The sequence below is a fragment of the Vibrio sp. JCM 18905 genome, from assembly GCF_055393305.1.
The window spans coordinates 807,400-922,742 of sequence record NZ_AP043880.1; the positions used below are offsets into that span (position 1 = coordinate 807,400).

Annotated in this window: 99 protein-coding genes and 2 tRNA genes (2 of these 101 only partly in view); 69 read left to right on the forward strand and 32 right to left on the reverse strand. The window is 45.6% G+C overall.

Features of this window, described 5'->3' with window-relative positions; translation table 11 throughout:
- The 16 genes from ftsH to ACZ5ZC_RS20510 form a co-directional block, all read left to right on the forward strand.
- Positions 1–156, forward strand: the final stretch of a protein-coding gene (ftsH, locus tag ACZ5ZC_RS20435; RefSeq protein ID WP_041852890.1) for an ATP-dependent zinc metalloprotease FtsH. Its footprint begins 1,818 nt before the window's first position; 156 of the gene's 1,974 nt are visible here — the last part of the coding sequence; the start codon falls outside the window, past its left edge; the stop codon is at positions 154–156.
- Between the two features lie 52 nt (positions 157–208).
- A complete protein-coding gene (gene folP / locus ACZ5ZC_RS20440) occupies positions 209–1,039 on the forward strand; it encodes a dihydropteroate synthase (RefSeq protein ID WP_054867204.1) in 831 nt (276 codons plus the stop codon).
- Positions 1,040–1,058: 19 nt separating this feature from the next.
- Positions 1,059–2,399, forward strand: coding sequence for a phosphoglucosamine mutase (gene glmM, locus ACZ5ZC_RS20445; protein WP_005394663.1), 1,341 nt, complete (start codon positions 1,059–1,061; stop codon positions 2,397–2,399).
- Positions 2,400–2,620: 221 nt separating this feature from the next.
- Positions 2,621–2,959 (forward strand): preprotein translocase subunit SecG, encoded by a 339-nt coding sequence (gene secG, locus ACZ5ZC_RS20450; RefSeq protein WP_258683728.1) that lies wholly within the window; start codon positions 2,621–2,623, stop codon positions 2,957–2,959.
- A gap of 16 nt (positions 2,960–2,975) precedes the next feature.
- Positions 2,976–3,059 (forward strand) — tRNA-Leu (locus ACZ5ZC_RS20455).
- 56 nt (positions 3,060–3,115) lie between these two features.
- Positions 3,116–3,192 (forward strand) — tRNA-Met (locus ACZ5ZC_RS20460).
- Between the two features lie 225 nt (positions 3,193–3,417).
- Positions 3,418–3,873, forward strand: coding sequence for a ribosome maturation factor RimP (gene rimP, locus ACZ5ZC_RS20465; protein WP_054867133.1), 456 nt, complete (start codon positions 3,418–3,420; stop codon positions 3,871–3,873).
- Positions 3,874–3,909: 36 nt separating this feature from the next.
- Positions 3,910–5,397 carry a transcription termination factor NusA gene (gene nusA / locus ACZ5ZC_RS20470; RefSeq protein WP_464932237.1) on the forward strand — a complete coding sequence of 496 codons (1,488 nt, stop codon included), beginning with the start codon at positions 3,910–3,912 and terminating at the stop codon, positions 5,395–5,397.
- Between the two features lie 22 nt (positions 5,398–5,419).
- Positions 5,420–8,128: a translation initiation factor IF-2 gene (infB, locus tag ACZ5ZC_RS20475; RefSeq protein WP_012841448.1), complete on the forward strand. Its 2,709-nt coding sequence runs from the start codon at positions 5,420–5,422 to the stop codon at positions 8,126–8,128.
- Positions 8,129–8,242: 114 nt separating this feature from the next.
- The gene (gene rbfA / locus ACZ5ZC_RS20480; RefSeq protein WP_005394657.1) at positions 8,243–8,638 is read left to right on the forward strand and encodes a 30S ribosome-binding factor RbfA; all 396 of its coding nucleotides are present in this window, start codon (positions 8,243–8,245) and stop codon (positions 8,636–8,638) included.
- Positions 8,638–9,591, forward strand: a complete 954-nt coding sequence (truB, locus tag ACZ5ZC_RS20485; protein WP_005394656.1) for a tRNA pseudouridine(55) synthase TruB — start codon at positions 8,638–8,640, stop codon at positions 9,589–9,591. Before rbfA ends, truB begins: the two co-directional genes overlap by 1 nt.
- 141 nt (positions 9,592–9,732) lie before the next feature.
- Positions 9,733–10,002 carry a 30S ribosomal protein S15 gene (gene rpsO, locus ACZ5ZC_RS20490; protein WP_005380094.1) on the forward strand — a complete coding sequence of 90 codons (270 nt, stop codon included), beginning with the start codon at positions 9,733–9,735 and terminating at the stop codon, positions 10,000–10,002.
- A gap of 291 nt (positions 10,003–10,293) precedes the next feature.
- The gene (gene pnp, locus ACZ5ZC_RS20495) at positions 10,294–12,429 is read left to right on the forward strand and encodes a polyribonucleotide nucleotidyltransferase (protein ID WP_005394655.1); all 2,136 of its coding nucleotides are present in this window, start codon (positions 10,294–10,296) and stop codon (positions 12,427–12,429) included.
- A 179-nt stretch (positions 12,430–12,608) separates the two neighbouring features.
- On the forward strand, positions 12,609–13,529 hold the full coding sequence (gene nlpI, locus ACZ5ZC_RS20500) for a lipoprotein NlpI (RefSeq protein WP_012841449.1): 921 nt from the start codon (positions 12,609–12,611) through the stop codon (positions 13,527–13,529).
- Positions 13,530–13,629: 100 nt separating this feature from the next.
- A complete protein-coding gene (locus ACZ5ZC_RS20505; RefSeq protein ID WP_005394653.1) occupies positions 13,630–14,052 on the forward strand; it encodes a MarR family winged helix-turn-helix transcriptional regulator in 423 nt (140 codons plus the stop codon).
- A 124-nt stretch (positions 14,053–14,176) separates the two neighbouring features.
- Positions 14,177–15,523 carry an MATE family efflux transporter gene (locus ACZ5ZC_RS20510; RefSeq protein ID WP_258506907.1) on the forward strand — a complete coding sequence of 449 codons (1,347 nt, stop codon included), beginning with the start codon at positions 14,177–14,179 and terminating at the stop codon, positions 15,521–15,523.
- A gap of 52 nt (positions 15,524–15,575) precedes the next feature.
- On the opposite strand, the gene ACZ5ZC_RS20515 is transcribed toward ACZ5ZC_RS20510, so the two are convergent.
- From ACZ5ZC_RS20515 to ACZ5ZC_RS20525, 3 genes are all read right to left on the reverse strand, one after another.
- The gene (locus ACZ5ZC_RS20515; protein WP_046875128.1) at positions 15,576–16,454 is read right to left on the reverse strand and encodes a U32 family peptidase; all 879 of its coding nucleotides are present in this window, start codon (positions 16,452–16,454) and stop codon (positions 15,576–15,578) included.
- A gap of 20 nt (positions 16,455–16,474) precedes the next feature.
- Positions 16,475–17,488, reverse strand: coding sequence for a ubiquinone anaerobic biosynthesis protein UbiU (gene ubiU / locus ACZ5ZC_RS20520; RefSeq protein ID WP_464932238.1), 1,014 nt, complete (start codon positions 17,486–17,488; stop codon positions 16,475–16,477).
- 133 nt (positions 17,489–17,621) lie between these two features.
- Positions 17,622–19,661 carry a sensor domain-containing protein gene (locus tag ACZ5ZC_RS20525; protein ID WP_047008947.1) on the reverse strand — a complete coding sequence of 680 codons (2,040 nt, stop codon included), beginning with the start codon at positions 19,659–19,661 and terminating at the stop codon, positions 17,622–17,624.
- Between the two features lie 363 nt (positions 19,662–20,024).
- Here ACZ5ZC_RS20525 and ubiT point away from each other — a divergent pair, with 363 nt between their 5' ends.
- Complete coding sequence (gene ubiT, locus ACZ5ZC_RS20530) at positions 20,025–20,552, forward strand: ubiquinone anaerobic biosynthesis accessory factor UbiT (RefSeq protein WP_005394645.1); 528 nt, start codon at positions 20,025–20,027, stop codon at positions 20,550–20,552.
- Complete coding sequence (locus tag ACZ5ZC_RS20535; protein ID WP_012841450.1) at positions 20,536–21,039, forward strand: GNAT family N-acetyltransferase; 504 nt, start codon at positions 20,536–20,538, stop codon at positions 21,037–21,039. The genes ubiT and ACZ5ZC_RS20535 overlap by 17 nt, the downstream gene beginning before the upstream one ends.
- Positions 21,040–21,103: 64 nt before the next feature.
- On the opposite strand, the gene ACZ5ZC_RS20540 is transcribed toward ACZ5ZC_RS20535, so the two are convergent.
- Complete coding sequence (locus ACZ5ZC_RS20540) at positions 21,104–21,550, reverse strand: hypothetical protein (RefSeq protein ID WP_012841451.1); 447 nt, start codon at positions 21,548–21,550, stop codon at positions 21,104–21,106.
- A 150-nt stretch (positions 21,551–21,700) separates the two neighbouring features.
- Between ACZ5ZC_RS20540 and ACZ5ZC_RS20545 the strand changes: the two genes are divergently transcribed.
- The 10 genes from ACZ5ZC_RS20545 to deoD all read left to right on the forward strand — a co-directional run bounded on the left by ACZ5ZC_RS20545 (position 21,701) and on the right by deoD (position 31,830).
- On the forward strand, positions 21,701–22,111 hold the full coding sequence (locus ACZ5ZC_RS20545; RefSeq protein WP_054867140.1) for a DNA polymerase III subunit psi: 411 nt from the start codon (positions 21,701–21,703) through the stop codon (positions 22,109–22,111).
- A 55-nt stretch (positions 22,112–22,166) separates the two neighbouring features.
- On the forward strand, positions 22,167–22,622 hold the full coding sequence (rimI, locus tag ACZ5ZC_RS20550) for a ribosomal protein S18-alanine N-acetyltransferase (RefSeq protein WP_005394641.1): 456 nt from the start codon (positions 22,167–22,169) through the stop codon (positions 22,620–22,622).
- A gap of 146 nt (positions 22,623–22,768) precedes the next feature.
- Positions 22,769–24,358 carry a peptide chain release factor 3 gene (prfC, locus tag ACZ5ZC_RS20555; RefSeq protein WP_012841453.1) on the forward strand — a complete coding sequence of 530 codons (1,590 nt, stop codon included), beginning with the start codon at positions 22,769–22,771 and terminating at the stop codon, positions 24,356–24,358.
- A gap of 95 nt (positions 24,359–24,453) precedes the next feature.
- Positions 24,454–24,651, forward strand: a complete 198-nt coding sequence (locus tag ACZ5ZC_RS20560) for a DUF5363 family protein (protein ID WP_046875042.1) — start codon at positions 24,454–24,456, stop codon at positions 24,649–24,651.
- A complete protein-coding gene (locus ACZ5ZC_RS20565; protein WP_237308298.1) occupies positions 24,638–25,411 on the forward strand; it encodes a TatD family hydrolase in 774 nt (257 codons plus the stop codon). Before ACZ5ZC_RS20560 ends, ACZ5ZC_RS20565 begins: the two co-directional genes overlap by 14 nt.
- A gap of 204 nt (positions 25,412–25,615) precedes the next feature.
- Positions 25,616–26,899, forward strand: a complete 1,284-nt coding sequence (locus ACZ5ZC_RS20570) for a NupC/NupG family nucleoside CNT transporter (RefSeq protein ID WP_006742377.1) — start codon at positions 25,616–25,618, stop codon at positions 26,897–26,899.
- 581 nt (positions 26,900–27,480) lie between these two features.
- Positions 27,481–28,257: a deoxyribose-phosphate aldolase gene (gene deoC / locus ACZ5ZC_RS20575; protein ID WP_006742378.1), complete on the forward strand. Its 777-nt coding sequence runs from the start codon at positions 27,481–27,483 to the stop codon at positions 28,255–28,257.
- A gap of 97 nt (positions 28,258–28,354) precedes the next feature.
- Entirely contained in the window at positions 28,355–29,683 is a 1,329-nt protein-coding gene (deoA, locus tag ACZ5ZC_RS20580; RefSeq protein ID WP_046875040.1) for a thymidine phosphorylase, read from the forward strand.
- A gap of 68 nt (positions 29,684–29,751) precedes the next feature.
- A complete protein-coding gene (locus ACZ5ZC_RS20585; RefSeq protein ID WP_047008941.1) occupies positions 29,752–30,972 on the forward strand; it encodes a phosphopentomutase in 1,221 nt (406 codons plus the stop codon).
- A 138-nt stretch (positions 30,973–31,110) separates the two neighbouring features.
- Complete coding sequence (deoD, locus tag ACZ5ZC_RS20590) at positions 31,111–31,830, forward strand: purine-nucleoside phosphorylase (RefSeq protein WP_006742381.1); 720 nt, start codon at positions 31,111–31,113, stop codon at positions 31,828–31,830.
- Between the two features lie 97 nt (positions 31,831–31,927).
- Here deoD and ACZ5ZC_RS20595 read toward each other — a convergent pair whose 3' ends face one another.
- Positions 31,928–32,533, reverse strand: coding sequence for a YtjB family periplasmic protein (locus ACZ5ZC_RS20595; protein ID WP_041852892.1), 606 nt, complete (start codon positions 32,531–32,533; stop codon positions 31,928–31,930).
- 91 nt (positions 32,534–32,624) lie between these two features.
- Between ACZ5ZC_RS20595 and serB the strand changes: the two genes are divergently transcribed.
- A complete protein-coding gene (gene serB, locus ACZ5ZC_RS20600; protein WP_464932239.1) occupies positions 32,625–33,605 on the forward strand; it encodes a phosphoserine phosphatase in 981 nt (326 codons plus the stop codon).
- A 64-nt stretch (positions 33,606–33,669) separates the two neighbouring features.
- On the opposite strand, the gene ACZ5ZC_RS20605 is transcribed toward serB, so the two are convergent.
- Entirely contained in the window at positions 33,670–36,018 is a 2,349-nt protein-coding gene (locus ACZ5ZC_RS20605) for a PilZ domain-containing protein (RefSeq protein WP_237312462.1), read from the reverse strand.
- A 136-nt stretch (positions 36,019–36,154) separates the two neighbouring features.
- On the opposite strand from ACZ5ZC_RS20605, the gene radA reads away from it, so the two are divergent.
- Both radA and fusA read left to right on the forward strand, forming a co-directional pair.
- Positions 36,155–37,534, forward strand: a complete 1,380-nt coding sequence (gene radA / locus ACZ5ZC_RS20610) for a DNA repair protein RadA (protein WP_012841458.1) — start codon at positions 36,155–36,157, stop codon at positions 37,532–37,534.
- Positions 37,535–37,749: 215 nt separating this feature from the next.
- Positions 37,750–39,840 (forward strand): elongation factor G, encoded by a 2,091-nt coding sequence (gene fusA / locus ACZ5ZC_RS20615; protein ID WP_012841459.1) that lies wholly within the window; start codon positions 37,750–37,752, stop codon positions 39,838–39,840.
- Between the two features lie 118 nt (positions 39,841–39,958).
- On the opposite strand, the gene ACZ5ZC_RS20620 is transcribed toward fusA, so the two are convergent.
- Complete coding sequence (locus tag ACZ5ZC_RS20620; RefSeq protein ID WP_464932240.1) at positions 39,959–40,909, reverse strand: LysR substrate-binding domain-containing protein; 951 nt, start codon at positions 40,907–40,909, stop codon at positions 39,959–39,961.
- Between the two features lie 98 nt (positions 40,910–41,007).
- Here ACZ5ZC_RS20620 and ACZ5ZC_RS20625 point away from each other — a divergent pair, with 98 nt between their 5' ends.
- A complete protein-coding gene (locus ACZ5ZC_RS20625) occupies positions 41,008–41,217 on the forward strand; it encodes a DUF1127 domain-containing protein (RefSeq protein WP_054867144.1) in 210 nt (69 codons plus the stop codon).
- A gap of 68 nt (positions 41,218–41,285) precedes the next feature.
- Here the strand turns inward: ACZ5ZC_RS20625 and ACZ5ZC_RS20630 are convergent, their stop codons facing one another.
- Complete coding sequence (locus ACZ5ZC_RS20630) at positions 41,286–42,977, reverse strand: AMP-binding protein (RefSeq protein ID WP_186437875.1); 1,692 nt, start codon at positions 42,975–42,977, stop codon at positions 41,286–41,288.
- Positions 42,978–43,125: 148 nt separating this feature from the next.
- Positions 43,126–43,851 carry a helix-turn-helix domain-containing protein gene (locus tag ACZ5ZC_RS20635; RefSeq protein ID WP_054867145.1) on the reverse strand — a complete coding sequence of 242 codons (726 nt, stop codon included), beginning with the start codon at positions 43,849–43,851 and terminating at the stop codon, positions 43,126–43,128.
- A gap of 330 nt (positions 43,852–44,181) precedes the next feature.
- Here ACZ5ZC_RS20635 and ACZ5ZC_RS20640 point away from each other — a divergent pair, with 330 nt between their 5' ends.
- The 14 genes from ACZ5ZC_RS20640 (at position 44,182) to ACZ5ZC_RS20705 (ending at position 56,606) form a co-directional block, all read left to right on the forward strand.
- Positions 44,182–44,355, forward strand: coding sequence for a Flp family type IVb pilin (locus ACZ5ZC_RS20640; protein ID WP_031781043.1), 174 nt, complete (start codon positions 44,182–44,184; stop codon positions 44,353–44,355).
- Positions 44,355–44,843, forward strand: a complete 489-nt coding sequence (locus ACZ5ZC_RS20645) for an A24 family peptidase (protein WP_041852894.1) — start codon at positions 44,355–44,357, stop codon at positions 44,841–44,843. The genes ACZ5ZC_RS20640 and ACZ5ZC_RS20645 overlap by 1 nt, the downstream gene beginning before the upstream one ends.
- Before the next feature lie 61 nt (positions 44,844–44,904).
- On the forward strand, positions 44,905–46,218 hold the full coding sequence (locus ACZ5ZC_RS20650) for a hypothetical protein (protein ID WP_006742388.1): 1,314 nt from the start codon (positions 44,905–44,907) through the stop codon (positions 46,216–46,218).
- 13 nt (positions 46,219–46,231) lie between these two features.
- Positions 46,232–46,987 carry a Flp pilus assembly protein CpaB gene (gene cpaB, locus ACZ5ZC_RS20655; protein WP_006742389.1) on the forward strand — a complete coding sequence of 252 codons (756 nt, stop codon included), beginning with the start codon at positions 46,232–46,234 and terminating at the stop codon, positions 46,985–46,987.
- Positions 46,988–46,994: 7 nt separating this feature from the next.
- Complete coding sequence (locus ACZ5ZC_RS20660; protein WP_006742390.1) at positions 46,995–48,458, forward strand: type II and III secretion system protein family protein; 1,464 nt, start codon at positions 46,995–46,997, stop codon at positions 48,456–48,458.
- A gap of 13 nt (positions 48,459–48,471) precedes the next feature.
- On the forward strand, positions 48,472–48,696 hold the full coding sequence (locus tag ACZ5ZC_RS20665; RefSeq protein WP_012841463.1) for a hypothetical protein: 225 nt from the start codon (positions 48,472–48,474) through the stop codon (positions 48,694–48,696).
- Positions 48,697–48,721: 25 nt separating this feature from the next.
- The gene (locus ACZ5ZC_RS20670; protein ID WP_048625933.1) at positions 48,722–49,990 is read left to right on the forward strand and encodes a pilus assembly protein TadG-related protein; all 1,269 of its coding nucleotides are present in this window, start codon (positions 48,722–48,724) and stop codon (positions 49,988–49,990) included.
- Between the two features lies 1 nt (position 49,991).
- Complete coding sequence (locus ACZ5ZC_RS20675) at positions 49,992–50,456, forward strand: TadE/TadG family type IV pilus assembly protein (protein WP_048625932.1); 465 nt, start codon at positions 49,992–49,994, stop codon at positions 50,454–50,456.
- A complete protein-coding gene (locus ACZ5ZC_RS20680; protein WP_041852895.1) occupies positions 50,453–50,971 on the forward strand; it encodes a TadE/TadG family type IV pilus assembly protein in 519 nt (172 codons plus the stop codon). Before ACZ5ZC_RS20675 ends, ACZ5ZC_RS20680 begins: the two co-directional genes overlap by 4 nt.
- A gap of 12 nt (positions 50,972–50,983) precedes the next feature.
- Positions 50,984–52,192: an AAA family ATPase gene (locus tag ACZ5ZC_RS20685; RefSeq protein WP_048625931.1), complete on the forward strand. Its 1,209-nt coding sequence runs from the start codon at positions 50,984–50,986 to the stop codon at positions 52,190–52,192.
- Between the two features lie 12 nt (positions 52,193–52,204).
- Positions 52,205–53,650 (forward strand): CpaF family protein, encoded by a 1,446-nt coding sequence (locus ACZ5ZC_RS20690; protein WP_006742393.1) that lies wholly within the window; start codon positions 52,205–52,207, stop codon positions 53,648–53,650.
- A gap of 9 nt (positions 53,651–53,659) precedes the next feature.
- Positions 53,660–54,628, forward strand: a complete 969-nt coding sequence (locus tag ACZ5ZC_RS20695) for a type II secretion system F family protein (RefSeq protein ID WP_464932241.1) — start codon at positions 53,660–53,662, stop codon at positions 54,626–54,628.
- 2 nt (positions 54,629–54,630) lie between these two features.
- Positions 54,631–55,572, forward strand: a complete 942-nt coding sequence (locus ACZ5ZC_RS20700; protein WP_047008928.1) for a type II secretion system F family protein — start codon at positions 54,631–54,633, stop codon at positions 55,570–55,572.
- A 20-nt stretch (positions 55,573–55,592) separates the two neighbouring features.
- Positions 55,593–56,606: a tetratricopeptide repeat protein gene (locus ACZ5ZC_RS20705; protein WP_006742396.1), complete on the forward strand. Its 1,014-nt coding sequence runs from the start codon at positions 55,593–55,595 to the stop codon at positions 56,604–56,606.
- 102 nt (positions 56,607–56,708) lie between these two features.
- Here ACZ5ZC_RS20705 and ACZ5ZC_RS20710 read toward each other — a convergent pair whose 3' ends face one another.
- Together ACZ5ZC_RS20710 and chrA are read right to left on the reverse strand one after the other, a co-directional pair.
- Positions 56,709–57,824, reverse strand: coding sequence for a phosphatase PAP2 family protein (locus tag ACZ5ZC_RS20710; protein WP_464932242.1), 1,116 nt, complete (start codon positions 57,822–57,824; stop codon positions 56,709–56,711).
- A gap of 100 nt (positions 57,825–57,924) precedes the next feature.
- Positions 57,925–59,064, reverse strand: a complete 1,140-nt coding sequence (gene chrA, locus ACZ5ZC_RS20715; protein WP_464932243.1) for a chromate efflux transporter — start codon at positions 59,062–59,064, stop codon at positions 57,925–57,927.
- Positions 59,065–59,176: 112 nt separating this feature from the next.
- Here chrA and ACZ5ZC_RS20720 point away from each other — a divergent pair, with 112 nt between their 5' ends.
- Positions 59,177–60,097, forward strand: coding sequence for a LysR family transcriptional regulator (locus tag ACZ5ZC_RS20720; RefSeq protein ID WP_374081891.1), 921 nt, complete (start codon positions 59,177–59,179; stop codon positions 60,095–60,097).
- 47 nt (positions 60,098–60,144) lie between these two features.
- On the opposite strand, the gene ACZ5ZC_RS20725 is transcribed toward ACZ5ZC_RS20720, so the two are convergent.
- From ACZ5ZC_RS20725 to ebgR, 4 genes are all read right to left on the reverse strand, one after another.
- Positions 60,145–61,578, reverse strand: a complete 1,434-nt coding sequence (locus tag ACZ5ZC_RS20725) for an amino acid permease (RefSeq protein WP_464932244.1) — start codon at positions 61,576–61,578, stop codon at positions 60,145–60,147.
- 78 nt (positions 61,579–61,656) lie between these two features.
- A complete protein-coding gene (locus ACZ5ZC_RS20730) occupies positions 61,657–62,109 on the reverse strand; it encodes a beta-galactosidase subunit beta (protein ID WP_005484991.1) in 453 nt (150 codons plus the stop codon).
- 3 nt (positions 62,110–62,112) lie between these two features.
- Complete coding sequence (gene ebgA, locus ACZ5ZC_RS20735) at positions 62,113–65,211, reverse strand: beta-galactosidase subunit alpha (protein ID WP_464932245.1); 3,099 nt, start codon at positions 65,209–65,211, stop codon at positions 62,113–62,115.
- A 346-nt stretch (positions 65,212–65,557) separates the two neighbouring features.
- Positions 65,558–66,544, reverse strand: a complete 987-nt coding sequence (ebgR, locus tag ACZ5ZC_RS20740) for a transcriptional regulator EbgR (protein WP_005494135.1) — start codon at positions 66,542–66,544, stop codon at positions 65,558–65,560.
- Between the two features lie 380 nt (positions 66,545–66,924).
- Here ebgR and galE point away from each other — a divergent pair, with 380 nt between their 5' ends.
- From galE to galM, 4 genes are all read left to right on the forward strand, one after another.
- On the forward strand, positions 66,925–67,944 hold the full coding sequence (gene galE / locus ACZ5ZC_RS20745) for a UDP-glucose 4-epimerase GalE (RefSeq protein WP_464932246.1): 1,020 nt from the start codon (positions 66,925–66,927) through the stop codon (positions 67,942–67,944).
- A gap of 83 nt (positions 67,945–68,027) precedes the next feature.
- Complete coding sequence (locus ACZ5ZC_RS20750; protein WP_025570897.1) at positions 68,028–69,080, forward strand: UDP-glucose--hexose-1-phosphate uridylyltransferase; 1,053 nt, start codon at positions 68,028–68,030, stop codon at positions 69,078–69,080.
- Positions 69,081–69,189: 109 nt separating this feature from the next.
- A complete protein-coding gene (galK, locus tag ACZ5ZC_RS20755; RefSeq protein ID WP_140050570.1) occupies positions 69,190–70,350 on the forward strand; it encodes a galactokinase in 1,161 nt (386 codons plus the stop codon).
- 9 nt (positions 70,351–70,359) lie between these two features.
- Positions 70,360–71,424, forward strand: coding sequence for a galactose-1-epimerase (gene galM / locus ACZ5ZC_RS20760; protein WP_464932385.1), 1,065 nt, complete (start codon positions 70,360–70,362; stop codon positions 71,422–71,424).
- Positions 71,425–71,497: 73 nt separating this feature from the next.
- Here galM and ACZ5ZC_RS20765 read toward each other — a convergent pair whose 3' ends face one another.
- On the reverse strand, positions 71,498–72,523 hold the full coding sequence (locus ACZ5ZC_RS20765) for a LacI family DNA-binding transcriptional regulator (RefSeq protein ID WP_006742407.1): 1,026 nt from the start codon (positions 72,521–72,523) through the stop codon (positions 71,498–71,500).
- Between the two features lie 212 nt (positions 72,524–72,735).
- Between ACZ5ZC_RS20765 and ACZ5ZC_RS20770 the strand changes: the two genes are divergently transcribed.
- Positions 72,736–73,806, forward strand: coding sequence for a cellulase family glycosylhydrolase (locus tag ACZ5ZC_RS20770; RefSeq protein ID WP_048625922.1), 1,071 nt, complete (start codon positions 72,736–72,738; stop codon positions 73,804–73,806).
- A 70-nt stretch (positions 73,807–73,876) separates the two neighbouring features.
- The gene (locus ACZ5ZC_RS20775) at positions 73,877–75,265 is read left to right on the forward strand and encodes an MFS transporter (protein ID WP_109169546.1); all 1,389 of its coding nucleotides are present in this window, start codon (positions 73,877–73,879) and stop codon (positions 75,263–75,265) included.
- 89 nt (positions 75,266–75,354) lie between these two features.
- On the opposite strand, the gene ACZ5ZC_RS20780 is transcribed toward ACZ5ZC_RS20775, so the two are convergent.
- Positions 75,355–76,353 (reverse strand): substrate-binding domain-containing protein, encoded by a 999-nt coding sequence (locus tag ACZ5ZC_RS20780; protein ID WP_053809256.1) that lies wholly within the window; start codon positions 76,351–76,353, stop codon positions 75,355–75,357.
- Positions 76,354–76,529: 176 nt separating this feature from the next.
- Here ACZ5ZC_RS20780 and ACZ5ZC_RS20785 point away from each other — a divergent pair, with 176 nt between their 5' ends.
- Together ACZ5ZC_RS20785 and ACZ5ZC_RS20790 are read left to right on the forward strand one after the other, a co-directional pair.
- Complete coding sequence (locus ACZ5ZC_RS20785; RefSeq protein ID WP_054867155.1) at positions 76,530–76,862, forward strand: tRNA-binding protein; 333 nt, start codon at positions 76,530–76,532, stop codon at positions 76,860–76,862.
- A 146-nt stretch (positions 76,863–77,008) separates the two neighbouring features.
- On the forward strand, positions 77,009–77,605 hold the full coding sequence (locus ACZ5ZC_RS20790; protein WP_012841470.1) for an outer membrane beta-barrel protein: 597 nt from the start codon (positions 77,009–77,011) through the stop codon (positions 77,603–77,605).
- Positions 77,606–77,643: 38 nt separating this feature from the next.
- Here the strand turns inward: ACZ5ZC_RS20790 and ACZ5ZC_RS20795 are convergent, their stop codons facing one another.
- Positions 77,644–78,195 carry a gamma-glutamylcyclotransferase family protein gene (locus ACZ5ZC_RS20795; protein WP_048625918.1) on the reverse strand — a complete coding sequence of 184 codons (552 nt, stop codon included), beginning with the start codon at positions 78,193–78,195 and terminating at the stop codon, positions 77,644–77,646.
- 184 nt (positions 78,196–78,379) lie between these two features.
- Between ACZ5ZC_RS20795 and ACZ5ZC_RS20800 the strand changes: the two genes are divergently transcribed.
- Positions 78,380–79,564, forward strand: coding sequence for an NnrS family protein (locus ACZ5ZC_RS20800; RefSeq protein ID WP_124008455.1), 1,185 nt, complete (start codon positions 78,380–78,382; stop codon positions 79,562–79,564).
- A gap of 77 nt (positions 79,565–79,641) precedes the next feature.
- Here ACZ5ZC_RS20800 and ACZ5ZC_RS20805 read toward each other — a convergent pair whose 3' ends face one another.
- The 5 genes from ACZ5ZC_RS20805 to ACZ5ZC_RS20825 all read right to left on the reverse strand — a co-directional run bounded on the left by ACZ5ZC_RS20805 (position 79,642) and on the right by ACZ5ZC_RS20825 (position 86,000).
- The gene (locus ACZ5ZC_RS20805; protein ID WP_464932247.1) at positions 79,642–80,595 is read right to left on the reverse strand and encodes a CorA family divalent cation transporter; all 954 of its coding nucleotides are present in this window, start codon (positions 80,593–80,595) and stop codon (positions 79,642–79,644) included.
- 286 nt (positions 80,596–80,881) lie between these two features.
- On the reverse strand, positions 80,882–82,441 hold the full coding sequence (gene glpD / locus ACZ5ZC_RS20810) for a glycerol-3-phosphate dehydrogenase (protein ID WP_074191728.1): 1,560 nt from the start codon (positions 82,439–82,441) through the stop codon (positions 80,882–80,884).
- A gap of 176 nt (positions 82,442–82,617) precedes the next feature.
- Positions 82,618–83,409, reverse strand: a complete 792-nt coding sequence (locus ACZ5ZC_RS20815) for a DeoR/GlpR family transcriptional regulator (RefSeq protein WP_006742414.1) — start codon at positions 83,407–83,409, stop codon at positions 82,618–82,620.
- Between the two features lie 159 nt (positions 83,410–83,568).
- Positions 83,569–85,086, reverse strand: coding sequence for a glycerol kinase GlpK (gene glpK, locus ACZ5ZC_RS20820; RefSeq protein ID WP_006742415.1), 1,518 nt, complete (start codon positions 85,084–85,086; stop codon positions 83,569–83,571).
- A gap of 59 nt (positions 85,087–85,145) precedes the next feature.
- A complete protein-coding gene (locus ACZ5ZC_RS20825) occupies positions 85,146–86,000 on the reverse strand; it encodes an MIP/aquaporin family protein (protein WP_046875005.1) in 855 nt (284 codons plus the stop codon).
- 897 nt (positions 86,001–86,897) lie between these two features.
- Here ACZ5ZC_RS20825 and glpT point away from each other — a divergent pair.
- Together glpT and glpQ are read left to right on the forward strand one after the other, a co-directional pair.
- On the forward strand, positions 86,898–88,262 hold the full coding sequence (gene glpT / locus ACZ5ZC_RS20830) for a glycerol-3-phosphate transporter (RefSeq protein WP_006742417.1): 1,365 nt from the start codon (positions 86,898–86,900) through the stop codon (positions 88,260–88,262).
- 56 nt (positions 88,263–88,318) lie between these two features.
- Entirely contained in the window at positions 88,319–89,374 is a 1,056-nt protein-coding gene (gene glpQ / locus ACZ5ZC_RS20835) for a glycerophosphodiester phosphodiesterase (protein ID WP_054867157.1), read from the forward strand.
- Positions 89,375–89,729: 355 nt separating this feature from the next.
- Here glpQ and dapD read toward each other — a convergent pair whose 3' ends face one another.
- From dapD to ACZ5ZC_RS20850, 3 genes are all read right to left on the reverse strand, one after another.
- A complete protein-coding gene (dapD, locus tag ACZ5ZC_RS20840) occupies positions 89,730–90,761 on the reverse strand; it encodes a 2,3,4,5-tetrahydropyridine-2,6-dicarboxylate N-succinyltransferase (protein WP_012841475.1) in 1,032 nt (343 codons plus the stop codon).
- A gap of 329 nt (positions 90,762–91,090) precedes the next feature.
- Positions 91,091–91,387, reverse strand: coding sequence for a YebG family protein (locus tag ACZ5ZC_RS20845; RefSeq protein ID WP_041852896.1), 297 nt, complete (start codon positions 91,385–91,387; stop codon positions 91,091–91,093).
- Between the two features lie 128 nt (positions 91,388–91,515).
- Positions 91,516–92,442, reverse strand: a complete 927-nt coding sequence (locus ACZ5ZC_RS20850; protein WP_464932248.1) for a LysR family transcriptional regulator — start codon at positions 92,440–92,442, stop codon at positions 91,516–91,518.
- Positions 92,443–92,551: 109 nt separating this feature from the next.
- Here ACZ5ZC_RS20850 and ACZ5ZC_RS20855 point away from each other — a divergent pair, with 109 nt between their 5' ends.
- Positions 92,552–93,526, forward strand: a complete 975-nt coding sequence (locus ACZ5ZC_RS20855) for a TDT family transporter (protein WP_464932249.1) — start codon at positions 92,552–92,554, stop codon at positions 93,524–93,526.
- A 75-nt stretch (positions 93,527–93,601) separates the two neighbouring features.
- Here ACZ5ZC_RS20855 and ACZ5ZC_RS20860 read toward each other — a convergent pair whose 3' ends face one another.
- Positions 93,602–95,425 carry a DUF3413 domain-containing protein gene (locus ACZ5ZC_RS20860; RefSeq protein ID WP_054867160.1) on the reverse strand — a complete coding sequence of 608 codons (1,824 nt, stop codon included), beginning with the start codon at positions 95,423–95,425 and terminating at the stop codon, positions 93,602–93,604.
- A gap of 253 nt (positions 95,426–95,678) precedes the next feature.
- Between ACZ5ZC_RS20860 and recC the strand changes: the two genes are divergently transcribed.
- The 5 genes from recC to ACZ5ZC_RS20885 all read left to right on the forward strand — a co-directional run bounded on the left by recC (position 95,679) and on the right by ACZ5ZC_RS20885 (position 106,248).
- The gene (gene recC, locus ACZ5ZC_RS20865) at positions 95,679–99,170 is read left to right on the forward strand and encodes an exodeoxyribonuclease V subunit gamma (RefSeq protein WP_464932250.1); all 3,492 of its coding nucleotides are present in this window, start codon (positions 95,679–95,681) and stop codon (positions 99,168–99,170) included.
- Between the two features lie 327 nt (positions 99,171–99,497).
- Entirely contained in the window at positions 99,498–103,172 is a 3,675-nt protein-coding gene (gene recB, locus ACZ5ZC_RS20870) for an exodeoxyribonuclease V subunit beta (protein ID WP_464932386.1), read from the forward strand.
- Complete coding sequence (recD, locus tag ACZ5ZC_RS20875; RefSeq protein WP_464932251.1) at positions 103,172–105,319, forward strand: exodeoxyribonuclease V subunit alpha; 2,148 nt, start codon at positions 103,172–103,174, stop codon at positions 105,317–105,319. The genes recB and recD overlap by 1 nt, the downstream gene beginning before the upstream one ends.
- Before the next feature lie 156 nt (positions 105,320–105,475).
- A complete protein-coding gene (locus tag ACZ5ZC_RS20880; protein ID WP_054867163.1) occupies positions 105,476–105,850 on the forward strand; it encodes a hypothetical protein in 375 nt (124 codons plus the stop codon).
- Between the two features lie 26 nt (positions 105,851–105,876).
- On the forward strand, positions 105,877–106,248 hold the full coding sequence (locus tag ACZ5ZC_RS20885) for a hypothetical protein (protein WP_046874995.1): 372 nt from the start codon (positions 105,877–105,879) through the stop codon (positions 106,246–106,248).
- 48 nt (positions 106,249–106,296) lie between these two features.
- Here ACZ5ZC_RS20885 and ACZ5ZC_RS20890 read toward each other — a convergent pair whose 3' ends face one another.
- On the reverse strand, positions 106,297–106,485 hold the full coding sequence (locus ACZ5ZC_RS20890) for a hypothetical protein (RefSeq protein ID WP_005380230.1): 189 nt from the start codon (positions 106,483–106,485) through the stop codon (positions 106,297–106,299).
- A gap of 400 nt (positions 106,486–106,885) precedes the next feature.
- Complete coding sequence (gene argA, locus ACZ5ZC_RS20895; protein WP_012841478.1) at positions 106,886–108,223, reverse strand: amino-acid N-acetyltransferase; 1,338 nt, start codon at positions 108,221–108,223, stop codon at positions 106,886–106,888.
- 162 nt (positions 108,224–108,385) lie between these two features.
- Between argA and ACZ5ZC_RS20900 the strand changes: the two genes are divergently transcribed.
- The 5 genes from ACZ5ZC_RS20900 to ACZ5ZC_RS20920 all read left to right on the forward strand — a co-directional run bounded on the left by ACZ5ZC_RS20900 (position 108,386) and on the right by ACZ5ZC_RS20920 (position 112,805).
- Positions 108,386–108,841 carry a DUF2850 domain-containing protein gene (locus tag ACZ5ZC_RS20900; RefSeq protein WP_005380234.1) on the forward strand — a complete coding sequence of 152 codons (456 nt, stop codon included), beginning with the start codon at positions 108,386–108,388 and terminating at the stop codon, positions 108,839–108,841.
- A 273-nt stretch (positions 108,842–109,114) separates the two neighbouring features.
- On the forward strand, positions 109,115–110,218 hold the full coding sequence (gene mltA, locus ACZ5ZC_RS20905; RefSeq protein ID WP_054867165.1) for a murein transglycosylase A: 1,104 nt from the start codon (positions 109,115–109,117) through the stop codon (positions 110,216–110,218).
- 99 nt (positions 110,219–110,317) lie between these two features.
- A complete protein-coding gene (gene tcdA, locus ACZ5ZC_RS20910; protein ID WP_005380241.1) occupies positions 110,318–111,127 on the forward strand; it encodes a tRNA cyclic N6-threonylcarbamoyladenosine(37) synthase TcdA in 810 nt (269 codons plus the stop codon).
- A 19-nt stretch (positions 111,128–111,146) separates the two neighbouring features.
- Positions 111,147–111,575: a cysteine desulfurase sulfur acceptor subunit CsdE gene (gene csdE / locus ACZ5ZC_RS20915; protein ID WP_053809816.1), complete on the forward strand. Its 429-nt coding sequence runs from the start codon at positions 111,147–111,149 to the stop codon at positions 111,573–111,575.
- Between the two features lie 309 nt (positions 111,576–111,884).
- Complete coding sequence (locus tag ACZ5ZC_RS20920) at positions 111,885–112,805, forward strand: GGDEF domain-containing protein (RefSeq protein ID WP_046874992.1); 921 nt, start codon at positions 111,885–111,887, stop codon at positions 112,803–112,805.
- Between the two features lie 33 nt (positions 112,806–112,838).
- On the opposite strand, the gene csdA is transcribed toward ACZ5ZC_RS20920, so the two are convergent.
- The 3 genes in view from csdA to panE are tightly spaced (each overlapping or abutting the next) and all read right to left on the reverse strand, a layout consistent with a single transcriptional unit that may run on beyond the window.
- A complete protein-coding gene (csdA, locus tag ACZ5ZC_RS20925) occupies positions 112,839–114,050 on the reverse strand; it encodes a cysteine desulfurase CsdA (RefSeq protein WP_464932252.1) in 1,212 nt (403 codons plus the stop codon).
- The gene (locus ACZ5ZC_RS20930; protein ID WP_054867168.1) at positions 114,050–114,649 is read right to left on the reverse strand and encodes a DJ-1 family glyoxalase III; all 600 of its coding nucleotides are present in this window, start codon (positions 114,647–114,649) and stop codon (positions 114,050–114,052) included. Before ACZ5ZC_RS20930 ends, csdA begins: the two co-directional genes overlap by 1 nt.
- On the reverse strand, positions 114,646–115,343 hold the 3' portion of the coding sequence (gene panE / locus ACZ5ZC_RS20935) for a 2-dehydropantoate 2-reductase (RefSeq protein ID WP_054867207.1). 193 nt of this gene lie beyond the right edge of the window; the window shows 698 of its 891 coding nt (coding positions 194–891); its start codon lies off the right edge, out of view; the stop codon is at positions 114,646–114,648. Before panE ends, ACZ5ZC_RS20930 begins: the two co-directional genes overlap by 4 nt.

A 115,343-nucleotide genomic window follows, 5' to 3' on the forward strand; every position in this document is an offset into this window, starting at 1 on the left:
AGTGATAACTCAACTAGCAAACCTGAAGACAGCGAGAAGCCTCAAGCAAAGCCAGAAGTTAAAGAAGAAGCAACGGACGCTGCGAAAGATGCAGAAAAGTCTAGCTCTCCAGAAGCGACTTCTAGCGAAGCGCCTGAAAAGAAAGACTCTGAATAAAGAGTGTTGATAATAATAAACCCCGAGTTATCTCGGGGTTTTTGTGTTTATGATGATGATTACAGCAAATAACAAATCTTTAGATCTTTCCCGTCCACATGTTATGGCCATTCTAAATGTGACTCCGGATTCCTTTTCGGATGGTGGTAAATACAACTCGATTGAACTCGCCCTTGCTCAAGTTGATAAAATGATAAAGGCTGGTGTAAGCATTGTTGATGTTGGTGGGGAGTCGACAAGGCCTGGCGCGCCAGATGTGTCTTTAGAAGAAGAACTTCGACGTGTTGTCCCAGTAATCAAGGCCATTCGTGAAAAGTACGATGTGTGGATTTCGGTCGATACCAGTAAAGCGGAAGTTATGCGTCAAGCTATTGATGCTGGTGCAGATTTGATCAATGACATTCGATCTTTGCAAGAACCTGGTGCTCTCGAAGTCGCAGCAGAAGCAAAGCTTCCAATTTGTCTGATGCATATGAAAGGTCAACCTAGAACCATGCAAGTTGCACCTCATTATGATGATGTGATGAGCGACGTATCTGCCTTTCTAGAAGAACGTATCGCGGCATGTGAAGCAGCAGGGATTGATAAATCTCAACTGATTCTCGATCCTGGATTTGGCTTTGGCAAAACGATAGAACACAATTATCATATGCTCGTTCATCTTGAAAAGTTTCATGAATTCGGCCTGCCAATTTTGGCTGGCATGTCTCGTAAATCAATGATTTTTAAATTGTTGGATAAGCCTGCGGCTGAATGTACAAATGCGAGTGTCGTTTGCGCTACGATTGCAGCAATGAAAGGCGCGCAGATCATTCGTGTGCATGACTTTGAAGAGACAATCGAAGCAATGAAAGTTGTTGAGATGACGAAAAACAATATTTAAAAATAATAAAGGAAAGTTTATGTCGAATAAAAGACGTTACTTTGGTACTGACGGTGTGCGCGGTAAAGTAGGACAATACCCAATCACTCCGGACTTCGTACTTAAGCTTGGCTGGGCTGCTGGTCGTGTACTAGCAAAACAAGGCACAAAGAAAGTTATTATAGGTAAAGATACGCGTATCTCCGGTTATATGCTCGAATCTGCATTAGAAGCAGGCCTTGCTGCAGCGGGACTTAAAGCAACATTTACTGGTCCAATGCCAACCCCAGCAGTGGCATATTTAACTCAAACTTTCCGCGCAGAGGCGGGGATTGTGATTTCTGCATCGCATAACCCATATTACGACAACGGCATTAAATTCTTTTCTTCTGAAGGTACTAAGCTACCTGACGATATCGAGTTGGCGATTGAAGCTGAGCTGGATAAAGACATTGAATGTGTTGAGTCTGCAGAACTTGGTAAAGCCACTCGTCTAAATGACGCTGCAGGCCGTTACATCGAATTCTGTAAGAGTACTTTCCCATCTGAATTGAGTCTTGCAAACTTTAAAATCGTGGTAGATTGTGCGCACGGTGCAACGTACCACATTGCTCCAAATGTCTTCAAAGAGCTTGGCGCAGAAGTTATTGCAATGGGCGTAGAGCCTAACGGCATCAACATTAATGAAGAAGTGGGCGCAACAGATGTTCGTGCGCTTCAAAAGCGTGTCGTTGAAGAGCAAGCGCACCTTGGTTTAGCATTTGATGGTGATGGTGACCGTATCATTATGGTCGACCACCTTGGCAACAAAGTCGATGGCGACCAAATTGCTTACATTATTGCTCGTGATGCTCTTCGTCGTGGCGAGCTAAAGGGTGGTGTAGTTGGTACGTTGATGACTAACTTGGGCATGGAAAATGGCTTAAAGCAGCTAGGTATTCCATTCGTTCGTGCCGCTGTTGGTGACCGTTATGTCATGGAACAACTGCTAGAAAAAGGCTGGAAAATTGGTGCTGAAAACTCAGGCCATGTGATCTTATTAGATAAAGTCACCACGGGCGATGCGATTGTTGCAGCACTGCAAGTGCTTGCTTCTGTAGTTGGCAGCGATATGTCTTTGCATGAGCTATCGCAAGGCATGACGTTGTATCCTCAGGTTCTAGAAAATGTCCGCTTTGCAGGGGAAAGTAATCCTCTTGAAGCTCAAGCAGTACTAAACGCCGTCGCCGAAGTAGAAGCGACGCTGGGTGATAAAGGACGTGTATTGCTGCGTAAATCTGGCACAGAGCCTTTGATTCGCGTTATGGTGGAAGGTGAGGATGGCGAGCTAGTTCAAAGCTCTGCATTGAAAATTGCCGAAGCTGTAAAAGCAAGTTGTTAATCATTGCGTTAAAGTGTGCAGTGTATGAAAAGGGCATCTTTTGCCCTTTTTTTGAGCGCTTAGCGCATTGGCATTGATTTTTTACTAATTTTCCCTTGTCAGCGTTACCGGCTTTCGCTAGTATTGCTCCGCCTCCCGTTAGGAGGTCGCTAGCCTTGTTCAATTATGATTTATTCTCTTGAACGGCGCTGGCTCAACAATTTGGAACATAGGTGGAAAAAATGTTTTCAGTTCTACTTGTGATTTACCTGTTGGCAGCGCTTGGTGTGATTGGCCTTGTGTTGATTCAACAAGGTAAAGGCGCAGATATGGGAGCCTCGTTCGGTGCTGGTGCTTCAAACACAGTGTTTGGTGCTGGCGGCTCAGGTAATTTCTTAACCCGAACAACTGCTATTTTAGCAACCGTATTCTTTATCGTTAGCTTGTTGCTTGGTCGTATGTCTACGCACCAGACTGAATCACAATGGGTAGACCCAACATTAGGTCAACCAGTTGTTGAACAAGTTAAGGATGCAGCGAGTGAAGTTCCAGCCCCTACGGGTGATGAAATTCCTCAATAAGCTGTAAGGTTTTGATGCCGAGATGGTGAAATTGGTAGACACGCTAGCATGAGGTGCTAGTGCCTTAGGTGTGAGGGTTCGAGTCCCTCTCTCGGCACCATGTATTTACAAACTTGTAAATCACTTGTTTGCGAGTATAATGCTCAGCAAGTCGGACGCGGGGTGGAGCAGCTTGGTAGCTCGTCGGGCTCATAACCCGAAGGTCGTCGGTTCAAATCCGGCCCCCGCAACCAATCTCTTTCTTTAAGAAGAAATCGTAGATTGGCAAGTTTGCGTAGTGCTAACCACACTACGAGTTAAGAGAAGCATTTGTTGGCTATTCTTAACGTATCAGGGTCCAGCAGCATAAAACCCCGACTATCGGGGTTTTTTGTTATCTGAGCTTTTTGAAATAGCTCAGAGACTGCTTGGTTTTTTGATTGGGCTCTGAGCCCTTTTTTTGTTTCTGGAGTGGTTAAATGACTGGTTTAGAAAGACAACTTACTGAAATGCTTGAAGCACCAGTAGAGGCATCAGGCTATGAGTTGGTTGGATTAGAATTCATTCGTGCAGGCGTGCACTCAACGTTACGCATCTACATTGACCATGAAAATGGTATTAACGTGGACGACTGTGCAGAAGTTAGCCACCAAGTTAGTGCGGTTTTAGACGTTGAAGATCCAATTTCTGTTGCTTACAGCCTAGAAGTGTCTTCTCCAGGTTTAGAAAGACCACTTTTTAAAGCAGCACATTACGAGCAATTTATTGGTCACGAGGTCAGCATCGTATTGAAAATGGCTGTAGCAAACCGTCGTAAGTGGAAAGGTATTATCCACGGCGTTGATGGCGAAACAGTGACAATTACTGTAGACGGTCAGCAAGAAGAGTTTGCTCTAAGTAACATTTCCAAAGCTAACCTGATCCCTAAATTTTAGTTCCCTAAAAAAGTTTAAGCTTAGAGGCTAAATACAATGAGTAAAGAAATTTTAGCGGTAGCAGAAGCGGTATCGAACGAAAAAGCGGTACCTCGTGAGCGTATCTTTGAAGCTCTTGAGATTGCTCTAGCAACTTCTACAAAGAAAAAATACGAAATCGAAATCGACGTACGTGTTGCCATTGACCGTAAAACTGGTGAGTTTGTGACTTACCGTCGTTGGTTAGTTGTTGATGATGTTGAGAACCCTACAAAAGAGATCTCACTAGAAGCAGCACAGTACGAAGATGACTCACTCGAGCTTGGCGACTACGTAGAAGACGAAATCGAATCAGTAACGTTTGACCGTATTACGACTCAAACGGCTAAGCAAGTTATCGTACAAAAAGTTCGTGAAGCTGAACGTGCACAAATCGTTGAGCAGTTCATCGACAATGAAGGTGATCTAATCACTGGCGTTGTGAAAAAAGTAAACCGCGACACAATCGTACTTGACCTTGGTAACAACGCTGAAGCGGTAATCCTACGTGATGACCAACTTCCTCGTGAAAACTTCCGTCCAGGCGACCGCGTTCGTGGTCTTCTTTACAAAGTCGCGCCAGAAGCACGTGGTTTCCAACTGTTCATCACTCGTTCTAAGCCTGAAATGCTGGCAGAACTATTCCGTGTTGAAGTGCCTGAAATCGCTGAAGATATTATCGAGTTGAAAGGCGCGGCACGTGATCCTGGTTCTCGCGCTAAGATCGCTGTCAAAACAAATGACAAACGTATCGACCCTGTAGGTGCGTGTGTTGGTATGCGTGGTGCACGTGTACAAGCTGTTTCTGGCGAACTTGGTGGTGAGCGTATCGATATTGTGCTTTGGGATGATAACCCAGCTCAATTCGTTATCAACGCAATGGCGCCAGCTGATGTTGCTTCTATCATCGTTGATGAGGATGCACACTCAATGGACATCGCAGTTGAAGCTGACAACCTAGCGCAAGCTATCGGTCGTAATGGTCAAAACGTGCGTCTAGCATCTCAACTAACAGGTTGGGAACTGAATGTTATGACAGTTGCTGATCTTCAGAAGAAACACGCTGAAGAATCACAAGCATCTATTGAAAACTTCATGAAGTACCTAGATATTGAAGAAGACTTCGCTCAACTTCTTGTTGAAGAAGGTTTCTCAACGCTAGAAGAAATCGCATACGTGCCAGTTAACGAGCTACTAGAAATCGATGGTTTGAATGAAGAACTAATCGAAGAGCTTCGTGGACGTGCAAAAGATGCACTAACGACGATCGCACTAGCACAAGAAGAGTCTTTTGAAGGTCTAGAACCGGCTGAAGATCTGCTTGCACTTGAAGGTCTTGAGCGTGAGATGGCATTTAAATTGGCAGCGAAAGGTGTAGCGACACTGGAAGATCTTGCTGACCAAGGTATTGACGATTTAGAAGGTATCGAAGGCCTGACCGAAGAACGTGCAGGTGAGCTAATTATGGCCGCACGTAACATCTGTTGGTTCGGCGAAGAAGCATAATTTTCGGCAAGGAGGAAGCGGCATGACACAATTAACAGTTAAAGCACTGAGTGATGAGATTGGTACGCCAGTCGACCGCTTGATTGAACAACTTGCTGACGCTGGCATTAAAAAGGCGAGCTCTGACAATGTTACTGATGAAGAGAAGCAGAAGCTTCTCTCTCATTTAAAGAAAGAACACGGTGATAAATCAGGTGATTCAGAGCCGACTCGCCTTACGCTTCAGCGTAAAACTCGTAGTACACTTAGTGTGAACGCGGGTGGTGGCAAGAGTAAGAATGTTCAGGTTGAGGTGCGCAAAAAACGTACATACGTGAAGCGCAGCACAATTGAAGATGAAGCGAAACGTGAAGCTGAAGAAGCAGCACAACGTGAAGCAGAAGAAGCAGCAAAACGTGCAGCAGAAGAAGCTGCAAAACGTGAAGCTGAAGAAGCTGCAAAACGTGAAGCTGAAGAAGCTGCAAAACGTGAAGCGGAAGAAAAAGCGAAACGTGAAGCTGAAGAAAAAGCGAAGCGAGACGTAGATACGAATGCACAACGTAATGCTGAAGAAAAAGCAAAGCGTGATGCTGAAGAGAAAATTAAGCAAGAAGCAGCGCGAAAAGAGGCCGACGAGCTTAAACGTCGTCAGGAAGAAGAAGCTAAGCGTAAGGCTGAAGAGGAAAGTCAGCGCAAGCTTGAAGAAGCTCGCGAATTGGCTGAAAAGAATAAAGAGCGTTGGTCTGCTGCAGAAGAGAAAAAGGGTGATATGGAAGATACAGATTACCATGTAACGACTTCACAATACGCACGTGAAGCCGAAGATGAAGCAGATCGCAAAGTAGAGAGCGGTCGTCGTAAGAAGAAAAAAGCTTCAGGTAAAGACGACCAAGCTCGCGGTGGCCGTAACAACCAACGTGGCGGTAGAGGTCGTAAAGGCAAACTTGCTAAACCGACTTCAATGCAGCATGGCTTTGATAAGTCAGCAACGGTTGCTAAGCAAGACGTTGTAATTGGCGAAACGATCGTTCTATCAGAACTTGCTAACAAGATGTCGGTTAAAGCGACAGAAGTTATCAAAGTAATGATGAAGATGGGCGCTATGGCGACTATCAACCAAGTGATCGACCAAGAAACAGCACAACTTGTTGCTGAAGAAATGGGCCATAAAGTAGTTCTTCGTAAAGAGAACGAACTGGAAGAAGCGGTACTATCTGACCGTGACACTAACGCGGAAGCAGTTCCACGTGCTCCAGTTGTTACTATCATGGGTCACGTTGACCACGGTAAAACGTCAACACTTGACTACATCCGTCGCACACACGTTGCTTCTGGCGAAGCGGGTGGTATTACTCAGCACATTGGTGCGTACCACGTTGAAACAGACAACGGCATGATCACGTTCCTTGATACTCCTGGACACGCAGCGTTTACTGCAATGCGTGCTCGTGGTGCTCAAGCGACAGATATCGTTGTTCTTGTAGTTGCAGCAGACGATGGCGTAATGCCACAAACAGTAGAAGCGATTCAGCACGCGAAAGCGGCAGGCGTTCCTCTAATTGTGGCTGTGAACAAGATCGATAAAGAAGACGCGAACCCAGATAACGTTAAGAACGAGCTTGCTCAATACGACGTTATTCCTGAAGAGTGGGGCGGTGAGAACATGTTCGTTCACATCTCTGCTAAACAGGGTACAAACATCGATGGTCTTCTAGAAGCAATCCTTCTTCAGTCTGAAGTTCTTGAACTTACAGCTGTAGCTGAAGGCATGGCATCTGGTGTTGTTGTTGAATCTCGCCTAGATAAAGGTCGTGGTCCAGTTGCAACAGTACTTGTTCAATCAGGTACACTAAACAAAGGCGACATCGTTCTTTGTGGCCAAGAATACGGCCGTGTTCGTGCAATGCGTGATGAGCTAGGTAAAGAAATTACTTCGGCTGGCCCATCTATCCCTGTAGAGATTCTAGGTCTTTCAGGTGTACCATCTTCAGGTGATGAAGCAACAGTAGTTCGTGACGAGCGTAAAGCGCGTGAAGTAGCTAACTACCGTGCTGGTAAGTTCCGTGAAGTGAAACTTGCTCGTCAGCAGAAATCTAAACTAGAGAACATGTTCTCTAACATGACTGCTGGTGAAGTTGCTGAACTTAACGTTGTACTTAAAGCAGACGTTCAAGGTTCTGTAGAAGCAATCGCAGACTCACTAGTTAAGCTATCTACTGACGAAGTTAAAGTGAACATCGTTGGTTCTGGTGTTGGTGGTATTACGGAAACTGACGTAGTACTAGCGGAAGCTTCAAACGCAATCATCCTTGGCTTTAACGTTCGTGCAGATGCTTCTGCTCGCCGTGCTGTAGAAGCCGCAGCTGTTGACTTACGTTACTACTCAATCATTTACCAATTGATTGACGAAGTTAAACAAGCAATGGGCGGTATGCTTGCTCCAGAATTCAAGCAAGAGATCATTGGTCTTGCTGAAGTTCGTGACGTGTTTAAGTCACCGAAACTGGGCGCTATCGCTGGTTGTATGGTTACAGAAGGTGTGATCAAGCGTAACAACCCAATCCGTGTACTACGTGATAACGTTGTTATTTACGAAGGTGAACTAGAGTCACTACGTCGTTTCAAAGATGACGTTCAAGAAGTTAAGAATGGCTACGAATGTGGTATCGGCGTTAAGAACTACAATGATGTTCGCGTTGGTGACCAAATCGAAGTCTTCGAAATCGTTGAAATTAAACGTACTCTAGACTAATTGACTAAAATTACTAATATTGTCTTTGAAAGATAAGTAGTAATTGGTTGTTGAATACACCATGGGGGGCTGGCTTTGACCAACCCCCCATTCTTTCTATATAAGAGTAAAGATATGTCAAAAGAATTTAGCCGCACGCAGCGCGTTGCACAGCAGCTGCAAAAAGAACTAGCGATGATCCTTCAACGTGAAGTTCGTGACTCACGCCTTGGCATGGTAACGATCTCAGACGTAGAAGTTTCTCGTGACCTTGCTTACGCAAAAGTATTTGTAACCTTCCTATGTGTGGGTGAGCAAACACCAGAATCATGTCTAGCTGCACTACGTGAGCACGAAGTGCACATTCGCATGATGTTAGGTAAGCGCATTCGCCTGCGTCTAACACCAGAAATCCGCTTCCATTATGACAATACGCTTGTTGAAGGTATGCGTATGTCTAACCTAGTGTCTGAAGTGGTAAGCTCAGACAAGAAAAAGCAAAAAGACTCTGGTCGTGAGGACGAAGAATAATGGCTCGTCGTCGTAAAGGTCGTCCAATTAATGGCGTTATACTGTTGGACAAACCAACAGGCATCTCTTCCAATGATGCACTGCAAAAAGTAAAGCGAATCTACTTTGCTGAGAAAGCAGGCCACACTGGTGCCTTGGACCCATTAGCGACAGGCATGCTGCCAATTTGCTTGGGTGAAGCGACGAAGTTTTCTCAGTTTCTTCTAGATTCTGATAAACGCTACCGTGTGATTGCAAAGCTTGGTGAACGTACCAACACGTCTGACTCGGATGGTGAAGTCGTAGAGACACGTCCAATCGATGTTACGTTAGACAAGCTAGAAGCGTGCATTGAGAAGTTCCGTGGCGAATCTGATCAAGTACCTTCCATGTTTTCAGCGTTGAAATATCAAGGGAAACCCTTGTATGAATACGCTCGCAAAGGCATCGAAGTTCCGCGTGAATCTCGTAAGATCACGGTATACGAGATTGTTCTTCACCGTTTTGAAGGCGATGAAGTCGAGATGGAAGTTCATTGCTCAAAAGGCACCTACATTCGTACCATCGTGGATGACCTAGGCGAAATGTTAGGTTGTGGTGCGCACGTAACTATGCTTCGACGCACTGGTGTTGCGAAATACCCTTACGAGAAGATGGTGACACTTGAGCAACTGAATGAGTTACTAGAGCAAGCACACCGTGAAGAACGCGCTCCTCGAGAACTACTGGACCCATTGCTGTTACCAATGGATACAGCGGTAGAAGACTTACCAGAAGTCAACTTAGTGCCTGAACTGGCGGATATGGTTCAGCATGGGCAACCTGTTCAAGTATTTGGTGCGCCTACCGAAGGCTCACTTCGCCTTACCATGGGTGAAGAGCGTTTGTTTATTGGCGTTGGCGAAATGAACGAAGATGGCAAAATCGCTCCTAAGCGATTGGTTGTGTTCCGAGATGACGTCGCATCCAAGTAAATGATTGAAAATACCGACCTGAGTGTCGGTATTTTTATATTGCACGAGATAGGAAATTTCCCTATAATCCGCGCTTCGCGTAGCGGCTGAATCAGAGATTGGCTGCTACAACTTTAAACCTACTCTTATTAGGAGAGAATTATGTCTCTGAATGCAGAAACTAAAGCAGCAATCGTTGCAGAATACGCACAAGGCGAAGGCGACACTGGTTCACCAGAAGTTCAAGTAGCTCTACTTACAGCTTCTATCAACCACCTACAAGGTCACTTCAAAGCGCACAAAGGCGATCACCACAGCCGTCGTGGTCTTCTACGCATGGTTTCTCGTCGTCGTAAGCTTCTAGATTACCTAAAAGGTAAAAACCTAGCTCGCTACCAAGACCTAATCAAACGTCTAGGCCTACGTCGCTAATCAGCGACTGCATAGCAGTTTGTCTAAAAAGGGGCTTTATGCCCCTTTTTTGTTGCCTAAATTTAGCCAAATTAGACTTATGCCGTTATAATACTGGCGGCTAAACCTCGTAAGAGGTTTTCTCAAAGCTCATAGCATTACAGTCAACCACGTCGACCAAAAGGTCGCGACTATTCAAAAGGAATTTCCGAGTTTCTTTTTACTAGTCGCGATTCGTAATGCCTTGAGTGTCAATTAACACGTCTAAGATTTCTTTAAGCACTAAAGGAAGATTAGAAACAAGGAATAACAATGTTCGAAAAACCAGTTGTTAAAACGTTCCAGTACGGTAACCACACAGTTACTTTAGAAACTGGCGTTATTGCACGTCAAGCTACAGCAGCAGTTATGGTCACAATGGATGATACGTCTGTATTCGTATCTGTTGTAGGTAAAAAAGAAGCCGTTGCAGGTCAAGACTTCTTCCCACTAACGGTTAACTACCAAGAGCGTACTTACGCTGCGGGTAAAATCCCAGGCGGCTTCTTCAAGCGTGAAGGTCGTCCTTCTGAAGGCGAAACGCTAACAGCTCGTCTAATCGACCGTCCAATCCGTCCGCTATTCCCAGACGCGTTTAAAAACGAAGTTCAGGTTATCGCGACAGTAATGTCTGTAAACCCAGATGTTCAGCCAGATATCGTTACAATGATCGGTACTTCTGCTGCTCTTGCTATCTCTGGCATTCCATTCAACGGCCCTATCGGTGCGGCGCGTGTTGGTCATATCGATGGTCAGCTTGTACTTAACCCTAGCCAAACTGAACTAGAAACTTCTAAGCTTGATCTTGTTGTTGCTGGTACAGAATCAGCCGTACTGATGGTTGAATCAGAAGCGGACAACCTAACTGAAGAAGAAATGCTAGCAGCGGTTGTTTACGGTCATGATCAACAACAAGTTGCTATCAAAGCTATCAACGAATTCAAAGCAGAAGTAGCAACTCCTGCTTGGGATTGGGTTGCTCCTGAAGAAAACACAGCGCTTAAAGATAAGATTGCTGAGCTAGCAGAAGCGAAGCTTGTTGAGGCTTACAAAATCACTGAGAAGATGGCTCGTTACGACCGTATCAATGAGATCGCTGCGGAAGTAAATGAAGTTCTTCTTGCTGAAGATCCTGAAGCGGATACAAAAGAAATCCACACTATCTTCCATGATCTAGAGAAAACAGTTGTACGTCGTAGCATCATCGCGGGTAACCCTCGTATTGATGGCCGTGAAAAAGACATGGTTCGTGCACTAGATGTACGCACTGGTGTTCTTCCTCGCACACACGGTAGCGCGCTATTCACTCGTGGTGAAACTCAGGCTATCGTGACGGCAACTCTAGGTACTCAGCGTGATGCTCAAATCATTGATGAGCTAACCGGCGAGCGTAAAGATCACTTCCTACTGCACTACAACTTCCCTCCATACTGTGTAGGTGAGACTGGTTTTGTAGGTTCTCCTAAGCGTCGTGAAATCGGCCACGGTAAACTGGCTAAACGTGGTATCGCAGCAGTAATGCCATCAGTAGATGAGTTCCCATACACAGTACGTGTTGTATCGGAAATCACTGAATCTAACGGTTCATCTTCAATGGCTTCTGTATGTGGTACGTCTCTTGCGCTTATGGACGCAGGTGTGCCAATCAAGTCTTCTGTTGCGGGTATCGCAATGGGTCTTGTTAAAGAAGGCGACGACTTCGTTGTTCTTTCTGACATCCTTGGTGACGAAGACCATCTAGGTGATATGGACTTTAAAGTAGCGGGTACTAACACTGGTATCACTGCTCTTCAAATGGACATCAAGATCGAAGGCATCACTAAAGAAATCATGCAAATTGCGCTTAACCAAGCTCAAGGCGCACGTAAGCACATCCTATCTGTAATGGATGAAGCAATCTCTGGTGCTCGTGAAGACATCTCTGAATTTGCTCCTCGTATTCATACAATGAAGATCAGCGCAGAGAAGATCAAAGACGTTATCGGTAAAGGTGGTGCAGTTATCCGTGCTCTAACTGAAGAGACTGGTACAACTATCGAAATCGAAGACGACGGTACTATCAAGATTGCTGCAACTGAAGGCACTGCTGCGAAAGAAGCTATCCGCCGTATCGAAGAGATCACTGCTGAAGTTGAAGTTGGCCGTATCTACACGGGTAAAGTTGCACGTCTAGCTGACTTCGGTGCATTCGTAACGGTTCTTCCAGGCAAAGATGGTCTTGTACACATTTCTCAAATCGCAGAAAAACGTGTTGAGAAAGTGTCTGACTACCTAGCTGAAGGCCAAGAAGTTCAAGTTAAAGTTCTTGAAATCGACCGCCAAGGCCGTGTACGTCTAAGCATGAAAGAAGCGGTAGAAAAGCCAGCTGAAGAAGCTGCTGCTGAAGCACCAGCTGCGAAAGACGAGTAAGACAAAATGAGACTTTCAGCCTTTTATTAGATTAAGGGCCTGAAAGCATGTTATAAAAGGGGAGCATTTTCGCTCCCCTTTTTTTGGTTTATTTCGACGCATTAACCTCAAACGAGGTTATCGCCTATATTGCATTAAGAGAAATAAATTTTGAGCGGTCCAAACAGGAGTATCAATTAGTGAAATGGTTTCAAACCGCAAGTTTATGTGTTGCTATCGCGCTGACCGGTTGTGCAAATACTTCTCAGCAATCAGCACAAAAGTGGCTATATCCACCGATGGCGGTGCCACTTCAGCCTAGCGTTCAACAAGAAGTACAAATCGCGCGTTTATCGCAGTTGCTACAACGTCCTGATCTCAGTGATGAAGTACGCGCTAAAATGCATTATGAGCGCGGTAGCTACTACGATAGCGTTGGTTTGCGTGATCTTGCCCGTTTGGACTTTAACCAGTCTTTGCAGTTGAATCCTGCTCAACCGGATATCTTCAATCTTTTGGGGGTGTATTTCACCCAAGTGGGGGAGTTTGACGCGGCTTATGAAGCGTTTGATTCGACCATAGAGTTGGCTCCGGATAATACCTATGCTGAGCGCAACCGTGCGATTGCACTGTATTATGGTGGCCGAATCGATCTCGCTTTAGAAGATATGACCAAGCACTATCAAGAAATGCCAACGGATCCTTTTCGTTCATTATGGCTGTACATCATCGAAGCTGAGCAAAATCCAGAGCAAGCAAAAGCTAATCTTCAACAGCGTTATTTACGAGATCGTAGTGAAGAGTGGGGATGGGTTCTTGTTGCCATCATGCTACGAGACGTCTCGGACGAAGACGCTCTTAAAGCCATTATGGATGGAACGAGAGAGAACTATCGCCTAGCTGAACGATTAACGGAAACGTATTTCTACCTTGGAAAGCGTAATCAGCTTGAAGGTGACATCGCAAGTGCCATCTCACTTTATAAGCTCGCGATTTCGTTCAACGTTTATGATTATGTTGAGCATCGGTATTCCTTCTTGGAGCTGGCACAAATCTACGATCAATTACAGCAAGACAGATTAGCCAAGCTAAAGGCTGCTAAGAAGCAGGAAATTGAATGATTTAGAGCCGCTCGATGAGAGCGGCTTTTTTTTATGATTGAACTTGATGAGTGACTCATTTAAAATAGTTAGCCTTGCTAACTAAGTGGTGGTGGCTTTTATGGCACTAGAAGAAAGCTTGATTGATTTAGAGCGTTTTTGCGCCAAAGCTTGGCGTGTTTATGCCAAAGAAGATCCGTTATCACATCTAAGCTTTAATGAGTTCGATTATTTACGTGTGATTCAGGTTTACCCTGAGGGTGTACGAATAACCGATCTTGCAGAAGAGTTGCAAGTGACTAAGCCTTCCGCATCGACAATGGTTGTTCGTTTGGAAAAAAAGGGTTTGGTGAAACGCATCGCATGTAATGAGGATGCCCGTGCTAAGCGTGTATTGCTGACAGAAGAAGTCGCAGAAAAAATGTCTTTGGAGCAGGTGGTTTACAAAGATATCTCTGAACAAATGATGCAACAATTAAATCAGCAAGAAGCTGAGCAGTTACAAGCTTTACTGAATAAAGCATTGAGCAATAAGTCATTTTAAATTAAACCAAAGGCCTCCGCTGTACGCATTAGTCTTTGGTGTTTCATTTTTCTTTTATTTAATTCAACCATTTAGTTAGTCTTGCTAATTAAATGGTTAGCTTTGCTAACTACTGGTGGCAGTCATGCAAAACTCAATTTATAGACAGTTTTGGAAATATACGATTCCAACCGTCGCAGCAATGCTCGTGAATGGTTTATATCAAATAGTTGATGGCATTTTTATTGGCCGTTATGTTGGTGCTGACGGATTAGCAGGGATCAATGTTGCGTGGCCGATCATCGGTTCTATCCTTGGTATAGGGATGATGATTGGGGTGGGGACTGGTGCGCTAACGTCGATTAAGCAAGGAGAAAACGATCATGAGGGCGCGAAGCGTATTTTAACGACCGGATTGGGGTTGTTGGCGATATTGATGCCGGTCGTTGCTACCATATTGTTCTATTTTTCAGATGAATTTATTCGCTGGCAGGGGGCGGAAGGGCGAGTGTTTGAACTCGCGCTGCAATATCTGCATATTCTGATTGTCGCGTGCGTATTTACGCTAGGCTCTATCGCGGTTCCATTTCTTTTACGCAATGACGACAGCCCGAACTTAGCAACGATGCTGATGGTCATCGGTGCCGTCATTAATATTGTATTAGACTACGTATTTATTGCTTGGTTGGGGTGGGAGTTAACCGGAGCGGCCATTGCTACAGCGCTGGCACAATTGGTGGTAACCGGGCTTGGTATTGGTTACTTCTTTACTTCAAAAGCGACCTTACGCCTTCGAATCAGTGACTTTAAGGTTCGAGTTGATGTTGCACCAAAGATTATAATGATCGGTACATCTAGCTTCTTTATGTACGCGTACGGCTCTGTGATGGTGGCAATGCATAACGCATTATTTGCTCAGTACGGAAGTGCAATGTTGATCGGGGCGTATGCTATTTTGGGATATATCGTGACGGTTTACTATCTGATTGCAGAGGGAATCGCGAACGGTATGCAACCTCTAGTGAGTTTCAATCACGGGGCGCGCAACCAGGCGAACGTCAGAAAATTACTGCAAGTCGCAATGGGGACATCTGTGCTTGGTGGTGTGGCGTTTGTTGGTTTGATGAACCTTTTCCCGTACGAGTTGGTCTCGGTGTTTAACAATGCTGATCAACAGTTGATTGATAGCACGGTGATCGGGATTCGTTTACACATGTTTGCGTTGTTTCTAGATGGCTTTTTAGTCGTGGCGGCTGCGTACTACCAATCGGTAAACAAAGGCAGCAAAGCCATGTTTGTGACACTCGGCAACATGTTGGTTCAACTACCGTTTTTGTTCGTTATGCCGAAACTGTTTGGCGTGACAGGCATTTGGCTGGCTTTCCCATTGTCCAATATTGCGCTGAGTTTAGTCGTGGTCAGTATGTTGTGGCGGGATGTGAAAAAGCTGCTAAACGAAGCTTCGGCTGAGCCAACAGTGCAAGCCTGTTAATAATGGCTGATAGAGAAAAGCGAGGTTGGGCCTCGCTTTTCTTTTTGGGGAGCTAAATGTTTTTTACTTCTAAGCCAGCTAGCTGATGCCAATAGCCATTGCATTGGCGGCTTTCGAGTTTTTCAGGGTTGTCGCCGTGCTCGTTTGAGCGAAAATGCTCTAACTCAGAAAGTGTACTCACACCGAGAGGGCTTAATCGGACCACATCAACCAGCCCTTGCATGCTTGGTAAGTCATTGATCAGGTTATAACAATACCCTGATTGTGTTTGAATACCGTTAAGGTTAAAGACTTCTTGCCCTTCTTGGCTACTGACCTGGATTCCTGTTGGGTATTTGATACAGCAGGTTTCGCAATCGTCTTTCGCTCGGTTTTCAGCTCGGGCTGTGAAACAGCGAGCGGAATACGCTAAAGGTAAATAACCGTGGCTAAATACCTCAACTTCAAACTTGTTACGAATACCAAGCTCGTCACACTGAACTAAAGTATCGTTTAACCATTCGCGAGAGAGCTCGACAGGCATACACCAGCGAACCATACCTTGCTTCAAAAATAAGTTGAGCGTGTGTGCGTTATAAGTATTGATTGCAGGACCAACGACGAAAGGCACTTTATGCTCTGATGCTAATTGAACCGCCGATACGTCATTAGCCTCAATGGCGAAGTCACCGTTATTGATGTACTTCTTCATGATGTTTACTTCACTCGGTGCTTCCAGTAGCGCCATCGTAGAGATAACGACTTGCTTGCCAGAGGCAGATAAGTCTTTGGCGATTTCCAACCAGTGAGCTGGTTTCATTTCTCTGCGTTTAGAGCAAACCGATTCACCCAGGTAAATAATGTCTGCAGAGCTTTGTTTTGCTTGTTGGTAGAAGGCTTCTACATCTTGTTTTGGCCAAAAATAGAGTAGTGGGCCAAGTGCGTATTTCATTGAGTTATCCATCTTAACCTCTACTGCCATTTACGGTGGTAAGCACCTAGGGTGGTTTGCGTTCCTTCCGACACATTTGCGAGCGTCGCATCCCATGCGGCTTCAACTTGGTAAGCTTCTGGGTTGGCTTGGTAGCGATCAATCGCGGCTCGCCATGTTCGAGTGACTTGCTCTACGTAAGCTGGGCTGCGTTGGCGCCCTTCAATTTTTACAGACGCGACATTAGCGGCAAATAGTTCTGGCAGCATCGAAAGGGTGTTCAAACTGGTTGGCTCTTCCAGAGCATGATAGCGTTTTTTCTCACCATCAATTTCTGTTTCAAAACGACCTTTACAGAGCGTAGGGTAGCCTGCGTTTTCTCCTGCGCAGTAGCGGTCAATTAGGATATTATTTAGACGAGACTCAAGACCTTGTTCAGTTTCTTGCCAACGAACGTATTTGGCAGGAGAACAGGCACCCACAGTGTTTGGGGACTCACCCGTCATGTATGATGACAAATAACAACGGCCTTCGGACATAATACAAAGGCTACCAAAAGCAAAGACTTCTAATTCGACATCGCTAGTGATGTTGCGCGAAAGCTGTTTCACCTGATGAATCGATAAGACGCGAGGTAGTACCACACGTTTTACGTTGAAGTTTTGTTTATAAAAATCAATGGCTGCGACGTTAGTCGCTGATGCTTGCACTGAAAGGTGTAGTTCCAGATCGGGATATTTGCGAGATGCATACTCCAGCACTGCAATGTCTGCAACAATCAGCGCGTCCACACCCAGTGCCGCTGCATTGTCTACCGCGTTCGTCCAGCGCTCAAAGCCATTGGGATGAGCGAAGGTATTCAACGCGACATGAATTTTTTTGTCGCGGTCGTGAACGTATTGCACCGCTTTTTCTAACTTTTTGCCGTTAAAGTTGAGGCCAGCAAAGTGACGGGCGTTGGTATCATCTTTGAAGCCAATGTAGACGGCATCGGCACCGCAATCAATCGCAGTTTTTAACGCAGGCAGGTTACCCGCGGGACACAAGAGTTCCATATGCTCACAATCATTGAGAATAAAAAGGTGTCCGCATTTTATGAAGAATTATGAATAGCGAAATTGACCTAAGTTAGGTTTAGCTTAATAAAGTCGATATTTACCCCTTGAGAGTAAGGGTATCGAGTCGGGGTTAGTTCTTGTGACGACGATTCTGGACAAACAGCTCTTCAATTTCATGTTTTGGCTGTGGGCGATAAAAATGGAATCCTTGAATCGCATTACATTGAAGGTTAGAGAGCAAAGTAGCTTGCTGGTGGGTTTCCACCCCCTCGGCAACGACCGTCAAGTCGAGTGACTTACCCAGATTAATGATGTTTTCAATCACAGTGACCTGTTTGGGTAGCGTGTCGATATCGTTAATAAACGCACGGTCGATTTTCAGCTCGTCGATAGGGAAGCGCGCTAAGTAGGAAAGGGAAGAGTAACCGGTACCAAAGTCATCGATAGAGAGGGCGAAGCCCAGTTTCTTAATCGCATTCAGCATTTGCAGTGTATGTTCGCTATCACTCATCACGGCACTTTCGGTTAGCTCGAAGGTAATACAGCTTGGATCAAGCTCGGTAGTGCGAAGCAACTTTTCCATAAAGTCGATCAGCTGTGGATTACCAAATTGCTCGGGAGAGAGGTTGATAGCGACACGACCTGGCAGTATGCCTTGTTGTTTCCAACGTTTTACCGTATTGAAAACATCACGCATCACGACGCGTCCAAGGTGTTCGATTAACCCTGCACGCTCGGCGACAGGAATGAATGAACCTGGGCTAATGTAACCTTCGACAGGGTGTTTCCAACGAACGAGCGCTTCGGCACCGTTAATGCTGAAGTCACGCGCGTTAACCTTTGGTTGATACCACACTTCTAAACCGTTCTGCTGCAATGCTTTTTGCAGTTCGATTTCAAGCCACAAACGCATGCGCGCTTCTTTGTTCATCTGGTCGTTAAATTTGATCAGGCGATTTCGGCCACGATCTTTGGCTTCATACATCGCAGTATCGGCATTTTGTAGCAGGATTCGCGCATCTTGCCCGTCTTCAGGGTAACGAACGCTACCAATTGAGCACGCAAGGCGTTTACTGAAGTGGTGCAAGTCGAAAGGCTGGTTGATCAACGAGATAATGCGATCTGACAAAATTTCAGCCATGCGGGTATTTTCTGGTTCTGGCAGAATGACGCCAAACTCATCGCCGCCCAAATGGCCAATAATCGCTTGGTTTGGGAGTAATCGTTTAAGGCGGGCCGATACCTCTTGAATCACTTTATCGCCAATGTGGTGACCAAGTGAATCATTAATGTTTTTGAAGTTATCGATATCCAAATAGAACACCAGAAGCGGCGTTTGCTTTTTGATCAGCTGTTCCAAACGTTTGGTAAAACCAAAGCGGTTGTACAGTTTGGTGAGCGAATCAATATGTATGTCTTCATTCGATGCAGAAGACAAATTCTTAGGTGTATCGTCAGCGTCTTGGATCAAGATGATTTGAGACTCGCTGCCTAATATCGCCGTGGAATCAGCGTGTAACTGAACTTTTCGTTCAAAGCCACATCTCGCGCTGGTTAAGCAAACAAAAGGCTTGTCAGAAATTAATGTACTCAAACGATGACTAAACACTTTCTTGCTGTTTTCATCGATGAATAAACGGCTGAGCTCTTCGCCTAGCAACTCATGGGGAGAGTTCAGTCCCAGAAGGCGTGCTGATGCAGGGTTGGCAGAGATGATAATGTCATCTTCGATAAGCAGCAGACCGTCAGGCAGTAGTTGTGTCAATTTCGCAAATTTACTTTCGGACTCCTCTAAGGAGCGTACGAGGATCTGCTTTTCTGAAGTATCCACGGCGTGAAAAACGACAAAGCGAATTTCGTTACCTTCAAAAACCGGTGACAGACTAAAGTGCAGGCTGGTTTCAAGGTCGGTTTCATCGAGGGTGATTTCGGCTTCGACATGCGTTCCTTTGAATGCACGCTGATAGTAGGGCGCCAGCTTTTTATAAAACTGCTCGCCCAGTACCTGGCAATCGTTTAAGCCGATGATTTCCTCATGACTTAAACCTGCGATATCGCAGTAACGGTCACTTACCATTCGATAATTGTGTTTTTTATCAAGAATGGCAAAGAAGAAAGGGCTATTTGAGGTTAGCGTGGCAAACCAATGTTTTAATTGCTGGGAAGGCATTAGGGTATTACCGATCTCCAATGAGCCAGATTATTCGTCCGTGTATAAAAAGCGACACCCTGATAAGCCTGCGGCGGTCTACTATCAAGTCACAGTATCGCTTGCCATTAAAGGGTTCGCGGTTTTAACTTTACAGTCGACAATCACATGGATACGCTCAGATAACTATAACTTTGAAAATACGGTTGTAAAAGTGTTTATCCACCTGTTCGCATCAATAATACACGTAACTTCAAAAAAAGAAGCGTTAGTGAACAATAATCCACCAATCTAAAATAAGCACTTTATTGATACATAACAGTAATCTCATTGCCACGATTGCTTAATATAGGCAACCTAATGACAAAGTAACGGATAATGAACGTGTTAAACAAGATTCGCAGTCAACTAGTAAAGAACGCAGCTAACATTTTGCGTTCTCCAGTCCAGTTATTACCACAGCCAATTCAGCAAAAAGCATTGCTGGAGGGGCTAAAAATGGTGTTTAAAGAAGCCTTGGAAGATGGTGACTTTGAGTTCCTTGAAGACAAGTGGTTAAAAGTTGCGATTAAAGACTTGAACTTAGCATGGTACATCAGCTATCAAGACGAAAAATTAGTGGTAGCTGAAAAACCAGTTCAGGAAGATGTGAGTTTTAGTGGTAATCTAAACGACCTAGTACTGATTGCTGGTCGTAAAGAAGACCCTGACACACTGTTCTTCCAACGTCGCCTTTCAATTGAAGGCGATACTGAGCTTGGCTTAGAAGTGAAAAACTTAATGGACAGTGTCGACTTAGAGCAGTTACCGAAAGCAATGCAAGTCGCTTTGAATCAATTGGCTGATTTTGTTCAGAAAGGGGTTCAAGCGCCAGCACAACCAACCGGAGTAGCGAATGCTTATTCGAACTGAAGCCCCTGCGGACATTCTTACCATTGACCGCTTATTGAAACACGCCTTCCCGACGGAAGCTGAAGCTAAGCTTGTGATGCGTTTGCGCGAAAACAGCAAATTCACACTTTCCTTAGTCGCGTGTACAGATGAGGGAGAGGTGATAGGCCATGCTTTATTTAGCCCAGTGACCTTAAATGGTGAAGATTTGTCGTGGCAAGGGCTGGCGCCATTGGCTGTTCATGAAGATTACCGTCGCCAAGGCATCGCTGCAGAGTTGATCAAAGAAGGTTTTGATTCACTGCGTGATTTTGGCTATCCAGTGTGTGTGGTGTTGGGCGATCCTGATTATTACGCGCGCCAGGGCTTTCAATCATGCGACGAGATGGGATTCGAATGCGCTTGGGATGTTCCTAAAGGTGCATTTCGTATCGCAGAGTTGGTCGAAGGTCAATGTGCCGGACGCTCCGGACGCATAGATTACGCGCCAGAGTTCTCTGAACTGTAAATGAAAGAAGCCCACTAACTCAGTGGGCTTCTTTCTTAGTTCATTGAAAACTGAGATAGGGAGATTAAGACGACTGGTCACTTTTCTTCTTACCCCAAACCTCTATTTTTGCTTTCTTACTTAGCCCTAAAACATTGAGTTTTCTGCTGCCCCAACTACTGTAAGTCATTTCAATCTGTTTTAGCTTCGCTTCTTTTGAGCCAGGAAGGCTCCATGCACGAGTCGATAATCCACTTGTTAGCACACCCATAGAGGTTAGCTTTTTCTCACTACCGTCCGTCATCACGACTTTTAAGTCGTTAATGTCTACCGTGCCCTGCACACATTTCAGTTTAATTTTACTGAAGCTGCGATTTCGGAATAGGCTATTTGGTGTCACGGTATCCGTTTCTGTTTGGAATTTGACGGTTTTCGTTGCAATCAGCTCCCACTCATCGCTGCTATTAGCAAAAACACTCATGCTTGTGGTGGCTACCAGTGCGCAAAGCAGCAGTGTAGGTAAGAATTTCATAATGTACCTCATATGTTATACCTACGGTGTGGCCATTGTCATAGGCAGAACAGTTCAATCATTCCAATGTATTGAGGTGTTCCTTGAAGTCCTTTAGGTATAATCACGATTATTTGTTAGGATTGCCCTCGTTCAAATAGGTGACGGAAAATGTCAATTAACGAGAAACAGTATTTACACGAAATGGGCATCAGCACATGGGAGCTGGTACACCCAGATAGATTGGCAGGTTACCAATCGCCAAAAATCGATTTGCAAAGTTCTTGCAAACTCCTGTTGATCTCTCCGGTATGTCCAGAGAATGAGACGGCAGTTTTGTTTGAAAACATCCTAAAGAGTATGAAGTTAACGGTTGACCAAGCGTTACATATTGAGCCAGAGCGATTTCCATTACTTGGCCAGCACGAGCTTGAGTGGGTTTGGTTTGCAGGGTGTGAAGCCGAAGTATTGCCTGACACTAAATCGCTGACATCGCCATTGTTGCAAGATGTGGATGGGAATACCCAACAAAAACGTGCACTTTGGCAACAGATTTGTTCTTACAACAATTCGAGCAAATAAGCATTAATCCCCGTTTTACTGCAATTGGTATTGCACATGAACCCCTAGGTAAATAATGACAACTAAAATCTTACCAATGTGCGCTGAGCACTTAGATCAAGTTTGGCAAATTGAGCAGCAAGCACACTCGCATCCGTGGGCAGAGTCTTTGGTACGTGATTTATCCAGCCGTGGAGCATGTCATCATGTGATGCTCGATGGCGAGATGGTGATTGGCTACTTTTATGCGCAGAATATTGTCGGTGAAGTTACGTTGCTGAATATTGCTATCGCGCCGCATCTTCAGGGTAAAGGCTATGGTCAAAAACTTTTGGATGCGTTTTTAGAACATTGTGAGCAATCAAAAGCGGAGAGTGCTTGGCTTGAGGTGCGAGAGAGTAATAAGCCTGCTATTTATATTTATGAACAAGCTGGATTCAATGAAGTTGATCGACGTCATAACTATTACCCTGCGAAAACTGGCACGGGAAAAGAAGATGCGATCATCATGAGTTATCTCTTCTTTCACTAACGTTAACGCATCCCATAAGGGAGGTCGCCCCTAAAGCGATCAGTTGCCCCTGAGGCAATAATAAGCGAGAATACCGCGCAATATTGAATCTAAAAAGCGTGTTTGCTTTTCGAGCAAGCATTCAGACATCAAAGAAGACCAGTTTCATGTCAAATACACCTTTTCTAAGCGAAGTGTCTAAACGTAGAACGTTCGCTATTATTTCTCACCCGGATGCGGGTAAAACCACCATTACTGAAAAAGTCCTTTTATTCGGAAACGCGATTCAAAAAGCAGGTACGGTTAAAGGTCGTGGTAATGCACAGCACGCAAAATCAGACTGGATGGAAATGGAAAAGGAACGTGGTATCTCGGTAACCACGTCTGTGATGCAGTTCCCTTACAATGATTGCCTGGTAAACCTACTTGATACTCCTGGACACGAAGACTTCTCGGAAGATACATACCGTACTCTAACGGCAGTCGACTCGTGTTTGATGGTTATCGATGCAGCGAAAGGTGTCGAGGATCGTACTCGTAAGCTGATGGAAGTAACCCGTCTACGCGATACGCCAATCGTGACCTTCATGAACAAACTTGACCGTGACGTTCGTGATCCAATGGAAGTATTGGACGAAGTAGAAAACGAATTGGGCATGATGTGTGCGCCTATCACGTGGCCAATCGGCTGTGGTAAAGAGTTTAAAGGTGTGTACCACATTCACCGTGATGAAACGATTTTATACGAATCTGGTCACGGTCATGAGATTCAAGAAGTTCGAATCATCAAAGGTCTAGATAACCCAGAGCTTGATGAAAAAGTCGGTGCAGGCCTTGCGGAAAGTGTTCGAGAAGAGCTTGAGCTTGTTATGGGTGCTTGCCCTGAGTTTGATTTGGAAATGTTCTTAACAGGTGACCTGACGCCAGTTTACTTCGGTACCGCATTAGGTAACTTCGGTGTAGACCACATGCTAGACGGTCTAACAGAGTGGGCACCAGCACCGAAAACGCGTCAAGCGGTTGAGCGTGAAGTTGAAGCGACAGAAGAGAAGTTCTCTGGTTTCGTATTCAAGATCCAAGCAAACATGGACCCGAAACACCGTGACCGTATCGCATTCATGCGTATTGTATCGGGTACTTACACGCAGGGTATGAAGATGAACCACGTTCGTCTTGGCAAGCAGGTGAGTATCTCTGATGCAGTAACCTTTATGGCTGGTGACCGTTCACGTGCAGAACACGCTTACGCGGGTGATATCATTGGTCTGCATAACCACGGTACTATCCAGATTGGTGATACCTTTACTCAAGGTGAGTCACTGAAATTCTCTGGTATTCCGAACTTCGCCCCGGAGCTGTTTCGTCGTATTCGCCTGAAAGATCCACTAAAGCAGAAACAGCTACTAAAAGGCTTGGTGCAACTATCAGAAGAAGGTGCGGTACAGGTATTCCGTCCACTACAAAACAACGATCTGATCGTTGGTGCCGTTGGTGTACTTCAGTTCGATGTTGTTGTGGCTCGTTTGAAGTCTGAATATAACGTTGAAGCGATTTATGAAGGCATTAACGTTGCAACTGCGCGTTGGGTTGAGTGTGATGATGCGAAGAAACTGGATGAGTTCCAACGTAAGAACCAAGCAAACTTAGCATTGGATGGTGGTGATAACCTAACGTATATTGCACCAACAATGGTTAACTTAAACTTGGCGAAAGAGCGTTTCCCTGATATTGATTTCCGTGCGACGCGTGAGCACTAATCAAAAAGCGGTTTGGGTAAGCTTTAACGCAAACTAGATTTTAAAACGCCCTTGGCTATAAACTTAGCCAAGGGCGTTTTTTATAAGGATGAGGTATGAACTGGTTTAAACGAGGATTGAAGCGTTACGACGACTGGTGCAAGGAGATGGGGTTAACCCCTGATCAAAAACGCAGCTGCGTTCCGTATCGAAAAGATCCTGCCCATCAAAATGAAGAGAACAGTGAAGCTCTGCTATTTTCTGATTCTCAGTTTGTCGGTACAGATAAAAAGTCTCAAGATGAAGCTCTTTGATACCCATTGTCACTTTGACTTTGATGTATTCCAAGGTGACTTTGCACATCAACTTGAGCTAGCTCAAACGCAAGGCGTGACAAGAATTCTGATTCCTTCAGTGGGACCTCAAAACTGGGCTCGTATTCAAACCTTGGCAGATCAACATGCCAATTTGTATTACGCCCTTGGGTTTCATCCGTATTTTCTTGAAGATAACGTCGAGCAGCACTTTGCTGAATTGGAACATTATCTAAAACAAAATGCTCCCCAGTGCGTGGCAATAGGAGAGTGTGGGCTAGATTTTGCCATTGATGTTGACCCACAGTTGCAAGAAGAGACACTTGAAGTTCAATTTGAACTGGCTAGATGCTTCGAACTCCCAGTTATTTTACATAGCCGAAAAGCGCACAATCGCCTTATTCAAATGGTTAAAGCGGCGAAGCTCCCTCGGGGCGGTGTGCTACATGCTTTCTCTGGGAGTTATCAGCAAGCAATGGAGTGGGTCAAATTAGGTTTTTTTATCGGAGTAGGAGGAACCATCACCTACCCAAGAGCGAAGAAAACGCGCGACGCAATTCAAAAATTACCACTCAAACATCTCGTGATCGAAACAGATGCACCGGATATGCCTATACTTGGGTATCAAGGGGAGTCGAATCACCCAGCCAAACTCATTCACGTCTTTAATGAGCTCGTAGAGTTGCATAACGGCTCAAAGCAATCGATTGCCTCTCAGTTATGGAAAAATAGCAATTTTGCTTTCTCGATATGTGAATAAAATCTAAAGATGTGGTTTGAAATAGAAAACGTTTTCCTGCTTATTGTGAATTAACTCACAAAGCTGGCTGAATCAATCATGAATCTTATAGGAAAGTGTGAGGCTGGCATTACTTTAATTGATTCTGCATGAGTATAATTGCTCCCGCTTTATAGCTCCATTTTGTAACACGCCAATAAATAACTTATAAGGAAGTCATAAACTATGAGCCTGTTTATGAGCCTAATCGGTATGGTAGTGCTTCTTGCGATTGCAGTGGCATTTTCTAATAACCGAAAAGCTATCAATCTAAGAACTGTGGGTGGCGCATTCGCTATCCAATTCGCATTAGGTGCATTTGTTCTGTATGTGCCTTGGGGCCGTGATCTACTAAACGGTTTCTCTTCAGGTGTTTCTAACGTTATCAACTACGGTAACGATGGTTCATCATTCCTGTTCGGTGGTCTTGTTTCTGACAAGATGTTCGAAGTATTCGGCGGCGGCGGTTTCATCTTCGCATTCCGTGTTCTTCCTACACTGATCTTCTTCTCTGCACTGATTTCAGTTCTTTACTACATTGGCGTTATGCAATGGGTTATCAAGATTCTTGGTGGCGCACTACAAAAAGCGCTGGGCACTTCACGTGCGGAATCAATGTCAGCAGCAGCAAACATTTTCGTAGGTCAAACAGAAGCACCTCTAGTTGTTCGTCCATTCGTTCCAAAAATGACTCAATCAGAGCTATTCGCGGTAATGTGTGGTGGTCTAGCTTCTGTTGCTGGTGGTGTACTAGCGGGCTACGCTTCAATGGGTGTTCCACTAGAGTACCTAGTAGCAGCATCATTCATGGCGGCACCAGGTGGTCTACTATTCGCTAAAATCCTTCACCCAGAGACTGACCAGCCTCACGAAAGTATTGAAGAAGCGATGGACGGCGGCGACGACAAACCAGTAAACGTAATCGACGCAGCAGCGGGCGGTGCGGCTTCTGGTCTACAACTTGCGCTTAACGTAGGTGCAATGCTAATCGCATTCGTTGGTCTAATCGCGCTGATCAACGGTATGCTAGGTGGCATCGGTGGTTGGTTCGGCATGCCAGAACTAACGCTAGAGCTAATCCTAGGTTACGCATTCTCTCCACTAGCATTCCTAATCGGTGTTCCATGGGCTGAAGCAGTAACTGCTGGTTCATTCATCGGTCAGAAAATCGTAGTGAACGAATTCGTTGCTTACTTGAACTTCACACCATACCTAGGTGAAAACGCTCAAGTAATCGCGGCAACTGGTGAAGTAATGTCTGAGAAGACAACAGCTATCATCTCATTCGCACTATGTGGTTTCGCGAACCTTTCTTCTATCGCGATTCTACTTGGTGGTCTAGGTAGCCTTGCACCAAACCGTCGTAGTGACATCGCTCGCATGGGTGTTAAAGCTGTGCTTGCAGGTACGTTGTCTAACCTTATGGCAGCGACAATTGCAGGCTTCTGCTTAAGCCTTGCAGCACTATAATTAGAATCGGTTCTTAATATATAGACGCCGTTTTACATCATGCCCTGTAGCAAGAGATTGCTGCGGGGCATTTTTCGTTTTTCGGGCTCTAAAATCTCACCGGATGCCGGACTCAGTCTATGAGTTACGCAGCCGATGGAATAGGGGCTAGGAAATTTTGAGATACAAACCGTTTGCGCTCTATTTGGTGCTACAGTTTTGCGGTGAAACTCTATAATGTATTAATCACAGGATAGTGGTTAAGGTTGATACTTAATCACGTAATGAATATTACATAATCGATGGGCAAATGACTTGCCCAGCAATATCAGATCTAATAGGCGTTTTGCTGTGTGATGTGATATTAAAGACACCGCAATCATAGATTGTTGTGCCATAGGCCAAACTGGTACTGTGCGGTGACAAGGATAGCAATTGGCATATGAAATTTTCGCTGTATATGCCGAGTCTTCAGGGAACCAAGTCCGTTCATTAATAGACTGTTTAGCCATTTACTCACATTGTCTCGACTTGTTGATTATAGTTAGAGACGTGATGTAAGGCTGAGTAGTGAATTTTTTGAATATTGATCGGAGATAGAAATGAGCGATTTAAAAGCAGCAGCGCTACGTGCACTTAAACTTATGGACCTAACTACGTTGAATGACGATGACACTGATGCAAAAGTGATCTCATTATGTCATGACGCGAAAACAGCAGTAGGCAACACAGCTGCAATTTGTATTTACCCTCGCTTTATTCCTATTGCTAAGAAGACACTTCGTGAGCAAGGTACGCCAGAGGTTCGCATTGCAACAGTAACGAACTTCCCACACGGTAACGACGACATCGAAATCGCTGTTGCTGAAACAAAAGCGGCGGTTGCTTACGGTGCAGACGAAGTTGACGTTGTTTTCCCATACCGCGCGCTAATGGCGGGTGATGAGAAAGTAGGCTTCGAACTAGTTAAGCAATGTAAAGAGGCTTGTGGTGACATTCTTCTTAAAGTGATCATCGAAACGGGTGAACTAAAAGAAGAAGCACTAATCAAGAAAGCATCTCAAATCTGTATTGAAGCAGGTGCTGACTTCATTAAAACTTCAACTGGTAAAGTGCCAGTAAACGCAACACCAGAATATGCACGCATGATGCTTGAAGTGATTCGCGACATGGGTGTTGCAGAAACTGTTGGTTTCAAACCAGCAGGTGGTGTGCGCACTGCTGAAGACGCAGCTGCATACCTAGCAATGGCTGACGAAATCCTAGGTGACAACTGGGTTGATGCCCGTCACTACCGTTTCGGTGCGTCTAGCCTGCTAACTAACCTACTAAATACATTAGAAGTGACAGACGAAACTGCTGATCCAGCAGCGTACTAATCCCAATAATATGTCTGAACGGTAGCACCTAAACGGGTGCTACCAAACCTCTTCTATCCTACTTAACCATGGCTCACTGAGAGCATGGGAGGCACTAATGTATTTACCACAAGAAATCATTCGTAAAAAACGTGACGGTGAAGTACTTACCGCAGACGAAATCAACTTCTTTATTCAAGGCGTAGCAAATAACACCGTATCTGAAGGTCAGATCGCGGCGTTTGCTATGACGATTTTCTTCAATGAAATGACCATGGATGAGCGCATCGCCCTAACGTGTGCAATGCGTGATTCGGGCATGGTTATCGACTGGAGCCACATGAACTTTGGTGGCCCAATTGTCGACAAACACTCTACTGGCGGTGTGGGTGACGTAACGTCTTTGATGCTTGGCCCTATGGTGGCAGCATGTGGCGGTTTCGTACCAATGATCTCTGGCCGTGGTCTTGGCCACACAGGCGGTACGCTAGATAAGCTTGAGTCTATTCCTGGCTACAACATCACACCAAGCAACGATGTTTTTGGTCAAGTGACCAAAGACGCTGGTGTGGCGATCATCGGTCAAACCGGTGACCTAGCTCCAGCGGATAAGCGTGTTTACGCGACTCGTGATATTACCGCAACAGTGGATAACATTTCACTGATCACTGCTTCTATTCTATCTAAGAAGCTAGCAGCAGGTCTTGAGTCGCTAGTAATGGACGTAAAAGTAGGTTCTGGCGCATTCATGCCAACTTACGAAGCGTCTGAAGAGCTAGCGAAATCAATCGTTGCAGTAGCAAACGGTGCGGGTACTAAGACCACTGCAATCCTGACAGACATGAACCAAGTATTGGCCTCTTCGGCAGGTAATGCGGTGGAAGTTCGTGAAGCGGTTCGTTTCCTAACTGGTGAATACCGTAACCCACGCCTACTTGAAGTCACCATGGCTTCTTGTGCAGAAATGCTGGTACTTGGCAAACTGGCTGAGAACACAGAAGACGCACGTGTGAAGTTGATGGAAGCGCTAGACAACGGTAAAGCAGCAGCATGCTTCGGCAAGATGGTTGCGGGTCTTGGCGGCCCAGCAGACTTCGTAGAAAACTACGATAACTACCTAGAAAAAGCGGAAATCATCAAGCCTGTTTACGCGACGGAAACGGGCATTGTTTCAGCAATGGACACGCGTGCGATTGGCATGGCTGTCGTTGCTATGGGTGGTGGTCGCCGTGTTGCTACTGATGAAATCGACTATGCCGTAGGTTTCGACGAGTTCATCCGCTTGGGTGAAGTTGCAGATAGCGATAAACCTCTTGCCGTTATCCACGCTCGCAGCGAAGAGCAGTGGGAAGAAGCGGCAAAAGCACTGCGCAGTGCAATCAAAGTAGGTGGTGAGTACACACCAACTCCAGAGGTTTACCGTCAAATTCGTGCAGAAGATATTTAATAGAACAAGTAATTACACAAGGCCTACTCAACCATAATAAAAAGCCGAGTGGGCCTAAGGAACGAGCAATGAAAAGAGCATTTATTTTAGTACTAGACTCATTCGGTATTGGTGCAACCGCTGACGCTGAGAAATTTGGTGATGTAGGTTCAGACACATTAGGCCACATCGCAGAACAATGCGAAAAAGGCTTAGCAGATAACGACCAACGTCAAGGCGCACTTCGCCTTCCAAACCTATCTAAGTTAGGTTTGGCAATGGCACATAAAGAGTCAACAGGTCGCTTCGCACCTGGCCTAGACGCAGATGCAGAAATCATTGGTGCGTACGGCCACGCCGCAGAGCTTTCTTCTGGTAAAGACACGCCGTCTGGTCACTGGGAAATCGCAGGTGTTCCTGTTCTGTTTGACTGGGGTTACTTCACAGACAAAGCAAACAGCTTCCCTAAAGAGCTGACGGATCGCATCCTTGAGCGCGCGGGTCTTGACGGTTTCCTAGGTAACTGCCACGCATCTGGTACTCAAGTTCTTGATGACTTGGGTGAAGAGCATATGAAGACTGGGCAGCCAATCTTCTACACCTCTGCGGACTCTGTATTCCAAATCGCCTGTCACGAAGAGACATTCGGCCTGGATCGTCTACTAGAGCTTTGCCAAATTGCACGTGAAGAACTAGAAGATTACAACATCGGCCGTGTAATCGCGCGCCCATTCATTGGCCCGGGTAAAGGTCAATTTGAGCGTACGGGTAACCGTCGTGACCTATCTGTAGAGCCACCATCAGCGACTATCTTACAAAAGTTAGTTGATGAGAAGGGCGGTCAGGTGCATTCCATCGGTAAGATTTCAGATATTTATGCTGGTTGTGGGATCACTAAGAAAACCAAAGCAACAGGCATTCCAGCACTATTTGAAGCAACGAAAGAAGCGATCAAAGAAGCGGGTGATAACACCATCGTATTCACTAACTTCGTCGACTTCGATTCAGCTTACGGTCACCGTCGTGATGTGGCGGGTTACGCTGCAGCGCTTGAGTACTTTGATGGTCGCATCAATGAAGTGCTAGAACTGATGGGTGAAGATGACGTGCTTATCCTAACAGCAGACCACGGCTGTGACCCAACATGGCCAGGTACTGACCATACTCGTGAGCACATCCCAGTATTGGTTTACGGTCAAAAAGTGCCAGCAGGCTCTCTTGGCCGCCGCGAAACATTCGCAGACATTGGCCAAACATTGGCGAGCTACTTCGGTACTTCTCCAATGGATTACGGTAAGAATTTCCTATAATTAGGATATTGAAAACTAGGAGCTGAATGCTCCTAGTTTTATGTTTGCAGTATGCAAGTACTGCTTGTCGGAAATGAGAATACTCTGGCTTATATCGCCTTAAGCGCGGAGCGCTAGAGAAAGGTTAAGGAAAAGAAAATGGCAACTCCACATATCAATGCTGAAATGGGCGCATTCGCAGACGTCGTACTGATGCCGGGTGACCCGCTACGTGCAAAATACATCGCAGAAACCTTCCTTGAAGACGTTGTGCAAGTGTGTGATGTGCGTAATATGTTCGGTTACACTGGCACATACAAAGGCCGTAAGATCTCGGTTATGGGCCACGGTATGGGTATCCCATCATGCTCGATTTACGCAACGGAGCTAATTAAAGACTTCGGCGTGAAGAAAATTATCCGTGTTGGTAGCTGTGGCGCAGTAAACGAAGACATCAAAGTGCGTGATGTTGTGATCGGCATGGGCGCGTGTACGGATTCTAAAGTGAACCGTATCCGTTTTAAAGGTCATGACTTTGCAGCAATCGCAGACTACAAAATGGTTCGCGCGGCAGAAGACGCAGCAAAAGCACGTGGCATTGATGTGAAAGTCGGTAACCTATTTTCAGCGGAGCTTTTCTACACGCCAGATCCAGAAATGTTCGACGTAATGGACAAGTACGGCATTGTTGGTGTTGAAATGGAAGCGGCGGGTATTTACGGCGTAGCGGCAGAATACGGTGCAAAAGCTCTGACAATCTGTACGGTTTCAGATCACATCAAAACGGGTGAGCAAACAACTTCTGATGAGCGTCAAACAACATTCAACGACATGATGCTAATCGCACTAGATTCAGTATTGCTAGGCGACGAAGAATAAGCGACAAAGAGTCATCTTAGTTTCTTGACATTAAGAACTAAAAGAACAGCCCGCACAATGCGGGCTGTTTTTGTATTAGATGTTGATTACCGACTGACTATTTGGTTAGCAGTAGGTTTTGCGCTTTTTTACGGCGGATAGGCTGTCTACGTAAAATCATAATGAATAACATGCCGCACACAAAACTCATTAGCACCATCATGTACATGTAGCGATCACTCTTACGATAGTGGTGGTCAGAAATCGCGGTTACACGACCTGTCTCAAAGGTAACGCGAACAAAACCGATGAGTGCTTCATCGGCAAATACTGGTTCAACCAACTGCTGGCGGCCAATGGAAGCTGTTGCCAAGGGCGTGTCTAAGCCTAAAACTTCGCGTACCGATAGCGCATCTTCACTAGACGCTAAACGTACGCCTTGTGCATCATATATTGTCGCATCAAACACCAAACGGTCTTGTGCTAGCTGGTTTGTCAGCTTAAGTAAGCGTTCTTGATCTTTGGTCAAAATCATTTCACTGGCAGAAAGAGACGCCTGTGAAATCAAAACCTTGGTGAGTGTCTCAAGCTGCTGTGCTTGAATTTTCTCGTTGCCCTTACTGATCACAACACTGTTTTTGATCGTGATAAACAACATCACACACAGTAGGATTAGTGCCAGAATTCTTAGGGCATTCCTTACTGAGAACAAGGATTCACTCATGCTCTTTACTCATCCATTTAAAATAAAACAAAGACTTGCCTTTTTAGTTTGTTGAGGTAACGTTTTAGCAAAGTCATAAGGGATTATATACATGGACGCGTCAAAAAGCTTGCCTATCAGAAAACATACGACACTTTTAAAACGATTACCCGAGACTCGATTTGCCTCCCAACTAGATAAAGCAAAAGCAAACTGGATAGTGTTTGCAGAATACCTTTCGCCACGTCATTTTGAAGACATTGATTTCTTCACAGGTGTCTACAACCCCGTGTTAGAAACGTGGAAAGTTGGCCAATATGAAGTCGCCTTGATGGCAGGAGAGTTGACCCCTCAACACGAAACGATCTTACAAAGCCTCAACTTGGATTACGCCTCGCTTAATGAAGTTCCAGATCTCTCAACCCAAGGTTTGATTGTATTTGACATGGACTCAACGGCAATCCAGATAGAGTGTATTGATGAAATCGCAAAATTGGCCGGAGTCGGGGATGAGGTGGCAGAAGTTACTGAACGTGCGATGCAAGGAGAACTGGATTTTGAGCAAAGTTTGCGTCAACGCGTAGGCAAGCTCAAAGGTGCTGATGAATCAATTCTTGAACAAGTTCGTTCCCAATTGCCATTTATGCCGGACTTTGAAGCGTTAATCGCAACGTTAAAAGCACTAGGCTGGAAAACAGCGATTGCTTCCGGTGGTTTTACTTACTTCTCGGACTATATCAAAGATAAAGTCGGGTTAGATTTTGCTCGCTCTAATCAGTTGGAAATCATTAATGGTAAGCTCACGGGGAACGTACTTGGCGATGTGGTTACCGCGCAGATGAAGTCAGATATCCTGGTGGAGTTGGCGGATGAATACGAAATTGAGCAGCACAACACGGTTGCTGTCGGTGATGGCGCTAACGATCTTGTGATGATGTCGGTGGCGGGCTTAGGTATCGCGTACCACGCAAAACCTAAAGTGGAAGCTCAAGCGCAATCTGCGATTCGCTTTGCAGGCTTAGGCGGTGTGCTCTGTATTTTATCTGGTGCACTGGTGAAGCAGCAAAAGGTCAGCTGGAAAGCAAAACCTTAATTTATCCATTCAAAAACACCGCCTTTCTGGCGGTGTTTTTCGTTGACTTAGTATGGCTCTAAATTTACTCGGTTAACTCCAACCTAATTACAACTTCTTCCGTAATGTCTTCAAACTCACTGTAACCGACCAAAGCGGTCAGCTCCTTTTCTAATTTGCTCGCTTGATGTACACCAAATTGGGTTAAGTCACTTAAATCTTGTTGCAGCAACGATGTCATCGGATCGAAAATTGGGGCTGTAGATAAGCGAATCACGTAGAAGTCCCCCATCATTCGCGCTTTCTTTATAAATTGAATCCGTTCTTTTACGCTGTTGAACTCTTGATGAAGCTTAGACTCAATGCCTGTAATTTTATTGCCGACTTTGGCTGCGCTAATGTAGATATCCTGATGCCTTGCTTGAGCTCCCTCTACACGCTTTATCGGCTCTGCGATTAATGTGCTTGTTCGACCTTTAAAGATAGGTTCAAGTGACAACAATTGATCGTGCCCAAGGCGGGCAAAAAGCTCAATGTGCTTAGGTAGCGGCAAATTCACCCCAATAACGGGGGTTTTGATTGAAGACGACGCAGTTTTACTGATAAAAATGGGTGTGCTCAGAGTTCGAGAGAGCAACATGCTGTGCAGTCTTTCAAGTAACGCATTACTCGGTAGCATTTCTTTTTGCGGGATCAACTTATCTTGATTGTGCTCGATAATGCTGTTGAAAAAGGCGATCACTTTAATGGTGTGGCTGCTTTCATCAATAACTAGCTGTACGCTACAGCCATCTGGACTAACACGAATTACTCGGTATGGCACCGACGTTAAAGGCAGCTTTTTGTCGTAGAGTTGTAACTCTCGGAAGTTGATCTGAACCTCTTGCCCAGAGCGCAACATAGTAGGTTCGTCCAGTTTAATGCCGAGCCCTCGCTTTGAAATATCGACGGTGCTGCCGCTCGCTGTGACGGGCCCAGAACATAGTTCTATTGGGGTCTTAAATCGGTAACGTGGCTCTTTACGACGAGACTTGGCATCAAAATAAATGCCTTTCGGGTTGCCTATAATTCTTCTCGGATGGCGAAATGCATTTAACGTATTCGCGGGTAAGCGCGGCTTTTCAGTGAGCAGATAATCCTGCCCTGATTTTTCGTCAGCAATTTCTTGCAAGATGCCAATATGAGTCAATGATTGGGACGTTTCAGCCAACTCCGGAGAGAAAGCGGCTAAGTCTTCCTGTTCTTGCTCTGACAGTTCAAATATCGAAATTCTAAACGCGCGCCAACTTTCACGTTTAGCACCTAAATGCCAAAATAGCTGGCGTTGTTCACGAGTGGCCTCAGGACGAAGCATCGAATAGAAATAGGTTCGGTTTTCGTGCTCGTGAGTAAATGAATAAAGGACGTTTGTGGTGCCTTTAACGCCAGGTTTAATGAGTGACGCGACTCGCTTCTCATTAAATAAGGATCCAAACATTTGCTGGTTCCTTTCATCATGCCAGTACTGCCAAAGCTTTTGATTGTTTGGCGTCAACATAGCGAGTTTCAGCTCACTGCCATCAAAGAATAGGGGTAAGCTGCTGGTGTGCTTGAGCGCGATGTGCTCATAACCACGAGTTCGAGCTCGAATGATCTTATCTTGATTATCGTGACGAGCTCTTTTAGCTGCGCTGTTGAGCGCTTCATCGATCACTCGAGTAACGACATTGGTTTCAGTTAAACGTATGGTTCTGAGGTATCGAACTGAGTCATTCTCGTAACAGTCATCAACCGCAAGTATGCGGTACGCCAACGGTTTCTCGATACCGGCAACCTGAGATTTGCTGGCAAATTCAGTAAACGTGACCTGAATAATCTCCCCAAGGTTATATTTAAACGCACTTGGGACTTTGAACTTTGCGCCAGAGCAGGATAAGTCAATGCTTAACCCATGCAGAAGTTGCCCTTTAGAGCGGCAAATCTCGACTTGAGATTGGACTTTCAAGCGCTTTTCTTGGCGCTTTAAGTCATAGCCGAGGTGAACGGGCTCTGCTAAGAAAGGGCTTTTAGGATCCGTTAACGATTGCGTTTTTTGTTGAGTAAGACGTTTGCTCATTACGCGAAAGTTATTCCGTGTGTTGACCAAAGCTTCCCACATTCCCTCAGTGTAGCCGCCAAACTTTTTGATGTTTTTATGGTAAGCGTTGAAAGCAACGTCATCTAACCAATGTGGAATACCATCCAAAATATACTCGCGACATTCACCTTGGACGCGACCGCGCAGATCGATGCTTTTTTTGCACGGAGCCATCAAGCGGTTAAGTTCCATTTTCACTAAGATTTTGGCCGAAGGCGGCTCTTCCTCGGTCAATTGGCCAAGGACAAAGTCAAAGTCATCCGAACCGTAAACGGGAATGAGTCGTTCTGCGATCGAGAGAATTTCAGATTGCTGCATTATTTCTGTTAGAGTATGTCGTTACTTTAAATTGTATCGGCTAAGCGAAGTAAAACTTAAGTATATCAATAGTTCATTTCAGTTAAGGTCTGACTTGGCTGTGCTTAGTCACATTTGTAGAAAAAATCGAGGCATCATGGCGAAAGCAAAACGAGCGTATGTTTGTAATGATTGTGGCGCGGATTTTCCCCGTTGGCAGGGGCAGTGTAACGCATGTGGTTCGTGGAATACGATAACAGAAGTCCGTATTGCAGCATCGCCAACGGTTGCTCGTAATGAACGTTTATCCGGTTACGCGGGTTCCGCAACAGAAGCAACAGTTCAAACGTTATCCGAAATTGATCTGCAGGAAGTGCCACGCTTCACCAGTGGGTTTAAAGAACTTGACCGCGTATTAGGTGGGGGCGTTGTACCCGGCGCTGCTATTTTGATTGGTGGTAACCCTGGCGCTGGTAAATCCACCTTGCTGCTGCAAACCATGTGTAGTTTGTCTGCGCAAATGCCAACGCTCTATGTAACAGGTGAAGAATCGTTGCAGCAGGTGGCGATGCGTGCTTCTCGACTAGGCTTGCCGAAAGATCATTTAAAAATGCTATCGGAAACGAACGTCGACAAAATTTGCCAAATTGCCGAAAAAGAGCAACCTCGCATTATGGTGATTGACTCGATTCAGGTAATGCACGTTTCAGATGTTCAATCGTCACCGGGCAGTGTTGCTCAAGTACGTGAATCTGCGACAGCTCTGACACGATACGCAAAACAGAATAACGTCGCGGTATTTATTGTTGGTCACGTAACAAAAGATGGTACCCTTGCGGGCCCTAAAGTTCTTGAGCACATTATAGACTGTTCAGTGCTGCTTGATGGTGGTACTGATAGCCGCTTTCGCACATTGCGTAGTCATAAAAACCGCTTTGGCGCTGTGAACGAGCTCGGTGTTTTTGCAATGACAGGCCAAGGGTTGAAAGAAGTGAGTAACCCATCCGCGATTTTCCTTTCTCGTGGTGAAGAAGAAACATCTGGTTCTTCTGTTATGGTGGTTTGGGAAGGTACGCGTCCTCTATTAGTAGAGATTCAAGCGTTGGTGGATTACTCGCAATTGGCAAACCCTCGCCGTGTTGCGGTCGGTTTGGAGCAGAACCGCTTATCACTTTTGCTCGCTGTGTTGCATAAGCATGGTGGCTTACAAATGGCAGACCAAGATGTCTTTGTTAATGTGGTTGGCGGTGTTAAGGTGACGGAGACGAGTGCCGATCTTGCGTTAGTTATGGCGCTTTTATCGAGTTTTCGTGACCGTCCACTTCCCAAAGATGTGGTTATTTTTGGTGAGGTCGGGCTTGCAGGCGAAATCCGTCCTGTGCCAAGTGGGCAAGAACGTTTGAATGAAGCGTTCAAACATGGTTTCAAGAAAGCCATTGTGCCTGCAGCCAACATGCCGAAAGGCGGCATTCCTGGCATGCAAATTCACGGCGTTAAGAAATTGTCGGAAGCCATAGAGGCTTTTGACGAGCTGTAATGCTCATAAGAATGGTATTTGTGGAATCACAAACTGTTCTATCCGTCCTCAATAAAATGCGAATAAAGTACATAAATTGCTGTGTTTGACTATGCTTTGGGGACGGAAATTTCACGTTAAAATTTTTTTTCTTCCATCCGCACGCAAGGGTATCAGTATTGACAGAATGTGATATACTCTGCGCGCACTTTATACCTTATTAACAGAGTAAGACAATGACTGATTTATCAAAATACAGAAACATTGGTATTTTTGCTCACGTAGACGCGGGTAAAACTACCTCTACAGAGCGTATCCTAAAGCTAACTGGTAAGATCCATAAGATCGGTGATACACACGACGGTTCAACTACAACTGACTTCATGGAGCAGGAAGCTGAACGTGGTATCACAATCCAGTCTGCAGCAACAACTTGTTTCTGGAACGATCACCGTCTAAACATCATCGATACTCCTGGACACGTTGACTTCACTATCGAAGTTTACCGTTCTCTAAAAGTACTTGACGGTGGTATCGGTGTATTCTGTGGTTCTGGTGGTGTTGAGCCTCAGTCAGAAACTAACTGGCGTTACGCTGACGAATCACACGTATCACGTCTGATCTTCGTTAACAAACTAGACCGTATGGGCGCAGATTTCTACAAAGTTGTAGATCAAGTACAAAACGTACTAGGTGCTACACCTCTAGTTATGACTCTACCTATCGGTATCGAAGAAGATTTCGTAGGTGTTGTAGACGTACTAAGCCAACAAGCTTACGTATGGGATGAGTCTGGCCAGCCAGAGAACTACGAAGTTCAAGATATTCCAGCAGACATGGTAGAAAAAGCTGCTGAATACCGTGAAATGCTAATCGAAACTGCTCTAGAGCAAGACGAAGATCTAATGATGGCTTACCTAGAAGAAGGCGAAGAGCCATCTCTAGAAGACATCAAACGTTGTATCCGTAAAGGTACTCGTGATCTAGCATTCTTCCCAACTTACTGTGGTTCAGCGTACAAGAACAAAGGTATCCAACTTATTCTTGACGCGGTAATTGATTACCTACCATCTCCAACAGAAGTTGATCCACAGCCTCTAACTGATTCAGAGACTGGTGAGCCAACTGGTGAAGTTGCGACTGTATCTGCAGACGAGCCACTACGTGCGCTTGCATTTAAGATCATGGACGACCGTTTTGGTGCTCTAACCTTTATCCGCATCTACTCTGGTAAGATGAAGAAAGGTGACACAGTACTTAACTCTGCAACTGGTAAAACAGAGCGTATCGGCCGTATGGTTGAGATGCACGCAGACGAGCGTAACGAGATCGATTCAGCACAAGCTGGTGACATCATCGCTGTAGTTGGTATGAAGAACGTTCAAACTGGTCACACTCTATGTGATCCTAAGCACGAATGTACTCTTGAGCCAATGATCTTCCCAGATCCAGTAATCTCTATCGCAGTTAAGCCTAAAGATAAAGGCGGTTCTGAGAAGATGGGTATCGCGATCGGTAAAATGGTTGCAGAAGATCCATCATTCCAAGTTGAGACTGATGAAGATTCAGGCGAAACTATCCTGAAAGGTATGGGTGAACTTCACCTAGACATCAAGGTAGATATCCTTAAGCGTACTTACGGCGTTGAGCTAGAAGTTGGTGCTCCACAGGTTGCTTACCGTGAAACTATCACTCAAGCAATCGAAGACAGCTACACGCACAAGAAACAGTCTGGTGGTTCTGGTCAGTTCGGTAAGATCGATTACCGCATCAAACCAGGTGAGCCAAACTCTGGCTTCACGTTCAAGTCAACAGTTGTTGGTGGTAACGTACCTAAAGAATTCTGGCCTGCAGTTGAGAAAGGCTTTGCGTCAATGATGGAGCACGGTGTTCTAGCTGGCTTCCCAACTCTAGACGTTGAAGTTGAACTATTCGACGGTGGTTTCCACGCAGTTGACTCTTCAGCAATCGCTTACGAAATCGCTGCTAAAGGCGCATTCCGTCAGTCTATGCCTAAAGCTGGCGCGCAACTTCTTGAACCAATCATGAAAGTTGACGTGTTCACTCCAGAAGATCACGTTGGTGACGTAATCGGTGACCTTAACCGTCGTCGTGGTATGATCAAAGACCAACAAGCTGCGTCTACTGGCGTACGTATCAAGGGTGATGTACCTTTATCAGAAATGTTTGGTTACATCGGTACTCTACGTACAATGACTTCTGGTCGTGGTCAGTTCTCTATGGAGTTCTCACACTACGCACCATGTCCAGCAAACGTTGCTGAGCAAGTAATTGCTGACGTTAAAGAGCGTAACGCTAAGAAGTAATTCTTAAGTTAACTCTATAACTTGAAAGCCCCGCCTAGTGCGGGGCTTTTTGTATCTAACCGCTTACACACAGCGCGTTTTTGTTTCGCTGATATACGCCTTTGGTGTTGTTTACCGATTATTCTGAAGCTGAGCCAGTATTACTAACATTGAGGTCGATGGTTTTAAAATCTTGTATCACTGACTTTTCAAATGTTTCTATTTCTTCTCTCAACCATTGTGCGAACAATTGGGCTTTAGGTCTCTTTAAGTAGCCTTTTGGAGCGCACAGGTAATACGCAAATTTGGGTTTAATGGCTATATCACCAATTCGGACCAGTTTGCCTGAACGAAAATATTGATGAGCTAAACTGTGTTTGACGAGCGCTACGCCTTGTAGTGATAACGCGGCTTCTAACACTAAGTGTGAGCCACTGTATTTTAAAGCAGGCTTTGCCGCTGAATGACCAAGTCTCGCTAACCACATGTTCCAGTCCAGATCTGGCCAAACGTCTTCGATGAGCTCTGCTTTGCTTAAATCTTCAATGCGATAGATGCCGTGCTCTTTCTGATATACAGGGTGACAGGCAGGGTAAAAAGCTTCATCCATTAGCCATTGTGATTCTAAATTAGGGTATTTTCCTAAACCGTAACGGACACACAAATCGATCTGACTATCTTGAAAAGACACCAAATCATTGGTTGGTTCTAATAGTAAGGCGATATCAGGGTGACGCTGACGAAAAGCCGTAATTTTCGGGACTAACCAATGGTGAGCGAAAGAGGGGAGTGTTGATATCGAAAGGTGGTTAGGATTAGGATCTTGATTAACCAATCTCACCCCTTGCTGCAAATGAGCAAACCCTCTTTCAGCCTGAGTAAACAGCAGCTCTCCCTCAGGTGTGAGCACGATTTTTCTGTGCTGGCGAACAAATAAGTCCGTTCCTAAAAACTCTTCAAGATGACGAATTTGCTGACTAATGGCAGCTGGCGTAACAAACAATTCTTTTGCCGCTGTTTTAAAGCTTCCTTCCTTTGCTGCAACGAAGAAGTAATACAAGCCCTGTAAGGGAGGCATTCGATCTTTCACATTAGTTTTCCTTAACTCAATGGCAGATTCTATCGTTTGAGGATATCAGCCTAGTCGCTGATTATTAAGTGGTCAACATTGTTATAGGAGTTGGTTACATGGAAAACATGACACACATTTGTGAGCGCACTTTATCAGCTGACCATCAGACCGGATTACAGTTAATTTATTCTAAACTTGCTAGTTGGAGAAGAAACTACAAGACACGTCGTCACTTGAGAGAGTTACCAGAACATCTTTGGGACGATATAGGATTAGATGAAAAGGAGATTAATAGTGAAGTGAGGAAGCCGTTTTGGAGAGAGTAGTTTATGAGTTTGATTCAAGCTCAGAATTAAACTGCACTCCCCAATGATATTGAGGAGTGCAGACAAGGCTATAAGTCTTCTTCCCACACAACCAATTCACCTTTCGGCCAGTTGTGACCAATTTCATGATACTTTTGCTCAAGCACATGACGTTTAATTTTGAGTGTTGGCGTCAATACGCCATTTTCAATGCTCCAAGGCTCTTTAATCATTAATACGCCTTTGATTTGCTCATGAGAGGCGAGTTCTTGATTCATTTTTGCAATGACTTTGCGGGTGGTTCGTGCGTACCGCTCTCGATCAAAGTTAGGAAAATCATGTGGCACAACCAAAAGAATCGGGGCTGGTAGCCCTAAACCGATTAGACACATCATCTCTACGCGACTGTATTCGAAAAGTTTTTTCTCGATAGGAACTGGAGAGACAAACTTACCTTTGGCGGTTTTAAAGTTATCTTTTTTACGGCCTTGAATGGTTAGGTAACCATCTGAGTCGATAGAGCCGATATCGCCTGTGTGTAGCCAGCCCTCTGAATCAAAAGACTCTTGGGTGGCAATGTCATTTTTGTAGTAGCCAGAAAATAGCCCTTTGCCACGCACCATGATTTCATCATCGTCAGCGATTTTTAACTCAATACCTGGTCCAGCATTACCGACACTACCAATTTTGTCAGCTCTAAATGGGTAGTTGAGCGTGCTATAAGCAAATGATTCTGTCATGCCCCAAGCTTCAGTAATATTGAGTCCTACAGAGTGGTACCATTCCAGCAGTGCTGGTGATACCGGGGCAGAGCCACAGCCTAATACTCGAGCCTGATCCAACCCCAATCCTTCTGCGAGCTTTTTCTTGATCAGAGAATTGACGAATGGGATTTTCAATAGAATGTTGAGCTTCTTCTGTGGAAGTTTGTCTTGAATACGTTGTTGGAATAGCGTCCATAATCGCGGGACTGAGATAAACAGAGTCGGGCGGTGCATTTTTACATCTTCGATAAAGGTATCCAATGATTCTGGAAATGCTGTTGGTACACCACCCATGATGGATGAGCCAAAAATGTAGACGCGCTCTGTAATATGAGCCAAAGGTAAGTAAGAAAATAGACGATCATTTTCTTGAATACCGATATGGTTTATCAGTTGTTGTACGGACCAGTTAAACGCTCCGTAGGTCAGCATTGCACCTTTCGGTAATCCTGACGTACCTGAGGTATACACCAAAGACATTAGCTTATCGTCGTAGTGCTGTGGACGTTCTTCACTTGGCATTGCATCGGCAATGAGTGCTTGGTATTCATACTGACATTTTGGTGCAGTATCGTAGGGGAGCGCGATACTAATGAGTTCCGGCATTGCATCAATGACTTGCTGGGTTGCATTAGGATCATCGAGTTTTCCGCCAATGAGCGCTTTACTTTCACTATGAGTCACACAGTATTCGATGGTGTCCGCGCCGGCGGTAGGAAAGATTGGCACACTGACATAATCGCCAAGCATCATCGCAAGATCGCAAATAAACCACTCTGCACAGTTTTTAGATACTAATGCTACTTTGTCACCAGGTTGTACTCCGAGGTTGCGTAGTGCACTGACGAGTTTTAAAGCTTGATCGGCAACATCAGCGAACGTGTATTCAACAAATTGTCGGTTAATAATTTGCTTTAGGTAGACCTCATTTGGGCGCTCTTGAGCCCATTTGAGAATCATTTCATTTGGTGGTGGGAGAGCGCAACCAGCAGCGCTGTTTAGATTCGGCTGATTCATTTTTAGTGACTCCATGTCTTCTCGTTGTATTTATAATTGTTAACGCATTGTTAACTTTAGCATGTTAAATAACGACACGGGAATGCATTTTGATGAAATATGTGGGGAGGATAGCGTTAGTTACCCCTAAAGTCGGTACTAATAGCACCTAAAACTGTTGCCGATAATTCGCTGGGGACAGGCCTGTTTTTTTCTTAAAAATTCGAGAAAAGTAAGAGACATCTCGGTATCCACATTGATAAGCAATATAGGCAATTTTCATGGATTCATTTTCAACGAGCATTTTCTTTGCTAATGAAATGCGTTTTGCAGTGACATAATCACGAAAGCACATACCAACTTTGCGATGGAATACTTTGGAAAAGTAGTTCGGTGAGTAGTGACAAAGCGCAGCTGCTTCCTCTTCCCTTAGGTCTTTATGGACATTATTGGCGATGTAATGAACCACGTCAGAAAAATTCGACTTTCCGCTTCGATTAAAGAGTTTATCGACCGAAATTTGTTCTTCGTCGACCTTGCTGTGCAAAAAGTATTTCAATTTTATCTGTGATAGCCAAATCGGGAGGGTGATTTCATTCAACGTATAATATTCCGCACAAATATGCTTTGGCGGTAAGTGAGGCTCGATATCGGTTGGATGTATAACGATCAGTTTTTTGTCGAGATTTTCACAGAGCGTGATGACGCCTTTCAGGTGCTCTCGATGATCGCAAGTCATGTAGTAGAAGAAATAGCTGTGTTCTTTATCGCTAAGCACAGAGATATCTTTGCTACAGTCCATAATCTCAAAGCTCTTATCAAACTCACAGCGAAGTGATTCCGGCAGCGAGCAAAGAGTCTCTCCAATCCAATAAGCTTTGGTCAGTCTATCCATATGAATCCCGCTCAGTACGTACTACACCAACGTTAGTATGTATTGAGGTCAGTCGAGCCTCATTCCTTGAGCTTCAGACCTCACCCTTTCGTTTATTAAGCTTAGGCTTATATAGTCATACTGCAAGTGTGAAAGGTGTCACATAGTTGGTGGTGATGTGTCTCGTTATTGATACATTTTGATTCTGAAGCGCAGGTAGGCAAGAAAGTACCAACCTTTGGCAAAAAAGTCCTAACCCCCCTAATTCTCGGTGACTAATGTTTAAGCATGATTCAGGTGCACATGAGACCTGTATCATTAATCGCGAGATACGTTAAAGGGGATAATCATATGGATAACTTTCGCAATCTAATCAAGGACTTCATGGAAGATGAAGAGGGGCTAACACTTTTAGAGTACATTCTAGGTGCGGCGTTAATTGTTACAGCGTTCTTGACTTCAGGCTTCTGGACGACTTTGTCTAACAAGTTTACTTCAGTAGCTGGTCGTATCAGCAGCTCGTAATGGTTAGCGAGTTAGTTATTTGGTCATTGCTTATTGCGATTGGAGTATCAGACGCTCAGAAACACAGAATACCAAACAAAGCGGTGCTTATGCTTTTGGTTGCTGTTACTGCAAACGTAATTTACAACCCAGCAACAAGTGGCTTGGATCATTTATATGGTGGGTTGGTTGCGTTTGCAGTGTGTTTCGCGCTGTATCTGTTCAAAGTAATGGCTGGAGGAGACGTTAAGTTGCTCGCCGTCATAGGGGCATGGCTGGGTCTGAGTAACCTTGGGGAAGCGTCTACTGGAATAATACTTGCTGGAGGCATCGTGGGCATTTTTTATCTAATGTTACACGTGTCATCGACTAGTGTTGCTCTATCACACCAGATAAAAGGGTATTGCTTAGAAAAAGTAACACCAGGCTTTAGGTCTAATAAGCCGTTAGTCATTCCTTTCGCGCCGATAATCGTAATTGGATTAGCTTATTTCTCCTACACCCATTAAATAATAATAAAAAATGGCATGCAGCATCAGTTGACTAGGCAACTTCAAGAGGGGAAGTGTGATGGGCTCTGTGTATTGGGAAAAACTCGTGCCACAAATAAATCCACCAAAGGTGCCTTCGTCTGTCGAGGGTCTTGGCGTGCCGTCTTCAGTTGTTGAAAACCTAGTGTTGAAACATCTGTCTGCCTATCCCAAATGTGACTTAATCGAATTAACGCAACGGCTTTGTATTGTTTCGAATATTGTCGAGCTTGCTTTGGCGCAGTTAAGAAAGCGAAGTTGGGTAGAAGTTTATCAGCCAGCATCAGACAAGCTGAGTACGTCGTATTCCAACGTGCGCTACAGTTTAACTGAGCTTGGGCTTGCAGAAGCAGACATTGCGTATAGAAAAGATCCGTATATCGGTCCTGTTCCCGTCTCTTTGGAAGAATATTGGACGGTTGTTGAGGGACAAGATCTTCGCAAGCATCCTATTAATCGCAATGATGTTGAGCGAGCGCTGTCTGACGTGTTTGGTTCGGATCATTTGATACCCGTTTTAGGACCAGCCATTAACTCGGGGCGGGCTTTGTTGCTGTATGGTCATGCGGGTACCGGTAAAAGCTACGTCGCATCAAGAGTGCTCAATGCAATGAACACTTCGGTATTCATTCCTTATGCCGTATATGCCGATGGCAACATCATCAAAGTGTTCTCAGAGCATCATCACCGTCGTTTAGACAACTCCCATTCTCAGGTTTTCGTTAAGTTGGAAACGCATTACGACAAACGCTGGGTTCTTTGTGAAAGACCAAACATTCAAGTGGGCGGTGAGCTGACATTGGATATGCTTGAGGTAAACCACAGCGAGCATAATCGTGTATGGATTGCGCCACTGCAAATGATGGCTAACAACGGAATCTTGGTGATTGATGACCTTGGTCGTCAGTCAATGCCTGTTGATGCCCTGCTAAACAGATGGATCGTTCCAATGGAGTACTTATTTGACCACCTAGCTTTGCCAAATGGTCAACAAGTCACGGTGCCGTTTATGCTCACTCTGGCATTCTCCTCCAACTTTGCACCAAGCAAAATTGCAGACCCCGCTTTTTTACGTCGTTTGGGTTACAAGATCGAGTTTACACCGCTTGGTTTGACAGATTATCAAGCGCTTTGGGTTTCGCTTGCTAAAGATTACCAAATGACGCTTGTGCCTGAGTTTTTCGATACGTTAAGTCAGTTACATCGCGACAATGATGTCGCCAACTACCCTTGTTTACCAAAAGACTTACTCGGTATTAGCCGCGATATTTTGGTGTTCGAAGGGAAAGAGAAGGTCGTCTCATCAGACATTTTAACCCGTGCCTGGGGACTGTACTTCACAGTGGATGAATAGGGAGATCTAAATTATGAGTCGGACTCAAGTCATCATGTTGCTGTTGCTCTCCATTGTTTTCGGCCTTGCCGCCGTTTTGATCGCTAAACAATGGATGGATGGCAGAAACCAACCAACTGTCGAGTTAGAAGAGGTCGAAAGACACCCAGTTTTAGTTGCCGCCATGGAACTAGAGCCAGGGACCATTCTATCTGAGAAACATTTGTCTACTAAGCTCATGGAAGTGGATTGGATAGACGATGAAACGCTAAAAGTACAAGAACAGGCATTGGGAAGAATTGTTGCCAATACCATTTATGCGGGCGAGCTGGTTAACTCGAATCGTCTTGCATTGCCCGGTGAGGGCGCGACACTTGCTGCTTTAATTCCTGAAAACAAACGAGCAATCACCATTCGTGTTAATGACGTTATCGGTGTGGCCGGGTTCTTGTTGCCGGGCAATAAGGTCGATGTATTGAATACCGTGAGTTATGGACAAGGTAAAAACGCCACAACAAAAACGGTGCTTAAAAACATCAACGTTCTTGCGGTCGACCAAACAGCCAAAACCAATGATAACAAACCCGTTATTGTGCGTGCGGTGACTTTAGAAGTAACACCGAAAGAGGCAGAAAAGCTCCTATCGGCGAACAGCAAAGGCGACATTCAACTTGCTCTACGCAACCCTCATGAAGTGGATAAACCTGTTGTAGCAAGAAAATACACGCCACGACCTAGTGTGACCATTATTAAGGGATCTCAGGCATCCAGTGTCCGAGTCAGCAATTAGGTGAATTATGAAAACAATAATATTACTCGTTAGCCAGTTACTTTTTGTCAGCTTGTCTGTTAACGCAGCCACGGTGCAGTCAGGAAAAGTTGTGACCGTTGCGCATCACCAATCAACCCAATTGATGATATCCGGCCAAGCGAAGAAAGTGACGTTAGGGGATCCAGAAGTCTTGGATATTTTAGTGCTCAGATCGAACGAGCTGTTTCTTATTGGTAAGAAGTTAGGTACCACGAATGTGTCGGTGTGGGATCGCCGAGGCCGGTTAATTGAGCAGTTTAACGTGGAAGTCACGCATGATCTAAACACGCTTAAGTCGAAGCTTTATCAGTTCTTGCCGGATGAAAATATCGAAGTGCACAGTGCGCAAGAAAAAGTGGTACTTAGAGGCTTGGTCAGCAGTCAGCAAAACATGGACACTGCGGTCAAAATTGCTGAAACCTTCGCTTTGGGTGAAGCGGCAGATGAAGAAGATGACAGCTCTAAAGATGATGACAGCATGGTGATCAATCTACTTTCTATTGGCGGGGCTCAACAGGTGACACTAGAAGTGACCGTTGCCGAAGTGCAGCGCACACTAGTAAGACGCTTTGACTCAAACTTCCACTTTTTCCAAAGAAGTGGAGACTTTACCTGGGGTGGTACGACTGCTGGTGGCGGTATTGATGGCATTGGACCGATTTTGAACGTCCCAACAGTCGAAGATTTCGGTTTTCTTGGGTCGTTTATCGATAGTAATACCTTGTTTACCTTCGCACTTGATGTGGCGAAACAAAATGGTGTGGCGAAAGTGTTGGCAGAGCCTAGCCTTACCGCATTAAGTGGTACGCAAGCCGAGTTTGTCGCTGGTGGTGAATTCCCAATTCCAGTACCAAATGAAGATGGTATTACCATCGATTATAAAGAGTACGGTGTTCAACTCGACTTCGTTCCGTTTATTTTGAGTGATAAGAGAATCAACCTCAAATTGAACGTCAATGTGAGTGAAATCTCCAACTCAGGTGTGCTGACGTTTAATCCAAACGAAGTGAATGCCACGTTCTTTATTCCGCCAATCACCAAACGAAGTGCTGGCACGACGATTGAGCTGGCTGATGGTCAAACCATTGGTATTGCAGGCTTATTGAGTGAAAACGCACGTAATGTCGCGGATGGCATACCTGGAGCGAGTGATTTACCTGTATTGGGACGCTTGTTCAAGAGTGAAGAATTTACCTCAGGGGAAACAGAACTTGTCATTCTGGTCACCCCTCGATTAGCAACCCCAATCGATCGACGTCGAATCACACTTCCAACGGATGGCTTTGTGGCTCCGAACGATGTGGAGTTCTATTTGCTTGGTAAAGGTGCTGAGTTGGATTTCGATAGATACCAGCTAAACGACATCAGCGAAGAAGATACTAACAACAACTTTATTCAATACGGTTCGTCAGAAGGTGGCTCTGAGGGCAAGTTTGGGCACAGTCTATAAGTGGGAGAGCAAGATGAAAAGCATAATGATAATGACCATTTGTTTCACATCATTCGGCTTGTTTGGCTGTGCGAATGACCCCGAGCTTGGTATCTCGGTTAGCCAGTTGCGCGCTGAACAAACTCTTAATCCAGAAGCGTGGTATGAGAATTTGGGTTATTTACCGGAAGGTAGTGGTGAGCGTACACAAGTTAGCTTAGAGGTATATAACAACAACGGGGTAGCCAAAGATGAGTAAGTGATATGTTCACTTAGGAGGGGCTATGCGAAGGAATATGCATATAGCACCAAGGCGAACCCAGAAAGGGATTACCTTAGTGTTGATAAGCTTGGTTTTATTGATTCTACTGGGCGTTGCGGCGTTTGGTATTGATTTAAACCACCAAGTTCTTAATAAAACACGTTTACAGAATGCGGTCGATACTGCGGCCCTTGCAGGTGCTGTCGTTGCTGATAAGACAGAGGATGTGAATCAGGCTGAAACCGCAGTGAGAACAACGCTTAGTGGAATATCAACCGAGCCTGGAAATTCTGAGCTGACGTTTAGTGACAGTAATACAGCGGTGACATTCTCGCATGATATGCAGACGTTTGTAAGTGCAGCAAGTTTTACACCGCCATTGGGGGAGTACGATATTTATGTCCGCGTAGCGGTCACCGATATTAGCCTAACGCAGTATCTGAGTGGTTTGTTTGGGATTGATAAAGAGGTCTCTGCGAGTGCGGTTGCAGGGCGGAGTGCGGCGATTGCATATACGTGTAATTTAACGCCAATCGCCATGTGTGGTGATCCTGCTGGTGATGTGAGTGATGCATGGGGGTATCGTCCGCCGGGTTACGACCCTAATGTAGATATGGATCCTTCTCTAGTGCATGAGCTGAAAGTCGGGGATCAGAATAACACCGATATGGGGCCCGGGAACTTTCAGTTACTCGATTTTGGGCAAGAAACGGGTAATAGTGGTGCAGCCTTAGTTCGTGATGCATTGTCTGGTGCTTACAACGGTTGCGCCTCAATTGGCGATACCGTTACGACTAAACCAGGTAATAGTGCAGGTCCAGTTGCACAGGGACTGAATGTGAGGCTCAACGACTTTTCGGGACCGATTAAAAATGACGGAACGGTTTTACCAGACAAATACGTGAGAGAGCCCGATGTTTTGGCTGAGACCGATGCGGAGTACGCAGGTGACCTGTATTACGCCAACTATCGTCAGGAGCTAAGCTCTTGTGAAAGCGGTGGTGCTTGTGATGGCAGTAGTTATACCGGTGATGGTGGTCTGAACGGACGCCGTATTTTGCGTATCCCTATCGTAGATTGTACGGCCTCGACAGGTAAGTCTGATTTTGATGTTTTGGGCTTTGGTTGCTTCTTTTTACTACAAAAAGTCAGTAACTCAGGTCAATCATCAGTATTTGGGCAATTTCTTTATGATTGTTTAATTAATAACGGTTCTACTGGCACGGATCCGACAGATAAAGGCTTCTACCGTATCCATCTATACAAAGATCCGTTTAGCGGGGCCTCTTGATATGTTGTATTCAAATAGAAAGCATCAAAGGCCAAATATTTGCAGTCAACAAGGGCTGGCAATCATAGAGTTTATTCTCGCCTTGCCAGTGCTATTGATGCTAACCGTTTTAGTGATCGATGTGAGCCGAGCTTTTATTCAGTATACCGAGGTCAATAAAGCGCTGCAGAATGGGGCAAGGTATGCCGTCGTTGATACGTACGGCACGTTGAACTTTGAGTCAATTGCTGACGAAACCAGCATCAAGAATGTCGTTGTGTATGGAAGCCCAATTGCCTCTACTACACCTGTGATAGACCATATCAGTGTGGATGATATTGTCATTACCCAACCAACGAGTACCAATAAGGTGGTCACTCTATCGGCGACTTACAATTACGTGCCGATATTCTCGACCTTACCTTTTTCGACCACTTCTTTGCAATTTAGCATTGGGGCGACCACGTCTATGAGGACAGGCCCATGAAACGATTGATAACGAAACAAAAAGGAGTGACGCAGCTTGAGTTCTCGGTCATCGCTTTGGCCGTTATATTAGTCCTGTTTTTGATCATCGAGTTTGCGATCTATTTCTTTTCGGTGCAAATGGTCAATGAGGTAACACGAAGAGCTGCGAGGCTTGCTACCGTGTGCTATATCGCTGATAGGGATGACATTCCTAACTTACCAGCTGTATCAGATCTCTATCCATCAGGCTTTTCTGCGAGTAATTTACAGATAGATTATCTTGATGAAGCTGGTGCAAGTGTTGATGTATCAGGCTTTCTTTCTACCCCTCCAGCGTCTAATGACGTATTAAATGCGCAGTTTTCTCAAATTAAATATGTTCGAGCAAGAGCGGTGAATTATACTTTTCAGTTTTTTGTTTTAGCTGCTTTAATTAATGCAGTAGGGAGTACTCCAGCTTTTGAAACTATATTGCCTGCAGAGAGTTTAGGAATACTTAGACCCGAAGGGACCAATGTCATTACGGATTGCTAATGGAGTAGCTTTATGTTGAAACCAGTTAAAATAAATGAAGAAACATATAAAAGTTTAAAAACTAACTTGATAGTTTGGATAGTTTATTCTACGTCAAACTTTAAAATTCATATTGCTGATGAATTATCCGGATGTGTCAATCTAAATATTGATTGGATAGAGCTAGAGTCTTTTAATTTAGACTTTGTGAAAAATAAGCAAATTCCCGATCTTATTTATATTGAAACCGGTGAAAGTTGGGCGCAGAAAGTGGCTCATGTGTACTCTAGTGACAGTAGCTTACAGCATAATCACACCGCTTTGATTGTCTTTGGTGATGAAAACGATACCGCATCTCTCAAAATGGCGTTGAGGCTTGGCGCAACAGACTATTTGTCGCGTTCTGTTGATCTTGGTGAGCTTTATCCGCTATTAAAATCGACCGCGGATGAAAAGATTGCCAATAAACAAATGGGCGATTTAACTTTATTTATCAATACAAAAGGTGGTTCGGGTGCAACAACACTGGCGATCAACACCGCGATAGAACTGTCAAGTTACGCGAAGAGTAAAGTATTGCTCATTGACTTAGATATGCAGTTTAGTGATGCGGCCGATTATTTAAACTGTAAGCCAAAATACAATATTAATGATGTGATTGATTCTGTTAATGATTTGGATGAGTTATCACTAGAAGGTCTCGTATATCAACATCCTTCAGGTTTGAATTATTTGTGCTTTAACCAAAATGATACCAAGGATAATCATAAACACGCAGTTCAAGTCAGTAAGTTATTACCTATTCTGAGACAGTTTTACTCACATATTATTGTGGATTTGTCTCATGGTGTTGAGCATGTTTATCAACAAATTGTTTCTCCGGCTACGCATATCTTTTTAATTATGCAGCAGAATGTTACTTCGGTTAAGCATGCTGTCAGCTACATACGTTCTTTAGAATTAGACTATGGTTTAAGTAGTCATCAGGTTGAACTGATTGTTAATCGTTTTGAAAAGAAATCAACAATATCTTTGAAAGACATTGAAAATGCAGTTAGTGGACATGCGATACATTTAGTACCTAATAATTTTGCTATTGCTATCGAGAGCGCTAATTTGGGTAACCCAATTGTTCAATCTAAGAAAAATAGTGCGCTGAAAGCTTCTTTGGCTGAAATATCGCACTTATTAGAAAGTCCGACCAAAGAGAATCAAAGTTGGATCAAAAAACTATTTTCTTAGTAAGGGGGAGTTATGTTTTTCAAACGGAAAGGCGTCGGGAGTTCTTTCAATTCCGTAGATGAAACAAAAGAATCCAAAGTTGTGAATGTCGAGTTGGCAAAATCTGACGAAGATACGTCAGATGAGCAAAGGGCTTTATCGCCTGTTGAAGCCAAGATGAAAGCGATCGAGGAGCAGAAAAAACAGCTAGAACAAGATCTCTCGATCAAACACTACTATCACAAAAAGCTACTGGATACCTTGGATCTCGGGCTTCTATCGCACTTGCAAGAAGATCGCGCGAAAGAGGAGTTACGCGAAGCGGTCGTTCAGCTCATTGCTGAAGATCAAACACACCCGTTGAGCTCTGAAGCTCGCAATCGCGTAATCCATCAAATTGAAGATGAAGTGTTTGGTCTAGGGCCGCTGGAACCGCTGCTTGAAGACCCAACGATCTCTGATATCTTGGTCAATGGTCCGAAAAATATCTTTGTCGAACGTTTTGGTAAGCTCGAGAAAACGCCACATACCTTCTTAGATGAGCGCCATCTGCGCAACATCATTGACCGCATTGTTAGCCAGGTTGGACGAAGAATCGATGAAGCATCACCAATGGTGGATGCTCGACTCAAAGATGGTTCGCGTTTCAATGCGATTATTCCTCCTCTTGCCATTGATGGCCCTTCCGTTTCTATTCGACGTTTTGCAGTTGAACGTTTGAATATGGATAACCTATTAGAGCTTGGTTCGTTATCTCCAGAGATGGCGAAGTTTCTCAATGCTGCGGTTGTGGGGGAAATGAATATCCTGATATCTGGTGGTACAGGCTCTGGTAAAACAACCACGCTGAATATTTTGTCGGGCTTCATTCCAAGTGATCAACGTATTGTGACCATTGAGGATTCGGCAGAGTTACAACTCCAACAACCACATATTATTCGCTTAGAAACACGTCCTTCTAACATCGAGGGTAAAGGCGAAATATCTCAGCGCGATTTAGTGAAAAACTCGCTACGTATGCGTCCTGACCGGATAGTTGTTGGTGAGGTTCGTGGCTCAGAAGCGGTGGATATGTTATCGGCAATGAACACGGGTCATGATGGGTCGCTGGCCACCATTCACGCGAACACACCAAGGGATGCGTTGAGCCGTATTGAGAATATGTTCTCGATGGCGGGTTGGAATGTGTCGACCAAAAACTTGAGAGCGCAGATTGCCTCCGCCATCAATATTGTCGTGCAAATGGATCGCCAAGAAGACGGTAAACGCCGCATGGTCAGTGTACAAGAAATCAATGGCATGGAAGGCGACGTTATCACCATGTCGGAGATCTTCACCTTCCAAAGAAGAGGGGTCGATCAAGAAGGCAATGTGTTAGGTGATTACATGGCAACAGGGATTGTACCAAGCTGTCATGACCAATTAGTAAAACGAGGCTTAGACGTACCATTTGAAATATTCAATGAAAAAGCCCGTTAGGAGATTGCTATGGATAGTCAATTCCCCCTTTTTCTTGTGCTGCTTTTTTTGTCCGTATTCTTTATTAGCCAGGCGTTAATTCTGCCTTCTGCGGGTAAAAAGGTTAAGCATAAGCAGTTAATTAAGCGGATACACGAAAGCCATAAACACATCGATCAAGAGAGTATTTCCCTACTAAGGGAAAACTCGCTCAAAAACCTTTCTCCATTAGAGCGATGGCTTGTGAGGTTCAGCCTATTCGATAACTTTAAGAAGAAATTGGAATTGGCTGGGATACACATGGGGTTCAGTCGGTTTATTTTTCTCACCTTCCTCGGTGGGGTTGCGGTTGGGCTATTTCTGTTCTTATTCGGGCAAGTCTGGTACCTCTGTGCCGGTGTTGCTGTCGCTTGTTGGGTGTCGGTTTACTTCTACCTACAGAAAAGAATTGCAGATCGTTTAATGAAGTTCGAAGAGCAACTGCCAGAGGCGCTCGATATCATTAAGCGAGTACTACAGGCCGGTCAGCCAATTACACAAGCGTTTGGGGAAGTAGGCAGAGAGGTCAGTGCGCCGCTTGGCCCTGAGTTCATGAATACCTTTAACTTACTCAACTATGGTTATGACCTCCGCTTGGCGATTATGCAAATGTCGGAAAGAACCCCTACGGTATCCATGCTTGCTTTCTCGAGTGCGGTGTTACTGCAAAAAGAAACGGGTGGTAACTTAGTCGAAAACATTGAAAAGCTCTCTCATATCCTACGTGCTCGTTTCAAACTCGCTCGAAAAATCAAAACCATTTCTGCGGAATCTCGAATGTCGGCATGGGTATTAGTATTAGCGCCTTTTGGGTTGTACGTCATCATTTCACTCGTTCGGCCTGAGTATATTGAGCTGCTTCATACGCACCCAATGGGGATCAAAATGGTGATTGTTGGGATGGTGGCCTTATTTATCGGCACGCTGTGGATTCGTAAAATCGTCAATATTGAGGTGTAGCTATGGAAAGCATTCAAGGATGGTTAAACGGTTTTGCTGTCGGCCAAGAGACGTTACTCATGGGGTTGATCCTCATCACCACCGTGTTGGTGGTGATGACGCTAGGATCGATAATTATTGGGGTTAATTCGCCAATTAAAAGAAAGTTAGCCGAACTGTCTGGCGACAAAAAAGAAGTCTCTCACCACAACAAAAAAATGGCTGACACATTGGAGTCATTAGCGCCTTTAACTTCGCCAACCAGTGAAAAAGAGCGCCAAACGACACGCAATAAACTGATGCATGCTGGGTTTCATGAAAGCAATGCATTGTCGATGTTTTATGCCATTAAATCGGTCACAACAATACTAGGTGTGATGGTGGCGGCACTGGTGTATTTCTCGATTCCGGAATCTAAATATCTTTACACCTACATGGCGTTATCCGTATTTATTGGGCTTCTGATTCCTGATTTTATTTTGCGCCGAATGGTCAACAAGCGTCAGCAAGCGATTCGTGCAGGTGTGCCCGACATGCTCGATTTGCTGGTGGTTTGTACCGAGTCAGGGCTTGGCTTTAATGCGGCTTTGCGCCGCGTTGCAGACGAGTTGGTTATCTCTCACCCAGAGCTTGCCGATGAAATCGACACGGTGTGCAACAAAATTAAAGCGGGTAAACCAATGCCTGAAGCCTTAAGAGAGCTAGTATTAAGGACAGGGTTAGAAGAATTGATGGGGCTGGTGAGCATGCTTAGCCACGCCTCTCGAATAGGTGGGAGCTTAGTCAACTCCTTGCGTGAGTATACCGAAGACTATAGGGATAAGCGTCAACAAGCAGCAGAAGAAATTGCTGCAAAAATCCCAGTCAAAATGATGTTTCCAATGGTGCTGTTTATTTGGCCATGTTTTTTCATCGTGGCTATTGGACCTGCGTTAATTTCATTGGCTGAGGCATTTTCTAATTAAAAAGCAAAATAGGGATCGTTATGTGGATTAAGAAATACGTCATCATCTCGTTGTTGGTGCTTACCGCATGTTCAACAACTGAACAGTCATCAGACTTCGATTCAACGCTGTACTCAGGTAAGCCCGTTGAGTCACTCACCAATGATGAACCTCCAAAAACAGAGGAGGAGGCAATCTCTCGAGGGGATATTGCATTAAGCAATAAAAATGTCGACTTAGCGTTGTATGAATACATTCGCTCGCTCTCTTTTCCTAACGCGGTCCATAAAGACAAAACCTTATACACCGTGGGGCGCATCCATTTGGCAAGAGAGAATTCAGAACTTGCGGATAAATCATTTCGAGCATCTTTAGCAGAGAACCCTGATCACATTGGTTCCCTCACAGAACTTGGCACTCTATATACGAAACGTGGCGAAAAGGACGTTGGGAAAAGCTACTACATACGCGCTTTGAATGCTGACCAAATTCGCATGGATGGCGATCCTATTATCACTAAAGACAACATTACTGCAGAGAGCGTTGCAACATATCGCTATGATGATAAATCACCTGTCTCTGCTTACTCCGGTCTAGGTGTGCTTTACGACATTCGTGGCGACCACGATATTGCGCAGGCATTAATTAGAAAAGCGTTGGATATTGATTCAAGAAACGTCAACGCTTTAGTCAGCCTAGGCTATTCCTACTACATGGAAAAAGCTTATTCAAAAGCGGCGCACTTTACTCAAGCTGCGCTGAGCATTAAGCCGGGGGATGAAAAGGGAATCAATAACTTGGGTCTCATTGCACTGGCAAAAGATCAACCACGACAAGCTCTGAGTATTTTTAGTCGACACATGACAGAGCCGGAAGCACTCAATAATGTTGGTTACTTCTTGATCCTTCAAGGCAAACCAGGCGAGGCGATTCCTTATCTACAACAGGCTATTGATAAGAATCCTGCCTACTATGAACTGGCAAATAAAAACTTAGAGCGAGCATTAGCAATGGTAAGAGAGCGAGGGGATACCTCTACCGCGCTTCTCCAATAACTTCACAGTCTATTTAAAAAGAAAGCCACTCAGCAAGATAGAGTGGCTTTTTCATTTTTGGGGGAGTAGTGCCGTTGTAAAATTGTTTATTCAATTAGCCGTTCATTCGCTTCTTTCAGGGTAAGAAGCATAGCGCCGCAAAGCCCAACCAACTATCTTCCATAACATCACCGTCAAGAGTGTTGCGAGGTAGCCATCAATCGCATAATGCCAGGCTAAATGTACCGAACCGATTTGAATGATGACGGCGAAAGCGTAAGCAAAGTAGCCGATGGTTTTGTTGAGTCTATAAATTGATAGCGCCATCAAAACAGCAATGGAAACGTGCAAACTCGGCATTGCTGAAATGCCAGAGCCAATACCATTGGCATTCGCGATGTACTCATCCCAAAGATATTGCTGTGTAGGCAATGCCCACAATTGCCCAGCGTCCACATTGGTAAGATATTGGCTTTGGGCTTCGAGCGTTTTCATCAGAGGAACAAACTGTTCATCTCCAGTGATAAGCTCCACGTAGCAAGGACCTGCTGAAGAAAGTAACGTGGCGAAGAAGACACCAAGAATCATCCAAGACAATGCGAACGTGAGTAAAAATTGTTGCCTTACCAACGGGTATTTTTTGTAGATAAGGAAAAAGATGAGTATACCCCACATACAAAAAAACCATGCGTTGTAGGCAACGTTTAGCGTCAGTGAGGCCCAAGCATTGGAGAATAATGCATGGGTCAATTCCCAAGGTGCAACGCCGAAGTGCAACAGCGTATCAATATTCGCAAAGGTTAGATCCCATTTAAAAGGATTGATGATTGGAATAAGCGATTTCAAAAATGTGTGGTTAGAGAAAATCAGGTTAAGTGCCATCATCGAAACAAACACTGATACAGGGCGGTGCAGTGGAAAAATAAGATGTTTCAGTTTTCGTATGAAGCGCTTTGCTGGCTGTTTTTCTTTGCGCAGTATGAGATAGAAATAATAATAGATACACCAGCTTAAGCCTGTGACATACAAAGCTTGCATGAGCGTTTCAAGGTAAGTGGTAAAAGAGTAATCAATAGGGAAATCGAGATATAAAGAACAAAGATAAATGACAGCAGTCGAGATAAAGCAATAGGTGTAGAAAATCTTATCGATCAATAACTCGTTCTTCACAGACTGGAGCCAAGTCGCTGCTTTTTGCTGCCAACTTACGTTGATCTGGTAATTGTTGTCTTGTTCCATCGACGATCCGTCATCTCTATCCTTCCAATGTCATTAAGCTTAGTTGAGAAAACGGGCACTTGTATTTAAGTGCCCGCTAAGAGTTTGTCGTTTAAGATTTTTACATCATGCCCGTGACAAGGCCTGCCGCCACAAAAAACACGATCATCCACAGCACCGAAAGGTTGAGTTTTTTATGTAGATAGAAACCCGCGATCACTAACGCCATGTCGATGGGAGCAACAACTGCGCTGCTAAATACTGGCTGGTAAAGTGCCGCGAGTAGCAACCCTACTACCGAGGCGTTTACACCGTTGATGGCACCAGAGACCAACGGTTTGCCTGCCAGTGCTTGCCAGTTTTTAAGAACGCCAAGCAGTAAAAGAAACCCTGGGAGGAATACGCCAAGCGTTGCGATCAGTGCACCTAAAATTGGCGTATCCGAAAGCTCATAACCGATAAAAGTTGCAAAGGTGAACATTGGCCCCGGTACAGCTTGTGCAGCGGCGTAGCCTGTTAAAAATGCATCTTGGCTGAGCTGGTCACCAATAATGTTTTGCAGAAGCGGCAGCACCACATGGCCGCCACCAAACACTAAGCTACCAGCTTGGAAAAAATCACTAAACAGCCCAAGCATAGGCAACGTATGAGCCACTAACGGTAAGCCGAGTAAAAGTACCGCAAATAGAGTCAATGGCGCGATAGACGGTTTAAACGGCTTGGCTGATGGCGCGGAGTCTTTCTTCAGATATCGCATGCCGACAAAACCTGCTACGAGCAGCACGAGCATTTGCGTCATGATGCTTGGTGCAACCAGCAACGCAATCGCAGTCGCGACGCACAAACCCGCGGTCAGTTTACTTTGGCAGAAGTTTTTGTACATGCCCCAGGTTGCATCTGCCACGACCACGACTGCGAGCAGTTTTAGGCCGTGAACGATGTTTTGAAACACAGCGGTGTCGGTGATTTGGCTGCTCACCATCGCCAGTGCCAACATGATGATCACCGAAGGAAGCGTGAATCCGACAAATGCTGCGCATGCGCCACCTAAACCGCCACGTTTATAGCCTAAAGCAAAGCCAACTTGGCTTGAGCCCGGTCCCGGCAAAAACTGACTGAGTGCGACAATTTGCGCGTACTCGCTGTCATCAAGCCATTTCAGTTTCTCAACAAAGGTTTGGCGAAAATAACCAATATGAGCCGCCGGGCCGCCGAAGCTGAACCAACCTAGCCAGAAAAAAGTTTTGAAGATGGTGAACATGTCGAGCCTGTTTATCTAAAAAGCATTGTTGCTAATTTATCGAATGCTCTAAAATGACTCAAATTGATAAATTTAATTTCATCTATGAATGAAATGGGATAAAGGTGTTGAGGTGAAAGAGGACATTCAGTGGCGCAACATTGACTTGAACTTATTGGTGACGTTTTCCTACTTGTATCGACATCGAAGCGTTAGCGTCGCGGCAGAGAAAAGTTACGTTAGCCAGTCGGCGATGAGTCATAGTTTGTCTCGTTTAAGGTTGTTGTTTGACGACCCGCTTTTTGAGCGAAAAGGACACAAGATGGAGCCCACCGAGCACGCTCACCACATCGCGCCAACCGTGCATCATTTGCTGGACTCTATCGCCAAAGACTTGCTCACTAAGTCTGCTTTCCAACCTGAAAATTACGCGGGTGTATGTCGCATCGGATTAACGGATTATGCCGAGTTTATCTTTGCTCCTCGGCTTTATGACGAAATACGCCAGCGCGCACCAGAGGCGCAGATCAGTTTTATTAACGTCAATCGTAGCAACTACGTGGCATTAACTGAGCACGAAAAGCTCGACGTCATTATTGGCAGCATGCCGGTGTTGGATGACAACTTTGAGAGCTTGTACTTGTACACGGAAAAACACGTGTGTATGTGTGATAAACAGGTATTGAAAGGGGAAACACAGCTGTCTCTGGAAGCGTTCGCGAACATAGAGCAAGCTCTGGTAAGTCCCGATGGGAGCTTAAAGACACAAGTAGACCAAAAGCTCGCAGAACATGGCTTGAGCCGTAAAGTCACCGTGGCGTCGCGCAACTTTCTCACTATTCGGCATTTATTGAAAAAGCGCGATCTCATTGCCATCGTGCCAGAAAAAATGGCGTTGGCGGAGGGCTTTTCGGACGATCTCATTACTGTTAAGCCGCCGCTCGCTGTTGCGGATTTTGATATTGCCATGCTGTGGCATTCCAGCCGAAACAATGAAGAAAAAGGGATTTGGCTACGCGAGTTGGTTTCTTCGACCATCACCTCTCACATATAAAAAGGGCACCAAAGGGTGCCCAGAATGTTTGTCATTGAGAGTCTGTGTTATACCGCTTGCGAAGCTGGCGCGGCCTCTTTTATACGCTCTTCCTGATTCAATGATTTTTCGTATTGGCTGTACTTCCACCAAGCAAAGCCAAGGAAAATCACGATACCGCCAACGTTGTAGAAAATGATGGTCATGATGTCGGCCCCAGTAGGGAAGGTCGATGCTAAGAAACCAACCGTAAAGATAGCGATCAGTACCGATACGGTAGCGATGCCCATTTTGCGTGAGCCCATTTTGAAATCACGCTCGACGTGATCCAGTTTCAAGCGCAGATTCAGGTAAGCCAGCATGATGAACAGCGGTGGCAGCATGGATGCCGCCGCGGTCATGTTGATCACGGTGTTCATCAGATCTTGAGCGGTGTTAGAACCTAATGTTGGGATGATCATCAATGGGATAACGATAAGGAACTGATACCAAGCTGCGCGAGCTGGCACGCCGTTTTCGTTCAGCTCTACGGTTTTCTTACCAAAAATGCCTTCTGGAATCTCAGAGAAGAAGATTTTCACTGGCGTTGCTGTCCACATCAGTAGAGAGCCAAACATAGCGGTAAAGGATACCAAGCCTACGAAGCGGTTCATCAATATTTCTGGCAAACCAAAGTACGCAGCCAAACCTTCAAATACTTGTACCGAGCCGCCCGTGTATTTTAGGGTTTCGCTAGGAACAAATACGTTAATCAAAACAGACGCAACTGAGTAAAGCACGCCGATAAAGATACCTGCGATGATGATGACTTTAACGAACGATTTCGAGCCGCCTTTCACATCGTTTACGTAAACCGCGACCGATTCCGCACCGCCTGCCGCCATAAAGATCCATGTAGTAATGCCTAAAAATGCCCAGCTGAAATCAGGGATCATCGCTTCTACAGTAATTGGATCAGCTGGTTCTACGCCGCCGAGCAACGCTGCGCCAGCCAGTAAAATGTACGACATTGTCAGTAGCAGCATGAGGGAGGAGGTCACCGACGTAATTGGCCCCAACATTTTCGCGCCGTTTGTCGATACGTAGGTCGCAAACGCAAACAAAATCATACTGAGCACGGTAGTGGTGAATGGCGTCAGAATGTATTCATAGCCCAAGAACGCGTAAGACGCATAAGCGATAACACGCGGCAGCAAAGACGTGAAGAAGAATAGGTTAACGAACCAGTAAGTGTAGGCAGAGATAAACGCCCAGCGACCGCCAAGTGAGCTTTTTACCCATGCGTAGACCCCCGCTTCAGAATCTTTATTCAGAGATACGAATTCTGCGATGATCAAACAGAAAGGGATGAAATAAAAAATGGTCGCCAGAAAGAACATTGGCGCAGACGCTAGACCGATCTCGATGTTGTTATTGATTACGTTATTAAAGCTAAATACTGCAGCAAAGGTGAGGGACAATAACCCGAATTTGCCTATCGTATTACGTTTGGATTCAGACATGTTCTATCTCCGGTGAATCACGTTGGAATTGTAGGGAGGAAGGGCTTGTAATGCTGTGACCACAGCCCTTCTCTTGTTTTATTTATTTAGGAAGTAGCCATCTTCGATGGTTACTTTGAGCACCACTTTTCTTACGCGGTTGTCTCCATGGAAGCGGTACGCTTCACTGTTTTCAAAAATCGCCACTTGGCCTTCGCAAAGCTCACGTGTTTCACCCTGACCAGAAAAAAATTCGCGGTCGGTTTCATCACGATAAGCTTGTTCTAGTGTCAAAGCGGTTTTATCCGCGAACTCAACGGTTTCTCGGCCTTCGAGGTAGTAATGCACATCGAAGTAACGACGGTTACCGATGAACATTTCGGTTTGTTTCGCGATGCCATCTTCAACCATGTACACCAGTGAATCGCCAATCGAGTGCATCACGCCATCTTTGATGTTGCCGATGTTGCCAATGGCTTCCACACAGCGGTTCCATTTACGACCGTTGCGATATACCTGTTTGAATTGCTCTAAGCTGTCTAACACGATCATGGATTACGCCTCGTTGACTGATTGAGTATTGGTTTGAGTGAAAAATGCGTTGTCGAAATCATGGTTTGCCATCACTTGTGCGTTGCAATCGCCTGCTTGCAGTGGCATCAGCGTCAAACCGTAACGGAACTCGTCCATGTACACGCGGTAAGAGTCGAGCACTTCACTGCCCCATGAGTTCGAGCCTAACCCCATCACTTGATGGTCAAGATTAAGGGTGATGTAGCCACTCTTTTCTAGCTCGATCGTATGTTGCGCTTCATGCAGATTTTGGTTGGTGTAGAACCACGCGCTGAAGTTGATTTCTTGCTGAGGTTTCACCAATAACCCTGTGCCATGACGGTTGGTGAGCGATGCCCAGCGCACGTGTTGGCGGTTGCCGTTGTTTTGCGGGAACGGGTAGTTCTCGAACATGTCCGCCACATTGGTGTGGTAAACATCAATGAGGTTAGCTTGGCGACTGTCTTGGTAGTTTTCTTCTGGGCCGCGACCGTAGTAGCTAACTTGGTCAAAGCTGCCGTTGATGCCCAAATCCAAGCCGATGACCGGAACTACGTGAGGGTAGTCGCCGTAACGTTCGCCACTCAGTTCCACATTTAAATGGCCTTGAGCATTGATTTGATAGCGATAGGTACAACGCATGCCAAAATCAAAGACCGGCGGCGCAATGATGCTGGTGGTCGTAATCAAGACGGAATCATCAGTTGCTTCCACAGCAAGTGTGCGGAAGTGCTCCTGCATGATTTGCAGATGCGCTGGGTGCCACAAACCTTCATACTCTTGTTTGTGGTTATCAATCATCGGTTTGAAGAAGTTCAGTCTCGGCTCAGATTGAATGATCTCTTCGCCATTTACGCGCCAAGAAGTCAGCTTGCCGTTTACTTTGGAGAAGGTGAGCGTGAAGTTATGACCTGTGATCACGTGCTCTAGGCGGCTTTCTTCAAGTACCAATGGTTGAACATTGTGGTTGACCAACGCAGGCAACGTGGCGGTGTTTTCTTTCAGTTGGAATTGATACACCGCAATTTCATGGTTGGCTTCGCTGTAAAGCGTGCGACTGTCTTTACGTACGGTGAAGTTAACAAAGGCTTCGTGCTCATCCAATTCTGGCAAGTCGATGGTCACTTCACGTTCGCTGTTGGCTACCAAAGCTTCGACTTTAAACTGTACGCTTCGCAAGGTTTCACCTTCGGCACGCACATCAGCAGTAATGGTGTAATCATCGAGGCTGGTGAACCACAATTTGTTCTCAACGATAAAGCGGTCATGGCAACCTTCAACGGCGCGGATTTTCACCGGTGCAATGACTTGTTTGTATTCTTTCAGGCCAGGGCCCGGGGTTTGATCTGGGTAAATCAGACCATCCATACAGAAGTTGTAGTTGTTTGGGTAGTCACCGTAATCGCCGCCGTATTTGTAGAACTCTTGGCCGTGTTCATCACGCGCTAGAATGCCGTGATCACACCATTCCCAAACGTAGTGACCTTGAATGTGGTCGTGCGCATAGAACACGTTTTGGTATTCCGTCAGACCACCCGGCCCATTACCCATCGCGTGGGCGTATTCGCAGATAATGCGTGGCTTCTCGTGTGGGTGTTCGCCAAAGTAATTCATCAGTTGAGCGCGTGAGTACATAGTGGAAATCACATCCACCACTTCAGCATCGCGGTCTTCTTCGTAGTGAACCAAACGGGTGTCATCAATTGCTTTGGTCGCGGTATACATCGCACGGATGTTACAGCCATAACCTGATTCGTTACCGAGTGACCACATGATGATAGAAGGGTGGTTCTTTTGCGCATGAACATGGCGCACTGCGCGATCGACAAACACCGCTTCCCAAGCAGGATCATTGGTGATGCGGCTGAGGTCGTCAACGTTGGCAAAACCGTGGGTTTCCACATCGGTTTCTGCCATCACAAACAGGCCGTAAATATCACACAACTCGTAGAAGCGTGGGTCGTTCGGGTAGTGTGCGGTGCGAACTGAGTTGATGTTGTGTTGCTTCATCAAAATCAGATCTTTTTCCACGCGGTCCATGCCCACTGCGCGACCTTTTAGATGATCGTTGTCATGACGGTTGACACCATGCAGCATCACGTATTGGTTGTTGATGTAGAACAGGCCATCGCGCACTTTGATATCACGGAAACCCACGCGTTGTGGGATCACTTCCACTACGTTGCCTTGGTGATCTTTTAAGGTAATGAACAAGTGGTAAAGGTAAGGGTTTTCAGCCGTCCAATGCGTTGGATTCACCATATCAATCGCAAAGCTTGTTGAGTGGTGGTTTTGGATAGTCAGTGAATCGCATTGACCACTGGCTACGACAGTGCCTTTGTCATGCAGCGCGTATTCCAGCGTATAGCCAGACGCGATAGCGGTAGAAAGATTTTCCAATTCGATTTGAGCACTGAGCGTCGCACTTTGGTAATCGTCGGCGAAATCGGTGCGAATTGTTAGGTCTTGGACGTGAATGTTCTCTTTTCCGATTAGGTAAACATCACGGAAGATCCCCGCCGTCCACCACATGTCTTGGTCTTCAATGTAAGTGGAATCGGCCCACTGCATCACGCGTACAGAGAGTAAGTTTTCGCCTTGTTGGACGAACTTGGAAATGTCGAATTCCGCTGTGAGTCGGCTGCCTTTACTAAAGCCGACGTACTCGCCGTTTATGTATACTTCAAAGTAGGTTTCCACGCCGTCGAACTTGATGATGGTTTGTTGGTTATCCCACTGTGGACCAAGTGTAAATGTGCGTTGATAAGCGCCCGTTGGGTTGTCGGTTGGTACAAACGGGACGTCGATCGGGAATGGGAAGCCCTCATCGGTGTATTGCAGATCGCCGTGGCCTTCCATTTGCCACATGTTTGGGACGGTAATGTGTCCCCAGTCGTTCATTGTTTGTGAGTAAAACGCATCAGGTACCAACATTGGGTTGGTGAAATAACGGAATGTCCATTGGCCGCTGAGCAACATAAAGCGGCGACTCAGTTCACGTTGAAAGGTTTGTGCGCTCTGAACAGAGTCGTAGGAGAAAAAGTACGCACGCGGTGCCATACGATTCTCGTGTAAGTGTTGGAAGTTTTCCCAATTGTTCACGTTTTGATCTCCCCTCGGCTTGGTGCGCTTATGTTGGAATGCGGATTGGTTTCACCCGGCTCAACATCAGTGCAAAAACAACGGCCGATGTATTGTGAAAAATGCTTATGAATAATCTGAGAAAGATATTAGTAAAAGTTTTACTAAAATAAATTGGTGAAAACGTTTTACTTTAACTTGGTCACGTTTTAAATGACCAATGTTGAGCAAGATGTGATCAGAGTAAAGGAATGCGTTCTAGATTGTTTTGGAAAGTAAAAACAGTAAAAATTCGGTAGAAAATAAAAGAAGAAATAAAAAAGCACTGAAAATACAGTGCTTTATTTGAGCAGTTTTGAGGGTGTTTTTATCGAGTTGTGCCGCGTAGCTTGAGCTTGCTTGGAACGTACACTTGAAGAGGCAGTGCGCGTCCGTCACGGTATTTTTCTACTAACAAGTTCACGCCTTGAATCCCCATCATTTCAGAATGAATACGAACGGTAGATAGAGGAGGGAAGGTAAAGCGCGCGGTAGGAATGTCGTTCACGCTGATCAGCGCAATATCATCAGGAATGTTTAAACCAAACTCATGCACTGCTCGTAACACACCAATCGCAATGGAGTCCGAAGCAATGAACATCGCTTTTGGGAAATCGCCTTTGGCCAGCATCTCTTTCGCTAAGTCATAACCGGACAAGCTAGAGAAATCGCCACGATAAATGTCGTCTTCAGAAACCACACCTTTTAGACTGCCGTAGTCCACAAACGCATTTTCACGAATGTCTGCGGTGTTGGGCTCGTCTTGTCCACCAATAAATCCGATGCGCTCGTAGCCTTGTTGTACAAAGAAATCAACCACTTGCTTGCTGATTCTTACAAGGTCGATATCAACGCAATCGTAAGGGCTAGTTGGATCTGAAAAGTCGATGTAACAGATGCTATCGGCTAAGCGTTTAGGTAACTTATTGACCACCTTTTGGTCGACTTTCCCGACTAAAAGGACACCCGTGATCTTTTGCGTTTCAACATCAATTTCGCTGTTGTAGCAATTGGTTAGCGTAATGCCGAGTTTATCGCACTGAGTTTCAATCCCATGACGAATCGACAAGTAGTACGGGTCATTCACTTCTGCTTCTTGTTTGTAATTGTACAAGGCCAAAAAGTGATGTTTTTGCTTGGCTTCTTTGGTGGCTTTCTTCGAACTGCTGGTGCGGTACTCCAGCTTTTCTGCGATTTCTAAAATGCGGCGTTTGGTTTCTTCTTTAACACTCAACGTCGGATCGTCATTCAAAACTCGCGATACGGTTGCAAGTGAGACGCCCGCTTCAGTGGCGATATCTTTTAGTGTTGCCATGTACATTTCCCGTTGGCATTGCTCACAGTCCAAGTGAGAACTCAATAATCTGGCTATTGTAAACAGCTACTTAGGGATGCACAAACTTTTAGTAAAATCGTGCGATCCACGAAAGAGAGCGGTATCTGCTCGACTCATCTTCACTGCTCATCATCTTCTTGGTTTAATTTAACTAAAGCTAGCATCTAAAATAAGGCTTTTGTGTAATTTCGTGGAAACGTTTACACAATTTGAATTCGATCACGGATCTGGATCGAGATTGGTTGCTAGACTTTTAGCCAGTTAAGAAATGGGCGTACCGATTCGATGCAATGGCGATTGGCTTTTAGCGCATCAGAGTGAGGTATGAACAGAAAGCAGCAAACGTGGAGAAGCAAAAAGTGAAAGTTCTTGTCACAGGCGGTATGGGATACATCGGTAGTCACACTTGCGTTCAGATGATTGAAGCGGGAATGGAACCTATCATCGTTGATAACTTGTGTAACGCCAAACTGGAAGTGTTAAACCGTATTGAAGCGCTGACTGGCAAACAGCCTGCGTTCCACCAAGGTGACATCCGTGACGAAGCCTTTTTGGATACGGTATTCGCGCAGCACGACATCCAAGCCGTGATCCACTTTGCTGGCCTAAAAGCAGTTGGCGAATCGGTGGCAAAACCACTTGAGTACTACGACAACAACGTCAATGGCTCATTGGTGTTGGCGCGCAGCATGCGTAAAGCGGGCGTGAAAAGCATCGTATTCAGTTCATCGGCAACGGTTTACGGTGACCCAGAAATAGTGCCGATTACGGAAGATTCACCAACAGGCGCAACCACCAACCCATACGGACGCAGCAAATATATGGTGGAGCAGTGTTTAAGCGATCTGTTCCATGCTGAAAGCGACTGGAGCATCACCTTACTGCGTTACTTCAACCCAGTTGGCGCGCACCCATCAGGCTGTATGGGGGAAGACCCACAAGGCATTCCCAATAACTTGATGCCATTTATCGCCCAAGTCGCTGTTGGCCGCCGAGAAAAACTCGCGGTATTCGGTAGCGACTACCCAACACCTGATGGCACTGGCGTGCGCGATTACATCCATGTGATGGATTTGGCCGACGGCCATATTGCGGCATTGAAATCGGTGGGGGAAACATCGGGTTTGCACATTTACAACTTAGGTACGGGTAAAGGCTCGAGCGTACTTGAGATGGTGGATGCGTTCGCGGCCGCTTGCGGTAAACCTGTGCCTTACGAGCTATGCCCGCGTCGTTCTGGGGATATTGCTGAATGTTGGGCAAGCACGGAAAAAGCTGAGCGTGAACTAGGCTGGAAAGCAACACGCACGGTGGCTGAAATGACCGCCGATACGTGGAACTGGCAGTCAAAAAATCCCAATGGCTATTCCCCTGCGTAGTTTACGTCGCCGCGTTGCTATCTGCGCTTCTCACGGTTTTGGGAAGCTGAGTTTGAAGAATTTTAAAGAGTTGAGTAAGTAACATGTCGAATGTCGAATTTAACCCAGTGGATCATCCACACCGCCGTTACAACCCTCTGACTGGGCAATGGATTTTGGTTTCACCTCACCGTGCTAAACGCCCTTGGAGTGGCGCAGATGAAAAGCCCGCGTTGGATGAGCTACCAAGCTATGACGGTAAATGTTTCCTTTGTCCAACCAACGAACGTATCTCTGGTGATGTTAATCCAGACTACCAAGGCACCTATGTGTTCAATAACGATTTTGCTGCGCTGATGGTGGATTCACCAGATGCACCGGAGTCAAACAACCCGCTATTCAAAACGCAAGGCGTGCGTGGTTTGAGCCGAGTGATTTGCTTCTCGCCAGATCACAGTAAAACCTTACCGGAGCTGCCAGTGGATAAAATTCGTGGCGTGATAGATACATGGAACGAACAAATTGAAGAGCTCGGCAAAGAGTACGTTTGGGTTCAGGCGTTCGAAAACAAAGGCGAAACCATGGGTTGTTCTCAGCCTCATCCGCACGGTCAAATCTGGGCGAACAGCTTCTTACCAAATGAGATCGAGCGTAAAGAGCACAACCTAAAAGCGTACTACCAAGAACACGGCAGCAACTTGCTGGTGGATTACGTACAAGCGGAACTCAAAGACGGTTCACGCATTGTGGTGGAAACCGAACACTGGCTGGCGGTGGTGCCTTACTGGGCTGCTTGGCCGTTCGAAACCATGTTGTTGCCGAAAACGCACATTCGTCGCATGAGCGAACTCAGCGATGAGCAACGAGACGATTTAGCGCTAGCGATTAAGAAGCTGACCAGCCGTTACGACAATTTATTCCAATGCTCTTTCCCTTACTCAATGGGCTGGCACTACGCGCCGTTTTTTGACCAAGGCACAGACATCGACCATTGGCAGCTTCATGCACTTTTTTATCCGCCACTACTGCGCAGTGCCACGGTTCGTAAGTTCATGGTGGGCTACGAAATGCTGGCAGAAAGCCAACGTGACCTCACCGCAGAGCAAGCGGCACAGCGTCTGCGTGATGTGAGTGATGTCCACTACAAAGAATGCTAAGTCTTTAAATTGGACTGATTACGAATAACGGGATAGCGCGACTTTACAGATAGAAAGTTAGGCTCAACGCGCTATCCCACACAAATTACTATTTTAAGAGAACGTCCCTATGTCTGAACTTATCCAAAATGTGAAAGCGTCATTTGAGCAAGTGTTGGGCTACGCACCTAGCCATATTATTCAAGCGCCTGGTCGTGTGAACTTGATTGGTGAGCACACCGATTACAACGATGGTTTTGTCCTACCGTGTGCCATTAACTACCAAACGGTCGTGGCGGCGGCAAAGCGTGAAGACAATATCGTGCGTGTGGTTTCGGTCGATTATGGCAACGCAGTGGACGAGTTCGATATCACGCAAGCCATTACCTTCCAGCAAGACAAAATGTGGGCGAACTACATTCGCGGCGTGGTGAAGTGTCTTCTGGCGCGTGGCTATCAGTTTACTGGGGCGGATATTTCAGTCAGCGGCAACGTGCCTCAAGGCGCGGGTTTGAGCTCATCGGCGGCATTGGAAGTGGTGATCGGTCAAACGTTTAAAGTGCTGTTCAATCTTGAAATCAGCCAAGCCGAAATTGCGTTAAACGGTCAGCAAGCTGAGAACGAATTCGTCGGTTGCAACTGCGGCATCATGGATCAAATGATTTCAGCGGAAGGGCGTGAAAATCATGCGATGCTATTAGATTGCCGTAGCCTTGAAACTGAAGCCGTCTCAATGCCAGAAGAGATGGCAGTCGTGATCATCAACTCGAATAAAAAACGTGGTTTGGTCGACAGTGAATACAACACTCGTCGTCAGCAATGTGAAGAAGCGGCGCGTATTTTCGGTGTGAAAGCTTTGCGTGATGTGACGATTGAGCAGTTCAACGAGAAAGTCGCTGAGCTGGATGAAATGGTGGCAAAACGTGCTCGTCACGTCATCACAGAAAACGATCGTACTGTGGAAGCGGCACAAGCGCTACGAGCACACGACATGAAGCGTATGGGCGAGCTGATGGCCGAGTCTCATGCCTCGATGCGCGATGATTTCGAAATCACGGTAAAAGAAATCGATACGCTGGTGGAGATAGTCAAAGAGGTGATCGGCGATCAAGGCGGCGTGCGCATGACTGGCGGTGGCTTTGGTGGTTGCATCGTGGCACTTGTACCGCCAGCACTGGTTGATGACGTGAAAGCGGAAGTTGAAGCGAAGTACCAAGCGGCTACGGGCTTAAAAGAGTCGATTTATGTTTGCCAAGCCAAAAATGGTGCGGGTTTGGTTGAAGTGCTGTAAGGAATGATGATGAAAGCCTATTTTCAACAACTAGAACAAGCGATGGCGCAAACGCCGTCGTTTGATGGCCAAACTGCGAATCTGATTCATTTGACCAACGCGAATGGTATGACGGCGTCGTTTATGGATATCGGTGCGACATGGTTGAGTTGCACATTACCGGTAAATGGTGAAAACCGTGAAGTGTTGTTGCGCTCACCAAATATGGCTGAACACATGAAGCAAGACGCTTACTTCGGTTCCATTGTTGGCCGCTTTGCTAACCGAATTGCGAAGGGGCAGTTTGAGATAGACGGAGAGAAGTATCAACTTGGTATCAATAACGGTGAAAACTCACTGCACGGTGGGCTGGAAGGGTTTGATAAACGCCGCTGGAAGGTTGAAGAGCAAAATGATCAACAGGTCACTTTTTCACTTCGCTCCCCGGACGGTGACCAAGGCTATCCGGGAAATCTCGATGTGAAGGTGACGTACACGCTCACTGACGAGAATGAACTAGCTATCGCCTATGATGCTAAGACCGACAAAACATCTCCAGTGAATTTAACCAATCACGCTTACTTTAACTTGGCTGGCGAGGCGAGCCGCGCGAAAAGTTTGGATCATACTTTACAGCTCAATGCTGGGTATTACTTGCCAACGGATGCGGGGTTAATTCCTTCCGGTGAACAAAAGCCAGTTTCGGGTACCAGTTTCGACTTCACCGAGCCAAAATCGATTGGCCAAGAATTTCTTGCTGAGCAAGATCAGAAAACCGCTGGTGGCTACGATCACGCCTTTGTATTCATGCCTGAAGTGACCGATGGCGTATCTGTCGCTGCGGTTTTAATTGCACCAAAAGAAGATGTGGTGATGAAGGTGAAAACCACCAAGCCTGCCATCCAGTTTTATTCAGGTAATTTCTTAGCCGGTACGCCAGGTGCAAGTAAAACTTACGAACGCTATGACGGCCTAGCATTGGAAACGCAGTACTTTCCAGACGGGCCAAACAAACCAGAATGGGGACTCAACAATGGGGTGTTGAACTCTGGGGATTGCTATCAGCATCAAACTATTTACCAGTTTGAATTTTAGATAGCACTTCTACCCTTTGAACTTGCAGCGGCAGCGATGCTGCAACTCCAACGACTTTGGGTGTTATGGTGGGCTACATGCCCACCTTTTTTGTTTTTGTCGAAGAGGTTCGAACGATGAGCTCACCCTCTACTTTGCGTTTGTTAGAAAGCAACGGCTGCCCTTCAATCAGTGCCATCAACGATTCGATTGCGAGTTTACCCATGTCTGAGTAGGGCAGTTCAACCGACGTTAATGCTGGAAAGCTTTCAGAGGCGATTTGCTGATTATCGTAACCGACAACGGCAACATCCTGAGGAATCTTCAACCCCAACTCCGCTATCGCTTGGTAGCACCCCATTGCCATATAGTCGCTGCCACAGAAAATCGCTTCTGGCGGCTGCTCCATATTCAGTAGTGCCAGTGTTTGCTGGTGCGCTTCTTTTAGCGACCAGTTTGCATCGACTAAATACTCTGAGTTAGGAATGATGTCTGCATCAATGAGAGCCTGACGATAACCATCGGCACGTTGCTTACTGGCTAGCATCCAACTTTCACCAGACAGCATGGCAATGCGACGATAACCTTGCGCTGTGAGGTGTGAAACTGCTTTGTAAGCTCCAATCATATCGGCCGGCAAAATACTTGGCGTTTCGGTGTGTTCTTCGTTGGTGCAGTTCAGCAGCACAGTCGGTAAGGAAGTTGTGACGCGTTGCTGCTCCAACTCTCGCGTCATACTGGATGCGTAAACCAAACCTGCGTAATCACCGCCGTTGATCTCCGACTCAATCTTGCTTGCCAACACTTCATCATGGCTGTAATTGAAGGTCACCAATATGTAGTCGTTCGACCACGCTTCTTCTCTCGCTGCATTGATGGCATCGATAAATGGGTCATAACTGGTTAAGCCGTTGATCACCAATGCGATCTTTTTAGGGCGTCCCAAAGCATGGGCAACCTTTTTGTTTTTGTAGCCAAGTGATTCTGCGGTTTCGAGCACTTTACGTTTGGTCGCTTCCGCGATTTTTACGGAAGTTGAGCCATTCAATACCAGCGATACGGTCGACTGAGAGACGCCAGCCGCCGCCGCAATGTCACTCATGGTGATTTTTTTAGCCATTCTGCTCTTTTACTTAATTTCGTTAGCTAAAGATATTAGCTAAAGATTAAGTTCGGATCATCCTTTAAAGATGAAGATCACAAAAGTAAGTCAGAGCAACTTAAAAGCTGTGATTTTCACCACGTTTATTCTTTGAGCACCTAGTCATTAAATTATTAATTAAATTATTAGCTAATATTATTAGCTAATAATTTAGCTTTAAGGTGAGTAAGATGAAAAGATGGTCGGAAGAGAAAGCGTGGCAATGGCAAAAAGAGCATGGCTGGCTACGTGGCTTTAACTATTTACCGCGCACAGCGGTTAACTGGAATGAGATGTGGCAAGCGGAATCTTTTGCTCCAGAGGTGATGGAACAAGAGTTAGCTTGGGCGCATGATGTGGGTTACAACACTTTACGTACCAACTTACCATTTATAGTTTGGCAAGCGGATCGCGATGGTTTACATGCGCGAATTGAGCGCTTTCTGGATATTTGCGAACGCAATCAAATCAAAGTGATGCTCACGCCGATGGATGACTGCGGTTTTTCGGGCGACCATCCTTATCTTGGTGAACAAAAAGCGCCAGTACCGGATTTGCACAATAGCCAAGCAGCAGCAAGTCCTGGTCGCAATGTGGTGATGGACAAATCTATGTGGGGTGAGGTCGAAGCGTATATTCGCGACATCATCTCTACCTACAAAAATGACCCTCGAATCGTTATTTGGGATCTCTATAACGAGCCAACCAACCGCATGATTTTCACCACTACGGGTGAGATCGCTTATGACGAAGAAATGGAAATCTTTAGCCATGAGCTGATGGAAAAAGCGTTTGAGTGGGCACGTGAAGAAAACCCAACTCAGCCTCTTACCGTCGGCGCTTGGCATGCGCCAAGCATTCTTGACCGAAGTCTACCGATTTATGAACACCCAACCGATCGAAAAGCGATGGAGCTGTCGGACATCATTACTTTCCACGCTTACTTACCACTCGATCTGTTCCATAAAGCCGTTGAAATTGTAGAAAGCTACAACCGACCAATGATGTGTACAGAGTGGCTTGCTCGTCATGCGCAATCTTATATGCACGAACAGCTTCCGGTCTTTAAACAGAAAAACATTGGCTGCTACCAGTGGGGATTAGTGAAAGGAAAAACACAAACGCATCTGCCTTGGCCAGAGATAAAACGTAGCGATGCAAACTATGCGAGTCAATGGTTCCACGATCTGCTTGATGAGCAAGGACAGCCGTATGACGCAAGCGAAGTGCAATTGATCAAAACACTCGCAGAAGTGGATTAATTGCCTGTGAGCCGACTCTGAGAAATGGGTCGGTTTCTTATTTACAATAAAATCAATTGAGACGTGAACAATGACTACTCTACAAAACAAACTCACTAATAAGGAGCTGATGTCTTACTTCGGCTATGGGGTAGGCCAGTGCTTTAGCTTTGGTCTAGTCGGCTCTTTTATTCTTTATTTCTATACCGATATTTTGGGTATTTCTCCAATTGCGGCGAGTACGATTTTTTTGATTGCTCGTGTGTGGGATGCGGTGAATGACCCGCTCATTGCCGGATACATGGACACGCTAGACTCTCGCTTTGGTAAATTCCGCCCTTACATGCTGTTTACGCCGGTTCTGATTGTTCTGGTCACGGTGGCCGCTTTCTATAACATCGATGCTGATACATCGACAAAAGTGATGTATGCCGGTATCACTTACATTCTTTGGGGTACGCTTTACACCATTTCTGATGTGCCGTTTTGGTCTATGTCTTCTGTTATGACGGATGAACCACAAGAGCGAGCAAAAGCGGCAACTTGTGCCATGTTAGGGGTGAATGCGGGTATTGGTGCGACTTTGGTTGTGTTCCCGAAACTGAGCGCTTACTTCGCTGATGGCCGCGCAGATCAGGGTTACTTACCAGCAGTGATTGTGTTGATGATTGCAGGTTTGTTCTTCATGCTGAACGGTTTTTACAACACCAAAGAACGCATCTCGACGAAGAGCTGCGAAAAAGTCACTCTAAAACAAACCTTTCAAGCCGTTCGTAAAAATAAGCCGTTGTTTTTTATTCTGGCAGCGTTTTTCATGAATGTGTTTTTCAATCTAGTGAATGGCCTGTACATTTTCTTCTTCACATACAACATGGGGGACGCAGGGTTAGTCTCTCTGATTGGTACCATCACTTTGGTAAGTGCGATCGCATGTTTGGCTACGCCTGTGCTGACAAAGCGTTTCAAAAAACGTGACATCTTTATTGCGCTGTGTGTTTTAGAGATCATCGCTCGCATTGGGTTCTATTTTACTGGCTATGATAATCCAACGGTCGTGATGGCGTGGTTAGCGGTGATTACTGGCATCTTTATGATGACCAACCCTCTTATCTCGGCCATGATTGCAGACACAGTAGAGTACTCTTACTACCACAGCGGCAAACGTACCGCGGCGATCACGTTCTCGGGACAGACCTTTACAGGCAAACTCTCTGTTGCAGTAGCGGGCGGCTTAACGGGGGTTATCTTGACGATGATTGGCTATGTACCAAATGCGGCGCAAACGGAAACCGCGCTCAGTGGTATGTTCTTCTGTATTGCGTTGCTACCGGCATTGGGAGCTCTAGTGCGCATTTTCATTATGTCTCGCTACACATTTACCGAAGACCAACACGCGATTTTACGAGAAAAATTACAGCGTGGTGAGTTTGCGGAAGGCGTTGACGTGAAGTCTGCAAAACCGAACGAAGCCTTGAGCTAGAATCCATATCGTCTCGACAAGTGCTCAAAGAAAAAGCCCGCTCAATAACCTGAGCGGGCTTTCGTTTTCAATTTACAGGTTATCCACCATCAACAACGCTCAACAGAATTTCTTCGTACTAAAGTTGGGCTAAAAATAATGGTTTCGTCTTCAATTTTTTCGTCACGAGATAGCGCCAAAGCCAAACGGGCGGCTCGTTCTGCCATCATCTCGATTGGGTAGCGAATAGTAGTCAAGCTAGGGTGAACAAAGCGGGCGATTAAGCCATCATCGAACCCGACCATAGAAACCTTACTTGGTACGTCAATGCCATTTTGATCCAACGCTGCCAGTGCGCCAGCGGCCATGTAGTCGTTGTAGGCCACTACTCCAGTAATCTCCAAAGATTTGGTTAACAGGTTAGTCATCGCAACTTCGCCACCATCACTGTTGGGCTCACCGTATTCGATGTAGCTTTTGGAGAGTTCAATACCATGTTCTTTCAATGCGGCTTGGTAACCTTGCAAGCGCTCATCGGTATCTTCGATATCGTGGGATGAGGCAATGCAAGCGATTTTGCGATGCCCATGACGAATCAAATATTCTGTTGCGAGGAATGCTCCTTTGCGGTTATCAAGGGAAATACAGCGTTCAGCCAGCTCTGGGATATGACGATTGATAAGCACCATACCTTTTACTTCTTGGGCGTAGCCAATTAGATCCTCATCAGATAAGCCTTTCGAGTGGATGACTATTGCATCGCAACGGCTGTTGATCAGCAATTCTAAGGCTTGACGCTCATCTTCTGGATTATGGTAACCGTTGCCAATCAAGATATGTTTGCCATTTTCGCGCGCGACATTATCGACTGATTTGACCAGTGTGCCGAAGAAAGGATCGGACACATCACTCACCAACACACCCATGGTATTTGTGCTTTGGCTCACCAAGGCACGAGCTGCGGCATTGGGTCTGTAACCCAATTTGCTCATTGCTTTGGTGACCGACTCTACCGATGATTGGCTGGCTTTTGGGGACTTGTTGATCACGCGAGAAACCGTTGCGACCGAAACACCGGCTTCTTTCGCGACATCCTTGATCGTTGCCATATAGAACCTTTAGTGGCTAAAAATTTTGACTGGAAGTATTAAACACCCATTGTGTAATAAGTGCAATTTGATAGGGGATTTGCTTTCGGAAATGAGATCTTTACCACTTGTATTTATTAAGCTTACTGATAGTGTAAACGTTATATTTTTAGTAAAACTTTACTGAGGTTTTAATTATGGAAACTATCGCTTACTCAGATTTTGCCAAATTAGAAATTCGTACCGGAAAAATCATTGAAGTGGCTCGTCATCAAAATGCAGACAAGCTGTATATTGTGCAAATTGATATTGGTGAAAAAACACTGCAAACCGTAACCAGCTTAGTACCTCATTACACAGAGGAAGAGTTGATGGGCAAACAAGTGGTCGTGTTGTGTAATCTTGCCAAAGCCAAAATGCGCGGCGAAACCTCAGAATGTATGTTGTTGTGCGCAGAAACGGATGATGAATCCGAAAGTGTGTTGCTAACGCCAGAAAGAGCGATGCCGACTGGGGTGAGAATTGTTTAGAGTTTAATCAAGCAAACGTTTTATTGTTCGTGTTTATGTTTTGTGTCTCATTTTATAAATAAATCAATAGGAATATATTCAACTCTATTTATAATCTCCGCGCTTTTAAAAACTGTTTAACAGTATGAAAAACATAGGAAATTATAATGAAAAAAGTATTGCCATTATTGGCTTTAGGTGCAGTGGTTGCTTCAGCGTCAGTTCAAGCAAAAGGTAACTGGTATGTTGGCGCAGATATTCTTAACTCTGATCTTGAAGTTGAAGGTCACTCTTACAGCTCTTCAGCTACAGGTTTGGGTATTGCGGTAGGTAAAGAGCTGCAATATTCAGAAAACTTCAAGTTGGCTTTAGAAGGTGAGTACATTTACTACGGTAGCTTCGAAGAAAAAGCATCGGGCGCGGGTAATTGGTTAGAAGCTACTGTTGAAGGTTATTCATTCAACCTTAATGCTAAACCTAAGTACCAATTCTCTGGCACTGGTTTTTATGTTGGTGCTGTTGTTGGTCTAGGTGTAACTGGGGTTGATTTAGAGGCAAAATCAAACCTTTCTGGTTTCACTGGTAAGACTGATGGTAGCGATGCTGGCTTTAACTATGGTGCTGAAGTGGGTTATGAATTTGCTTCAGGTCTGGTTGTTTCTGGTGGCTACCGTGCTTCTACAGTAACCATCGATGTTGAAGGTGGTGGCGATCTTGAATTTGATTTTGACAGCCTGTACGTTGGCGTTGATTACAAGTTTTAAGCTCGCATAAGCAAAACATAGATACTAAAAAGGAGCCGTTAGGCTCCTTTTTTTATTAGATTATCAATCAACTCGTAATGATGCTCTTGCACGCCTGCTAGGTTGCCATATTTAGGTTGATGGCGGTCATTTTCTTTTGCGTGTTGCCAGCCAATGGTGTGACGCACAAAATGCTCTGCAAACGCATGAGATACTTCTAAGCAACCTGCTAGCACGGTATCGACATAGCTTTGCATGATTGGGCTTTTTACGCACGGTGGTAATGGCTCGTCTTTTACGTAAACCCAGATGCTATGTTCTTGGTTAAAGTTCGCGTCCGTTTCGATTTGATCTGGCTGAATTTGAATACGATGATAACCACGCTCACGGCGATCGAATTCTGCGAGAGCTTCTTCATTCACTTCGAGTAAAACGCCGTTGACCTGCCCATCGCCTTGGTTTACAACCAGAGGAGACAGAGTGTAGCTGTCATCAATCTTTCCCCAGTAGCGCACCAGTCCATGAGCAATGACGGGAATGGCTTCTCCCGTTTGTCCGGTTAACTTACGTGACGCAGAATTAATCAAACTGCCATAGCCAAATATGTACATCTTCGTTGCATCCCTTAACTGATGGTTGTGTCTCTCACCGTTTATACCTAACCCGCCTCTGAAGCACAACTTTACCTCTTAAGTATAATCTTAACTCTTAACATGTATTTTTTATACATGTTTATGGTAGCATCAATATTGTAGTTGAGTTAACCAGCATCGAGAGACGCTTGAGGGCAAGATAATGCTGAATATCACCGATAAAAAAGTGGAAGAAAAAATCCCCGCATGGCTGCGATTAGGCTTTCGGCCGTTTTTTCTGTTTGGGTCGATTTACGCCATTGTTGCGATCGCGTTGTGGGTGTGGATGTTCCAAAGCGGACAGCCAAACGCATTAACTGTACCGGCATTATGGTGGCACGTTCATGAAATGTTGTTCGGCTTTTCGATGGCGATTGTGGTTGGTTTTGTACTGACCGCGGTACAAAACTGGACTGGCATTAATGGCACCAAGCATTACACGCTTTTGATCTTATTTGGCTTGTGGTTGGCACCTAGAATATTGCTCTGGACGCCAGCGCCGTTATGGTTAACCAGCAGCATTGAAGCGGTATTTTTGTTGTTTGTTGCCTATGAGGTAGGCATTCGTGTTTATCGAGCCAAAGGTTGGCGTAATCTGTTTTTTGTGCCGCTGTTTCTTTTGGCCATTTTTGCGAACTTTGCAAGCTACGCAACAATAAAAGGCATGCCGCCGTTTAGCTCTTCTGCTGTATGGCAGGCGATGTTGTGGTGGTTTACGCTGTTATTGTCGGTCATGGGCGGACGTGTGATTCCATTCTTTACTGCGCGTCGATTTAATTTCGAAAAAGCGCAACCACTGGCTTGGTTAGAATGGTTCGCGAACTTGCCGTTGGTAATGCTATTTGTGCTGAGCTTTTTCCCTGTGACGTTTGCAGAATTAGGCAATCCGTTGATGCTGTTTGCAGGAGTTGCTCAGTTGGTGCGTTTTGTTCGCTGGAAACCTTGGTTAACCCTGAGCGAGCCTTTAGTGTGGTCGCTGCATGCTGCGTATTTGTGTTTGCCACTAAGCTTAATTTTGCGAGGCACTTGGGGAGATGCATTTGCCAGCCATAACCTGATTCACCTGTTTGCGATAGGTGCATTAGGCGGCTTGATTTTAGCGATGATCGCACGCGTGACGATGGGACATACTGGTCGCATGATCTACAAAGGTCCGAACATGAGCCTTGCGTTTGCGGCGATTACCGCGGCAGCTTTGGTTCGCAGTTTTGCCGTGATATTTGATCCTGCCAATATGATGCTGTGGATTAATATCAGTGGCGGATTGTGGATTGTCGCATTTGGCCTGTTTGTTTGGCGCTTTGGCGTGATGCTTATTACCCCTCGCGTTGATGGTCATCCCGGATAGGGCTCTAATGTGAGTAGAGAAAGAGGAGCCGCGCGCTCCTCTTTTCTTTTGATTGTTGTTCTTTATAGGATTAGTGCTTATTCGTCTTCGTCGTCCGTTTTATTCGTAAACCCCAAACGTTTGAATAGCCACCACTCTAGAGCAAAGATGACAATTAAAGCGATACAGAACCAGGTGAACGCCATGGCGGATTCCACGCCTGGCATACCGCCAATGTTGATGCCAAGCAAACCTGTTAGGAAGCTGGTTGGCAAGAAAATAGTCGCCACTAGGGTGAATAGATAACTGTTTTTATTAGTTTTCTCGTCACGATGATGTTTGATTTCTTCTTGAAAGAGAGCGACTTCTCCAAGATAAAACTCAAGTGTTTCATTTATGCGCGTAATATTATTGTGGGCGAAGCGATATTGATGGGGCCTTAAAGCCACCAACTCGGACTCTGATTCAACGAGATCTCGAATAGCATATTGCTGAGGGCGAATAAAACGTTTGATGGAGATAAGCGCTTTTTGAGTCGCCATATGCTTGTACGTCGATTCATCATTCACATCAAACTGGTTTAACGTCTCTTCAATCGTATCGAGGTAAACGTCTATTTTGCTATTTAATCCTTCAATAATCTGATGAAGTAAACCCGCAAGGCTTTTCGGACCTTTATGTTCCGCCAATGCTTGACGAATTTCCATGATGGCACGCGATGGGATCTTACGTGTTGAAATCAGTGCGCCTTGAAAATAGAGAATTCGAATACTGAGCATGTCTTCTGGTGAAGCATCGCCATTCATATTGACGCCTCGTAAAATCAACATGAAGTTCTCGTCATCCAAAGGGTGGAAAGACGGTCGGCTCTCGTCGGCTAACAGGTGATCGACAGTGGCACGTGGTACTTGGTTTTGCTCTAGCCAGCCACGAATATCGGGATGCAGCCGTTCACAATGGTACCAATGTTTGTCTTGAATCTGCTCCGCCGTTGTGGATTGCTGAGTTGCTTCTGGGGTTGAAAAATCCCAATGTTCAATCATAAAACCCATTTTCTTTTCCTTGTCTGAGCCTTTCCCCAAATAACTCGGAAAGAGCCTGTGCTCTTCCGCTGCATTATTTTCCGTGAAATGCATCAGTGATAACGTTCTGAACCTAGCTCCATGAAGTTATTCAGGGATAATTATTTAAATGAGTATGATTGCATTTAACGCTAAATGTCTATGAATAGTTGCTCTTATTTGTAATCAAGTGAAGCAAGCCAAAGTGTGGTGTAAAAACAGCAAAATAAAAAAGCCTGCAACGAGGCAGGCTTTCTAGTAGGGAGGGGAGGAGCAGTTAGCCAACTTGAGAAAGATTAACCACTTTCTGCTGTAGCTTCTCTTTTAAATAGTCCGATAAAGCCAGCTTTTCTTCGTCGTTCATGTACAGACCAAGCTTGGTACGACGCCACAAAATGTCTTCATCGGTCATTGCCATTTCATGGTTCATTAAGTAGTCGATCTCACGTTGGTAAACACCGCCGGCTTGCGATGAGAACGCGTGTCCAAGGTCAGCTTCGCTTGCTGTGCCTTCCATTAAGTTCCACGTTTGGGTACCAAATTGTGTTACGTAACGAAGAATCAATGCTTCTGGCGCCCAAGCGTATTTAGCATGAATTTGTTTAGCTAATTGTTCACGACTACAGCTGAAGTTACCACCAGGTAGGGTTTGATTTGCCGTCCAGTCGCTTCCCATCTCTGGTAGGAAAGGAGCCAGCTTTTTCATTGCCGCTTCACCCAGCTTACGGTAGGTCGTCAGCTTACCACCAAAGACAGAAAGCAGAGGTGCATGGTCGTATTCCGCATCGAGCTCTAGCGTGTAGTCTCGTGTGATCGCTTGCGGAGAGTCAGATTCATCGTCACATAAAGGACGAACACCGCTATATGTCCAAACCACATCTTCGCGAGTCAGCTGGTGGACAAAGTGTTGGTTTACGATGTCGATGAGGTAATCGACTTCGTCATCTGAGATTGCCACTTCGCGTGGGTCACCTTTGTATTCCACATCTGTTGTACCAATGATTGAGAACTTATCTAAGTAAGGAATCATAAATACGATGCGGTTGTCTTTGTTTTGAAGAATGTAGGCTTGCGGTTCGTTGTGGATACGAGGAACAACGATGTGCGAGCCTTTGATTAAGCGAATGTTACGAGGAGAGGCTTGCTCTAATCCATCATCAAAGAACTGTTTTACCCAAGGGCCAGCTGCGTTTACTAGTGCTTTTGCTTTGCGTTCGAAACGTTGGTCTGTCATCACGTCATGAATTGTGACATGCCAGATACCACCTTCACGGTGTGCTTTTTCTACGCGGCAGTAGTTACGTACTTCTGCATGGTTTTCACGAGCAGCCAGAACGTTAAGTAATACTAAACGCGCGTCATCAACCCAACAGTCAGAGTATTCGAAACCGGTTTTCATTTCTGGTTTTAGTAAGCCCGATTTCGCTAAGTTGACGGTTTTGCTGCCTGGCAGAGTCGTACGTTTACCCAAGTTATCGTAAAGGAATAGACCACAGCGAATCATCCAAGCTGGGCGTAGGAATGGGCGATGAGGCAAACGGAAACGCATTGGTAGTGCAACGTGAGGCGCTTTGCGAAGAATAACTTCACGTTCTGCGAGCGCTTCCGAAACCAAACGAAACTCATAGTGTTCAAGGTAGCGTAAACCGCCGTGGATCAGTTTAGAACTTGCCGAAGAAGTAGCGGACGCGAAGTCATTTGCTTCGTATAAGCCAACACTCAAACCGCGGCCAGCTGCGTCTGCCGCAATACCAGCCCCGTTAATGCCGCCACCAATTACGATCAAGTCTAAGGTAGTGGATGAGCTAGTAGTGGAAGCATTTTTTTGTATACTCATAAATTTGACCTCTTGGTGAGCGAACGAGCATTTTAGAACATGATCTAATCCTAGCTTAGGTTTCGTTTGTGATCATCTATTATTTTCGTTTGTGAGCGTTTTGTGTGATTTAGGCACAAAAAAACCTCTGCCTAATTAAGACAGAGGTCATTTGAGAGGCAAATTAATGATTGAAACTACTCGTTTTCGAAGTTTGTCTCGTTCGCTTCAACGACTTCAAGTGGAATTGAAGCTTCTTTTAAAATCGACAGGATTTCTTCTGGTGGCTGCTTGTTGGTAAAGATCATGTTGAGCTGAGCGATATTGCCTAGCTTCACCATGGCATTACGCCCAAATTTGGTATGGTCGACGGCAAGAAATACACTGCGGCTGTTGTCGATGATCGCTTGTTTGACCCTGACTTCGTGGTAATCAAAGTCTAGTAGCGAGCCATCAAAGTCGATACCACTGATGCCAAGAATGCCAAAGTCGAGACGGAACTGTTTAACGAAGTCGAGAGTGGCTTCTCCAACAATGCCGCCATCGCGACTTCGAACTTCACCGCCAGCTAAGATGACTTTGATCTCTGGGTTGGGGAAGAGAATGGTTGCCACGTTGATATTGTTGGTAACCACGCGTAGCTGTTTATGGTTTTTATTGAGCGCTCGCGCAACCGCTTCTGGTGTGGTGCCGATATCAATAAATAGAGTCGCGCCATCAGGAATGTGCTTGACCACCTCGTCTGCAATGACATCTTTTTCATTGAAGTTGAGCGCTTTACGCGTGTTGTAAGATGTGTTTTCAGAACTGAGAGGGATGGTTGCACCACCGTGATAACGACGAATTTTGTTGTCGTCGGCGAGTTCATTAAGATCGCGTCGGATGGTTTGTGGGCTGACATTGAATCTTTCTACCAACTCATCCGTGCTGACATAGCCTTGTTTTTTCACCAACTCAACAATCTGTTGGTGTCGAGGTATTTGCTTCACTTACCACTCCCTTGTGCATTGGTAACGGCCAATGCTTCAAATTCGAAGCTCTATTGTGCTCGAATTTGCGCGTTGTGAGAAGTAAGCGAGTTCAGGAATCAGGGGCAAAGCGCAAAAAAGAGCGCACAAATGGCGCTCTTTTTTCGTATGGAGGTGAGATTAATCTTCTTCGTCGTGAAGCTCAGACCAGGTTTGCGCACATTTCACTGCGCGTTTCCAACCCTTGTAACGACGATTGCGCTTTTCTTCATCATCGTGCGGCTCAAACGTGCGATCAAGCACCGCTTTATTCTGCAACTCGTCAATGCTGTCCCAGTAACCCACGGCAAGACCTGCAAGGTAGGCTGCACCAAGAGCGGTAACCTCTGTTACTTGAGGGCGGTGTACTTCTGTATTCAATACATCGGATTGGAACTGCATTAGGAAGTTGTTCGCTACCGCACCGCCATCGACGCGAAGATTCGCAAGTTTAATACCTGAGTCGGCTTGCATCGCATCCAGTACGTCACGAGTTTGGTAAGCAATACCTTCCAAAGTCGCACGGATAATGTGGTTTGAGTTCACGCCGCGAGTAAGGCCGACAATCGTGCCACGTGCGTAGGCATCCCAGTATGGTGCGCCTAAACCAGTAAAGGCAGGCACGACATAAACGCCGTTTGAGGTATCCACTTTGGTTGCGAAGTATTCAGAGTCTTCTGCACCGTTTAGGATTTTCAATTCATCACGTAGCCATTGGATAGAAGCACCACCCATGAATACGGCACCTTCAAGTGCATAAGCAGGCTCACCTTTAGGACCACAAGCCAAAGTTGTCAGTAGGCCGTGCGTCGAAGTGACTTTTTCTTGGCCCGTATTCATTAGCAAGAAACAACCCGTGCCGTAAGTGTTTTTCGCCTGACCCGCTTCAACACACATTTGGCCGTAAAGCGCAGCTTGTTGGTCACCAGCAATACCAGAAATAGGAATACGAGTACCGCCTTTACCACCAATGTTGGTCTTACCGTAAACTTCCGATGAACGTTTTACTTCTGGCATCATAGATGCTGGGATACCAAGCTCATCTAACATTTTCTGATCCCAACATAGATCGTTGATGTTAAATAGCATTGTACGCGATGCGTTGGTGTAGTCGGTCACGTGAACGCGGCCTTGAGTCATCTTCCAAACTAACCAAGTATCGACGGTACCGAACAACAGCTTGCCTGCTTCTGCGTCTTCGCGCGCGCCTTCAACATTGTCCAGAATCCATTTCACTTTGGTACCTGAGAAGTAAGGGTCAAGCACCAAACCTGTGTTGTCACGTACGTAGTTTTCTAGACCACGCGCTTTTAAATCTTCACAGATGTCAGCAGTACGGCGACATTGCCATACGATCGCATTGTAAACGGGTTTGCCTGTTTCTTTATTCCAGACGATGGTAGTTTCACGCTGGTTAGTAATACCGATAGCCGCCAATTGGTCGCTACGGATGCCAGACTTAGCTAGAGCTTCTACCAACGTAGAGCTTTGTGTTGCCCAGATTTCCATTGGGTCATGTTCTACCCAACCTGCCTCTGGATAAATCTGAGTAAATTCGCGCTGTGCGACGCTTACGATGTTCGCGTCATGATCAAGAATTACTGCGCGAGAGCTTGTCGTACCTTGGTCTAGGGCAACAATGTATTTTTGCTCAGTCATGGTAAGAATCCTTTTGTTTCGTTATTTATATTTTAGTAAATGTTCGAGTTGCGTCAGTTTTAAGCTCTAGCTTCTTCTGTTTCTTCTTCCGTCTCACATTGGTTTGGAATTGTACAGCCGTGGCCTTGTTGTGGAAGGTAAGCCGCAATCGCTTTTGGATACAACCAACCACCAAAACACGCACCTGCAATCGGAGCAAGTAAAGGCACGATAAAGTAAGGAATGTCTTTAGCACCTGTCAGAGCGTAATCCCAGCCTGCGAAGTAAGCGAACAGTTTCGGTCCAAAGTCGCGCGCAGGGTTCATCGCGAAGCCAGTTAGTGGACCAAGAGAACCACCGATCACGGCAATCAAAATACCGATTAACAGCGGGTTCATTGCACCTCGTGCAGCGCCGTTATTTTCATCGCCCAAAGCCAAAATCGCAAACATCAGCACGGCAGTGATAACGAATTCCACAGCAAAAGCGCCAAAGAAAGAGAGGGAAGCATGTGGATAGGTTGAGAAGATACCAGCGGTTGCTAGTGCATCTTGGCTACTGCGGACGAAGTTATGTGCGATTTCGTAGTCGGTGAAAAGGTTGCTGTATAAGCTGTAAACCAACGCAGCAGAGCAGAATGCGCCAAGCATTTGGGCGATGATGTATGGCACCACTTTCGCCTTATCAAAACCATGGAACATAGCGAGTGCGATGGTTACCGCTGGGTTGATGTGCGCGCCTGAAACGCCGGCAGTACAGTAAATAGCGATGGCGACACCTAGGCCCCATACAATACTGATTTCCCATTGTCCAAATGATGCGCCTGTTAGAACTAAGGCTGCGACACAGCCTACGCCGAAGAAGATAAGTAGTCCTGTACCGATAAACTCGGCCAAACATTCTCCGAGCAGAGAGGGGTGTTTGTTCGTTGTCATGTTAAAAGTCCTTTGATCATTTTTGCCTGTCTAGCACGATACTATTGTGCACATATAAACGTTTGCGAAAACAAACGCGCGTTAAAAATGAGCGTTTGAGCATAAAATTGTTAATCAAAGTCTTCGTTTTTGTTAAATGGCGCATCTTTTAATCGAAAAAGAAAACAACGAAAAGAACTTCTTTGCTACGAAGTGTGTTTTGGAAGCGCTCAAATTACCGATGTGAAAAAGAATGCACAACTGGTAAGAGGAGTTTTGTGAAGCTGCTACGTGCTTGGGGATTTATTACTCAGATTTTGCGTAGTAATTAACCCTAAAGAGGTAAGGCGAGGTCAAGTACATCAAGGACTAGCGGTGATATAAGAAAATGCGTTGCTATGTTTATATCTCGAGAGAAACTTGTTATCCAAATTAGTGTTAATTATGAAAATGGAGAGGAAAATAAATATGGTTTATGTCTTGTGTTCGTGAATCACTGTCTAGGTTTGAGTTCAGATAACATTAGCTTTGTTATTTCGTTTGATACTAAGCGCGAACATTTTTCATCTTTTTAGTTATTTAGTGGTTTCGCGTAACAAGGATGGATGTGAAACACCCTTTTTACGGTTAATTTGTGTTCTTATTCGAGCCTTTGTTTCATTGGTTTCGAATTGGAATGCTCAAATGAGAGGTTGAAACATCAGTTTCATATTAACTAATTATGAGTAAAGTTGAACGATGGTCTAATTAATGCGCTCTAATTTACTGTATTTACTTATATTTAATTCATGTGCAACATTTGTCACAGAAATAAAATCCTAACTCAATACAATTCATGAACTTTCGAACGAAGATTTTATTTGTTTCGTTCGCTCCTTTTGTGTTTTTTACCATCGCATACAAAATAATGAGGTTCCTATGTTTGGAATATTCAAACCTAAGGCGCACATTGATCGTCTGTCCCCAGGCAGTATCGATAGCACCTACTCTCGCCTCCGTTGGCAACTCTTTATCGGTATATTTGTTGGCTACGCCGGTTACTATCTGGTTCGTAAAAACTTCAGTTTGGCGATGCCTTATCTTATCGAGCAAGGCTTTAGCCGCGGTGACTTAGGTGTCGCGCTGGCAGCTGTTTCCATTGCATATGGTCTCTCTAAATTTCTAATGGGCAGCGTATCTGACCGTTCCAACCCTCGCTATTTCCTTAGTGGCGGCCTACTGATGTCTGCATTAGTGATGTTTTGCTTTGGCTTTATGCCATGGGCGACTGGCAGCGTCACTGCGATGTTCATTTTGCTTTTCTTGAACGGTTGGTTCCAAGGCATGGGGTGGCCCGCATGTGGACGAACCATGGTGCACTGGTGGTCACGTAAAGAGCGTGGTGAGATCGTTTCGGTTTGGAACGTGGCACACAACGTGGGTGGCGGTTTGATTGGTCCACTATTTATTCTTGGCCTGTGGGCATTTAACGATGATTGGCGCACTGCATTTTATGTTCCTGCATTTTTCGCCACATTGGTTGCTGTGTTTGTTTGGATGACGGTTCGCGATACGCCTCAATCTTGTGGTTTGCCACCGATCGAAGAGTATAAAGACGATTATCCTGATGACTATGACAAGTCGCACGAACAAGAAATGACAGCGAAGGAAATCTTCTTCAAATACGTCTTCAACAACAAGCTTCTTTGGTCGATTGCAATTGCAAACGCATTTGTTTACCTAATTCGTTACGGCGTACTGGACTGGGCACCTGTTTACCTAAAAGAAGCGAAGGATTTCTCGGTAGATAAATCGTCATGGGCTTATTTCTTATACGAATGGGCTGGCATTCCAGGAACACTATTGTGTGGTTGGATCTCTGACAAATTGTTCAAAGGTCGTCGTGCACCTGCTGGTATCTTATTTATGGTGCTAGTGACAGTTGCAGTGATGGTTTACTGGTTTAACCCTGCTGGTAACCCAATGGTGGACATGATGGCACTGATTGCAATTGGCTTCCTAATCTATGGTCCGGTTATGCTGATTGGCTTGTACGCACTTGAACTCGCTCCGAAGAAAGCCGCTGGTACTGCTGCTGGTCTTACTGGTTTATTTGGATACTTAGGTGGGGCAGTTGCCGCAAACGCGATTCTGGGCTACACGGTAGACCACTTTGGCTGGGATGGTGGCTTTATCATCTTAGTGGGTTCTTGTATTACTTCTATTGTGTGTTTGATGTACGCCTTCTTAGGTGAGCGCGCGCACCACGAGCAAAAAGAGCGCGAAAAGGAAGCGCTAGCGTAATATTTATTTAAAGAGGCAGTGGAATACTGCCTCTTCGCTTTATCAAGGAAATAACAATGAAAACAAAGTCAGTATGTCTTACTTTTTTAGCACTTAGCCTCTCAGTTGGTGCGATTGCGAAACCGCTTGTAATTGCACACCGTGGCGCATCGGGTTACTTGCCTGAGCACACGCTAGAAGCCAAAGCGCTTGCTTACGCAATGAAACCTGACTACATAGAGCAAGATGTGGTAATGACGAAAGACGACCAGTTGGTCGTGTTGCATGACCATTATCTCGATCGTGTAACGGATGTTGCGGAGCGTTTTCCTGATCGTGCGCGCAAAGACGGTCGCTACTACGCGATTGATTTCACACTGGCGGAAATCAAATCCTTGCGAGTAACTGAAGGCTTTAATATCGATGACAAAGGTAATAAGGTCGCTGGTTATCCGACACGATTCCCAATGTGGAAATCGGATTTTACCGTGCCGACGTTTGCTGAAGAGATTGAGCTGATCCAAGGACTTAACAAGACGTTGGGTTACGACATCGGTATTTACCCAGAAATTAAAGCGCCTTGGTTCCATCGTCATGAAGGTAAGGACATTTCTAAAGCGGTGCTTAAAGTCTTGAAGCAGTACGGTTACGACTCGCAAGACGACAAAGTTTACCTGCAGTGTTTTGATGCGAACGAACTGCAACGCATTAACAGTGAGTTGATGCCCGCAATGGACATGGATTTAAAGCTCGTTCAGCTCATGGCTTACACCGATTGGAACGAAACTATGGTGTACAAAGGCGATACAGCAACGCCATACAGCTATGATTGGATGTTCGAAGCCGACGGCATGAAGAAAGTGGCGAGTTACGCCGAAGGTATTGGACCTTGGAAGCCGATGCTGGTGGATGATAAGTCAACCAAAGACAACATCATCATTAAGCCGTTGATGAAGGCTGCAAAAGACGCTGGCTTGCAAGTGCATCCATACACGTTCCGTGCCGATCCAGGACGCATTCCAGCGTACACGGACAGCTTTGGAGGCATGATGGATGTGTACTACAACCAAGTGAAAGTGGATGGTTTGTTTACTGATTTCCCAGATAAAGCAGTCAGCTTTTTAAATCAGTAATCAGCACTCACGCATTTTGCTGTAAGCTAAAAAATCCCCCAACAGTTTCCTGCTGGGGGATTTTTCGTAGGGCTAATTCACTGCAATACCTAAATGACTTCAAGATGCTCAGTTCAGAGCGTGGTCACTGATACGAGTTCAAGGAAAATGACGAAGTGAAATAGCTCGCTATTTTCACGTTATTTGACGCGGGAATCGTGATAGTGACACGCTCCCAAAGGGCGAGTTGTCTTGGCTTTCATGCTTTGTTAACGAGCTTTGATTTAGATTAACTAGATCTTCAACTCGTTGCCGCGCCTGCAAGCCAAGTCAGCCTCGCTGAATCAAGCATCTCGAGGTTATTTAGGTATTCTTATTAGTTGTTTTTATGCAGTTCGCTGTTCAGTTCAACCGCGCTCTTGTTTGCAAGACACTCGATTTGACCTGTTACAGAGTTACGACGGAACAGTAGGTCAGAAACACCGGCAAGATCGCGTGCTTTCACTACTTCTACTTCTTGGCCAGCAGAATCTAGCATGCGCACTTTTGAACCAGCAGTTACGTATAGACCTGATTCGATAGTACAACGGTCACCCATTGGGAAGCCAAGACCTGCGTTCGCGCCTAGTAGAGAGTTTTCACCGATAGAAACCACAACTTTGCCGCCGCCAGATAGCGTACCCATGATAGATGCGCCGCCGCCGATGTCAGAGCCGTTACCAACCACTACGCCAGCAGAGATACGACCTTCAACCATGCTCACGCCTGTTGTACCCGCGTTGAAGTTGATGAAGCCTTCGTGCATTACCGTTGTGCCTTCGCCAACGTGTGCACCAAGACGTACGCGAGAAGTATCTGCGATACGAACGCCAGTTGGAACCACGTAGTCCACCATTTTAGGGAACTTGTCTACGCAATCTACGCTTAGCGTACGGCCAGCTAGGCGAGCTTCGATTTGACGCTCAGCCAGTTCAGGTAGGTCGATTGGACCTTCGTTAGTCCATGCGATGTTGTGTAGTAGACCGAAGATGCCATCCAGTACGGTGCCGTGTGGCTTGACTAGACGGTTGGAGATAAGTTGAAGTTTTAGGAAGCCTTCAGCAACAGATTGTGGTTGTTCATCCGTAGCTAGGATAACCAGTACAAGCGGCTGTGCTGATTCTGCTGCTTTGGTTGCGAAAGATGCGTTTGCTGCATCGCCGTTTGCTTCGAAAGCCGCCGCAAGTTCTGCGCTTTGTGCTGCAGAGATCTCGATAGCTTGGTTGCCTTGTTCGTAACCGGCTACTGCTGCTAGTGCGTTAACAAGCTCTTCATTTGGGTTAAGAACTGGGTTTGGAAAAAACGCTTCAATGATTTTGCCATCGCGGTTTTTAGTCGCTGTACCAAAGGCTAGAGAAAAGAAAGCCATAGTTGATCTCCATGTGTTGAGTCTTGTGTCTCGTCTGTTCACTGACAAGAAATAATTAAGTTGTCAGCCATCATAATGAGAGTGCTAGGGAGTTTAAAGAGGGGAAATAGATAAAGTCTGTAGATGGATACCTTTTGTCTTTTGGGAGATATGTCTGTCTGATGAGAAATGTGGTTGTGAGGTGGTCAATTAGCAGGTGTTTGTTGAAATGAAAGAAGGCGATTTGTCGTAGCTGTGCTCGAAAGAAAGGGCGATCTTTCCATGATGATGTGTGCCTTCAGATATAAAAAACGCCACATGATGCGGCGTTTCTTTAACAAATGAGAGGCTTATGCAGCGTCTTCTTGCTTGTCTTCTTCTACAGATTCAAGCTTTTTTGCTTTCTTTGGTGCCGGTTTGCGTTTTGCACCCAGTGCGTAAAGCACTTCTTCTTTGTTTTGAGCGAGGTACATCGCAAGATCTTCTTGCTTACCTTCGTCTTCTAGAAGTTCACTTTTACCTAGCAGCGTGAATAGTTCGTCTGCCATGTCTAGCATTTTATCGTATGCGTCAGCTTCCGCTTTAGAGGTAAAAGTCATTTTCTCTTCTCCATTGCGTTCTACCACGTACTTGACGATTACAGCCATGGTTGGTCCCCTAACTTGGTGTATTGATACTGGCTTTTTATACAGTTTTTGACCAGTTAAGTCTAGCGACAAGCCTAAGAATGAGAGACACGTACAACTAACTGACCAGCATTTAAACTATCTCCGTTTCACTTGGAGGGCGTATTCTCTAGATAAAGGTTATTTGGTCGTTCCCAATCTTGGCAAAATTCGATAAACGTTCTGAGTAGTGGGCTTTGGTATTTCTCTTTGTGAACCAGTAGCCAGAAGCGACGTTTCATATCTAAAGGCATGTCGAGCAGTTGCACGCGACCGTCACGAATAGCAGGTTCTGCAGACAAACGTGACAAGCAGCCCAAGCCTAACCCCGCCGATACTGAGTTGATCAACGCTTCGGTGGTATTGAGCTGAAAAGCTTCATGCCAATGTTCCAAGCGCGGCGCGACAACGCGCATAAAAAATTCGCGTGAACCAGACCCCGCCTCTCGTAATATCCATTCGCTGTTTTCTAGCTCGGTTAAGTTTACTGGCCCTTTGTTCGCGGCTGGGTAATCGGGCGCGCAAATCACGCACATTTCATCTTCGCTAAACTGGGTGGACTGCAATTCAGGGTGAAGTGTTTTGCCCTCAATGAGGGCTATATCTAACTCGTAATCGGTCAGCATGTCGCAGATTTGTGCGGAGTTAGAAATGAACAGACTTTGAGAACGATGGTTCGTTTGCTGACGAAATTCGCTAAGCAAATAGGGCGCGACTTGGTTGCCAATGGTGTCGCTGGCACCAATGCGAAGTTGGCCCGATAGCGCTTGGTCACCATCGAAAATGCTCTCGATGTCTTTGGCTCGGTTGAGTAATTCATCCGCCAGTGGCAGCAGTTTTTGACCTTCTTGGTTCAAAATTAGTCGGTTATTAACACGATCAAACAAGTGATGGCCGATCTGCTTTTCTAATTCTGAGAGTGCCATGCTCACTGCCGCTTTCGATAAAAAGAGACTATCAGAAGCTGCTGTGAGCGTTTTGTGCTGCGTGATCGTCGTAAACACTTTCAGTTGTTTAAGAGAAATGTGACTTGTCATACCCCACCGTTAAGTAATTTTGAACGTTTGTTTTAAATAATTAGATATATCAGAACGAAGTGCAAGCGTATTATACGCTCCATCAAGAGTGAGTCTGGTTGAGGTCATCATGATTCAAAGAACAAAAGCAAAAGTAATGGGAGCACCAACTCCGATGGCGGGTTTGGCTCTTGGTATTGCAAGCTTAGGCTGGAGTTGGGAAAACTTCGCCGAATTACATGGCTACGGACAGTGGATTAGTGCGGGTATTGCGAGCGTATTGTTGGTTATATTGGCAACCAAGTTTTTGCTACATAACCATTTATTGAGAGAAGAGCTTGCTCATCCGGTTGTGGGTAGCGTGGTTCCGACATTTGCGATGGGCACTATGGTGGTATCGAACTCTCTCGGCCATTTTTACCCATTGGCTGGTGATGTGCTTTGGCTGATTGCGGTGGTTCTGCACATCGTGTTCTTGGTGAGCTTTGTTTACCATCGCGCCAAAGATTTTGAATTACATCACATGGTTCCAAGTTGGTTTGTACCTCCAGTGGGTATCATCGTTGCGGATGTGTCTTTCTCTGGCAACCCGATGTTAGCGCCAGTGGCACAAGGTGCATTGATGTTTGGTATGGTGGCGTACGCGATCATGTTGCCGATGATGATTTACCGTTTCATGTTTACCCATGAAATTCCGGATGCAGCGAAACCAACAATGGCAATCATGGCAGCGCCAGCAAGTCTATCATTGGCGGGGTACTTAACGGTCACTGCGACACCATCACCAGTGATCATCGCTATGCTATTTGGTATCGCGGTATTGATGACAGCCATCATTTACCTCGCATTCTTTAAATTGCTTAGACTGCCATTTAGCCCTGGCTATGCGGCGTTCACTTTTCCGATGGTGATCGGTGCGACGGCGCTGTTTAAAATGGCGAATTGGATGGAGTTGCAAGGATTGGCTGCGCACTATGTTCAACAAGTGCGAGGCTTAGCTGGTCTTGAGTTGATTGTGGCAACATTTGTTGTCTCTTATGTGGCCTTACAATACATCAACAACTTGTTGATTCAGCCACGCTTGATGCACGCTCATCACGCTTAAATAGCAGATAGGAAAAAGCCTCTTGGTCTTACAGCCAAGAGGCTTTTTTATTTCAATCGGCGTCGATGTTGGACGCTAGCCTTTTTTGTAAAATCGCGACATCTCATCCAGAGAATGACGAATGATATCGACAGGAACTTTCTGTTCTTTCTCGACTTTTAACTGGCGATTCAGTTGCTGAGAGTGCCCGCCAGGATTGACCACAAGCATCAGTTCTTTGCCGACCAATGCATAGTTGTAGTAGCTGCCAGCAATATACCAATCGCGAGGGGCAGAACTATCGAACAAGTTATGACCAACGCTGTATGAACTCGTTGTGCCTTGAACGTCAAACAGCGTATTCATCATGGTTGGCACGACGTCGAAATGGGTCGTGCGGTAATCAATTTGGTCTGGTTGACGATTTGGTATGTACACGTAAAGAGGCACATGCACTTGTACGTCACTGTAGTTACCCGTGTGGCCCCAATAGTTCATCTTATGGTCGTTAAACTCTTCACCATGATCAGATGAAATCACCACAATGGTGTTGTCTAAGTCGACGTTTTTCAGTACATCGCCAATCAAGCTATCGATGTAGTACAACGAGTTCTTGTATCGATTGTGGTAAAGCGAAGCGTCAAAATCGTTGTTGAGCAAAATGTGGTCAACGCGTTCCCAGTATGGTTTGAATTTCGCAAATTCAGGTTCGGGAAATACTGTGCCGTGGGCGGCATCGTAGAACAGAAAACCAAAGTATGGTTTGTCGCTGTCCTGCTTTTGGAACTCGATGAACTTGTCTGTGATCTGCTGATCGCGCTCGACGGCCGTTTCTCCAGTTTGTCTCAGAGTCAAGTCCGACACTTTTTTGAATACCGTGCGAGAAAGTGGTGGGCTGGTGAGCGGTGCCGAGCCAAAAATGCCCATGCGGTAGCCTTCTGCTTGCAGCGTATCCATAAAAACAGGAGAGCGTTGGCTTGCGTAAAAGCTTTCCCAGTAGGTCGCTGGCAAGCTGTAAAACAGGCTGAAAATACCCGCTTGAGTTGAGTTGCCGCCGCTCATATGTTGTGTGAAATTCACCGTATTTTCGGCGAAATTGCTGACATTTGGCATGACTTCCGGCGTCGCATCACTGTAGCGCCACGCATCAACCAAGATAAACAAAACATTGGGCTGCTTCTCTTTGCTTTGCACTTGAATGGGCGCAAGCGGGTAGTTGAGTGAGCTACGTTCAATGTTGGTTAACTCTACGCGGTTCTTCGATGCAATGTTCTCATCCACTAGGTCGTGTTTGTAAATAAATTTACGAGCCGTCAGCGGGTAGTAAAGTGGCCAGTTATTCGAAAACTGACTGACTTTATCGTCGTAAAGCGCGTTTTTGTACGCATGAATCATCTGTGTGCTGAGCAATACAGCAAACCAGATGCTGATCAAAACGAACTTAGCTCGGCTTTGTGCCAATTTATTACTTACCCAAACGGTACAGGCGAGCCCGATCACCAGAACGGCAACTTCACTGATGAAGATTAGCCAACTCATCCACGAAATATCGAAGACATCACCACCACCTTCGAAAAACATACGGATTAATAGGGCGTTGATGTGAAGTTTGTATTGCTGAAAAACGAGGATATCGACTTTAAACATGATCAATAGGCAGATCGCGATAGCGATCACGATGCCTTTGAATGCTCGAGTCGGTAGAAAAGAGAGCAATAAACTCAACAACATAAATGGAAGAGCGATCAAGCCCAGCCAGCCATATTGAGTCGAAACCAAATAGTAACCTTGCAACAAGGTGAGTGGTTCATTCTGATTGTTAGACAACACAAAAGGATAACAAGCGATCGACAGATACACTGCAAAGTAAGCAAAAAAAGCAATCAGCCAAGCGCTGTTGGAAGACAGTTTGCGAAACATACTTTTTATATATTTATAAATTATAGGTAGCAAGAGTATAAAACAGTGTTTTTTATTATGGAATAGTTGCGAGTAATGTCACATTTTGTATGGCTGTGTAAGATTTTGCTTACGCCTTGAAAAGGTGATGTTTTCTGTCCATTTTGAGCGATATGTAACCTTTTACTTTTTTCAGAACACGAGATCACTGCGGGTTTAAATAGGGCTGTGCTAAGCTAGCTAACAGTTTCAATCGGCGCTCGGTATTCCCAATTTGTTTACTGTTTATCACTCCAACCAAGTTGACGTTCTTAAATCACTCCTTGTCGAATTGATTCGAATCAGTCCGCTGGAAAACCCGTTCGAAAAAGAACAAATTCTGGTTCAAAGTCCGGGCATGTCCCAGTGGCTAAAAATGGAATTGGCCAAAGAGTTTGGTGTTGCTGCGAACATTGATTTTCCGCTCCCTGCTACCTTCATTTGGGAAATGTTTACGCAGGTGTTGCCAGACGTGCCAAAACGCAGTGCGTTTAACAAAGAAGCGATGACGTGGAAGTTGATGCATCTGCTTCCGGGGCTTCTCAACCAAGAGGTGTTTTCGCCGTTAGCGCAGTACCTCAAAGATGACTGTGACCACTCTAAGCTGTATCAGCTGGCTGAGAAAATTGCCGATATTTTCGATGGTTACTTGGTGTATCGTCCGGAATGGATCGCAAGTTGGGAAGCCGGGCAGAGTGTGCCAGAGCTGGAAGATGAGCATCCGTGGCAGCCGATCCTATGGCAAGCGTTGTACGATCACACTGTGTCATTAGGGCAGTCTCCATATCACCGTGCCAACCTTTATGAGCATTTTATCGACACGTTAGCGAGTTTTAACGGCAATTTTGACCATTTACCCAAGCGTTTGTTTGTTTTTGGCATTTCTTCGTTGCCGCCTCGCTATATGGATGCGCTAAAAGCAATTGGTGAACACATCGACGTGCATCTGATGTTCACCAACCCTTGTCGTTATTACTGGGGTGAAGTTCGAGATCGCAAATATCTGGCCCGTTTGGCGGCGAAACATCGTCAGCATGTTGTGTGGCAGGACGATCACTCGGAAGTGCAAGGTGAAACTGAGCAACTGAAAGGATCACTGGAAGATAATGTGATCGATGAGCTGCACACCGATGTGGTCGGAAACAGTCTGTTGGCATCCATGGGTAAACTCGGGCGCGACAATATGTATCTGTTGTCTCAGCTGGAATCTCATGAAATTGAAGCCTTTGTTGATGTTGAGCGCGACAGTCTGCTCCATCAATTGCAAGCGGATATTCTCAATCTTGAAGAACATCAAGATGACCAACAGATTGAAAACAGTCATCACAAACAAGTGGTTAGCTTGGGTGATAAATCACTGAGCCTACACGCTTGTCACAGCCCGATGCGTGAAGTGGAAGTGCTGCATGATCAACTGTTGGCGATGTTCGATGCTGACCCAACGTTAAAACCGCGCGATATTATCGTGATGGTCGCGGACATCAACGCTTACAGCCCTGCGATTCAGGCGGTCTTTGGTAACGCGCCGGGTGAGCGTTTTATTCCATATTCGATTTCTGACCGAACTGCCGATCAAGAGAGCCCAATTCTGGCTGCATTTATGCAGTTGGTGAACTTACCCAATACGCGCTGTTTGGCATCAGAACTACTCGAACTTCTGGAAACTCCAGCGATATTAAAGCGTTTTGAACTCAGCGAAGATGATTTCTTACAAGCCAAACAATGGGTTGAGGAATCGGGAATTCGCTGGGGGTTGGATGCCAATACCGGACGCGAATTTGAACTGCCGGAAACCCGTCAAAACACATGGCAATTTGGTATTCAACGAATGTTGCTTGGCTACGCGATGCCAGAATCCGCAGGTTTGTTTGAAACCGAGCAAGGCAGTTTGTCTCCGTACAACGAAGTGCAAGGCATGGGCGCAGAGCTGGCGGGCAAGTTGGCACACTTTATCCAACAAATTAGCACTTATCGAAGCAAACTTTCTCATGTTCAAACTATCGATGGTTGGCGAGAGACTTTGGTTTCACTGCTGGATGACTTCTTCTCAGTTGAGTTAGAAGGCGAAATGGCGCTCAAATCCATTCGCGATACGCTCAGCCAACTCAAAGAGCAATTAGCTGATGCCGCATTTGATGATGCGTTATCGCCGTCGATCATCAGCCAATACCTTCAAAACAAATTATCTGGCACACGAGTCAGCCAGCGCTTCCTTGCTGGTCAAGTGAACTTTTGTACCCTGATGCCGATGCGCTCTATTCCGTTTAGAACCGTTTGTCTACTGGGGATGAATGACGGCGTGTACCCACGCTCCATGCCGCCGGAAGGTTTTGACTTGATGACGGGAAGAACCAAACCGGGCGATCGTTCGCGCCGAGATGATGACCGTTACCTATTCCTCGAAGCGATGTTGTCTGCACAGCAAACGTTGTACATCAGTTATGTTGGCCGTTCAATCCAAGACAACACAGAGCGAGTGCCTTCGGTTCTGGTTTCTGAGCTGATGGAATACTGCCACCAAAACTATTGTTTAAGTGGTGATGAAGCGTTGCCCGTTGATGAATCTGGCGACAATTTATTAAATGCGTTGGTGAATACCCACGCCATGGTGCCGTTTAGCCCAAGTGCGTTCCAAGGCACGCACGCCAGCTACGCGAAAGAGTGGATTCCAGCGGCATTGACTCAAAGTAGTCAATCGCAAGGCTATGTTCGTCGTGATTTTAATCGGGCATTAGACGACTATCTGTTAGGAGCGACGTTCCCACTTGAGCTCGACTTAGTCGAGTTGCAACGTTTCTGGCGCTTACCTGTGCAGTATTTTTTCAATCGTCGCTTAAAAGTAATCTTTGAACCGCCACTGCCGGTGATGGAAGACGACGAACCCTTTGTTTTAGGTGGTTTGGAAAGTTATCAAATGCGTGATGAGCTGTTAGAAGCCTTGCTTGAAACGACATTGATGCAGCCAGAGAAAAAAACAGAGGTGCTTAAACACTTTATGAGTCAACAGCGTGCGCAAGGCAAACTGCCGGTGGGGGCGTTTGGTGATATCGAGTTTGAAACCAACCGAGTTCAGGCGGAAGAGCTGGTGGATAAACTGGCGTTTTTATCTGGTGCGCCTCAAGACGATTTGGAAATCGACCTGACGTTTGACTCCTTATTTGAGCGAAATGAAGGCGAAGAGAAAAACGTTCGCCTGACTGGTTGGCTAACTCAATGCTACCAATCCGGTTTGATTCGCTATCGAAGCGGTAAGATTCGATCGCAGGATTACCTTGCAGCGTGGATCGATCACCTTGCCATGTCGGCGTCGGGTCATGCTAAGAAAACCCACATCATTGGTTACGATCGTAAAGAAGGCGCGCTGCATTTGATCTACCCAGAAATTGCCGATGCGCAGTATGCCAAACAGCTACTGACTGAATTAGTTCGCTTATTCTTCGAAGGCATGACTAAGCCTTTGCCTTATTTCCCGAAAACGGCGTTGGCTTGTTTTGAAGCAGGCTTTAGCCGCGGTCAGTGGGTCGATGACGAAGAGAAATCTTTGAAGAAAATGGCTGACGCATTCAATGATGGCTTCATGAGCCCGGGCGAAGGCAATAACGCGTACATCTCTCGAATTTGGCCTGCTTGGAATGATGAGTTGGCCTCAGAGGTTCGCTTGCTGACAGCATTAGTTCTGCAAGGTGCGCGCTTAGCGGTTCAAGACGCCGATGACGTAAAAGCGTAATAAAGATAGTTGGATAAAGATAAGGAAGAGTAGGGTGGCCGCCAGAAAATCATTATTTTTTGTAGGGCGTTCGCTGTACGGCCACAAGGTCAGAGGGACCATGATACTTTTGTTTAATTCATTTGAGTTGTGCCGCCAAAAAGGTTTGACTTATCTCGTGGGGCGCATACTAACGGTACGTCTTATGGATAACCGTGAGAAAGATCTCACAAAGCTCTAAATTATCCAACTTGTTAAACATATTAATAGAATTTTTAACTATAGATCACATTTATTAGGTGATACGTCCTAGTAAATAATCCGGAGAGATTCAGCGTTATGGATCAAATGTCAGGTGCAGAGTGTCCTCTACATACGTTAGACAGCACAGAGCGGCCTCAACCAACGCCACTAGAACCGATGAGGTTTCCTCTGCATGGTGCGAGGTTAATCGAGGCATCAGCAGGTACAGGTAAAACCTTCACTATTGCAGGTTTATATCTGCGCCTTTTGCTTGGTCACGGCTGCGCGGAAACTAGGCACCGCGTACCGCTTACGGTCGACCAAATTCTGGTCGTAACCTTTACTGAAGCGGCAACTGCGGAATTACGCGATCGTATCAGGGCAAGGATCCATGATGCGCGAATCGCGTTTGCGCGTGGACAGAGTTCCGATCCGGTGATCCAACCTTTGCTTAATGAGTTTGACGATCACAAGCAAGCCGCAGAAATTTTATTGCAGGCAGAGCGTCAGATGGACGAGGCGGCGGTCTACACCATTCACGGTTTTTGCCAACGTATGCTAACGCAAAATGCGTTTGAATCTGGCAGCCGATTTAACAACGAGTTTGTGACCGATGAAAGTCACCTAAAAGCGCAAGTTGTAGCCGATTACTGGCGCCGCAATTTCTACCCGTTGCCATTTACCTTGGCTGGGGAAATTCGCCAGCTATGGAGCTCTCCATCTGCGTTGTTGTCTGACATCAGCAATTACTTAACTGGTGCACCGTTAAGCCTTTCCGTTCCTGCAATGAAAGGCAGTTTGGCTGATCTTCATACTGAAAATTTGAAAAAAATTGATGAATTAAAAGCACAGTGGCGAGAAAGCCAAGATGACTTCTTTACGCTGATTTCAGATTCAGATATTAACAAACGCAGCTACACCAAAAAGTCTCTGCCGACGTGGTTGGAGGCGGTAAACGCTTGGGCAGCAACGGAAACTACAGGTTACGATTATCCAGACAAGCTGGAGAAATTCGCGCAAAACGTCTTGTTGGAAAAAACACCGAAAGGCAGTGCGCCGCAGCATGCGGTATTTGAAGCCATTGAAACATTTCTTGCCAATCCAATCAGCTTAAAAGCGCCACTGCTTGCTCATGCGATTGAGCATTGTCGTGCAATGCTGGCCAACGCGAAAAATCAAAAACAGTGGCTCTCTTTCGATGATTTGCTGACGCAACTTTCTGCTTCTATCGATACGGACGAAAGCGAGCTTTTAGCGGCGCGTATTCGTACTTTGTATCCCGTCGCAATGATTGACGAGTTCCAAGATACCGACCCGCTTCAATACAGTATTTTCAGTCGTATTTATCTGAACAACCCGGAATGTGGTTTGTTTATGATCGGTGACCCCAAGCAGGCGATTTATGGCTTTCGTGGCGCAGACATTTTCACTTATATCAAAGCGCGTAACCAAGTAAGTGCCCACTATACGTTAGGAACCAACTGGCGTTCTAGCGCAGATATGGTGCAGGCGGTAAACCAAGTATTTGCTTTGCCAGACAGTCCATTTATCTATGATTCAGATATTCCGTTCTTACCCGTTAAGTACAGTCCCAATGCCGAAAAACGCATTTGGACTATGGGTGGCCAAAAGCAACCGGCGCTGACTTATTGGTTGCAAGAAGCGGACGATAAACCGCTACCAAAAGGCGAGTATTTGACTCGAATGGCAGAGGCGACCGCAAGCCAAATCCAAACTATTTTGACGCAGGCTCAACAGGGGCAAGCGTGTCTGGTGAATGGCGAAAAACAGAAAGCGGTTCAAGCGGGCGATATCGCGGTATTGGTTCGAACAGGTAGCGAAGGTCGAATGATCAAACAAGCGTTGGCTGATAAAGGCATTGCCAGCGTGTACCTGTCTAACCGAGACAGTGTGTTTACCAGTTCGGTGGCGCAGGATTTACAGCGCTTGCTGCAAGCGGTGCTGACTCCAGAAAATGACCGTGCGCTGCGTGCAAGTCTTGCCTCTGAGCTGTTTGCCCTCGACGCAGCAAGTTTGGATGCACTTAATAACGATGAAGTGGTGTGGGAAAACGCCGTAAACGAATTCAAAGAATATCGCAAACTTTGGGTTCAACGTGGTGTGCTGCCGATGTTGCGCGCGGTGATCAGCAAACGTCATATTGCCGAGCGATTACTAGAAGAAGGCGCGAGTTCACAGGGTGAAAATGGTGAGCGAGTGCTTACCGATTTAATGCACATCGGTGAACTGCTTCAACAAGCCAGTAATGAACTGGACAGCGACCACGGTCTGCTGCGTTGGCTCGCTCAGTCCATCAGTGATGCGGAAAACGGTTTGGGTGGCAGTGATGACCAAATCCAACGTTTAGAATCGGAACGTAACTTAGTGCAGATCGTAACTATTCACAAATCAAAAGGCTTGGAGTATGACCTCGTATTTCTGCCGTTTGTGTTCAGCTATCGAGAAGCCAGCGAAGCCAAATATTACGATGCAGCCAATGACCGCACGGTACTGGATATCACTGGCAACGATGCGTCCATGAAGCAAGCGGATAAAGAGCGTTTGGCGGAAGACTTACGCTTGATATACGTGGCACTAACGCGTGCTGTGTATGCGTGTTTTATTGGAGCCTCGCCTTTGCGCAATGGTCGTTCGACCAAAGAGCCAACTGGCGTACACCGCAGTGCGATTGGCTATTTGATTCAGAATGGTCAAGAAGGTGGCATTAACGATTTGCACCAAGGTTTAACAAAGCAACAAGACGAGCTTGATTGTGTCGTTGTGGCCGATCCGCCGCCGCAACTCGAAGAGAAGTACGTAGCGCCACAAGAAGAAATACACGATCTTAGCGCGAAAGAGCTGCAAAACCCTATCGACAGAAACTGGCGCATCACCAGTTATTCTGGCTTGGTCAAGCAAGGCTCTCATCACGCCGAGCATGATGCCACGATTGAGATTACGGGTTTTGATATCGACTCATCTGAAGAACAAGACGAAGCGGATTTGGTGGAGCCAGAGCGTTCGATTTTTACCTTCCCTCGCGGTGCGCGTCCGGGTACGTTCCTGCACAGCCTGTTTGAGGAAATTGAATTTACTCAGCCAGCCACGACGGAAGAGAATACACAAATCATCCTCGGCTTGATGGAAAGCGAACAGCTCGATGAAGAGTGGTTGCCCATTTTACAGCAATTGATTGATACCGTACTTGCAACGCCGTTGGATGGTAAGTCTTTGCTGCTTAATCAAAAAGCACCGTCGCAACGTTTGGTGGAGATGGAATTTTTGTTGCCGATTGAAGTGTTGTCTGCACCGGCGTTAAACCGAGTTATTCAGCGTCACGATCCGCTGTCGGCGAAAGCGGGGGATTTAGGTTTCCAAACCGTGCAAGGCATGCTCAAAGGTTTTATCGACTTGGTGTTTGAACATCAAGGTAAATACTATGTGCTTGACTGGAAATCGAATCATCTTGGCGACGATGTGGCGCACTACCATGGTGAGGCTCTGAAATCGGCGATGGCGGATCACCGCTACGATTTGCAGTATCAGATTTATGCGTTAGCACTGCATCGTTTCCTACGCAGCCGATTGGCGAATTATCAATATGAGCAGCACTTCGGTGGCGTGTATTACTTGTTCTTGCGCGGCATGGATGGGCAGAGTGACCACGGCATTTTTGCCGCGAAACCAACCTTAGAGTTCTTACAAGAGATGGATCGTTTGATTGATGGTCAAGTACTTGAAACGCGCTCAACTCAAGCCGGGCAGATGGAGCTACTTTAATGACGACAAATCACAATCTTCATTCTGACCAAGATAGCCTATTGGTAGTGTTGGAACGCTTGGCGCACAAAGGCGCGCTTCGTCAGCTCGACTACCAATTCGCCTGCTTTATTGATTCTCAAACTAATGATGAACAGCCTGACAACCAAGCATTGGCGTTTATCGCGGGTGTTGTCAGTAGTGAGCTTGGCAAAGGACATATCTGTCTGTCTCTGTTCGATGCACAAGGGCAATCTACGGATTTAGCCAGTAAGCTAGGGCTGTTTGGTGAGTCGGCATTGGCGCTCAACACACAGTTGCAAGGCATAGACTGGATTGAAGTATTACAAAATTCCAGCGTGGTTGGCGCGCAAGGAGAAGCCTTGCCGCTGATGTTCGATGGTGAGCGTCTGTATCTGCACCGCTATTGGAATTATGAAGTGACACTGGCGGAAAAGCTCAATCAGTTGGGCGCTGTAGTGAACTTGCAGTCGCAAGAGTTAGCGCGATTATCGGACTTGCTCAACCATCTGTTTGCACGCCAATACCATTTTCTGTTTAACGCGTTAGGCAAAGCAGTAGAAGCGGGAAGCAGCAACCAAGTGTTGCGTCAACAATTGGTGTGTGACCACCTTGATGTGGTCGCAAGCGAATCGTTGGATTGGTACGCCATTGATTCCGTGCTTAGCAATGCGCGCAAGGTTCAGGATTTGCAGCAACTGGATGAGCTGGTGCCACTTTCAGCTTGTGTGAACTGGCAAAAAGTCGCGGCGGCGGTTGCGTTAACTCGTCGATTTGCTGTGATTTCTGGTGGCCCTGGTACGGGTAAAACGACGACAGTAACCAAATTGCTTGCTGCTTTGATTGAACAGGCGACGCACGAGAAAAATCTAACCATCAAGCTGGTGGCCCCGACGGGGAAAGCGGCGGCGCGATTAACCGAGTCCATTGGTAAAGCAGTGCAAGAACTGCCAGTTTCTCCGGAGCTAAAAGCTAAAATTCCGACTGAATCGAGTACCTTGCATCGATTGCTTGGCGCGATTCCTAATAGCGCAGAATTTCGTCACAACAAGCAAAATCCACTGCATTTGGATATTTTAGTTATCGACGAAGCGTCGATGGTTGATTTACCAATGATGTACAAAGTGGTCGATGCCTTACCGAAGCATGCGCGGCTGATTTTGTTAGGTGATAAAGACCAACTTGCCTCAGTTGAAGCAGGGGCTGTGTTGGGTGATATCTGTTCGTTCCATGCATTGGGTTATGGCAAAGAGCAGGCATCAGCCATCGCAAAACTGACGGGTTTCGATACTTTAGCGCATACGGGTAACAGTGCATCTAGCATTGCCGATAGTTTATGTATGCTGCAAAAGAGCTACCGATTTGATGCTCGCTCAGGCATTGGTCAGTTGGCAAAAGCGGTTAACTCAGGTTCTGCTGCGAGCGTAGATAATGTCTGGGCGAAAGATTTTTCTGACATCGAACATTTCGCGCTAAGTAGCCAACATTACAACCAAATGATGCAGACGTTGGTGCAGGAATACGGTCGTTACCTCAAACGCATTGGACAACAGGAAACCGCTCCTAAAACCGGAGAGCCAGAGTCGCTAACGCACAAAGCCAAAGCGGTGTTAGATACCTTCAACCAATGCCGACTGCTGTGCGCGATCCGTGAAGGTGACTTTGGTGTTGCTGGGCTAAACCAGCGCATCGAGAAAGCGCTCGCGGCGCGCAAGTTAATTCAGGTTCAGGATGAAATTTGGTATCACGGCAGACCTGTCATGGTTACGCGTAATGATCATGGTCTAGGTTTGTATAACGGTGATATCGGTATTTGCATGCTCGATGACAGTGAAGAAGAACCGCGTTTGAAAGTCTTTTTCGAGTTACCTGACGGCAGTGTGAAATCGGTCTTGCCAAGCCGAGTGCCTGAACATGAAACGGCTTACGCCATGACCATCCATAAATCGCAAGGCAGTGAATTTGATTACACCCTGATGATTTTGCCACCAGACTTTAGCCCGATATTAACCCGTGAGTTGATTTACACAGGCATTACCCGCGCGAAAAAGCGTTTAGCTCTTTACGCCGAACTCAATGTTCTGAAGCGAGGCATTAAAGTGAAAACTACTCGCGCGAGTGGATTAGTACAGCGGCTTACGAATTAATTTTTACTTGTGATTGTGACATTTTCGAAGATGATTCTTTGTGGCGGGTCTTATATCCGCCATTTCGTTTTCATGAAAAATGGATTGCTATTGAGTAATATTCTTCCTTAAAGGTATATTTCTCCTTTCTCATTCGCATATCAAAGGCAACTGAATATGAGTTTGCTCGACTCGTCTTTTCTAACCTTCTTTATCGCCGGAGGAGTCGCGTTTTTATGGTTCGTTATTATCGGAGCAATTTTTATATTTTTTATACCGCCAAAGGTGAAGCGGTTTGCTTTTAATCCGAAACATTATTCAGAAGTAGAGTTAGCCTTAGTCTCGGGTTTTCACTTTGGTGCTTTAGTACATGGTGTAGGCTTAGTTGCGGCGGTCGCTTTACCAACTTTAGCGAGGAGAAGGGGCTTTGCTGATATTCATCAAGTTTGCTCCGGTCTATTCATCGGAATTTGCCGTATTTATATAAGCGTTTTATTGCTGCTAGCTATGATCACTTTAGGCTCAATGGTGGTTTGGATGTCTATTACTTGAGAGCTGGAATAGAAGGTCGGTGAAGTTTGCAGTTATTAGAAGTTTCTTTTATTACATTTTTTGTTGCAGGTGCTTTGTTAGTTTTTTGGTACCTGATAGTAGGTATTTTGCTTATTGTTATCACGCCGCAAAAAGTAAAGCGCTATGCGTACACTAGTGAGCATTATACAGATATTGAGCTTGCTTTAGTTTCTGGATGTCACTTTGGGGCCTTAATACATGGATTAGCCCTTGTTGCCGCAGTTGCATTTCCTAAGTTGGCCAAAAAAAGAAAGCTAACAGATATTCGTAGAGTTTGCCCAAAGTGGTTCATAAGTATTGGGGTAGTGTACTGGACTATTTTAATCTTTATCGTAGTCACTATTTTTGCATCTTTGTTGGCTATGATTTTGTTTTGAATTGATTACGTACGTAAAAGAAGACCGAGCTTATGGCTCGGTCTTCTTTTATGCATGTTTTGCAAACGCGTTGGTAAAAGACACGCTGCGTATTTTGTATTGCTGTTGATAAGCAAGAATAAAATCTCGGATAGCGTCATTTACGGGGAAAACACAGTGGACGTCTAGGCCTTCTAAAAACTGATTGTCAGCCATATCCCAGAAGCTTTGAAGCGAATTACAAATGATTGTTCTCATAACAGTGCTCGTCTCGGCTTATTTAAAGTCAGATTAACAACTGTCCTTGGTGTGCAATACGGAGCTAACTAGTTTTTCAATTGCCCAGTATTTTAGGGTGAAGGCTACATTACATCACCTAGATCCATTCGTATTGGTTAAAAACCAATCACTAGCGAGCAGAGTATAGCCAACCAAATGTATATTTAAAAGATAAAATTGGAACGAAAATCAAGCAATGGTTTGCGTATTTCTAAGTTGGTGTTTACATGATGACTCGCTAGCTCGAAGCAGGATTTATGTGAGGCCTTACTCCAAAACAAACTTGATGTCCGGGATTGAGCGTCAATGAGCTGAATCCCGCACCTTGAGGTGTTGGTATAGCGGAACCTTAAATTTCTCTTCCTGATTTAAGGTTAAGCTACAAATCTAGCGCTAAGATTTTTGACTTACGTTGGAAGTTATATAGCCCTTGTTTGGCTCCGGGCAAATAGTCGACACTGACTTCGTAAAAACCTTGCTCTCTGAACCAATGCAAACTGTGTGTCGTGAGGACAAAGATTTGATCAATGGTTTCGGATTTAGAACGGTGTTTCATGTAGTTGAGCAGTAACAAACCTCGGTTCCCATCACGATAGTCAGGGTGAATCGCTACGCAAGCCATCTCAGCTTTGCGCTCTTCTGGGTATGGATAAAGGGCAGCACAGCCAATAATCAAGCCGTCTTTCTCGATGATGGTAAATTTTCCAATCTCTTGCTCTAGCTGCTCTCGAGAGCGACGAACGAGTACGCCTTGTTCTTCTAGAGGACGAATGAGGTCTAAGATACCGCCAATATCGTCAATATTGGCTTGTCTCACTTGCTCAGCGCTCGCCATAACAACTTGGGTTCCGATACCGTCGAAAGAGAACAACTCCTGAATTAAGGCGCCATCTACTTTATAACTGATCAAGTGGCTACGAGGCACTCCGGCACGGCAAGCGGCAATAGACCCTTTAAGAAAGCGCAGTGTCCCAGTGTTGTAATCTAGGTCAGGAGACGTATTTTCAGAGAGCGTTTTGATGACATGCTCCGCCTCAATTGGCAGCAACTCGGCGACAGCATTACCGTTGTCATCAATGACCCCTTGTTCTGAACAGAAACCAATCAGTTTGTCTGCGCCCAACTTGATCGCCAGTTGCGTCGCGACTTCTTCAGAAAGTAAGTTAAAACACTCGCCAGTTACAGAGCTCGCAATGGGGCCAAGTAGCACAATAGAGCCTTGATCAAGAGTGCGGTTGATAGCATCGGTGTCAATGCGGCGAATACGTCCACTATGGCAATAATCCACCCCGTCATCAACGCCGAGTGGCTGAGCAATGATGTAGTTTCCGCTAACGACATTGAGCTGGGTGCCTGCCATCGGAGTGTTGTTGAGGCTCATTGATAGGCGCGCAGTAATCGCAAGTTGAAGTTGTCCGGCAGCTTGCATAACAACAGATAAAGCCGATTCATCCGTAATGCGGATATTTTTGTGGTAAGGCGTAGTGAGGTCTTGTTTTTCTAGCAGCTGATTAATTTGAGGACGTGCACCATACACCACCACGACTTTAATTCCGAGGCTGTGCATGAGTGCGATATCATTAATAATATTGCCAAAATTTTTGTGTGCGACGGCTTCTCCGCCCAGCATGATCACCATGGTTTTTCCGCGGTGAGCATTGACATAAGGTGTTGATTGACGGAATCCTTTTACGAGAGCAGTACTACGAATTTTCACTACAGCCATTCCTTTGTTTAATTATGTCAAAATAATGCCTTTTTATTCACTTGGTGGCAAGGTGAAATTTTGGAATAAAGCACAAACATATTGAGGTAGGTTCTTGGTCCCGTTGAAGGGGACAGTTACAATGAGCGCGTCTTTTCTCAATACGTGAACCTCATGTCTTCTGCTGTTAATAAGAATGCTGCGATCACTGCTTCAAATCTGTCAAAAACGTCATCTAAATCAATGCTTCGTAAGTGGCTAGAGCGTTCTCTCATGCTTATAGCGATAGTTGGAACCGTTGTCGTGTGCATGCTGTATAGTGATTTGATTACTCGAACCATTAATCCGCCTATTCCTAAATCGACTATTTATGGTCGCTGGGTTGAGCAAGATGTTGCGCCTTATGCTCGTGAAGAATTTGTGTTGAGTGAGCGCGGTGTTACCGTAAATGGTTCTACAGTGGCGACCAGTTTTGAATTCGATGGGGATTCGTTTTCGTATCGAGTGGGTTCAAATGAGCGGCACTTCAATTTTGTGGGTAAGCAGCATGCAGAAATGAAGCTGGATGCCAATGCACATTATCTACCTGTATTCCGTTTAGAGGGGCGTGCAAGGATTGCGGTAAGATAGTCGTTTTTATCATTGTCTGTTAAGCAGAGATCTCTTGCGTCTGTGAGTCACATGGATGATCACAATTTCATCTCTCAATCAGTAAATCTTACTTTCAAACATAATCCGGACAATTCCGTAATTCTTCCGCTGCTATCATGTTGCATTAACTGAATGAATTCACAACGAGTAAACGGATTGGCTTAGCGTTGAAACATTTTGTCGTTGCTTTTCAATTGCACCGTATGCATTTGTTTGCCATCCTTTTGCTATTCTCTTTTACGGAAAATACACGTGTTAAAAAAACTCCTTCCTATTATCTCTTTGAGCCTACTCTTTGGCTGTGCTCAACAAAATGATCGTGCTCAGCAATATCTTGATGGTGAGTTTCCTCAGATCCTCAATCAAGTGGATGTGGTTGAGTCTAACAAACCACGCGATTTTACTGAATTTAACAAGCAAGCTGAGCAAGTGGTGATAAAGTCACCATCCATGGCGAAGATGTACCAACCGCTATATCAACGATTAAGTGAGTGGGCGCAACAGAGCGGAGATACCAGTGCGTTGAGTGCGTTTGGCATTCAAGCCGCGCAATTGGGTGGTGGTGATAAAAAAGGTAATGTGCTGTTTACCGGATACTTTTCTCCCGTGATGGAACTGCGTCATACACCAAACGACATTTTTAAGTACCCAGTTTATGGCAAGCCAAACTGCTCATCAGATTGTCCGACTCGCGCGGAGATCTACAATGGAGCGCTAGATGGACAAGGTTTGGTGCTAGGTTACGCGCCTAATCGTATCGACCCATTTATGATGGAAGTGCAGGGCAGTGGCTATGTGCATTTTGAAGATGATGATACGTTGGAGTACTTTGCGTACGCAGGGAAAAACAACAAAGCTTACGTCAGCATTGGCCGCATTTTGATTGAGCGTGGTGAAGTGCCGCGTGAAAAAATGTCCCTCAAAGCGATTAAAGAGTGGGTGATGGACAACGACGATGCGACAGTGCGCGAGTTGTTGGAGCAAAATCCTTCTTACGTTTTCTTTGCACCAAAAGCGGAAGCGCCTGTAACAGGCTCGGCTGGTATTCCGTTGTTGCCAATGGCCGCTGTCGCGGGCGATCGCTCTATCTTACCAATGGGCACGCCAATCTTGGCGGAAGTGCCGTTGTTGAATGCCGATGGTATGTGGAGCGGCGCTCACCAATTGCGCATGCTGATCGTGTTAGACACAGGTGGTGCGGTAAAACAAAACCATTTGGATCTGTATCATGGCATTGGTGCGAGAGCAGGAACGGAAGCAGGGCACTACAAGCATTTTGGTCGAGTGTGGAAACTTGGGTTAGAAAACTCACCAACTCAAGCGCCTTGGGCTTTACCGCCAGAAAAGCTACAATAGTCGTCCAAGAGAGAGGAACACTCTCTTATCTAGACATTTCATCAAAGAGTGCGTATAAATCGCACTCTTTGTTTTTCTATCGATCATCTGGACTTCAATATGCGTGAACTCGATACCCCAGCATCTGACAGCTACAATCAACGCTTTGGCGGCACTCGTCGTCTTTATGGCAACAGTGAAGTGGACATTCTTCGCGCTGCACACGTTTGTGTTATTGGTATTGGTGGCGTGGGTTCATGGGCGGTGGAAGCGCTGGCTCGTACTGGGATCGGTGAGTTGACTCTGATTGATATGGACGATGTTTGTGTCACGAACATTAACCGCCAAATTCATGCGATGACGGGCACCGTTGGCCAAAGCAAAATTGAAGTGATGGCCGAGCGTGTCAAATTGATCAACCCAGAGTGCAAAGTCAATCTGATTGATGATTTCATCACGCCAGACAATCAACATGAGTACTTAAGCAAAGAGTTTGATTACGTGTTGGATGCCATTGACAGCGTAAAAGCGAAAGCGTCTTTGTTGGCGTATTGCCGCAGCAACAAGATCAAAGTGATCACCACGGGTGGTGCTGGTGGTCAGGTTGACCCAACGCAGATCATGGTCGCTGATTTAACGAAAACGATCCAAGATCCTCTAGCGAAGAAAATCAAAGACACCTTGCGTCGTCATCATAACTTCCCTAAGAATCCGGCTCGTAAGTTTGGTATTGATTGCGTGTTTTCAACCGAGCAGCTGAAGTACCCTCAAGCAGACGGTTCAGTGTGTGGTGTGAAGTCGACAGCGGAAGGCCCAAAACGTATGGATTGTGCTAGCGGTTTTGGTGCGGCGACTGTTGTAACTGCAACGTTTGGCTTTGTCGCGGTATCGCGAATTGTTGAGAAGTTGATTTCAAAATATAAGAAGTAAACTAGAAGAAGAGCGCATCATGACAGATTTTCCCGTTTCTCCATTTGGTACAGATATCACCAGCGAAGACATTGTAGCGACTATGCAGCAATTTAAAGGCTGGGAAGATCGTTACCGTCAGGTTATTCAGTGGGGTAAAAAGCTGCCACAAATGCCAGAAGAGCTGAAATCAGAACAAGTTACCGTTTCGGGTTGTGAAAGCTTGGTGTGGTTAGTGAGCCAAGAGCAAGATGGCGTTTGGCATTTTTGTGCGGACTCCGATGCGCGTATCGTCCGTGGATTGATTGCCTTGGTAATGGCAGCTTATGACGGTAAAACGGCCGATCAAATTCAAGCATTTGATATTGATGCTTATTTTGATCAACTGGGGCTTGTCTCCCATTTAAGCCCGTCACGTGGTAATGGCTTGAAAGCTATTGTAGAGCAGATTAAGCAAACCGCCGTGTAACGAGTCACTTTCCCAATTCTTAAAAAACGCCGAATAGCCTAGCTGTTTGGCGTTTTTTGTATCTGAGTTGAGATATTTTTTGCATATGGATAAAAAGTATGCAAATGGTCGACTATTTTAGCGTTAATTAACCATTCTATTGATCCTGGTTCATTATATTGCCCACTTGGTTTTTATAAACTCAATTGTATTTAAAATTTGTCTATATTAGATAATAGACATATGCCCCATTCGCTCCTATTCCCCAATGTGGAAACACACTTGGAAGCGATTGGGTTACTTAGATACAAATGCTAGGAACCTCCCTATATGCAATTCACCTTGGAACATGCGCAAGACGTGTTATCCGGAATGCCAGACCCCACTTTTATTCTGAGTGAAGATGGTATCTATATTGATGTTTTTGGAGGAACAGATAAAAAAGCCTATCACGATGGAAGTAATTTGATAGGCGAGACGCTGCACAGCGTACTTGAGAAAGATAAAGCTGACTGGTTTATCGAACAGATAAATCGGTCACTGAAACAAGACAGTATTGTGACGATCGAGTACAAGATGTGCGCCGACAGCATTCAGGGAATAGATGCTAACAGTGGGCCAAGAGGCGACCTATACTACGAAGGCAAGATCTGCCCACTCGCTATAAAATACCGAGGTCGTCGCGTTGTCCTTATTCTTACACGCAACATCTCCAATCGCCACCGAGTTGAAACCCTTCTTCGCCATCAAAGCCAAATTGATGCTCTTACCAACATCTACAATCGACGTGTCTTTTTCGAAAAGCTCACAGAAGAAGTTATTAAATCCCAAGCTCCGGATTATCACTCCGCGTTGTTATTATTTGATTTGGATTTTTTTAAAGTCATCAATGATAAACGTGGTCATGATGCGGGGGATTATGTCTTAGAGACGTTAGCTGATTTGGTTTCTCACTTACTCGTCAAAGACGAAATTTTTGCAAGAGTCGGAGGGGAGGAGTTTGCGATTATTTTGCCAGAAACTTCTCTGTCGGCGGCGAAAGAGGTAGGAGAGGAAGTTCGTTCCCACATTCAAAATTGTCAGTTCGAATTTGAAAAGATTGAAATTCCGGTCACGGTGAGTGTAGGCGTGGTGGAAATAGGCAGAAATGAAACCACCAAACGTTTGTATGCGCATGCAGATAAAGCGCTTTATGCTGCGAAAAGAAATGGCAGAAATTGCGTGGCGACTCTGGATAGGCAGATGGAGTAACCTTGTTGGTTACTCCAAATCAAACCGTTGGCGTTATAGCATGTCGACGGCTTTTTCTACGGCGGCGATGAGTCTATCCACATCTTCAGCCGTGTTATAAATACCAAAAGAAACGCGTACCGTGCCTTTAACGTTTAGCGCATCCATCAATGGGTGAGCGCAGTGGTGTCCTGCTCGTACCGCAATGCCTTGTTGATCGAGCAGCGTCGCCATGTCTTGGTGATGAACGCCGTCCATTACGAACGTCAGTACAGAGGCATTCGGTTGATAGCCTAGAATATGGATGTCATCCAACGCGTTTAGTGCTTGGTAGGCCTTATCCTGAAGCGCATGGAGATGATCCTCGACTGCGTGATGGTCAAAACCTTGGTACCACTCAATGGCTTTCGCTAAAGCAATCGCGCCCGCTACGTTTGGTGTGCCCGCTTCAAATTTGCCAGGAAGTGCTGAAAAGGTCGTTTTCTCGAAAGAAACGCGTTCAACCATTTTACCGCCGCCGTGCCATGGTGGCATAGCTTCTAACAACTCTAGTTTGCCGTATAGGACACCAATACCTGCTGGCGCATAAAGCTTGTGACCTGAGAAAACGTAGAAATCGATATCTGATGCCGATAAATCAAGCCGCTCATGGACGATGCCTTGTGCGCCATCAATCACAACAACCGCGCCAACGCTGTGCGCTAGTTCTGTGATTTGTTCGATAGGTTGGCGTGTGCCCGTTACGTTAGTGATTTGTGCGCAAGCAACAATTTTACAGCGGTCAGACAGAAGCGCCTTAAATGCGCTGATGTCGAACTGGCAATCTGATGTCATTGGAACTTTTATGACTTTGGCGCCCGTTTGCTCTGCCACGATTTGCCAAGGCACGATGTTAGCGTGGTGCTCCATCTCGCTAATCAAGATCTCATCACCCGGTTGTAACGTGCTGCGGGCGTAAGTCTGAGCAATTAAGTTCAGTGCTTCGGTTGCGCCCCGTGTCCAAATGATCTCTTTAGAGCTGTTTGCACCAATAAAGTTTGCCACTCGTTCTCGTGCCGCTTCAAATTGGCTGGTGGCATTAGCCGTTAAACTATGACTGCCACGGTGAACATTGGCATTTTGCGCACTGTAGTAATGACTGATGACATCAATCACACATTGCGGTTTTTGCGTTGTCGCTGCGCTATCTAGATACACTAAGGGCGTATCGTTGACGGATTGATTTAGAGCGGGAAATTGCTCACGTACAGCATTTACGTCAAACATTATTCTTCACCAAGCTTATGGTAATGCAGAGTAGGCAGAGGGATCATTGGTTCAGCAACTGACCATGCGTGTTTTTTACCTGAGAGTTGAATGATTACTTCCATTGCGAACTCTAAAGCAGTGCCCGGACCTTGACTGGTGATAAGGTTGTGGTTGATATCAAAGGTCACGCGTTTGCTGCGCCACTTCTCTTCCGGGATATGTGACTGAAAGCTCGGGTGACAGGTCATCAGTGATTGTGGGAAAAGATCATGGTGTTGCAATACCAACGCCGGTGCTGCGCAGATAGCAGCGACCAACTTTCCCTCGTAGATGTGCTGCTTAAGGATTTCTATCATCACCGAGCTATCACGAAAAATTTCTGCACCACCAACACCACCAGAAAGCGCTATGGCGTCAAACTCATCATCAGCGATATCGACCAGCTTACAATCGGCTGTTAGTGTGACTCCGCGAGAAGCTTTCATCGTCAATGAGCCATCAAAAGCAGCACTCGCTACCGTAACGTCATAACCCGCGCGAACCATCATGTCGATAACGGTGACGGCTTCCATTTCTTCGGTGCCCGGAGCGATTGGCACTAAGATTTTCTTACTCATTGTTCTGTCCAGCTTTGTTCTATTTGTTTGATGCGTTGGTAAAGTTTTAAATTCTCAGGCGTATTGATGTGATGTTTCTCGGCAGCCTTTAACAAGTATCCGGTTATAAAATCAATTTCCGTTCGACGCTGATGGAATACGTCTTGTCTCATTGAAGAATAGTTCTCAGCTGTGGCGTTCACCACTTGCATTACTGTATCGAAAAGAGAGTGAAACTCGATAGCAATACCTTCTTTACTCATTACTTCAACCAGTTCTTGAGTGATGCTTTCGAGTTGTATCTTAAACTCGGGCTTCGCAAGCTCACCATTCTTACACTGGAGAATCGCAGTCAGTGGGTTAATCGCGCAGTTAATTGCTAACTTAGTCCATAACGCAGATTGGATGTGTGGATTCCAAATGGCCTCTGGAAGGGCATGATGCATAACATCTTGCAGAAAAGCGCACTGCATTCCTTTGTCATTATAACCACCCACTTGCGTTGTTCCGTGACCGGTATGCAGTACGTGTTGGTTATCTGGTTTGTATGCGCCGTGCGTCGTTGTGGCGAGCACGATCGGATTGTTTGGCAGAGCCTTCTCCACGCCAGAGGCGGTACCCATACCATTGTGCATCAGCATGATAATCGTGTCTGCGTTGATATGAGGCAGTAAAGGCTGAATGGCGTCTTCCACTTGCCAAGCTTTTACCGTGA

Bases quoted from the DNA above. Each gene is read 5' to 3' on its own strand.
- folP (WP_054867204.1), top strand. From the start codon at position 209: ATGATGATTACAGCAAATAACAAATCTTTAGATCTTTCCCGTCCACAT.
- glmM (WP_005394663.1), top strand. From the start codon at position 1,059: ATGTCGAATAAAAGACGTTACTTTGGTACTGACGGTGTGCGCGGTAAA.
- secG (WP_258683728.1), top strand. From the start codon at position 2,621: ATGTTTTCAGTTCTACTTGTGATTTACCTGTTGGCAGCGCTTGGTGTG.
- rimP (WP_054867133.1), top strand. From the start codon at position 3,418: ATGACTGGTTTAGAAAGACAACTTACTGAAATGCTTGAAGCACCAGTA.
- nusA (WP_464932237.1), top strand. From the start codon at position 3,910: ATGAGTAAAGAAATTTTAGCGGTAGCAGAAGCGGTATCGAACGAAAAA.
- infB (WP_012841448.1), top strand. From the start codon at position 5,420: ATGACACAATTAACAGTTAAAGCACTGAGTGATGAGATTGGTACGCCA.
- rbfA (WP_005394657.1), top strand. From the start codon at position 8,243: ATGTCAAAAGAATTTAGCCGCACGCAGCGCGTTGCACAGCAGCTGCAA.
- truB (WP_005394656.1), top strand. From the start codon at position 8,638: ATGGCTCGTCGTCGTAAAGGTCGTCCAATTAATGGCGTTATACTGTTG.
- rpsO (WP_005380094.1), top strand. From the start codon at position 9,733: ATGTCTCTGAATGCAGAAACTAAAGCAGCAATCGTTGCAGAATACGCA.
- pnp (WP_005394655.1), top strand. From the start codon at position 10,294: ATGTTCGAAAAACCAGTTGTTAAAACGTTCCAGTACGGTAACCACACA.
- ACZ5ZC_RS20505 (WP_005394653.1), top strand. From the start codon at position 13,630: ATGGCACTAGAAGAAAGCTTGATTGATTTAGAGCGTTTTTGCGCCAAA.
- ACZ5ZC_RS20510 (WP_258506907.1), top strand. From the start codon at position 14,177: ATGCAAAACTCAATTTATAGACAGTTTTGGAAATATACGATTCCAACC.
- ACZ5ZC_RS20515 (WP_046875128.1), bottom strand. From the start codon at position 16,454: ATGAAATACGCACTTGGCCCACTACTCTATTTTTGGCCAAAACAAGAT.
- ubiU (WP_464932238.1), bottom strand. From the start codon at position 17,488: ATGGAACTCTTGTGTCCCGCGGGTAACCTGCCTGCGTTAAAAACTGCG.
- ACZ5ZC_RS20525 (WP_047008947.1), bottom strand. From the start codon at position 19,661: ATGCCTTCCCAGCAATTAAAACATTGGTTTGCCACGCTAACCTCAAAT.
- ACZ5ZC_RS20535 (WP_012841450.1), top strand. From the start codon at position 20,536: ATGCTTATTCGAACTGAAGCCCCTGCGGACATTCTTACCATTGACCGC.
- ACZ5ZC_RS20540 (WP_012841451.1), bottom strand. From the start codon at position 21,550: ATGAAATTCTTACCTACACTGCTGCTTTGCGCACTGGTAGCCACCACA.
- ACZ5ZC_RS20545 (WP_054867140.1), top strand. From the start codon at position 21,701: ATGTCAATTAACGAGAAACAGTATTTACACGAAATGGGCATCAGCACA.
- rimI (WP_005394641.1), top strand. From the start codon at position 22,167: ATGACAACTAAAATCTTACCAATGTGCGCTGAGCACTTAGATCAAGTT.
- prfC (WP_012841453.1), top strand. From the start codon at position 22,769: ATGTCAAATACACCTTTTCTAAGCGAAGTGTCTAAACGTAGAACGTTC.
- ACZ5ZC_RS20560 (WP_046875042.1), top strand. From the start codon at position 24,454: ATGAACTGGTTTAAACGAGGATTGAAGCGTTACGACGACTGGTGCAAG.
- ACZ5ZC_RS20565 (WP_237308298.1), top strand. From the start codon at position 24,638: ATGAAGCTCTTTGATACCCATTGTCACTTTGACTTTGATGTATTCCAA.
- ACZ5ZC_RS20570 (WP_006742377.1), top strand. From the start codon at position 25,616: ATGAGCCTGTTTATGAGCCTAATCGGTATGGTAGTGCTTCTTGCGATT.
- deoC (WP_006742378.1), top strand. From the start codon at position 27,481: ATGAGCGATTTAAAAGCAGCAGCGCTACGTGCACTTAAACTTATGGAC.
- deoA (WP_046875040.1), top strand. From the start codon at position 28,355: ATGTATTTACCACAAGAAATCATTCGTAAAAAACGTGACGGTGAAGTA.
- ACZ5ZC_RS20585 (WP_047008941.1), top strand. From the start codon at position 29,752: ATGAAAAGAGCATTTATTTTAGTACTAGACTCATTCGGTATTGGTGCA.
- deoD (WP_006742381.1), top strand. From the start codon at position 31,111: ATGGCAACTCCACATATCAATGCTGAAATGGGCGCATTCGCAGACGTC.
- ACZ5ZC_RS20595 (WP_041852892.1), bottom strand. From the start codon at position 32,533: ATGAGTGAATCCTTGTTCTCAGTAAGGAATGCCCTAAGAATTCTGGCA.
- serB (WP_464932239.1), top strand. From the start codon at position 32,625: ATGGACGCGTCAAAAAGCTTGCCTATCAGAAAACATACGACACTTTTA.
- ACZ5ZC_RS20605 (WP_237312462.1), bottom strand. From the start codon at position 36,018: ATGCAGCAATCTGAAATTCTCTCGATCGCAGAACGACTCATTCCCGTT.
- radA (WP_012841458.1), top strand. From the start codon at position 36,155: ATGGCGAAAGCAAAACGAGCGTATGTTTGTAATGATTGTGGCGCGGAT.
- fusA (WP_012841459.1), top strand. From the start codon at position 37,750: ATGACTGATTTATCAAAATACAGAAACATTGGTATTTTTGCTCACGTA.
- ACZ5ZC_RS20625 (WP_054867144.1), top strand. From the start codon at position 41,008: ATGGAAAACATGACACACATTTGTGAGCGCACTTTATCAGCTGACCAT.
- ACZ5ZC_RS20630 (WP_186437875.1), bottom strand. From the start codon at position 42,977: ATGAATCAGCCGAATCTAAACAGCGCTGCTGGTTGCGCTCTCCCACCA.
- ACZ5ZC_RS20635 (WP_054867145.1), bottom strand. From the start codon at position 43,851: ATGGATAGACTGACCAAAGCTTATTGGATTGGAGAGACTCTTTGCTCG.
- ACZ5ZC_RS20640 (WP_031781043.1), top strand. From the start codon at position 44,182: ATGGATAACTTTCGCAATCTAATCAAGGACTTCATGGAAGATGAAGAG.
- ACZ5ZC_RS20645 (WP_041852894.1), top strand. From the start codon at position 44,355: ATGGTTAGCGAGTTAGTTATTTGGTCATTGCTTATTGCGATTGGAGTA.
- ACZ5ZC_RS20650 (WP_006742388.1), top strand. From the start codon at position 44,905: ATGGGCTCTGTGTATTGGGAAAAACTCGTGCCACAAATAAATCCACCA.
- cpaB (WP_006742389.1), top strand. From the start codon at position 46,232: ATGAGTCGGACTCAAGTCATCATGTTGCTGTTGCTCTCCATTGTTTTC.
- ACZ5ZC_RS20660 (WP_006742390.1), top strand. From the start codon at position 46,995: ATGAAAACAATAATATTACTCGTTAGCCAGTTACTTTTTGTCAGCTTG.
- ACZ5ZC_RS20665 (WP_012841463.1), top strand. From the start codon at position 48,472: ATGAAAAGCATAATGATAATGACCATTTGTTTCACATCATTCGGCTTG.
- ACZ5ZC_RS20670 (WP_048625933.1), top strand. From the start codon at position 48,722: ATGCGAAGGAATATGCATATAGCACCAAGGCGAACCCAGAAAGGGATT.
- ACZ5ZC_RS20675 (WP_048625932.1), top strand. From the start codon at position 49,992: ATGTTGTATTCAAATAGAAAGCATCAAAGGCCAAATATTTGCAGTCAA.
- ACZ5ZC_RS20680 (WP_041852895.1), top strand. From the start codon at position 50,453: ATGAAACGATTGATAACGAAACAAAAAGGAGTGACGCAGCTTGAGTTC.
- ACZ5ZC_RS20685 (WP_048625931.1), top strand. From the start codon at position 50,984: ATGTTGAAACCAGTTAAAATAAATGAAGAAACATATAAAAGTTTAAAA.
- ACZ5ZC_RS20690 (WP_006742393.1), top strand. From the start codon at position 52,205: ATGTTTTTCAAACGGAAAGGCGTCGGGAGTTCTTTCAATTCCGTAGAT.
- ACZ5ZC_RS20695 (WP_464932241.1), top strand. From the start codon at position 53,660: ATGGATAGTCAATTCCCCCTTTTTCTTGTGCTGCTTTTTTTGTCCGTA.
- ACZ5ZC_RS20700 (WP_047008928.1), top strand. From the start codon at position 54,631: ATGGAAAGCATTCAAGGATGGTTAAACGGTTTTGCTGTCGGCCAAGAG.
- ACZ5ZC_RS20705 (WP_006742396.1), top strand. From the start codon at position 55,593: ATGTGGATTAAGAAATACGTCATCATCTCGTTGTTGGTGCTTACCGCA.
- ACZ5ZC_RS20710 (WP_464932242.1), bottom strand. From the start codon at position 57,824: ATGGAACAAGACAACAATTACCAGATCAACGTAAGTTGGCAGCAAAAA.
- chrA (WP_464932243.1), bottom strand. From the start codon at position 59,064: ATGTTCACCATCTTCAAAACTTTTTTCTGGCTAGGTTGGTTCAGCTTC.
- ACZ5ZC_RS20725 (WP_464932244.1), bottom strand. From the start codon at position 61,578: ATGTCTGAATCCAAACGTAATACGATAGGCAAATTCGGGTTATTGTCC.
- ACZ5ZC_RS20730 (WP_005484991.1), bottom strand. From the start codon at position 62,109: ATGATCGTGTTAGACAGCTTAGAGCAATTCAAACAGGTATATCGCAAC.
- ebgR (WP_005494135.1), bottom strand. From the start codon at position 66,544: ATGGCAACACTAAAAGATATCGCCACTGAAGCGGGCGTCTCACTTGCA.
- ACZ5ZC_RS20750 (WP_025570897.1), top strand. From the start codon at position 68,028: ATGTCGAATGTCGAATTTAACCCAGTGGATCATCCACACCGCCGTTAC.
- galK (WP_140050570.1), top strand. From the start codon at position 69,190: ATGTCTGAACTTATCCAAAATGTGAAAGCGTCATTTGAGCAAGTGTTG.
- galM (WP_464932385.1), top strand. From the start codon at position 70,360: ATGAAAGCCTATTTTCAACAACTAGAACAAGCGATGGCGCAAACGCCG.
- ACZ5ZC_RS20765 (WP_006742407.1), bottom strand. From the start codon at position 72,523: ATGGCTAAAAAAATCACCATGAGTGACATTGCGGCGGCGGCTGGCGTC.
- ACZ5ZC_RS20770 (WP_048625922.1), top strand. From the start codon at position 72,736: ATGAAAAGATGGTCGGAAGAGAAAGCGTGGCAATGGCAAAAAGAGCAT.
- ACZ5ZC_RS20775 (WP_109169546.1), top strand. From the start codon at position 73,877: ATGACTACTCTACAAAACAAACTCACTAATAAGGAGCTGATGTCTTAC.
- ACZ5ZC_RS20780 (WP_053809256.1), bottom strand. From the start codon at position 76,353: ATGGCAACGATCAAGGATGTCGCGAAAGAAGCCGGTGTTTCGGTCGCA.
- ACZ5ZC_RS20785 (WP_054867155.1), top strand. From the start codon at position 76,530: ATGGAAACTATCGCTTACTCAGATTTTGCCAAATTAGAAATTCGTACC.
- ACZ5ZC_RS20790 (WP_012841470.1), top strand. From the start codon at position 77,009: ATGAAAAAAGTATTGCCATTATTGGCTTTAGGTGCAGTGGTTGCTTCA.
- ACZ5ZC_RS20795 (WP_048625918.1), bottom strand. From the start codon at position 78,195: ATGTACATATTTGGCTATGGCAGTTTGATTAATTCTGCGTCACGTAAG.
- ACZ5ZC_RS20800 (WP_124008455.1), top strand. From the start codon at position 78,380: ATGCTGAATATCACCGATAAAAAAGTGGAAGAAAAAATCCCCGCATGG.
- ACZ5ZC_RS20805 (WP_464932247.1), bottom strand. From the start codon at position 80,595: ATGGGTTTTATGATTGAACATTGGGATTTTTCAACCCCAGAAGCAACT.
- glpD (WP_074191728.1), bottom strand. From the start codon at position 82,441: ATGAGTATACAAAAAAATGCTTCCACTACTAGCTCATCCACTACCTTA.
- glpK (WP_006742415.1), bottom strand. From the start codon at position 85,086: ATGACTGAGCAAAAATACATTGTTGCCCTAGACCAAGGTACGACAAGC.
- ACZ5ZC_RS20825 (WP_046875005.1), bottom strand. From the start codon at position 86,000: ATGACAACGAACAAACACCCCTCTCTGCTCGGAGAATGTTTGGCCGAG.
- glpT (WP_006742417.1), top strand. From the start codon at position 86,898: ATGTTTGGAATATTCAAACCTAAGGCGCACATTGATCGTCTGTCCCCA.
- glpQ (WP_054867157.1), top strand. From the start codon at position 88,319: ATGAAAACAAAGTCAGTATGTCTTACTTTTTTAGCACTTAGCCTCTCA.
- dapD (WP_012841475.1), bottom strand. From the start codon at position 90,761: ATGGCTTTCTTTTCTCTAGCCTTTGGTACAGCGACTAAAAACCGCGAT.
- ACZ5ZC_RS20845 (WP_041852896.1), bottom strand. From the start codon at position 91,387: ATGGCTGTAATCGTCAAGTACGTGGTAGAACGCAATGGAGAAGAGAAA.
- ACZ5ZC_RS20850 (WP_464932248.1), bottom strand. From the start codon at position 92,442: ATGACAAGTCACATTTCTCTTAAACAACTGAAAGTGTTTACGACGATC.
- ACZ5ZC_RS20855 (WP_464932249.1), top strand. From the start codon at position 92,552: ATGATTCAAAGAACAAAAGCAAAAGTAATGGGAGCACCAACTCCGATG.
- ACZ5ZC_RS20860 (WP_054867160.1), bottom strand. From the start codon at position 95,425: ATGTTTCGCAAACTGTCTTCCAACAGCGCTTGGCTGATTGCTTTTTTT.
- recB (WP_464932386.1), top strand. From the start codon at position 99,498: ATGTCAGGTGCAGAGTGTCCTCTACATACGTTAGACAGCACAGAGCGG.
- recD (WP_464932251.1), top strand. From the start codon at position 103,172: ATGACGACAAATCACAATCTTCATTCTGACCAAGATAGCCTATTGGTA.
- ACZ5ZC_RS20880 (WP_054867163.1), top strand. From the start codon at position 105,476: ATGAGTTTGCTCGACTCGTCTTTTCTAACCTTCTTTATCGCCGGAGGA.
- ACZ5ZC_RS20890 (WP_005380230.1), bottom strand. From the start codon at position 106,485: ATGAGAACAATCATTTGTAATTCGCTTCAAAGCTTCTGGGATATGGCT.
- ACZ5ZC_RS20900 (WP_005380234.1), top strand. From the start codon at position 108,386: ATGTCTTCTGCTGTTAATAAGAATGCTGCGATCACTGCTTCAAATCTG.
- tcdA (WP_005380241.1), top strand. From the start codon at position 110,318: ATGCGTGAACTCGATACCCCAGCATCTGACAGCTACAATCAACGCTTT.
- csdE (WP_053809816.1), top strand. From the start codon at position 111,147: ATGACAGATTTTCCCGTTTCTCCATTTGGTACAGATATCACCAGCGAA.
- ACZ5ZC_RS20920 (WP_046874992.1), top strand. From the start codon at position 111,885: ATGCAATTCACCTTGGAACATGCGCAAGACGTGTTATCCGGAATGCCA.
- csdA (WP_464932252.1), bottom strand. From the start codon at position 114,050: ATGTTTGACGTAAATGCTGTACGTGAGCAATTTCCCGCTCTAAATCAA.
- ACZ5ZC_RS20930 (WP_054867168.1), bottom strand. From the start codon at position 114,649: ATGAGTAAGAAAATCTTAGTGCCAATCGCTCCGGGCACCGAAGAAATG.